The organism is Caballeronia sordidicola (genome assembly GCF_001544455.2).
Classification (GTDB): domain Bacteria; phylum Pseudomonadota; class Gammaproteobacteria; order Burkholderiales; family Burkholderiaceae; genus Caballeronia; species Caballeronia sordidicola.
The window spans coordinates 57672-171162 of the sequence record NZ_FCOC02000004.1; the positions used below are offsets into that span (position 1 = coordinate 57672).

The 113491-nt window shown below is 60.3% G+C and carries 111 protein-coding genes (1 of these 111 running past the window's edge); 61 read left to right on the forward strand and 50 right to left on the reverse strand.

Features of this window, described 5'->3' with window-relative positions; translation table 11 throughout:
* The 4 genes from AWB64_RS09510 to AWB64_RS09525 form a co-directional block, all read left to right on the forward strand.
* Nucleotides 1-89, forward strand: partial view of a GMC family oxidoreductase gene (locus tag AWB64_RS09510; protein ID WP_060818472.1) — the 3' portion only. The gene continues 1513 nt to the left of window position 1, outside the view; only the last 89 of its 1602 coding nucleotides appear in the window; the start codon falls outside the window, past its left edge; its stop codon occupies nt 87-89.
* A gap of 23 nt (nt 90-112) precedes the next feature.
* Nucleotides 113-1516: a c-type cytochrome gene (locus tag AWB64_RS09515; protein ID WP_075643264.1), complete on the forward strand. Its 1404-nt coding sequence runs from the start codon at nt 113-115 to the stop codon at nt 1514-1516.
* A gap of 169 nt (nt 1517-1685) precedes the next feature.
* Nucleotides 1686-2423, forward strand: a complete 738-nt coding sequence (locus AWB64_RS09520) for a metallophosphoesterase (protein ID WP_060818473.1) — start codon at nt 1686-1688, stop codon at nt 2421-2423.
* A gap of 101 nt (nt 2424-2524) precedes the next feature.
* Nucleotides 2525-3838, forward strand: coding sequence for a DNA topoisomerase IB (locus AWB64_RS09525; protein WP_060818474.1), 1314 nt, complete (start codon nt 2525-2527; stop codon nt 3836-3838).
* Nucleotides 3839-3850: 12 nt separating this feature from the next.
* Here AWB64_RS09525 and AWB64_RS09530 read toward each other — a convergent pair whose 3' ends face one another.
* The 3 genes from AWB64_RS09530 to AWB64_RS09540 all read right to left on the reverse strand — a co-directional run bounded on the left by AWB64_RS09530 (nt 3851) and on the right by AWB64_RS09540 (nt 5368).
* The gene (locus tag AWB64_RS09530; protein ID WP_374728611.1) at nt 3851-4588 is read right to left on the reverse strand and encodes an RES family NAD+ phosphorylase; all 738 of its coding nucleotides are present in this window, start codon (nt 4586-4588) and stop codon (nt 3851-3853) included.
* Nucleotides 4585-5007 (reverse strand): MbcA/ParS/Xre antitoxin family protein, encoded by a 423-nt coding sequence (locus AWB64_RS09535; protein WP_060818475.1) that lies wholly within the window; start codon nt 5005-5007, stop codon nt 4585-4587. Before AWB64_RS09535 ends, AWB64_RS09530 begins: the two co-directional genes overlap by 4 nt.
* Before the next feature lie 94 nt (nt 5008-5101).
* Nucleotides 5102-5368: a DUF2866 domain-containing protein gene (locus AWB64_RS09540; protein ID WP_060818476.1), complete on the reverse strand. Its 267-nt coding sequence runs from the start codon at nt 5366-5368 to the stop codon at nt 5102-5104.
* 210 nt (nt 5369-5578) lie between these two features.
* On the opposite strand from AWB64_RS09540, the gene AWB64_RS09545 reads away from it, so the two are divergent.
* Together AWB64_RS09545 and AWB64_RS09550 are read left to right on the forward strand one after the other, a co-directional pair.
* Nucleotides 5579-5809, forward strand: a complete 231-nt coding sequence (locus tag AWB64_RS09545; RefSeq protein ID WP_060818477.1) for a hypothetical protein — start codon at nt 5579-5581, stop codon at nt 5807-5809.
* A 79-nt stretch (nt 5810-5888) separates the two neighbouring features.
* Nucleotides 5889-6203, forward strand: coding sequence for a hypothetical protein (locus AWB64_RS09550; RefSeq protein ID WP_060818478.1), 315 nt, complete (start codon nt 5889-5891; stop codon nt 6201-6203).
* Nucleotides 6204-6238: 35 nt separating this feature from the next.
* On the opposite strand, the gene AWB64_RS09555 is transcribed toward AWB64_RS09550, so the two are convergent.
* The 3 genes from AWB64_RS09555 to AWB64_RS09560 all read right to left on the reverse strand — a co-directional run bounded on the left by AWB64_RS09555 (nt 6239) and on the right by AWB64_RS09560 (nt 9198).
* Nucleotides 6239-7027 carry an SDR family NAD(P)-dependent oxidoreductase gene (locus AWB64_RS09555; RefSeq protein WP_060818479.1) on the reverse strand — a complete coding sequence of 263 codons (789 nt, stop codon included), beginning with the start codon at nt 7025-7027 and terminating at the stop codon, nt 6239-6241.
* A gap of 121 nt (nt 7028-7148) precedes the next feature.
* Nucleotides 7149-7307, reverse strand: coding sequence for a DUF3309 family protein (locus AWB64_RS30820; protein WP_069638401.1), 159 nt, complete (start codon nt 7305-7307; stop codon nt 7149-7151).
* Between the two features lie 301 nt (nt 7308-7608).
* Entirely contained in the window at nt 7609-9198 is a 1590-nt protein-coding gene (locus AWB64_RS09560; RefSeq protein ID WP_060818480.1) for an inorganic phosphate transporter, read from the reverse strand.
* 392 nt (nt 9199-9590) lie between these two features.
* Between AWB64_RS09560 and AWB64_RS09565 the strand changes: the two genes are divergently transcribed.
* A complete protein-coding gene (locus tag AWB64_RS09565) occupies nt 9591-10904 on the forward strand; it encodes a CHAD domain-containing protein (RefSeq protein WP_157766603.1) in 1314 nt (437 codons plus the stop codon).
* A gap of 84 nt (nt 10905-10988) precedes the next feature.
* On the forward strand, nt 10989-11825 hold the full coding sequence (locus AWB64_RS09570) for a TOBE domain-containing protein (RefSeq protein WP_060818482.1): 837 nt from the start codon (nt 10989-10991) through the stop codon (nt 11823-11825).
* Here the strand turns inward: AWB64_RS09570 and AWB64_RS09575 are convergent.
* The 4 genes from AWB64_RS09575 to AWB64_RS09590 form a co-directional block, all read right to left on the reverse strand.
* Nucleotides 11788-12522: an ATP-binding cassette domain-containing protein gene (locus AWB64_RS09575; RefSeq protein ID WP_060818483.1), complete on the reverse strand. Its 735-nt coding sequence runs from the start codon at nt 12520-12522 to the stop codon at nt 11788-11790. The two genes, AWB64_RS09570 and AWB64_RS09575, sit on opposite strands and share 38 nt — an antisense overlap.
* Before the next feature lie 13 nt (nt 12523-12535).
* Nucleotides 12536-13210 (reverse strand): molybdate ABC transporter permease subunit, encoded by a 675-nt coding sequence (gene modB / locus AWB64_RS09580; protein ID WP_060818484.1) that lies wholly within the window; start codon nt 13208-13210, stop codon nt 12536-12538.
* A 6-nt stretch (nt 13211-13216) separates the two neighbouring features.
* Nucleotides 13217-13966, reverse strand: coding sequence for a molybdate ABC transporter substrate-binding protein (gene modA / locus AWB64_RS09585; RefSeq protein ID WP_060818730.1), 750 nt, complete (start codon nt 13964-13966; stop codon nt 13217-13219).
* A gap of 125 nt (nt 13967-14091) precedes the next feature.
* Nucleotides 14092-14787 (reverse strand): phosphatase PAP2 family protein, encoded by a 696-nt coding sequence (locus AWB64_RS09590; RefSeq protein ID WP_060818485.1) that lies wholly within the window; start codon nt 14785-14787, stop codon nt 14092-14094.
* A gap of 270 nt (nt 14788-15057) precedes the next feature.
* On the opposite strand from AWB64_RS09590, the gene AWB64_RS09595 reads away from it, so the two are divergent.
* Nucleotides 15058-16212: an extracellular catalytic domain type 1 short-chain-length polyhydroxyalkanoate depolymerase gene (locus AWB64_RS09595; RefSeq protein WP_060818486.1), complete on the forward strand. Its 1155-nt coding sequence runs from the start codon at nt 15058-15060 to the stop codon at nt 16210-16212.
* A 127-nt stretch (nt 16213-16339) separates the two neighbouring features.
* Nucleotides 16340-16513 (forward strand): DUF3563 family protein, encoded by a 174-nt coding sequence (locus AWB64_RS30825; RefSeq protein ID WP_069638402.1) that lies wholly within the window; start codon nt 16340-16342, stop codon nt 16511-16513.
* A 142-nt stretch (nt 16514-16655) separates the two neighbouring features.
* Here the strand turns inward: AWB64_RS30825 and AWB64_RS09600 are convergent, their stop codons facing one another.
* From AWB64_RS09600 to AWB64_RS09620, 5 genes are all read right to left on the reverse strand, one after another.
* Nucleotides 16656-17075, reverse strand: coding sequence for an organic hydroperoxide resistance protein (locus AWB64_RS09600; protein WP_060818487.1), 420 nt, complete (start codon nt 17073-17075; stop codon nt 16656-16658).
* A 146-nt stretch (nt 17076-17221) separates the two neighbouring features.
* Nucleotides 17222-17674, reverse strand: a complete 453-nt coding sequence (locus AWB64_RS09605) for a MarR family winged helix-turn-helix transcriptional regulator (protein ID WP_060818488.1) — start codon at nt 17672-17674, stop codon at nt 17222-17224.
* Between the two features lie 133 nt (nt 17675-17807).
* Nucleotides 17808-18629 (reverse strand): BPSS1780 family membrane protein, encoded by an 822-nt coding sequence (locus AWB64_RS09610; RefSeq protein ID WP_060818489.1) that lies wholly within the window; start codon nt 18627-18629, stop codon nt 17808-17810.
* A gap of 3 nt (nt 18630-18632) precedes the next feature.
* Nucleotides 18633-19610, reverse strand: coding sequence for a homoserine kinase (locus AWB64_RS09615; RefSeq protein ID WP_060818490.1), 978 nt, complete (start codon nt 19608-19610; stop codon nt 18633-18635).
* 135 nt (nt 19611-19745) lie between these two features.
* Complete coding sequence (locus AWB64_RS09620) at nt 19746-20159, reverse strand: hypothetical protein (RefSeq protein ID WP_060818491.1); 414 nt, start codon at nt 20157-20159, stop codon at nt 19746-19748.
* 222 nt (nt 20160-20381) lie between these two features.
* On the opposite strand from AWB64_RS09620, the gene AWB64_RS09625 reads away from it, so the two are divergent.
* Complete coding sequence (locus tag AWB64_RS09625; RefSeq protein ID WP_060818732.1) at nt 20382-21914, forward strand: AMP nucleosidase; 1533 nt, start codon at nt 20382-20384, stop codon at nt 21912-21914.
* A 62-nt stretch (nt 21915-21976) separates the two neighbouring features.
* Here AWB64_RS09625 and AWB64_RS09630 read toward each other — a convergent pair whose 3' ends face one another.
* Nucleotides 21977-22726, reverse strand: a complete 750-nt coding sequence (locus tag AWB64_RS09630) for an LOG family protein (protein WP_060818492.1) — start codon at nt 22724-22726, stop codon at nt 21977-21979.
* Between the two features lies 1 nt (nt 22727).
* Here AWB64_RS09630 and polA point away from each other — a divergent pair, with 1 nt between their 5' ends.
* The 3 genes from polA (at nt 22728) to AWB64_RS09645 (ending at nt 27963) form a co-directional block, all read left to right on the forward strand.
* Nucleotides 22728-25466 (forward strand): DNA polymerase I, encoded by a 2739-nt coding sequence (gene polA / locus AWB64_RS09635; protein WP_060818493.1) that lies wholly within the window; start codon nt 22728-22730, stop codon nt 25464-25466.
* Between the two features lie 31 nt (nt 25467-25497).
* Nucleotides 25498-26856, forward strand: a complete 1359-nt coding sequence (locus AWB64_RS09640; protein WP_060818494.1) for an NAD(P)/FAD-dependent oxidoreductase — start codon at nt 25498-25500, stop codon at nt 26854-26856.
* Between the two features lie 231 nt (nt 26857-27087).
* A complete protein-coding gene (locus tag AWB64_RS09645; protein WP_060818495.1) occupies nt 27088-27963 on the forward strand; it encodes a dienelactone hydrolase family protein in 876 nt (291 codons plus the stop codon).
* Nucleotides 27964-28008: 45 nt separating this feature from the next.
* On the opposite strand, the gene AWB64_RS09650 is transcribed toward AWB64_RS09645, so the two are convergent.
* Both AWB64_RS09650 and AWB64_RS09655 read right to left on the reverse strand, forming a co-directional pair.
* Nucleotides 28009-28878, reverse strand: a complete 870-nt coding sequence (locus tag AWB64_RS09650) for a sulfurtransferase (protein WP_060818734.1) — start codon at nt 28876-28878, stop codon at nt 28009-28011.
* Nucleotides 28879-29009: 131 nt separating this feature from the next.
* On the reverse strand, nt 29010-30116 hold the full coding sequence (locus tag AWB64_RS09655) for an aromatic ring-hydroxylating oxygenase subunit alpha (RefSeq protein WP_060818496.1): 1107 nt from the start codon (nt 30114-30116) through the stop codon (nt 29010-29012).
* Nucleotides 30117-30414: 298 nt separating this feature from the next.
* Here AWB64_RS09655 and AWB64_RS09660 point away from each other — a divergent pair, with 298 nt between their 5' ends.
* The 4 genes from AWB64_RS09660 to folE2 all read left to right on the forward strand — a co-directional run bounded on the left by AWB64_RS09660 (nt 30415) and on the right by folE2 (nt 34569).
* Nucleotides 30415-30726, forward strand: a complete 312-nt coding sequence (locus tag AWB64_RS09660) for an exodeoxyribonuclease VII small subunit (RefSeq protein ID WP_060818497.1) — start codon at nt 30415-30417, stop codon at nt 30724-30726.
* Nucleotides 30723-31634 carry a polyprenyl synthetase family protein gene (locus AWB64_RS09665; protein ID WP_060818498.1) on the forward strand — a complete coding sequence of 304 codons (912 nt, stop codon included), beginning with the start codon at nt 30723-30725 and terminating at the stop codon, nt 31632-31634. Before AWB64_RS09660 ends, AWB64_RS09665 begins: the two co-directional genes overlap by 4 nt.
* 87 nt (nt 31635-31721) lie before the next feature.
* Nucleotides 31722-33650: a 1-deoxy-D-xylulose-5-phosphate synthase gene (gene dxs / locus AWB64_RS09670; RefSeq protein ID WP_060818499.1), complete on the forward strand. Its 1929-nt coding sequence runs from the start codon at nt 31722-31724 to the stop codon at nt 33648-33650.
* 112 nt (nt 33651-33762) lie between these two features.
* Nucleotides 33763-34569, forward strand: a complete 807-nt coding sequence (folE2, locus tag AWB64_RS09675; protein ID WP_060818500.1) for a GTP cyclohydrolase FolE2 — start codon at nt 33763-33765, stop codon at nt 34567-34569.
* A gap of 13 nt (nt 34570-34582) precedes the next feature.
* Here the strand turns inward: folE2 and tsaD are convergent, their stop codons facing one another.
* On the reverse strand, nt 34583-35611 hold the full coding sequence (tsaD, locus tag AWB64_RS09680) for a tRNA (adenosine(37)-N6)-threonylcarbamoyltransferase complex transferase subunit TsaD (protein ID WP_060818501.1): 1029 nt from the start codon (nt 35609-35611) through the stop codon (nt 34583-34585).
* Between the two features lie 112 nt (nt 35612-35723).
* Here tsaD and AWB64_RS09685 point away from each other — a divergent pair, with 112 nt between their 5' ends.
* From AWB64_RS09685 to AWB64_RS31535, 5 genes are all read left to right on the forward strand, one after another.
* On the forward strand, nt 35724-36935 hold the full coding sequence (locus AWB64_RS09685) for a BaiN/RdsA family NAD(P)/FAD-dependent oxidoreductase (protein WP_060818735.1): 1212 nt from the start codon (nt 35724-35726) through the stop codon (nt 36933-36935).
* 382 nt (nt 36936-37317) lie between these two features.
* The gene (locus AWB64_RS09690; protein WP_060818502.1) at nt 37318-37773 is read left to right on the forward strand and encodes a GatB/YqeY domain-containing protein; all 456 of its coding nucleotides are present in this window, start codon (nt 37318-37320) and stop codon (nt 37771-37773) included.
* Between the two features lie 24 nt (nt 37774-37797).
* Nucleotides 37798-39678, forward strand: coding sequence for a DNA primase (gene dnaG, locus AWB64_RS09695; RefSeq protein WP_060818503.1), 1881 nt, complete (start codon nt 37798-37800; stop codon nt 39676-39678).
* Between the two features lie 487 nt (nt 39679-40165).
* Nucleotides 40166-42412, forward strand: a complete 2247-nt coding sequence (gene rpoD / locus AWB64_RS09700; protein WP_445343909.1) for an RNA polymerase sigma factor RpoD — start codon at nt 40166-40168, stop codon at nt 42410-42412.
* 14 nt (nt 42413-42426) lie between these two features.
* Nucleotides 42427-42615 carry a hypothetical protein gene (locus AWB64_RS31535; protein WP_157766604.1) on the forward strand — a complete coding sequence of 63 codons (189 nt, stop codon included), beginning with the start codon at nt 42427-42429 and terminating at the stop codon, nt 42613-42615.
* A 689-nt stretch (nt 42616-43304) separates the two neighbouring features.
* Here the strand turns inward: AWB64_RS31535 and cynR are convergent.
* Complete coding sequence (cynR, locus tag AWB64_RS09705; protein ID WP_060818739.1) at nt 43305-44219, reverse strand: transcriptional regulator CynR; 915 nt, start codon at nt 44217-44219, stop codon at nt 43305-43307.
* A 228-nt stretch (nt 44220-44447) separates the two neighbouring features.
* On the opposite strand from cynR, the gene AWB64_RS09710 reads away from it, so the two are divergent.
* Nucleotides 44448-44723, forward strand: a complete 276-nt coding sequence (locus tag AWB64_RS09710) for a hypothetical protein (protein ID WP_060818504.1) — start codon at nt 44448-44450, stop codon at nt 44721-44723.
* Between the two features lie 97 nt (nt 44724-44820).
* Here the strand turns inward: AWB64_RS09710 and AWB64_RS09715 are convergent, their stop codons facing one another.
* From AWB64_RS09715 to AWB64_RS09730, 4 genes are all read right to left on the reverse strand, one after another.
* Nucleotides 44821-45990, reverse strand: a complete 1170-nt coding sequence (locus AWB64_RS09715; RefSeq protein ID WP_060818505.1) for an L-dopachrome tautomerase-related protein — start codon at nt 45988-45990, stop codon at nt 44821-44823.
* A gap of 112 nt (nt 45991-46102) precedes the next feature.
* Nucleotides 46103-47668, reverse strand: coding sequence for a methyl-accepting chemotaxis protein (locus AWB64_RS09720; protein WP_060818506.1), 1566 nt, complete (start codon nt 47666-47668; stop codon nt 46103-46105).
* Between the two features lie 213 nt (nt 47669-47881).
* Nucleotides 47882-49204, reverse strand: coding sequence for an MFS transporter (locus AWB64_RS09725; protein WP_060818507.1), 1323 nt, complete (start codon nt 49202-49204; stop codon nt 47882-47884).
* Between the two features lie 162 nt (nt 49205-49366).
* The gene (locus tag AWB64_RS09730) at nt 49367-50545 is read right to left on the reverse strand and encodes a mandelate racemase/muconate lactonizing enzyme family protein (RefSeq protein ID WP_060818508.1); all 1179 of its coding nucleotides are present in this window, start codon (nt 50543-50545) and stop codon (nt 49367-49369) included.
* A gap of 144 nt (nt 50546-50689) precedes the next feature.
* On the opposite strand from AWB64_RS09730, the gene AWB64_RS09735 reads away from it, so the two are divergent.
* The 19 genes from AWB64_RS09735 to AWB64_RS09825 all read left to right on the forward strand — a co-directional run bounded on the left by AWB64_RS09735 (nt 50690) and on the right by AWB64_RS09825 (nt 73135).
* Complete coding sequence (locus tag AWB64_RS09735; RefSeq protein WP_060818509.1) at nt 50690-51439, forward strand: GntR family transcriptional regulator; 750 nt, start codon at nt 50690-50692, stop codon at nt 51437-51439.
* Nucleotides 51440-51738: 299 nt separating this feature from the next.
* Nucleotides 51739-52782 carry an NAD(P)-dependent alcohol dehydrogenase gene (locus AWB64_RS09740; protein ID WP_060818510.1) on the forward strand — a complete coding sequence of 348 codons (1044 nt, stop codon included), beginning with the start codon at nt 51739-51741 and terminating at the stop codon, nt 52780-52782.
* Between the two features lie 24 nt (nt 52783-52806).
* Entirely contained in the window at nt 52807-53124 is a 318-nt protein-coding gene (locus AWB64_RS09745; RefSeq protein ID WP_060818511.1) for a hypothetical protein, read from the forward strand.
* The gene (locus AWB64_RS09750) at nt 53121-54125 is read left to right on the forward strand and encodes a CobW family GTP-binding protein (RefSeq protein ID WP_060818512.1); all 1005 of its coding nucleotides are present in this window, start codon (nt 53121-53123) and stop codon (nt 54123-54125) included. Before AWB64_RS09745 ends, AWB64_RS09750 begins: the two co-directional genes overlap by 4 nt.
* Nucleotides 54122-55213, forward strand: a complete 1092-nt coding sequence (locus AWB64_RS09755) for a WD40 repeat domain-containing protein (RefSeq protein WP_060818513.1) — start codon at nt 54122-54124, stop codon at nt 55211-55213. Before AWB64_RS09750 ends, AWB64_RS09755 begins: the two co-directional genes overlap by 4 nt.
* Before the next feature lie 39 nt (nt 55214-55252).
* Entirely contained in the window at nt 55253-55456 is a 204-nt protein-coding gene (locus AWB64_RS09760) for a hypothetical protein (protein WP_060818514.1), read from the forward strand.
* 508 nt (nt 55457-55964) lie between these two features.
* The gene (locus AWB64_RS09765; RefSeq protein ID WP_060818515.1) at nt 55965-57635 is read left to right on the forward strand and encodes an aromatic/alkene/methane monooxygenase hydroxylase/oxygenase subunit alpha; all 1671 of its coding nucleotides are present in this window, start codon (nt 55965-55967) and stop codon (nt 57633-57635) included.
* Between the two features lie 68 nt (nt 57636-57703).
* Nucleotides 57704-58795 carry an NADH:ubiquinone reductase (Na(+)-transporting) subunit F gene (locus AWB64_RS09770; RefSeq protein ID WP_208603260.1) on the forward strand — a complete coding sequence of 364 codons (1092 nt, stop codon included), beginning with the start codon at nt 57704-57706 and terminating at the stop codon, nt 58793-58795.
* Between the two features lie 61 nt (nt 58796-58856).
* Nucleotides 58857-59942 carry a ferritin family protein gene (locus AWB64_RS09775; protein WP_060818516.1) on the forward strand — a complete coding sequence of 362 codons (1086 nt, stop codon included), beginning with the start codon at nt 58857-58859 and terminating at the stop codon, nt 59940-59942.
* Nucleotides 59943-59985: 43 nt separating this feature from the next.
* Nucleotides 59986-60339 (forward strand): MmoB/DmpM family protein, encoded by a 354-nt coding sequence (locus AWB64_RS09780; protein WP_060818517.1) that lies wholly within the window; start codon nt 59986-59988, stop codon nt 60337-60339.
* A gap of 89 nt (nt 60340-60428) precedes the next feature.
* Nucleotides 60429-61448 carry an amidohydrolase family protein gene (locus AWB64_RS09785; RefSeq protein WP_060818518.1) on the forward strand — a complete coding sequence of 340 codons (1020 nt, stop codon included), beginning with the start codon at nt 60429-60431 and terminating at the stop codon, nt 61446-61448.
* A complete protein-coding gene (locus AWB64_RS09790; RefSeq protein ID WP_060818519.1) occupies nt 61445-62236 on the forward strand; it encodes a metal-sulfur cluster assembly factor in 792 nt (263 codons plus the stop codon). The genes AWB64_RS09785 and AWB64_RS09790 overlap by 4 nt, the downstream gene beginning before the upstream one ends.
* A 45-nt stretch (nt 62237-62281) precedes the next feature.
* Complete coding sequence (locus AWB64_RS09795) at nt 62282-63919, forward strand: molecular chaperone GroEL (RefSeq protein ID WP_060818520.1); 1638 nt, start codon at nt 62282-62284, stop codon at nt 63917-63919.
* 544 nt (nt 63920-64463) lie between these two features.
* Nucleotides 64464-66542 (forward strand): sigma-54-dependent Fis family transcriptional regulator, encoded by a 2079-nt coding sequence (locus AWB64_RS09800; protein ID WP_063493182.1) that lies wholly within the window; start codon nt 64464-64466, stop codon nt 66540-66542.
* 506 nt (nt 66543-67048) lie between these two features.
* The gene (locus tag AWB64_RS09805; protein WP_208603261.1) at nt 67049-67339 is read left to right on the forward strand and encodes a YtcA family lipoprotein; all 291 of its coding nucleotides are present in this window, start codon (nt 67049-67051) and stop codon (nt 67337-67339) included.
* Between the two features lie 13 nt (nt 67340-67352).
* Nucleotides 67353-68414: a multidrug transporter subunit MdtN gene (gene mdtN, locus AWB64_RS09810; RefSeq protein WP_060818522.1), complete on the forward strand. Its 1062-nt coding sequence runs from the start codon at nt 67353-67355 to the stop codon at nt 68412-68414.
* 9 nt (nt 68415-68423) lie between these two features.
* A complete protein-coding gene (locus tag AWB64_RS09815) occupies nt 68424-70508 on the forward strand; it encodes an FUSC family protein (RefSeq protein WP_060818523.1) in 2085 nt (694 codons plus the stop codon).
* Entirely contained in the window at nt 70501-71988 is a 1488-nt protein-coding gene (locus AWB64_RS09820; RefSeq protein WP_082850422.1) for an MdtP family multidrug efflux transporter outer membrane subunit, read from the forward strand. The genes AWB64_RS09815 and AWB64_RS09820 overlap by 8 nt, the downstream gene beginning before the upstream one ends.
* 187 nt (nt 71989-72175) lie before the next feature.
* A complete protein-coding gene (locus tag AWB64_RS09825) occupies nt 72176-73135 on the forward strand; it encodes a helix-turn-helix transcriptional regulator (protein ID WP_060818524.1) in 960 nt (319 codons plus the stop codon).
* A gap of 14 nt (nt 73136-73149) precedes the next feature.
* Here AWB64_RS09825 and lpdA read toward each other — a convergent pair whose 3' ends face one another.
* Nucleotides 73150-74550, reverse strand: coding sequence for a dihydrolipoyl dehydrogenase (gene lpdA, locus AWB64_RS09830; protein ID WP_060818525.1), 1401 nt, complete (start codon nt 74548-74550; stop codon nt 73150-73152).
* Between the two features lie 293 nt (nt 74551-74843).
* On the opposite strand from lpdA, the gene AWB64_RS09835 reads away from it, so the two are divergent.
* On the forward strand, nt 74844-75782 hold the full coding sequence (locus AWB64_RS09835) for a helix-turn-helix domain-containing protein (RefSeq protein WP_060818526.1): 939 nt from the start codon (nt 74844-74846) through the stop codon (nt 75780-75782).
* Between the two features lie 32 nt (nt 75783-75814).
* Here AWB64_RS09835 and AWB64_RS09840 read toward each other — a convergent pair whose 3' ends face one another.
* From AWB64_RS09840 to AWB64_RS09865, 6 genes are all read right to left on the reverse strand, one after another.
* Nucleotides 75815-76318 carry a DUF3331 domain-containing protein gene (locus tag AWB64_RS09840; RefSeq protein WP_063493183.1) on the reverse strand — a complete coding sequence of 168 codons (504 nt, stop codon included), beginning with the start codon at nt 76316-76318 and terminating at the stop codon, nt 75815-75817.
* The gene (locus tag AWB64_RS09845; RefSeq protein ID WP_060818527.1) at nt 76311-76811 is read right to left on the reverse strand and encodes a DoxX family protein; all 501 of its coding nucleotides are present in this window, start codon (nt 76809-76811) and stop codon (nt 76311-76313) included. Before AWB64_RS09845 ends, AWB64_RS09840 begins: the two co-directional genes overlap by 8 nt.
* Entirely contained in the window at nt 76808-77557 is a 750-nt protein-coding gene (locus AWB64_RS09850; RefSeq protein ID WP_060818745.1) for an HvfC/BufC N-terminal domain-containing protein, read from the reverse strand. Before AWB64_RS09850 ends, AWB64_RS09845 begins: the two co-directional genes overlap by 4 nt.
* Nucleotides 77558-77693: 136 nt before the next feature.
* A complete protein-coding gene (locus AWB64_RS09855; protein WP_060818528.1) occupies nt 77694-78671 on the reverse strand; it encodes a hypothetical protein in 978 nt (325 codons plus the stop codon).
* Nucleotides 78668-79558: an MNIO family bufferin maturase gene (bufB, locus tag AWB64_RS09860; RefSeq protein WP_060818529.1), complete on the reverse strand. Its 891-nt coding sequence runs from the start codon at nt 79556-79558 to the stop codon at nt 78668-78670. Before bufB ends, AWB64_RS09855 begins: the two co-directional genes overlap by 4 nt.
* A gap of 62 nt (nt 79559-79620) precedes the next feature.
* A complete protein-coding gene (locus AWB64_RS09865) occupies nt 79621-79953 on the reverse strand; it encodes a BufA1 family periplasmic bufferin-type metallophore (RefSeq protein WP_060818530.1) in 333 nt (110 codons plus the stop codon).
* A 240-nt stretch (nt 79954-80193) separates the two neighbouring features.
* Between AWB64_RS09865 and AWB64_RS09870 the strand changes: the two genes are divergently transcribed.
* From AWB64_RS09870 to AWB64_RS09880, 3 genes are all read left to right on the forward strand, one after another.
* Nucleotides 80194-81066: a DUF72 domain-containing protein gene (locus tag AWB64_RS09870; protein ID WP_060818531.1), complete on the forward strand. Its 873-nt coding sequence runs from the start codon at nt 80194-80196 to the stop codon at nt 81064-81066.
* Between the two features lie 234 nt (nt 81067-81300).
* Complete coding sequence (locus tag AWB64_RS09875; protein WP_060818532.1) at nt 81301-81540, forward strand: hypothetical protein; 240 nt, start codon at nt 81301-81303, stop codon at nt 81538-81540.
* Nucleotides 81541-81590: 50 nt separating this feature from the next.
* Nucleotides 81591-81833, forward strand: a complete 243-nt coding sequence (locus AWB64_RS09880; RefSeq protein ID WP_060818533.1) for a hypothetical protein — start codon at nt 81591-81593, stop codon at nt 81831-81833.
* Nucleotides 81834-81844: 11 nt separating this feature from the next.
* Here AWB64_RS09880 and AWB64_RS30830 read toward each other — a convergent pair whose 3' ends face one another.
* Complete coding sequence (locus AWB64_RS30830) at nt 81845-82054, reverse strand: FmdB family zinc ribbon protein (protein WP_075643266.1); 210 nt, start codon at nt 82052-82054, stop codon at nt 81845-81847.
* Between the two features lie 155 nt (nt 82055-82209).
* Here AWB64_RS30830 and AWB64_RS09885 point away from each other — a divergent pair, with 155 nt between their 5' ends.
* A complete protein-coding gene (locus AWB64_RS09885) occupies nt 82210-82587 on the forward strand; it encodes a hypothetical protein (RefSeq protein WP_060818534.1) in 378 nt (125 codons plus the stop codon).
* Nucleotides 82588-82618: 31 nt separating this feature from the next.
* Here the strand turns inward: AWB64_RS09885 and AWB64_RS09890 are convergent, their stop codons facing one another.
* Nucleotides 82619-83803 (reverse strand): fumarylacetoacetate hydrolase family protein, encoded by a 1185-nt coding sequence (locus AWB64_RS09890; RefSeq protein ID WP_060818535.1) that lies wholly within the window; start codon nt 83801-83803, stop codon nt 82619-82621.
* Between the two features lie 114 nt (nt 83804-83917).
* On the opposite strand from AWB64_RS09890, the gene AWB64_RS09895 reads away from it, so the two are divergent.
* Entirely contained in the window at nt 83918-84688 is a 771-nt protein-coding gene (locus AWB64_RS09895) for an IclR family transcriptional regulator (protein WP_060818747.1), read from the forward strand.
* 134 nt (nt 84689-84822) lie between these two features.
* A complete protein-coding gene (locus AWB64_RS09900) occupies nt 84823-85767 on the forward strand; it encodes a cupin domain-containing protein (protein ID WP_060818536.1) in 945 nt (314 codons plus the stop codon).
* A gap of 13 nt (nt 85768-85780) precedes the next feature.
* Here AWB64_RS09900 and AWB64_RS09905 read toward each other — a convergent pair whose 3' ends face one another.
* The 6 genes from AWB64_RS09905 to AWB64_RS09930 form a co-directional block, all read right to left on the reverse strand.
* Nucleotides 85781-86722, reverse strand: a complete 942-nt coding sequence (locus tag AWB64_RS09905; RefSeq protein ID WP_060818537.1) for a LysR family transcriptional regulator — start codon at nt 86720-86722, stop codon at nt 85781-85783.
* A gap of 112 nt (nt 86723-86834) precedes the next feature.
* Complete coding sequence (locus AWB64_RS09910) at nt 86835-87848, reverse strand: porin (RefSeq protein WP_060818749.1); 1014 nt, start codon at nt 87846-87848, stop codon at nt 86835-86837.
* A gap of 174 nt (nt 87849-88022) precedes the next feature.
* Nucleotides 88023-89369: a guanine deaminase gene (gene guaD / locus AWB64_RS09915; protein ID WP_060818538.1), complete on the reverse strand. Its 1347-nt coding sequence runs from the start codon at nt 89367-89369 to the stop codon at nt 88023-88025.
* 70 nt (nt 89370-89439) lie between these two features.
* Entirely contained in the window at nt 89440-90723 is a 1284-nt protein-coding gene (locus AWB64_RS09920) for an MFS transporter (protein ID WP_060818539.1), read from the reverse strand.
* Nucleotides 90724-91219: 496 nt separating this feature from the next.
* Nucleotides 91220-92449, reverse strand: coding sequence for a pyridoxal-phosphate-dependent aminotransferase family protein (locus tag AWB64_RS09925; protein WP_208603262.1), 1230 nt, complete (start codon nt 92447-92449; stop codon nt 91220-91222).
* Nucleotides 92450-92508: 59 nt separating this feature from the next.
* The gene (locus AWB64_RS09930; RefSeq protein ID WP_060818540.1) at nt 92509-92823 is read right to left on the reverse strand and encodes a DUF2917 domain-containing protein; all 315 of its coding nucleotides are present in this window, start codon (nt 92821-92823) and stop codon (nt 92509-92511) included.
* Between the two features lie 144 nt (nt 92824-92967).
* Here AWB64_RS09930 and AWB64_RS09935 point away from each other — a divergent pair, with 144 nt between their 5' ends.
* Nucleotides 92968-94389 carry an aminotransferase-like domain-containing protein gene (locus tag AWB64_RS09935; protein ID WP_060818541.1) on the forward strand — a complete coding sequence of 474 codons (1422 nt, stop codon included), beginning with the start codon at nt 92968-92970 and terminating at the stop codon, nt 94387-94389.
* Here the strand turns inward: AWB64_RS09935 and ydiK are convergent.
* The 4 genes from ydiK to AWB64_RS09955 all read right to left on the reverse strand — a co-directional run bounded on the left by ydiK (nt 94386) and on the right by AWB64_RS09955 (nt 97640).
* Nucleotides 94386-95501, reverse strand: coding sequence for an AI-2E family transporter YdiK (ydiK, locus tag AWB64_RS09940; protein ID WP_244164008.1), 1116 nt, complete (start codon nt 95499-95501; stop codon nt 94386-94388). The genes AWB64_RS09935 and ydiK overlap by 4 nt on opposite strands.
* Nucleotides 95502-95546: 45 nt before the next feature.
* Nucleotides 95547-96386, reverse strand: a complete 840-nt coding sequence (locus AWB64_RS09945) for an alpha/beta fold hydrolase (protein WP_060818753.1) — start codon at nt 96384-96386, stop codon at nt 95547-95549.
* Between the two features lie 104 nt (nt 96387-96490).
* Nucleotides 96491-96856, reverse strand: a complete 366-nt coding sequence (locus AWB64_RS09950) for a hypothetical protein (protein ID WP_060818542.1) — start codon at nt 96854-96856, stop codon at nt 96491-96493.
* 226 nt (nt 96857-97082) lie between these two features.
* On the reverse strand, nt 97083-97640 hold the full coding sequence (locus AWB64_RS09955; RefSeq protein WP_060818543.1) for a hypothetical protein: 558 nt from the start codon (nt 97638-97640) through the stop codon (nt 97083-97085).
* 1037 nt (nt 97641-98677) lie between these two features.
* Here AWB64_RS09955 and AWB64_RS09960 point away from each other — a divergent pair.
* Together AWB64_RS09960 and AWB64_RS09965 are read left to right on the forward strand one after the other, a co-directional pair.
* Nucleotides 98678-100099 (forward strand): AarF/UbiB family protein, encoded by a 1422-nt coding sequence (locus tag AWB64_RS09960; protein ID WP_244164009.1) that lies wholly within the window; start codon nt 98678-98680, stop codon nt 100097-100099.
* A gap of 77 nt (nt 100100-100176) precedes the next feature.
* The gene (locus tag AWB64_RS09965; RefSeq protein ID WP_060818545.1) at nt 100177-100443 is read left to right on the forward strand and encodes a hypothetical protein; all 267 of its coding nucleotides are present in this window, start codon (nt 100177-100179) and stop codon (nt 100441-100443) included.
* 43 nt (nt 100444-100486) lie between these two features.
* On the opposite strand, the gene AWB64_RS09970 is transcribed toward AWB64_RS09965, so the two are convergent.
* From AWB64_RS09970 to AWB64_RS09985, 4 genes are all read right to left on the reverse strand, one after another.
* Nucleotides 100487-100720 (reverse strand): hypothetical protein, encoded by a 234-nt coding sequence (locus tag AWB64_RS09970; RefSeq protein ID WP_060818546.1) that lies wholly within the window; start codon nt 100718-100720, stop codon nt 100487-100489.
* A 140-nt stretch (nt 100721-100860) separates the two neighbouring features.
* Nucleotides 100861-101115: a CsbD family protein gene (locus AWB64_RS09975; RefSeq protein ID WP_060818547.1), complete on the reverse strand. Its 255-nt coding sequence runs from the start codon at nt 101113-101115 to the stop codon at nt 100861-100863.
* 105 nt (nt 101116-101220) lie between these two features.
* Nucleotides 101221-101577: a response regulator gene (locus AWB64_RS09980; RefSeq protein WP_060818548.1), complete on the reverse strand. Its 357-nt coding sequence runs from the start codon at nt 101575-101577 to the stop codon at nt 101221-101223.
* On the reverse strand, nt 101574-103073 hold the full coding sequence (locus tag AWB64_RS09985) for an ATPase domain-containing protein (RefSeq protein WP_060818549.1): 1500 nt from the start codon (nt 103071-103073) through the stop codon (nt 101574-101576). Before AWB64_RS09985 ends, AWB64_RS09980 begins: the two co-directional genes overlap by 4 nt.
* 369 nt (nt 103074-103442) lie before the next feature.
* Between AWB64_RS09985 and AWB64_RS09990 the strand changes: the two genes are divergently transcribed.
* The 3 genes from AWB64_RS09990 to AWB64_RS10000 all read left to right on the forward strand — a co-directional run bounded on the left by AWB64_RS09990 (nt 103443) and on the right by AWB64_RS10000 (nt 105721).
* Complete coding sequence (locus AWB64_RS09990; RefSeq protein ID WP_060818550.1) at nt 103443-103721, forward strand: hypothetical protein; 279 nt, start codon at nt 103443-103445, stop codon at nt 103719-103721.
* Nucleotides 103722-103917: 196 nt separating this feature from the next.
* On the forward strand, nt 103918-104625 hold the full coding sequence (locus AWB64_RS09995; protein ID WP_060818551.1) for a DUF2968 domain-containing protein: 708 nt from the start codon (nt 103918-103920) through the stop codon (nt 104623-104625).
* Between the two features lie 394 nt (nt 104626-105019).
* On the forward strand, nt 105020-105721 hold the full coding sequence (locus AWB64_RS10000; RefSeq protein ID WP_060818552.1) for an OmpA family protein: 702 nt from the start codon (nt 105020-105022) through the stop codon (nt 105719-105721).
* Between the two features lie 118 nt (nt 105722-105839).
* Here AWB64_RS10000 and AWB64_RS10005 read toward each other — a convergent pair whose 3' ends face one another.
* From AWB64_RS10005 to AWB64_RS10015, 3 genes are read right to left on the reverse strand one after another with little or no spacing between them, the layout of a single operon-like run.
* Nucleotides 105840-106343 (reverse strand): methylated-DNA--[protein]-cysteine S-methyltransferase, encoded by a 504-nt coding sequence (locus AWB64_RS10005; RefSeq protein ID WP_060818553.1) that lies wholly within the window; start codon nt 106341-106343, stop codon nt 105840-105842.
* A 39-nt stretch (nt 106344-106382) separates the two neighbouring features.
* Nucleotides 106383-106643: a hypothetical protein gene (locus AWB64_RS10010; protein ID WP_060818554.1), complete on the reverse strand. Its 261-nt coding sequence runs from the start codon at nt 106641-106643 to the stop codon at nt 106383-106385.
* Nucleotides 106636-107439, reverse strand: a complete 804-nt coding sequence (locus AWB64_RS10015; RefSeq protein WP_082850437.1) for a DNA/RNA non-specific endonuclease — start codon at nt 107437-107439, stop codon at nt 106636-106638. Before AWB64_RS10015 ends, AWB64_RS10010 begins: the two co-directional genes overlap by 8 nt.
* 195 nt (nt 107440-107634) lie before the next feature.
* Between AWB64_RS10015 and AWB64_RS10020 the strand changes: the two genes are divergently transcribed.
* From AWB64_RS10020 to AWB64_RS10040, 5 genes are all read left to right on the forward strand, one after another.
* Nucleotides 107635-108726 carry an alpha/beta fold hydrolase gene (locus tag AWB64_RS10020; protein WP_082850423.1) on the forward strand — a complete coding sequence of 364 codons (1092 nt, stop codon included), beginning with the start codon at nt 107635-107637 and terminating at the stop codon, nt 108724-108726.
* Between the two features lie 372 nt (nt 108727-109098).
* Entirely contained in the window at nt 109099-110505 is a 1407-nt protein-coding gene (locus AWB64_RS10025; RefSeq protein WP_060818555.1) for a circularly permuted type 2 ATP-grasp protein, read from the forward strand.
* An 86-nt stretch (nt 110506-110591) separates the two neighbouring features.
* Nucleotides 110592-111545 carry an alpha-E domain-containing protein gene (locus AWB64_RS10030; protein ID WP_060818760.1) on the forward strand — a complete coding sequence of 318 codons (954 nt, stop codon included), beginning with the start codon at nt 110592-110594 and terminating at the stop codon, nt 111543-111545.
* A 32-nt stretch (nt 111546-111577) separates the two neighbouring features.
* Nucleotides 111578-112375: a transglutaminase family protein gene (locus AWB64_RS10035; RefSeq protein WP_060818556.1), complete on the forward strand. Its 798-nt coding sequence runs from the start codon at nt 111578-111580 to the stop codon at nt 112373-112375.
* 154 nt (nt 112376-112529) lie between these two features.
* Nucleotides 112530-113399 (forward strand): proteasome-type protease, encoded by an 870-nt coding sequence (locus AWB64_RS10040; protein ID WP_060818557.1) that lies wholly within the window; start codon nt 112530-112532, stop codon nt 113397-113399.
* Nucleotides 113400-113491: the final 92 nt, after the last annotated feature.

Genomic DNA, 113491 nt, shown 5'->3' on the forward strand with positions numbered 1-113491 from the left:
TGATGCCGACGGCGGCATCGGTGAATTGCACGCTGACGCTGTCCGCGTTGTCGCTGCGTCTCGCCGACAAACTGAAGAAAGAACTTTGATTGCGCGCCGACGGAGAGCCACGATGAAGAACCACGAACACCGCGACGCGCGCAGATTCAGAACACGCCTTCGCGGCGCGCTCGCCGTGCTAGCACTTGCCATAGTAGGCGCTGCGAGCGTCCACGCGCTGGTACAACCCGCGCAGGCACAAACGGCCGCCGGGGCAAAAAACGGTGCCGAAACGGCCAGAACGACGGCCGCAACTGCGGCAAAAGCCAGCGACGATCAGGCCGGCGCCGCCCTGATCAAGCGCGGCGAATATCTCGCGCGCGCGGGCGATTGCATTGCGTGCCATACCGCCGACAAAGCCCGTCCCTTCGCTGGCGGCCTGCCTATCAGCACGCCGTTCGGGACCATCTACACGCCCAACATCACGAGCGATCCCGATACCGGCATTGGCAGATGGACTGACGGCGATTTCCTGCGCGCGATGCACGAGGGTATCGGCAAGGGCGGCGAGCGCTTGTACCCAGCGTTTCCATACGCGGATTACACCCTGGTCACCGACGGCGACGTACTGGCGATCCGCGCCTACCTCAACACGCTCGAGCCGATCCATTACACGCCGCCGCGCAACCAGATGTCGTTCCCGTTCAACCAGCGCTGGCTGATGGTGTTCTGGAACATGTTCAATTTCAAGGAAGGCCGTTTTGTGCCGGATACCAAGAACAGCGCCGAGTGGAATCGCGGGGCTTATCTGGTCGAGGGTCTGGCGCATTGCGAGGAATGCCACACGCCGCGTAATTTGACGCAGGGCCTCAAGACCAGCGAACGATTCAGCGGCGCGGAGCTGTCGGGCTGGCATGCATACAACCTCACGCCGGACAAGAATGCGGGCGTGGGCAACTGGAGCGACGCCGAACTCACGCAATATCTCGCCACCGGCGCGGTGCATGGCCGCGCGAATGCAGCCGGTCCCATGGCCGATGTCATCCAGAACAGTACGCAATACATGACGCCGGAGGACCTGCGTTCCATGGTCGCCTATTTGCGCACCGTGCCGCCCAAAAACAGCGGGGACACACGTCCGCGCGATTCCTTCGGCAAGCCGACCAGCCAGGACGTGATCGCGATGCGCGGAACCCAGGTGAGCGGCGTGAATGGCGCGCAGTTGTTCATCGCCAACTGCGCGACGTGCCATAGCTGGACCGGTGAGGGCCGTGGCGGCGGTGCGGCGGGCGCGTATCCATCGCTGATTCATAACAGCGTGGTCGGCGCGTCGGCGGCGAACAACCTGACCATGGTCATGCTGCACGGCGTGAATCGCGAGACGAAAACCGCGAATGTCTTCATGCCGTCCTTCGCCGATCAACTCAATGACGAGCAGATTGCCGCCATCAGTAATTATGTAACGAAGACCTTTGGTAATCCTCAATCGGCTACGAGCCCGGACCAGGTCGCCAAATTGCGCGCAACACCGCAGTGAATTCAATAAATCCGCGTATTAAATGCGGGTTTGTGCGCTGCGGCACAGCAATTTTTGCCGGGCTGCAGCGCAACGATTGCGTATCGTCGGCGCGGGTTTCAGAATATGAGAGACTGTTCCGTTTCGAGATAGGGCGCGCTTGTGCGCCGTGCATGAAGAAGATTGGGCTATGACTGCTGCTACTTATCCTGTCGTTTGCTGGCATCCCGCAAACAAACTTGGGCGCGACCTCGTGGTGGGCGACCTGCATGGTTGCGTCGACGCGTTGCGTTACCTGCTCAATGAAATTGGTTTCGATGGCTCGCGAGACCGGCTTTTTTCCGTTGGCGATCTGGTTGACCGCGGCAGCGACTCGCTTGCCGCGCTGGATCTGCTGGATCAGCCCTGGTTCTACCCGGTGCTCGGCAACCACGAAGATGCGCTGTGCGCGGTAGCCGAAGGGCGCATGAAGCGCCATGTCTGGTATTCGATTGGCGGCGCGTGGGCCTCCAACCTGACCGACGAACAGTTGCAGCGCTTGGCCGGAAAGCTGGCGAGCGTGCCGCTGGTGCGCATAGTGGGCGATGGCGCGTCGCGTTTCAACGTGTTGCACGCCGAGTTTTTCGGCAGCGACGCCGACCTTGAAGTCGCGTATTTTCCCGACGATGTCCGCCAGCAATTGCTGTGGGGAAGGTCGCTCGCGCTCGGAACGGGAAAGCCCTCGATGCAGCGCGGGTTGTCGCCGACCTATTGCGGGCATACGCCGGTCAAGGCAATCAAGCAGATCGGGGCGCAGATTTTTATCGATACCGGGGCGTATACGGACGAAGGCCGCTTGACGATCGTAGAGGCCGGAACGGCCCAGAGATGGTCGGTGAAGCAGGGTTGGGCCAAAGGCGCCGGTTCGATGGCCGAGGATTTTCGTTAGCATTCCATGCGCGAGAGCGGTAACGAAACCGCACCCGGCATCAGCCTTGCTGTGTCCTCCCAAACTGCCCGACGGGCGGATTCCTTGCGAGGCCAGTACTCATGCCGTCCCCCTCAGTCAGCGAAACAGTCAACGATTCAGTCACCGACATCAAAGGTTGCCCGGAAGATCTGCCGCCGGGTTTGCGCTACGTCGATGATTCCCGCGCCGGCTACACGCGCGAATGGAAAAATGGCGCGTTCGTCTTTTTCAACACTCAAGGCAAACAGCTTTCCGACGAAGCCGATATCAAGCGCATCAACGCGCTGGCCATTCCGCCTGCCTACACGAATGTCTGGATCTGCCCGGACGCACGCGGACACTTGCAAGCGACCGGTCGCGATGCGCGGGGCCGCAAGCAGTATCGATACCATCCGCACTGGCGCGAAACGCGCGACGCCACCAAGTACGAGCGCATGCTCGCCTTCAGCGCCGTCCTGCCGAAGCTGCGCGCCCGCGTTGCGCGTGACCTTGACCTGCAAGGCATGCCGCGCAACAAGGTTCTCGCCACCGTTGTCAGGCTGCTGGACACCACGCTGGTTCGCATTGGCAGCGAGGAATACGCGCGGGACAACAAATCCTACGGTCTCACGACGCTGCGCAAGAAGCACCTGAGCGTCAAATCGGGCACGCTGCGCTTTCAGTTTCGCGGCAAGAGCGGGATTGAACACGATGTATCGGTGAGCGATCCGCGCATTGCAAAGATCGTGAAGCGATGCATGGACTTGCCGGGCCACGAACTCTTCCAGTATCTCGATGCCGACGGTCAGCGCCACGCCATCAGTTCCTCCGATATCAACGACTATCTCCACGAAATCACGGGCGCCGATTTCACGGCGAAGGATTACAGGACATGGGCGGGCAGCGTATTCGCGCTCGCCGCGCTGCGCAAGCTCGCGTGGGAAACCGTCACGGAGGCGCGCAAGCATGTAGTGGGGACGATCAAGGAGGTATCGAAGATATTGCGCAATACGCCGGCGGTGTGCCGCAAATGTTATGTGCATCCGGCAGTGATCGAGGCATTCGAAGCAGGTCAACTCGCCGACGAACTGCCATCGGCGCGCCGTTCGGGCCTCAAGTCCGATGAAGCCGCGCTCGCCATTTTCCTGGAACGCGACGCGAAACGCCGCGCGCGTGAAGCGGCCCGCGCCCGAAGCGGCAAGGCGAGTGCCGCGGACCCGAGCCTGGCGCGGCTGCTTGCCAAGTCCAGCCAGAAAGCGAAGGCCGCGGCGTTGAAGAATTCCGGCAAGGACGTCAAGGCGGAAGCGCTGGCGGCGGTCAAGGCCGTGTCGCCAAAAGTGGCGTCGAAAGCCTCGCGCCCGGCGACCAAGAAAATTGCGCGCGTTCGGTCGCCGACGGCGGTTGCCATCGGCTGATCGGTTTCGAGGCTAGCCGACCTTGCTCATTTCGTACACGTTGCTGACGGTTTCGCCGTTCCATTCGTATTCCAGATACGCGGCATGGTGGCAGTCGCGCAGCAGCGTCGTGCGGAACGCCGCCAGGCATTCGCCACCCTTGTCCCGTACCGATGGATACGCGATTCCGCGCGCGCCTGCCGCCCGCGCAGCGCGTCCGAGCGCCTGGCCGGCGGCGTAGTCCGAAGGCGAAAGAATCTCCGGATCAAGCGCGCTTTGCTGCAGGCGTCCGTCGCGCAGATCAAGCACTTCACCCTCTGCCGATACCGTGTAAAGCCGCATCTGCTGGCGCAGCGGCGCCTGTTGCGTGTGAGCGAGAAACAGCGCGGAGTGATATCGCGTTTCTTCTATAGCCGTGCGCCTTTCGCGGGCGCAATAGAACACGCCGTATCTGCCATCGGAAAAGCGGCTGCCGTTCGGATTCAAATGCGTGAACGCGGCCATGATCGGGCCATAACCCGCGCCGAATCGACGTTCATCAAGGGACACCAGGTCGAGTTCGCCCACTTCGGTGCGCAAGCGGTCGTTGGTCATGGCTTCGAGCGCATAAAGCGCCTCGAAATCCTGCGGCGAAGCCACGCGGTCGAACAGATTGACGGCCGGAAAACGCGTCGGAATCACGCGATACGCCGGTGACCAGTCGAGTTCAGCGTGCGGCCAGCGAGCACGCCAGTCGTTTTCGGCCTCTGGCAAACTGGATAGATCGCTCACGCCCAGCCGCCTCGCATTGCATCGAGATATTGCCGGACCGCCACGAGATCGCTCACGTTGCCCGCAAGCATGCGGTCGAGCGCGCGCCGGCCGCCGAACGGCGGCGCGGTATTCGCGCGCTTGATCCAGCCATCGGCAGCTTCGGGTTGGGGCAGCAGGATTTGAAGCGCCTTATAGATGCCGAGAATCAACGAAAGCCGCTCAAGCGTATCGCGGCCAAGGCGCGCAGTCTCGGGCGCCGATTTCCATTTGAAGAACGTGGAACGGCCGGGGGAACCGAGCAGGACAATCTGCTCATCGGCGGAAAGGGTCCAGTCGTTCGCGATGTTGAAAAACGCGCGCAGCCCGGCTGCGGACATATCGGCAAGGGTAGGCTGCGGCGCGGGTGCCGGACGTGGAACGCGTTGAACGCGAGGCATGGCGGAAGTCTCAATTTGAACTTGAATTGTATATTAGTCCATTTGTGGACTAAATCAAGCGTTATTCGAGGCTTCGCTTGTTCTTCCGTAACGATCAGACGCTGCTGTCCGAGTCGGTCGGACCGTAGCGGCGGCCCGCAATGTGGGCGCGAAGCACTTCTGCGATCTCTGAGGTCGTGAATTCCGCCGGCACCACGCTCAACTGGCTGCATGGATCGCTTTTACGCGCCCATTCAACCATTCGATAAGCCTTGCCCCAAGGCCGTTCCACGGCTTCGGAAAGGCGACACTGATGCAACGGCAATGCGTGCTCGGTTTTCATCGTCGACTTGATGTTCTGAAACGATGCGCTGGCGGCCATGGCGTATCCTCGCGTGAAAGCCCCGGTGAAAATGTGGCCAGTTTCTGGCTGAATTGAAAGCTATCGTTTTGAAATGTGCCTTCGGACTATTAAGCGCAACTTAAATGCGGCGGGTTTACGCGCAGACTTTGTCCCAGCGCACGAATACTTTTCTCACGCCCGGCATTACTGTATATTCATACAGGTTGATGCTCTTTGCATGGACACGAAATGAACCGTCCTCAATCCCATTCTTCTGCCGAGGCTGCCGCGCTCGCCCGCTATGTGCAGGCAACGCGCGCGGTATCGGCGGCGTTTGACGCAACACGCGTCGAGCCGGAGCTCGGCACGGGCGGCAACACGGTTGCGCTGGTGCTGCAACGGCTGGACATTGCCTTGCTTGAACTCGACACATCGCAGCGCTCGCTCGACGCTATACTTTCGCGCGCTGGTGGACACTGAATTATCTGGAGCGTTTGCTGTGAGACCTGTTTTATCCGCCCTTTCTTCGACGGTCGCGCTTGCCTTGGTGGCAGGTTCCATGAGCTTGGGGTCTGCAGGCGCGGCGGCTGCCGAGCGTTATATCGAAGTCTGGAATCCGCCTGAATCGCAACTGCATGCGACCAAGAACAAGACACGGCCCGTCGTGTCCGCTCAGGCAAAGAAAAAGCGCAAGAGCGGACCTGCCGTCAAGCAAGTCGCCGACAGAACCACAGCGCCTGCGCCGGCCTTGACGGTCGCGCCTTCCGCAGGCGGATCGAGCGCCGGCCGCGCCAAAGCCGCACCGAAGTCGCCTGATTCATTGCCCAAGCTGCCGCCGCTGATCGGGCCGGATGGACGCGTGCTTCGCGTGTGATTGGGGCGGTTGATTGGTTCGGGTGACTAAAAAAGTCAGAACGCCGAACGCACCACGCCGCCGTCCACGCGCAATGCCGCGCCGTTTGTCGCGGACGACGCTTCAGAACACACATACACGACCATGTTCGCGACTTCTTCAGTCGTCGCAAATCGCTTGATCAGCGAACTCGGCCGTTCTGTCTCGAAGAAGCCTTTCTCGAACTCCTCGAACGTCTTGTCGCCCATGCCCTTGGCGGCCATCTCGTCCAGGCCGTCCGAATGCGTCGGCCCCGGCAGCACAGCATTCACGGTAACGCCGGTGCCCGCGCAATCCTCGGCAAGCCCGCGCGACAACCCCAGTTGCGCCGTCTTCGTCACGCCGTAGTGGATCATTTCCACGGGAATCTGGATGCCGCTCTCGCTGCTGATGAACACCACACGGCCCCAGTTCTTCGCTTTCATCTTCGGCAAATACGCGCGCGAAAGGCGCACGCCGGACATGACGTTGGTATCGAAGAAGCGTTGCCAGTCTTCGTCCGGAATATCCGCGAACGGCTTGGGATCGAAAATGCCCAGGTTGTTCACGAGCACATCGACGTCCGGATACTTCTTGACCAGCGCCTCGACTTGCGAAGCATCGGCGAGATCGCCGGCAAAACCTTCGACGTTTGCATCGGGCACAGCGTCGCGAAGCTTGGCTATGGCGTCGTCCACAGACGCCTGCTTGCGCCCGTTCACGATCACATGCGCGCCTTCGCGTGCAAGGCCCGTGGCGATCGCGAGGCCAATGCCCTTTGTCGATCCCGAGACAAGCGCGAGTTTGCCTTTGAGATGGAGGTCCATGAATTCCGTACTCCTGGATGAAGGTTATCGATGCGTCCGGCGGGACAAAGTAAAACGCCCGTCAGCAGGCATGTCTCCCTGCTGACGGGCGATGTTCACTCGACCAATGACTTATGGCGACTTATAGCCGGCCCATGAGCAGCAGCACGATCACGATGATCAGCACCACGCCGAGAATCCCGCTTGGGCCGTAACCCCAACTGCGGCTGTGCGGCCACGACGGGAAAGCGCCAAGCAGCAACAGGATCAACACTACGAGCAAGATTGTTCCGATAGTCATTCCACTTCTCCTTAATTATTGACATCTGCTGAAGAGTGAATGGCGATGCCGCGTGTGGGGCGGCGTGAATATCGGCGAATGATGAATCTGTCGTGTCCTGCATCGCCGATACCCTCGCGATTGCCCTATGGCTTGAGCAAGTGCTGTGCCATAAGCGTGCGCGCTTGATGGGTATGGGCTGCGACTGCGACATGACTGGATCACAAACAAAAGCCTGTCGGCGATCGGGAAATTTTGCAAGCGCGGCGGCGGTTTGAGGCAACCGCCGCCGGAAGCATCGAGACGGGTTAAAAACGGTTGGTTAGAACAAGCCGCGGAAAACCCAGAAGAGGCCCGCCGCCAACGCGATGGAAACCGGCAACGTCAACACCCACGCAAGCGCGAGGCTGCGCACGGTCTTCCATTGCAGCCCGGAACCGTTCGCGGCCATCGTGCCCGCCACGCCCGACGACAACACGTGCGTGGTGCTGACCGGAAGGCCGTACACATCGGCGGCGCCGATGGTCACCATGGCGACCAGTTCCGCCGAAGCGCCTTGCCCATACGTCAGATGCGTCTTGCCGATGCGCTCGCCAACCGTCACCACAATGCGTTTCCAGCCGACCATCGTACCGAGTCCAAGCGCGACCGCCACGGCGACCTTGACCCACGTCGGGATGAACTTCGTGGAATGGTCGAGCTGGCCTTTGTAGTTCTTGAGCACGGCGGCGTCTTCGGGCGCGAAGGCAGGATCATGCTGCTTGTCCATCAGGCGCAGCGCTTCGGAACTCACATACATGTTGTTGCGCACGTTGTTCACGATGTTTTGCGGCACGCTCGCCATCGAGTCGGACGAACCGACTTGTCCGTCGATGGTATCGGTGAGCTGTTTCAACGCAATCACCGTGTTCGGCTCCACCTTCTTGGTTTGCACGTAGTGCTCGACTGCGGCGCGGGGATCGGCGATCGGCGCGGCGCCGTTCGCGTATTTGCCAAGCACTTCGGATGCGTGATGGCCGACCGACAGGAAGGTCTGCGTCTCGGCGGGCGTCACGGCCTTGTTCAGCGCGTAGGCGGTGGGCACGGTGCCGATCAGGATAAGCATGATGAGGCCCATGCCCTTCTGACCGTCATTGGAACCGTGCGCGAACGAGACGCCCGTGCAGGTGAGGATCAGCAGGCATCGAATCCAGAAGGGCGGCGGCGTGTTCTTCTTCGGCTCCTTATAGAGCGCGGGCACGCGCACGACGAGCTTCATCACGTAGAGCAGCAGGCCCGCCAGCAGAAAGCCGACCAGCGGCGAAAACAGCAGCGACTTCCCGACCGCCACGGCCTGGTTCCAGTCGACGCCCGATGTGCCCGATGTCCCGTGCAGCATCTGGTTCATCAGCCCGACACCGATCACCGACCCAATCAGCGTATGCGAACTCGACGACGGAATACCCAGCGCCCACGTTCCGAGGTTCCAGATGATCGCGGCGATCAGGAGCGCGAACACCATCGCGAAGCCTTGCGATGTCCCCACGCCCAAAATCAGTTCCACCGGCAGCAACTGCAGGATGCCGAACGCGACCGCGCCGCTCGAAACCAGCACGCCCAGGAAGTTCCACGCGCCCGACCAGACGACCGCGAGATTTGGCGCGAGCGAGTGGGTATAGATCACTGTGGCGACGGCATTGGCGGTATCGTGAAAACCATTTACGAATTCGAAACCCAGCGCGATCATTAACGCAATGCCAAGCAAAACGTAAGGCAGTATCGACGACTGGGGTACCGCTTCGAGGTCGTGCAGCAGATGCGTGACGCAATAGATGATGCCGCCGGCAATCACGATCAGGAACAGCGGCATGCTCAGCCGTCGTCCGAGCGTGCGCCCTTGTGTTTCGGTATCGGGAAGGGTCAAGTCAGGCATGTAACGTCCTTTGTGCTGGAAGGCTGCGCGTGTAGCGGAGAGGTTGGCGTGGCTTCGGTGCTATTCGGCGATGAAAGGCGTTGCTTCTTGTGTTCGGTTTTGTGGCATCTGGCAGTGACGCGGTTCATGTTTGCACGCGCTTTATTGCAGTTTGATGACGCTTGACAGCTTTGAAATTCATCTGATTTGAAAGCGCGGCTTGGGACTTGCTGCTTTATCGAGTCATCGCGATGAAGCAGGTCGCGCACAGCCGCACACATCGCGTTCATGGTGGAGAACTTATGTTGCAACTTGTCGAGTTGGTGATGATTTCTCATGACATTTCAAACTCCCCGCCCGATAAGGCACTTTCCGGACTGAGCCTGTTTTCAAGCGCCCGGCGCACGGACTTCATGTTGCGAACGCAAAAAGTTGAAGCCGATTTGCGGGGCTGGGAAGTGCATGAAGAAACGCGTGGAGAACACAGGGTCTTTACGGCATGTCTTCGCGAGTGGCCGTTCGTCCGGCGCATGGAGACCGCAGTCGGCGCACAAGACGATTCTCGCGATCTGCGCGCGTGGCTTGCATCCGAAGCAGCGCTTGCCGATGTGCAGCATTCACTTGGGCAGAGCGACGCCATGCTGAGCGAGGCGTCCGAGGCGGCGGTAACCGAATGGGAAGCACCGGGGCCGATCCGCGTGAGCTTGACGAAGAAGGCCAACAGCCAGGCGACATTGACGCTCGCGGCCGCACCTGAAGTACGAGAAGCGCTGTTTGCGTTCGCGCATGAGATTGCGCGTGCGCTGCCGTTTGTGATCTTGCCGGATGCCGTCGATCCCGCCGCGCGCGAGCCCGTAAAGGCCGCCAGGCTGAAGCTGGCGCGGCATGCCACGACCACTGACGCCTTTGCCGAGATCGGGAAGTCGGTGGCCGAACAATGGTTCGGCAACGACGCCGCTTCGCGCGGCGCATTTGAAGCTGAACACGTGCATCAGTTGCGCGTGGCGCAGCGCCGGCTCAAGACGGCGCTGAAGCTCTTCCCCGAATGGATAGATGAAACCTGGAACGCGCAGGTAGCGCCGGACCTGAAATGGTTTGGCGACCTGCTCGCCGATGCCCGCGACTGGGATGTCTTTGCAGACACGACGCTTGCTGCCTACGCCGCCGCCGATGACGCGCATCACAAAGATGCATGGTCTCGGCTGCAACGCGCCGCCGATGCAAAGCGCATGGCCGCCCGCCGGCGCTTGCAGGACGCAATGAACTCGCCGCGATACGCCGCACTCGCTTTATCGTTCGTGCAATGGTTCAGCGAGCTCGAAGCGCCGCCCGAGCACGCGGACCGCACGCTCGCGGATCATGTGCGAAAGCGCATCACGAAGCATTATCGGAAGATCGAGCGTGCGCCGGACCTGACCACCATCGACGCCCGCACGCGCCACAAAGTGCGCATCCATGCGAAGCGTTTGCGTTACGCGCTCGAATTCTTCCGTTCCATGGTGACGCGCCCCACGCGCAAAGGCGTTGGAAAGGCGCTGGGAGATCTGCAAAGCGTACTGGGCGAGGGCAACGATGCAGCCGTCGCTGCGCAACGTCTTGCGGCTTTGGAGGAAGCCGGCGACTACCAGAAGGGACTCGCGAAAGGTTTCGCGATCGCGGCCCAGCAGATGCGCGCGCTGGAAGGCGAACGCATCCTGCGCAAGATAAAACGGCCGCGTATCAAGTGACCTGAAGTGGACCTGAGTGAACCGGGGTTAAATCGGGCGATCCAATATAATCGCCGCACTTTGACAACGGGCGTTGACGCGACCATGACCCAGGACACGCACGAGACGCCGCATGACCCTATCGAGGTCGGCGGCGCGGTATGGTTTCGCAGCGGCAACGAGACACTCGGCGGCGCCGCGCGCATTGCATTGCTCTCGGCCATTCAACAGACCGGCTCGATCACGGGCGCGGCCAAAGCGGTTGGCATGAGCTACAAGGCGGCGTGGGACGCCATCGACGCCATGAACAACCTCGCCGGCGCCGCACTCGTCGTGCGCGCGACGGGCGGCCGAGGCGGCGGGGGGACGACGCTCACGCCAAAGGCGCTAAAACTGATCGATACCTATCGCGCTATCGAGCGTGAACATCGCGTGTTTCTCGAACGTGCGGGCGCGGCGATAGAAGGCTTTGCAGAGGACTGGCAACTCATTGGACGGATCGGCATGAAAACGAGCGCACGCAACCAGTTGTTCGGCACGGTCAGGCAGATCAAGCGTGGCGCGGTCAACGACGAAATCGAGCTCGCGCTCTCAGGCGGCCAGTTGATCGTTGCCGTTGTCACGCACGAAAGCACCGAGTCGCTAGGGCTGAAAGAGGGGAGCGAGGCGTTTGCGCTGGTGAAGGCATCGTGGGTGATCCTGATGACCGACGACTTGAACACGCCCACGGCCCGCATTTCAGCGCGCAATCAGTTGAAGGGCACGGTATCGAAGGTGACGCTCGGCGCGGTGAACGCGGAAGTTTCGCTCGCGCTCGATGACTCGACCACGATCACGGCCATCATCACCAACGAAAGCGTCGAGACGCTCGGACTCGAGGAAGGCCGGAGCGCCGTTGCCGCGTTCAAGGCGTCGAGCGTGATTCTCGGCGTGACGGATTGACGTCGTTCTTGTTCACCGCGTTTTCATCGTGAGTCTTCACGACGCCCTCGCGCAGACTCACGACCTGGTCGCCGAACATGGCGACATCGTCGGGATCGTGCGTGATGAGGACCATCGGGATATCGAGACGGCTTTGCAGATCCGCCAGTTCCTGGCGCATGCGCTGGCGCAAGGCCATGTCGAGTGCGGAGAACGGCTCGTCGAGCAGCAGCAATTGCGGATGGGGAATCAACGCCCGCGCCAGCGCCACACGCTGTTTTTGTCCGCCCGATAACTGCCCCGGATACTGCCGTGCGACCTGGGTCAGATCGAACGCGTTCAGCCAATAGTCGACGTCGGCATGCGCGTGATGTTTCGACGGATTCAACCAGCCGCGCTTTAGGCCGAACGCAATGTTTTGCCGCACGTTCAGATGCGGAAACAGCGCGTAATCCTGAAACAGGTACGCAATGCGCCGCGCTTGCGGGCTCAGGTCGATCTTCTTGCTTGTATCGAGCAGCGTGGTGCCGTTCAGCACGATCTCGCCTTCGTCCGGATGAATCAATCCCGCGATGGCCTGCAAGGTCAGACTTTTTCCCGCGCCCGACGGCCCGAACAGCACAATGCGCTGACTGGTCGAAGTGAATGCGACATCGAGCAGGAAGTCGCGCTCGGGCGTGATGAAATGCTTGCGCAGGCGGATGGAAAGGGCGGTCATGAGTTATGCCAGATCAACGCGCCGACGCCATCGAGCGCTGCGGCAACAATCGTCCGGCCGCGAGCAGGATGACCACACACGTCACCGATGTCACGATCACGAGGACGTTCGCCGTGCTGTCGTCGCCGGCCTGGACGGCGGCATAGACCGCAACCGAAAGGGTCTGCGTCCTGCCCGGCAGATTTCCTGCGATCATCAGCGTGGCGCCAAACTCGCCGAGCGCCCGGGCGAACGCGAGCAGCGCGCCAGCCAGAATGCCGCGCGCGGCAAGCGGCAATGTGACGCGAAAGAACACGGCGGTTTCATCGATACCGAGCGTTCGCGCTGCGCGCTCGAATTGTGGATCGACGGTCTCGAACGCCGTGCGCGCCGACTTCAGCACGAGCGGAAACGCAACCACCGCGGACGCGATCACAGCGCCTTGCCAGGTGAAGACCAACTGGATATCGAATTTATCGAGCCACGCGCCAATCACGCCGCGCCGCCCAAGCAGCACGAGCAGGTAATAACCCAGCACGGTAGGCGGCATGACAAGCGGCAGCGTCAGCAACGAATCGACCAGTTCACGCGCTGACGAACGCCAGCGCGACAGGCCGAACGCCACCGCCACGCCGAGCACCACGTCGATCGCCGTGGCCCATCCGGCCACTTTCAGCGACAGCAGCAGCGGTATCCACGCGTGATCCATGCGGCTTTACTTCGCCGGCGGCCTGAAGCCGAATTGCGCGAGCGTCTTCTGGCCTTCCGGCGACAGCACATATGCAATGAACTGCTGGGCGTCGGCGGCGTGCTTGCTTTGCGCAACCTGGGCGATCGGATACGTGATCGATGTTTGCGTGGGCACGGTCAGCGCCACTTTCACGCGATCCGGCATCACGGCGGCGTCCGTACTGAACACGAAGCCCGCGTCCACTTCGCCGCGCGCCACATAGTCCAGGCTTTGGCGCACGTTCGACGCAAGGACGCCCTTGGCGCTGACCGCGTCCCAGACACCCGCTTCCTTGAGCGCACCTTCCGTGTAACGGCCAACCGGCACGGACGCCGGATCGCCGTAAGCCACGCGCTTCACGCTGGATTCGGTCAGGTCCTTCACGCTGGCCGGTGCGAACGCGCTGTCCTTCGGCACGATCAACACGAGCGAATTCGCGGCAAAGTCACGGCGCGATTCGGTGACGATCACCTTTTCCTGGATGGCTTTGTCCATTGCTTTCTGATCGGCGGAGGCGAAGACATCGGCGGGCGCGCCTTTCACGATCTGCTGCATCAGCACGTCGGACGCACCGAAGTTCATCAGGACCTTGGTGCCTGGATGTTGCTTCTCGTAGGAATCGCCGATGGCCTTGAATGCGTTCGTCAGGCTCGCGGCCGCGGAGACGACGATTTCATCGGCGTGGGCCGCGCTCTGCAAAGTTAAGGTGGAAACGGCTAAAACAGCAGCAATCAGCGAATGTTTGAGTTTGAACACGATGGCCAGGTCGAAATGAATGGAAAGCGCATCGTAATATATTCGTGGCTATAACGGGAGGCTCTTACACGCTGACATGCGTTCGTACGTATTTATTTGCTATCTCAGGATTGCCTCGGGCTGCCGAACTGGACATCGATATGTCGTATCGGCGTCGCCGCTGGCTTGTCGTATTGGCCTGCTTTCCAGCGCGCCCGGATAAACGGCTGCTCACGGCCGGACAAGTGCAGCGCAATGTCGGTAATCCAGCGTTGTGTAGGAACGGGAATCCCGTGCAGCACGACCGTGACGACCGCGAGGCTGATGACGACCGGTGCGGGCGACAACTTGCCCGCTTCCGCGCGCCATGCATACGCAACGAACAAGAGAGCCGCCGCCGCGCCGAGTCCACAGCCGGTGACCACTTCGGACACCGAATGTGCGTTCAGCAAAATGCGCGATACGCCCACCACGATTCCCACCAGCACGCCGAGCAGGACGCCGAGCCCGCGGACCCATTGCCGGCCAGGCAGGCACGCGACGAACAACGCAACCGGCAACACCGCCGACGAAATCATGGCGTGGCCGCTGATTCCCGTGAAGTCTAGTTCGCGCACGCCGATACCCCAGCCCATGAACGCGAGTTTGGTGACAAACACGAGCCCGCTTGCGCCGCCGAGCAGCACGACCCAGCACACGGCGTAGCGCCATGGATAACCGAGCGCGAGCCAGGCGGCCACCGCAAGCGCGAGCGGGATCATGACGCCGACACTGCCAATCGATGTAATGGTGAGCCAGAGGGATAGTGGCAAGTCAGGCATGAAGATTGTTCTGCATAGCGGGAAAAAGCAGACATTATAGCTGGCGAGCCAAGCCTCAAAGTTATTTGGATGCATAGCCCAAAACTAGCGGATGAGGCATAACGTCGCCTAATTTGTTCACTTTCGACGTCTTTGTATCCGCAATGTGCGACAAGTGAAATTCTGTGTCGCGCGCACGGCGCTCGAATAAATGCTATTGTGCACTGCACAACATCCGTCATTCCCGCAGTGGTTTAGCGGCCTGATTTCCAGTGTGCGAGACCTAATTCGATGCCTAAAAGTCTGACAAAATTATGGCTGCGAGGCTTGAAACGCCTGGTCGCCACCCAACTCACGCCGCCCAGATCCCCCAAGCCGCGTACTGCGGCCCGATCTGTCGGCGCCAAGACGGCAAAGCCTGCGGCAGCCACCCCAAGGCCCGCGGTCAAGCCACGTACGCCCGTCAAAGCGCGTGCTGTGCGCGAATCACGGGTGCGTCCCCGCGCATCTGCATGGGCGGCAGGGAAATGGACGCGTTCGTTTCACTCGGCACCGCCAGCGGCCGGCCGGTTCGTGAATCATCTGGCCTATGCGTTGTATTTGCCGACCAACGCCACGATTGCCCGCATGCCATTACTGGTGATGATGCATGGCTGCCAGCAATCCGCTGAGGATTTCGCGCAGGGAACACGGATCAACTTGCTCGCGGACCGGTATGGATTCGCGGTCTTGTATCCCGAACAGTCGAAGACCGCTCACGTTCACCGTTGCTGGCACTGGTATGAGGAATCCGCCGGATCGGGTGGTGGGGAGGCGGCGTCGGTGGTTTCACTGGTAAGAGAGATCACCACGCAGTACGACCTGGACCCCGAGCGCGTGTACCTCGCCGGGATGTCGGCGGGCGCGGGCCTCGCCGCCATGCTTGCGGTCAAATATCCATCCGTTTTCGCGGCCGTGGGCTTGCATTCGGGCGTTGTTTTCGGCGACGCCAATTCCGGCATCGACGCAATGGACATCATGCGGCGAGGCTCGCGTAAAGATCCGGTGGCGTTGATCGACGCGTCAGTCGATGTTGCACGCTACCCGGGCATGCCGGTCGTGATCGTGCATGGCGAGCTGGATTCGGTGGTGTCGAAGGTCAATGCCGAGCAACTGACTACGGAATTCCTGCGCCTGAACCGTTTTATCGATGCCAACGGCGCGTGGCGAAATGGCGAACGCCGGGAAGAGACGCAACCGGACGGCGTAATGACGGATTACGTGAAAAACGGGCGGCGCGTGGTGCGCAGTTGCATTGTGCGCGGCCTCGGCCACGCCTGGAGCGGTGGTGACGATACCGTGCCATTCCATTCGGCCAAAGGTCCGGACGCCTCAGCCATGCTCTGGGAGTTTTTCAAGCATCAGCGCCGCGTCCAGGCCGCAGTTCAAGACGAGACGCTCGCATAGAGCCAGTGTTGTAAAAAAGTCTTTTGCGTCAAAAGGCCTTTTTGAACGCTAGCATGTGACTAGGGATTACCCTATACTTCGTAAAAGAACTAGGTAATTACCCTATATCACCCAAGCGAGGTTCACCATGTATCTGCTCAGCCGCCTCTTCCTGTTCCTGACGAAATCCGCCGACCAGCGTGACAAGGAGCGTAACGACGCTTATCTGGCCGAAGCCACTGACATTTACGACCTCGAGTACCGCATGAAGAAGCTGGATCGTCGCGCATCGGCACGTCATCCTTCGTGGCTCGCGCAGTAATTCAACCGTCGTAATGAAGTACAAGCAGGATTCGATACGTCAAAATCGGCGGTATCGAAGCAAAAAAATGCCGGCTCCAATGGCCGGCATTTTTGCATTTTGCGTTTCGGCGTCCGAGGGCTTTCGCCCTCGTTGACGTAAATTAGGCCAGCTTGACGCGCACGTCCACGTTGCCGCGCGTTGCATTCGAGTACGGGCAAACCTGGTGAGCCGTATCGACCAGTGTTTGCGCTTCGGCCGCGTCCAGGCCCGGCAGCGAAACACGCAATTCAATGTCCAGCGCAAAGCCGCCCTGGTCGTTCGGGCCTACGCCAACATCGGCGGAAACGGTGGTGTCGGCCGGGATGGTTTTCTTTTGCTGGCCGGCCACAAACTTCATCGCGCTCAAAAAGCAAGCTGAATAACCGGCCGCGAAAAGCTGTTCCGGGTTCGTGCCAGCAGCACCCGCGCCGCCCAGTTCCTTCGGCGCACTCAATTTCACATCCAGGTTCTTGTCCGACGATACCGCCCGGCCGTCGCGGCCACCCGTGCTTGTTGCGTGTGCGGTGTAAAGAATGCTCATGATCCTTCTCCTGTTCAATGGTTGCCCGCCTGACGGCGGAAGGGTGTTTGGAAGTGCAGTGACCACGGAGATAAATATATCGCGCTAATCATTAGCGTGCAAACTAAATTAGCATCCACGACGATTGTTAATTTCTATCGATTCCATCAAGCTTCGTTATATTCCATCAGTGACGCACGCAAACGCATGAGTTCGTCGCGCAGTTTGACCAGGCGCTCGCCGTCGGACCCCGCCGCGCAATAGATCTCGCCAGGAATGCCGCGGATGGCTTTTTTTAGCGTACGACCGGCGTCCGTGAGATGAATATGCACTTGCCGTTCGTCTTCCGTGCCGCGCACGCGCTTTACAAACCCTTGCGCCTCGAGCCGCTTGAGCAACGGCGTCATGGTGGCCGAATCCAGGCTCAAACGCTCGGCCATCTGCTTGACGGTCAGCGCATCGCTTTCCCACAACACGAGCATCGTCAAGTATTGCGGATAGGTCAGACCGACCTTGTCCAGAAGCGGTTTGTACGTTTTTGTCATCGCAAGCGATGTGGAATAGAGCGCGAAGCAAAGCTGAGCGTCGAGTTCAAGCGGAATCTGCGGGGAAGAAGTCATGGCTGTCAGGGCGCTACGCAAATAACAATACCTAACGATACTGCACGCGAATCATTAGTGCACGAAGCAAATGAAAAAGCGCCGGCGACTTTGAAGGTCATCGGCGCTTCGGTGTGTCTTTTGTCGAAAATTGTCAGGCCGCAGGTCCTGACAAATCGGGAATATCGTCGGCGGGATTTTCGGATTGCAAGCCGAAACAGCCGCGATATGTCGCGTAAAACGAGCAGTACAACGCGGTTGTGACGAGAATGGACGCCGGCATCAGTACGGCGAGCGCCATCTCCTGACCGACGCCGAGCACTTGCATCAGCGCACTAAGGCCGAACGACACGGCCAGCGCCACTCCAATCCACAACGCGCCATACAGCACAAACGCACCGCGATTGCGCCAGCAGCCGACAAAGCTGAAAAACAGCGCCTTCGCGGGCGGCACGTCGTGCCACGCAACGAGAATCGGTGCGAACCAGAACAGCATGGCAACGGGGATGTAACAGGCCATTGCGACGAGCACCGCCAGCGGATTGAAACTCGCGGCAACGGTTTCCGGATCGCCCGCCGGTCCGTTGCCGATCATCAGGTTGAGCAGAATGCCGCCGTCGACCAGCGCCGACAGCGCAAACACAATACCCATCGCGAGCACGTACACCACGCCCAGCACCAGCAGACGCCGGGCGACAATCTGTCCATACGAGCGGAAACCATCGACGAGCACGGTCGGCCATACGGGCTGCTTGGCGATGGTATTGCGGCAAGCGGCCATGAATCCCACCGCGACGCCTGGAATCAGCAGCAGCGGCAGCACGGGACCGATCACGGGCAGCCGCGAAATCAGCGTCATGGCGAACAGATACGCGAAGAACACCGTGAGAAACGCGAGCGGATTCCGGCGAAACAGCCAGATACCCTGGCGGAACCACACATAACCGGTTTTTGCGGGGACTTCGATCAAATGCATTGATTAATTACCGTCAGCGGGAGGGGGCGCAGATTGGATGCGCTCACGCAGAATGCGTTCGAAATGGCCAGGATCGTGCGGTTTCAGCATTTCGGCTTCTCGTGGCCGGTAAAAGTCATAAAGACGCGATACCCAGAAGCGCAAAGCGCCCGCGCGCAGCATGTCGTTCCAGTGATGTTCTTCGGCAGGCGTGAACGGCCGAACGGTCTGATACGCGCGCAGGAGCGCGTCCGTGCGCGCGGCGTCGAGCACGCCGGTTGCGAGGTCGACGCACCAGTCGTTCACGCAGACGGCGACATCGAAAAGCCATTTGTCGTTGCCAGCGAAATAAAAGTCGAAAAACCCGCCAAGACGCGTTTCATCCGCCGTGGGATGCGCGAACAGCACGTTGTCGCGGAACAAGTCGCAGTGGCACGGACCTTCGGGCATTGCCCTGTATTCAGCCGATGCAAAAAACGCCGCTTGATGCGCGAGTTCATCGGCTATAAGTGCGCGCTGGTCGCCGCTCAGATGCGGTAGCACGGCCGGCACGTTTTCCTGCCACCACGCGAGACTGCGCAAATTCGGCTGGTACGACGCGAAATCGCGGCCCGCCAGGTGAAGCCGCGCCAGCATATGTCCCACTTCAATGCAGTGCGCCGGCGCGGGAGACAATTCCGGCGCGCCGTCGAGCTTTGTCACAATCGCCGCCGGCTTGCCGTTGAGCATGCCGAACAGCGCGCCATCGCGACGAGGCATGGGATCTGGAACCGGCACCGCATGCGACGCCAGATGGCGCATCAGATCGAGATAAAACGGCAGTTGCGTGGCCGTGAGGTTCTCGAAGATGGTCAGGACAAACGCGCCGCGCGTGGTCGTTAGAAAGAAGTTGCTGTTCTCGATACCGGATGCAATGCCACGGAAATCGGTCACTTCGCCGAGTTCGTAGTTCTGGAGCCAGTCGGTTAGCTGGGAATCGGAGACAGCGGTGAATACGGCCATGCGGGAGAACGTCGGTGAGGTTGGAAGGCGGGCGGGTCAGTGCGGAATGCCGTTATACGTTGGCGGCACATCGGCGAACGCCGGGTATGGTTATTGTGGTAACTAACCAATCCAAACCCGGCGCGGCGTTAAAACTCAGTAGCGCAAATTCCACGACGGCAGGCGTGTGCTCGGCTTGCCGTTGTCACGCACGGTCGGCGACGTGTCGGCGGGCGCGCTCATCTGGTAGCGCGTGCCGAAATTCGAGCGCACATTGATTTCAACGGGCTTGCCCTTGTCGCGATATTCGGTGATTTCGGTGCCGTTCGTGCTCGTCTCGTGATAGCTCGGCAAGCGCGGCGGCGAGATTTCCACTTTCGAGCTGACTTCCGCGGCCGGGCGATTGATCGCCTTCAGGTCGGGCAAGCCGGCGTTTTCCTCGGGAGACATGACGTGCGCCGGAGTTGCATCCGTCGCGGCTGCCGATTGAGCGGGAAGGCTCTGCGCGTTTGCGCCGATGCTGGCTGCGGCCAGGAAAGCCGCCATGGCGACAGATTGAAGCGACTTCATGATGTTTCTCCAGATGAGTCCCCGAATTTTAGCAAAACGCACCCGCTTGAGGGACGCTTATAGCCTTTTGAACCGTCTCCTCGACCTCATTTTGCGCTGGTTTCAAATAAAGCACCGCGCGGCGGCTCATTGTGTTGAAGAAACGCATCGGTGGCAGGGGTGTTCATGGCCGCGTGGTTCTTCCGTGTTAATGTCGATTCATCACAAGAGCGCATGAAGAACATGACAAACGACCGGACTCAAGCCAGCCATTCCACCCCAGCCAACAACTTCCCCACGGAATCGTTCGACGACCCCGTGGCCGCGGTGGCGCGGGTATCGGCCATCTATGAAGCCAACACGGCATTCTTGCGCGACGCCTTCGCGCGCTACAGGAAGAACGAGCCGTTTTCGCATCGCGTGCGGGCGTGTTATCCGTTCGTGCGCGTGCGCACCGAACTGAATACGCAGATCGATTCACGCCGTTCGTACGGATTTGTCGCCGGGCCGGGTATCTTCGAAACCACGCTGACGCGCCCCGACATGTTCGGCGATTATTATCGTGAGCAACTGCGGCTGCTCGCCAAGAACCATCATGTCGGCATTGAAGTGGGTGTGTCGGCGCAGCCCATTCCCATTCATTTTGCGTTTGCGGAAGGCATTCACCTGGAGGGCGATCTGGATCGCGACCGGCTGCTCGCCATGCGCAATATCTTCGACATGCCTGATCTCGCGCTGCTGGACGACCGCATTGTGAACGGCACGTACGAGCCGGGTCCGGGCGAGCCGCATCCGCTGGCGTTGTTCACGGCGGCGCGGGTGGATTTCTCGTTGCATCGGCTGAAGCATTACACCGCGACTTCGCCCACGCACGTGCAGAACTACGTGCTTTATACGAACTACCAGTTTTATATCGATGAATTCGTGAAGGTCGGGCGCAAGATCATGTCCAAGGCCGACGATGAAGAAACGCGGACGTATCGTAGCGAATACACGTCGTTTGTCGAGCCCGGCGACGTGATCACGGGCAATGAAAACCTCGGCGATCTGCAGGAAGAACCGCAAGGCGTAGCGCCCGCGCGCTTGCCGCAAATGCCGGCGTATCACCTGAAACGCGCGGACGGCAGCGGTATCACGATGATCAACATTGGCGTGGGGCCATCGAACGCCAAGACGATCACCGACCATATAGCGGTGTTGCGCCCGCATGCGTGGATCATGCTTGGGCATTGCGCCGGATTACGCAATACGCAGCGTCTGGGCGATTACGTGCTTGCGCATGGTTACGTGCGCGAAGACCACGTGCTCGACGCCGACCTGCCGCTCTGGATTCCCATTCCCGCATTGGCGGAAGTTCAGGTGGCGCTGGAAAAAGCCGTCGCGCAGGTGACCAAGCTCGAAGGCGTGGACCTGAAGCACGTGATGCGCACCGGAACGGTCGCGAGCGTGGATAACCGCAACTGGGAATTGCGCGATCATCGCGAGCCGGTGCAGCGTTTATCGCAGAGCCGCGCCATTGCGCTCGATATGGAAAGCGCGACCATTGCGGCAAACGGGTTTCGTTTCCGGGTGCCTTACGGAACGCTGCTGTGCGTCTCCGATAAACCCCTGCACGGCGAACTGAAATTGCCCGGCATGGCGGATCAGTTTTATCGTGCGCAAGTGGACCAGCATTTGCAGATCGGCGTAATGGCGATGGAACTGCTGCGCATGAACGGGCTGTCGAAGCTGCATAGCCGGAAGTTGCGCGGCTTCGCCGAAGTCGCGTTTCAGTAAGCGCAAAAAGCGGCTCCGTAAAAGGAGCCGCGTTTCAACCCTGCCGTGCACGCATCAAGCCATCAAAGATAGAACATCCGGTCTTCGTCGGACTTGCCTTCGGCCGGCTGTTCTTCCGCCGTCTCGCGGTCTTCATAGAATTGCAGCACCGCTTCGAGCACCTGATCCGGATTGTCGATGACCTGCATCAGGTCCAGGTCTTTCGCGCTGATCACGCCATTCGGCACGAGCGTGTTGCGGAACCACGAAAGCAGGCCCTCCCAGAACTCGCCGCCCACCAGCACGATGGGAACATGCCGCGACTTCTTGGTCTGGATCAGCGTGAGCACTTCGGCCATTTCGTCGAGCGTGCCGAAACCGCCCGGCATGACGACCACGGCGTCCGAGTTCTTCACGAACGTGACCTTGCGCGTGAAAAAATGGCGAAAGCGCAGAGAGATATCCTGCCACTGATTGCCCGACTGCTCGTGCGGCAACTCGATGTTCAATCCCACCGACGGCGACTTGCCCGCATGCGCGCCCTTGTTCGCGGCTTCCATGATGCCGGGGCCGCCGCCGGAGATCACGGCGAAGCCTGCGTCGGAGAATTTCTGCGCAATTTCAATGGTGAGCTGGTAGTACGGCGACTCGGGTTTCAGGCGCGCCGAACCATAGATGCTGATGGCAGGGCGGATCTCGGACAGGTACTCGGTCGCCTCGATAAACTCTGCCATAATCGTGAACATCTGCCACGATGCGCGGGCCTTCTTGGCCGTCGCGCGCTCTTGATCTGCGAGCGATCGCAGACTCGGAATCACTTTTCTTTTGTTCATAATGCCTGAAGAACCTAATCTTGAAGGTAAGACCCTGCTATTGGTCGATGGATCCAGCTATCTGTATCGGGCCTACCATGCCATGCCGGATCTGCGCGGGCCGCATGGCGGGCCGACGGGCGCGCTGTACGGAATGATCAACATGCTGCGGCGCCTGCGCAAGGACATCAATGCAGAGTATAGCGCGTGCATATTCGACGCCAAGGGCAAGACGTTTCGCGACGACTGGTACGCGGATTACAAGGCCAACCGGCCGTCCATGCCCGATGACCTTTCGAAGCAGATAGAACCCATCCACGAAACCGTGCGGGCGCTCGGCTGGCCGCTCGTGATGATCGAAGGCGTGGAGGCCGACGACGTAATCGGCACGCTTGCTGTGGCGGCCGAAAAGCGCGGCATGAAGGTTATCGTGTCGACAGGCGATAAGGATCTGGCGCAGCTCGTGACGGATCATGTCACCCTCATCAATACGATGTCCAACGAGACGCTCGATCGCGCCGGGGTGCTGAGTAAGTTCGGCGTGCCGCCGGAGCGGATCGTCGACTATCTCTCGCTCATCGGCGATACGGTCGATAACGTACCGGGCGTCGAGAAGTGCGGACCGAAGACGGCGCTGAAGTGGCTCACACAATACGAAACCCTTGATGGCATCGTGGCACATGCGAGCGAAATCAAAGGTGCGGTGGGAGACAATCTGCGCCAAGCTCTGGACTTCCTTCCCATGGCCAGAAAGCTCGTTACCGTACATACGGAATGCGACCTGAAGGCGCAGATCGCGTCCATTGAAGAAACACTGCCGTCGCGGCCCGAAGCGCGCGACGAACTGCGCGATCTGTTCACGCGCCACGGCTTCAAGACGTGGCTGCGCGAAGTCGAGATTGCCGACGCGGTGGAAGGTCCCACGGACACGCCGCCCGCGCCCGCCACGGAAATGGAGCGGCATTACGAAACCGTGCAGACGTGGGAACAGTTCGATGCATGGCTCGCACGCATCAATGCCGCCGAACTGACTTCCTTCGATACCGAAACGACCGCGCTCGACCCCATGCTCGCGCAGCTCGTCGGGCTGTCGGTGTCGGTCGAGCCGGGACGCGCGGCGTATATTCCGGTGGCGCATCGCGGTCCGGACACGCCCGTGCAGTTGCCGCGCGACGAAGTCCTGCAGAAGCTTAAATCGTGGCTCGAGGATCCATCGAAGAAAAAGGTCGGCCAGCATCTGAAGTACGACGAGCAAGTGCTCGCGAACTACGGTATCGAGTTGAACGGTGTCGAGCACGACACGCTGTTGCAGTCGTATGTGCTGGAGTCGCACCGGCCGCACGACATGGACAATCTTGCGCTGCGGCATCTGGGCGCGAAGACCATCAAGTATGAAGAGGTCGCGGGCAAGGGCGCGTCCCAGATCGGCTTCGACGAAGTCGCGCTGGACCAGGCCGCGCCATACGCGGCCGAAGACGCGGACATCACATTGCGGCTGCATCAGGCGCTGTTTCCGCAACTCGCTGACGAAGCGCAGCTGCTGCATGTGTATCGCGATATAGAAATGCCGACCTCGCGCGTATTGCGCAAGATGGAGCGCAATGGCGTACTGATCGACGGCGAGTTGCTGCGCGTGCAAAGCGGCCAGATCGCGACGCGTCTGATCCAGCTCGAAGCCGAGGCATACATGCTCGCGGGCGGCGAATTCAATCTTGGATCGCCGAAGCAGATTGGCCAGATCTTCTTCGAGAAGCTGCAATTGCCGGTGGTCAAGAAAACGCCGAGCGGCGCGCCTTCCACCGACGAAGAAGTCCTGCAGAAGCTCGCGGAAGATTATCCGTTGCCGAAGATCCTGCTCGAGCATCGTGGCTTGTCGAAGCTGAAATCGACGTACACGGACAAGCTGCCGCGCATGGTCAACGCGCAGACTGGCCGGGTGCATACGAACTATGCACAAGCTGTCGCGGTGACGGGGCGGTTGTCATCGAATGAACCGAACTTGCAGAACATTCCGGTGCGGACCGCCGAAGGACGGCGCATTCGCGAGGCGTTCATTGCGCCGCCGGGAAGCAAGATCGTCTCAGCCGATTACTCGCAGATCGAGTTGCGGATCATGGCGCATATCTCCGGCGATCCTTCGCTCATGCGCTCGTTTGCCGAGGGCGAGGATGTGCACCGGGCAACGGCGTCCGAGATTTTTGGCGTGACGCCCATCGAGGTATCGAACGATCAGCGGCGCATCGCGAAGGTCATCAACTTCGGGCTGATCTATGGCATGAGCGCGTTCGGGCTGGCGTCGAATATAGGCATCTCGCGTGACGCGGCGAAGCTTTATATCGACAGATATTTCCAGCGCTATCCGGGCGTGGCCAACTACATGGACGAAACGCGCACGAAGGCAAAGCGCGATGGCTTCGTGGAGACGGTGTTCGGGCGGCGCCTGTGGTTGCCCGAGATCAATGGCGGCAGCGGTCCGCGCCGGCAGGGCGCCGAGCGCGCGGCGATCAATGCGCCCATGCAGGGCACGGCTGCGGACCTGATCAAGCTGTCCATGATCGCGGTGCAGGACTGGCTGGAAGCATCGAAGATACAAACCAGGATGATCATGCAGGTCCACGACGAACTCGTGCTCGAGGTGCCCGAAGCCGAATTGCCGGAAGTGCGCCGACGTCTGCCGGAACTCATGTGTGGCGTCGCGAAGCTGAAGGTGCCGCTGGTCGCCGAAGTCGGCGTGGGCAACAACTGGGAAGAAGCGCATTGAGCGGGTTTCAATGATGTCACGGGAGAATTGAATGCATCGCTTCATAATCGTCGGCGGCGGGGCGGGCGGGTTGGAACTGGCTACGCGCCTTGGCGACAAGTTCGGCAGCGCCAATGGCAAGCGCGCGGCGCGTGCGCAGGTGACGCTCATCGACCGGAATTCCACGCATATCTGGAAGCCGCTGTTGCATGAAGTGGCGGCCGGCAGCCTGGACCCGTTCTCGCAGGAGTTGCCCTACGCGGCGCAAGCGCGCTGGCATGGCTTCGAGTTTCAGCAGGGCGATCTGCTGGGTATCGACCGGACCGCGAAGAAGGTCAGGCTCGGTGCGCTTCTCGACGACGAAGCCGGCGAATTGTTGCCGCAGCGCGATCTGGAATACGACACGCTGATCGTGGCTATTGGCAGTACAACCGCGTTCTTCGGCGTGCAGGGCGCGCAGGAAAATTCGCTCGCGCTGGATACGGTGGATCAAGCCGAACTGTTTCGCAAACGGTTGATCGCCGCGTGTATCCGCGCGGAATACCGGGCGCCCGATCCGCAAACCATCAGTCCAGCCGATGCCGCGACAAGGCAGCCTCGCGTTCAGGTCGCGATTGTCGGCGGCGGCGCGACGGGTGTGGAGTTATCGGCGGAATTGCGCAATACCGCGCAGGTGCTGCACGCTTACGGGCTGCATAAGCTCGATCCGAAACACGATATTGGCATCGTGCTGATTGAAGCAGGCCCGCGCATCCTGCCCGCGCTGCCCGAGCGTGTGTCCACGGCGACCGCCGAGTTGCTGGCAAAACTGGGCGTCAGTCTCATGACCGGCGAAACGGTGGCGGAAGTGTCGCGCAGCGCGATCCGCACGGCGAGCGGCAAGACCATTGCGGCGGATCTGACCGTGTGGGCGGCTGGCATTCGCGCCCCAGCCATATTGTCCAATCTCGACGGACTCACGACCAACCGCCTCGGCCAACTTATTGTGCGCCGTACGCTGCAGACCGAAATCGACGACAACGTGTTCGCCCTCGGCGATTGCGCTGCATGCGCGTGGCCGGGCGGCGAGAAAGAAGGCCGGAATGTGCCGCCGCGCGCGCAAGCCGCGCATCAGCAAGCGAGTTTCCTGCTGAAGTCGCTGGAACGAAGGCTCGAAGACAAGCCGCTGCCCGACTATACGTATCGGGACTTCGGCTCGCTCGTATCGCTTGGGCATTTCAGCGCGGTCGGCAGTCTGATGGGCGGGTTGATCGGCGGGAACATGCTGATTGAAGGGCTTTTTGCGCGCTTCATGTACCAGTCGCTTTACCGGATGCACATTGCAGCACTGCACGGCTGGGCGCGCATGGCGCTCGATACCGTCGCGCACTGGCTGCGGCGCTCCACCGCGCCGCGGGTCAAGCTGCACTGAGGCTGCGCAAGCAGGCAGGGCAGAAGTGAGCAGGCGGCGTAAAGCTGTTTAGAATGGGCGGCACGCCTTGGAAGCGGTTTCGTTCAAGGCGTGGTCGTAGTCAAAATCCTTGCCGTGCCTCGCTGCCAGGCGCATCAGCCCGGCACAGGGGCTTACCCGTTCAGGATGGTCCGGTGCGCTTCTGGCCGCCGCCGGCCGTCCCTTCGCGGCCCCACGCCGCTGGAGTTCTGCATGCTTACGCCTGAAATCGACAGCCTCGTTCCGCATGTTCCGTTCAATCGCCGCACGTTCATCAAGGCGGCGGTCGGCAGCGGGTTTGCCGCCTGCGTCTTGCCGGTTTCCGCGCAAACCATCATCACCGACAGCGACGGTCTCGAAGCTGGCCCGGTAGGCTTCAAGGCCGCCGACGGCACGCTGGTGCCCGCATACCGCGCGCAGCCAAAAGGCAAGACGCACTTGCCGGTGATCATCGTGATTCATGAGATTTTTGGCGTGCACGAGCATATCGCCGATGTCTGCCGCCGCTTCGCCAAGCTCGGTTATCTCGCGGTCGCGCCCGACCTCTACGTGCGCGAGGGCGACGCATCGAAGTATCCGTCGATGCAACAGCTCAACGACCAGCTCGTCTCCAGGGTGCCCGATGCACAGGTGTTATCGGATATCGATTCAACAGTTGCGTGGGCAGGCGAGAACGGCGGCGATTTGAACCGGCTGGGAATTACGGGTTTCTGCTGGGGCGGGCGGATCACGTGGTTGTATGCCGAGCGCAATCCGCGCATCAAGGCAGCGGTGGCGTGGTATGGGCGCGTTGCTGGCGCGAAGACCGCGAACAATCCCGCGAATCCGCTGGACCTTGCCGCGAATCTGAAAGCGCCGGTTCTCGGGCTATACGGCAAGCTCGATCAAAGCATTCCGCAGGACACGCTGGCCCAGATGAAGCAGGTGATTGCGACCGGCCCGGAGGTGGCGCGCGGCTCGCAGTTCGTTGTCTACGATGACGCGCCGCATGCGTTTTTCGCGGATTACCGGCCGAGCTACCGGAAAGCGGATGCCGAGGATGGCTGGAAGCGCGCGCTTGCGTGGTTCAAGGAGCACGGGGTCAAGTGACTCGCGCACGCGCCTGATCCGTCTGGACCGGGTGCGTGCAATTGCCTATGCCGCCGCGCCCGTCGCCACTGGCCGCGATGCGTCCGAGCTCCATTCGCTCCACGATCCCGGATACAGCGCCGCGCCGTGCAATCCGGCGACTTCCATCGCCAGTGCGTTGTGGCAGGCTGTCACGCCCGATCCGCATTGCAGCACCGCGCGATCCGGCGGCGTTGCGCCGAGCAGCGCGCCAAACGTCTCGCGCAATTCGTGCGCGGTCTTGAAGCGGCCATCGGCGCCTAGGTTGTCCTTGAAAAAGCGATTCAGCGCGCCGGGAATATGACCGCCGACGGCATCGAGCGTCTCGTTTTCCCCGCGATACCGGTCGGCCGCGCGGGCGTCGATCAGCACGCGCTCGTGGGTGTTCAGATTGCGCAGGACGCCATCCACGTCGATGGTCACAGCGAGCGGCGCGCTTGCCTTGAACGTGCCCGTCGACGCCGCCGGCGTTTCGGCATCGAGCGGCTGGCCGGCCGCTTGCCATGCCTGCAGGCCGCCGTCGAGCAGCGCGACCGAGTCGTGTCCGAGCCATCGCAGCAGCCACCACAGGCGCGCGGCGTACATGCCACCCTGGGCGTCGTAGGCGACCACTTGCTGGCCTTCGTTCAAGCCGATTTCCTTGAGCCTCGCGACGAGCGCCGCGCGCTCCGGCAGCGGGTGGCGGCCGTTTTTCCCGGTTTTCGCCCCGGATAGGTCGCGATCGAGATGCAGATAATGCGCGCCTGGAATATGCCCCGACGCGTACGCGGCCTCACCGGCATCGGGCGCGGCAAGGTCGAAGCGGCAATCGACAATGAACACGCTGCCAGGCGCGGCGGCAATGCGCTCGACAAGATTGGCCGCGGAAATAAGCGTGGTGTAGTGCGTGTGCGGCATGACGGCTCCCGAAGCAACGCGCGGCCACCGTTGCTCAAGCGGCATAAGGCGCGTTGCGAAACTTTAAGATTCAAGTCTAAACAAAAAAAGACGGGCCAAAGCCCGTCTTTCCTAACAAAACCGTATCACCCTCAAATCTCGCCCAACTGCCGGCGCAAGAACTCGTGAAAGTGCTGCATGCCGGATTCCATCGGACTCTGGTACGGCCCGACTTGCGACTCGCCGCGATTCATCAGCGCGCGCCTGCCGGCATCCATGCGTTCGGCGATTTCGTCGTCCTCGCGCGCGGTTTCCATATACGCGGCCCGCTCGGCTTCGATGAACTCGCGCTCGAACAGCGCGATTTCCTCAGGATAATAAAACTCCACAATGTTGGTGGTCTTTTGCGGCCCTTGCGGGATGAGCCACGACACCACCAGCACGTGCGGATACCACTCGATCATGATGCCCGGGTAATACACCATCCAGATCGCGCCGAATTCCGGCAGCTTGCCGTCGCGGAACCGCAACACCTCGTCGTGCCATTTGCGATAGATCGGGCTGCCCGGCTTCTCAAGATTCTTGTGCACGCCAACTGTCTGCACGCTGTACCAGTCGCCGAATTCCCACGTCAGGTCGTCGCAGGAAACAAAACTTCCCAGACCCGGATGGAACGGCGCCACGTGATAGTCCTCGAGATACACCTCGATAAAACTCTTCCAGTTGTAATTGCACTGGTGTACTTCGACGTGATCGAACATGAAGCCCGAAAAATCGAAATGCCTGGCGGGCCCAAGCCGGGCGAGGTCGGCCGCGACGTCGCGCCCGCTCGCTTCAAACAGCAGCCCCTGCCAGTTCTGCAAAGGTGACTTGCCAAGGTTGAGGCAGGGTTTGTCGGCGAAATGCGGCGCGCCGAGCAACTGTCCGTCGAGATCGTAGGTCCAGCGGTGCAACGGACAGACGATGTTTTCCGCCGTGCCGCGCCCGTTCAGCATGATGGCCTGGCGGTGGCGGCACACGTTCGACAACAGCTCGATTTCGTCCTGTTTGTTACGGACGAGCAGACGCCCTTCGCCCTCGCCGGGCAAAGCAAAATAACTTCCCGCCTCGGGCACCATGAGTTCGTGCCCGATGTAGCGTGGACCGCGTTTGAAAAGCGTGTCGATTTCGCGCTTGAGAAGCGCTTCGTCAAAGTAAGCCGTGACTGGCAACTGACTGTGAATGGCGTTCAGTTGCAATGCATTGCTCAGATTGGACATTCCCACTCCCGTGAAGACGTGAAAGCAGTGAACAACCCAACCATCGAAAATTCGATTTAGGGAGACCGCGAATTATAACGAAAACCCTTTCAATGGGGCGTTCGGTGACTTGTTTTGGGTCAAATCCCGGTGCAGAGTTCCGGGAAAATTACTGGACTGCGGAGAATTCTCAAGGATGAGCGCTGGGACCCTGAGACGCGCCACAGGCATGGGTGAGCGCACGGTGGAGGCCGGAAAAGCGGCTTTTGCCGTAGAATGTCCGACTTGTTCCCAAAATCCGACATTACACCCACGATTCATGGCGAAGACCGCAACGCAGGAAGGCTCGGCTAGCGCGGAGAACGCGCCGCTCCCGGAGAATTACGAAACGGCGCTGGCCGAACTGGAGGGGCTTGTGGCGCGCATGGAGGGCGGCGCGCTGAGCCTCGAGGAATCGCTTGCCGCGTACCGGCGCGGCGCGGCGCTCGTCGGCTTTTGCCAGCAACAACTAGAAAAGGTCGAGCAGCAGGTTCGCGTGCTCGATGGCGACACATTAAAACCGCTGCCCGCCGAGGTTCAGCGCGCCACCCAGGGCGCGGACACATCGGCAGATGACGGGGACGACTTATGACTTTCGACCAATGGATGCGCGCGAGCCTCGATCGCGTGGAAACGGCGCTGGAACATTACCTGCCGGGCACGGACGTCGCGCCCGCAAAACTGCACGAAGCGATGCGCTACGCGGTGCTCGGCGGCGGCAAGCGGGTGCGCCCGCTCCTGTGCCACGCCGCCGGAGAGCTGACCGGCGCAACCGCGCCCGCGCTGGAAGCCGCGAGCGCCGCGCTTGAAATGATTCACGTGTATTCGCTGGTTCATGACGACATGCCGGCCATGGACGACGATGCCTTGCGTCGCGGAAAACCAACGGTACATGTGCAATATGACGAAGCGACGGCACTGCTTGTTGGCGACGCGCTGCAATCGCAGGCATTCGTCGCGCTGACGGCGGACAATAACGGCTTGAGCTCCGCCCAGCAGGCCGCGCTTACGCGCGAACTGGCGCTCGCAAGCGGGTCGGTGGGCATGGCGGGCGGGCAGGCCATCGACCTGGAGAGCGTCGGGCGCAAGCTGTCGCGCCCCGAGCTCGAAACCATGCACAGAAAGAAAACCGGCGCCTTGCTGCGCGCGGCCGTGCGAATGGGCGCACTCTGTGGCGAAGCGCCGGATGCGGCCGCCATGAGCGCGCTCGACGCCTACGCGGCCGCAGTCGGCCTGGCGTTTCAGGTGGTGGATGACATTCTGGACGTCACCGCCGACTCGGCCACGCTCGGCAAGACGGCGGGCAAGGACGCGAAGGACGACAAACCGACGTACGTGTCGATCATCGGGCTCGATGCATCGCGCGAACTGGCAGCCCAACTTGGGCGTGACGCCCACGCTGCGCTGGCGCCGTTTGGCTCGCCGAATGGCTCGCCGTATGGCCCGCGGGCCGCCCGGCTGGGCGAACTGGCCGACCTGGTTGTGAACCGGGTGCACTGAAACATACGATAAAACGCGAAACCGGCGGGCGTGCAAGATGCTTGCGGACTGACCGGCTTTCGCCAGTTTTCCTAAAATGGGACGACGATGTACGACTTGCTGAAAACTATCGACGATCCGGCCGCATTGCGCGCGCTGGACCGCCACGAACTAAAACCGCTGGCCGAAGAGCTGCGTGCCTACGTGCTCGACAGCGTGTCGCAGACGGGCGGGCATTTGTCGTCGAATCTCGGAACGGTCGAGCTCACGATCGCGCTCCATTACGTGTTCGATACCCCGAATGACCGCATTGTCTGGGACGTCGGTCATCAGACTTATCCGCACAAGATCCTGACGGGACGCCGCGACCAGATGAAAACGCTGCGCCAGGCCGGCGGGATTTCCGGCTTTCCGCGCCGCAGCGAATCGAAATACGACACGTTCGGCACAGCGCACTCCAGCACGTCCATTTCGGCGGCGCTCGGCATGGCGATCGCGAGCAAGCTGCAGGGCGACAACCGCTATTCCATCGCGGTGATCGGCGACGGCGCCATGACCGCCGGCATGGCCTTCGAAGCCATGAACAACGCGGGCGTGGCCGACGACGTGCCGCTGCTCGTGATCCTGAACGACAACGACATGTCCATCTCGCCGCCGGTCGGCGCGTTGAATCGCCATCTGGCGCGCCTGATGTCGGGCCGGTTCTATGCGGCGGCGCGCGCCGGCGTCGAACGGGTGCTGCGGGTCGCGCCACCCATGCTCGACCTCGCCCGCAAGCTCGAGGAACACGCGAAGGGCATGATCGTGCCGGCCACGTTGTTCGAGGAATTCGGTTTCAACTACATCGGGCCAATTGACGGTCACGATCTCGAATCGCTGATTCCGACACTGCAGAACATCAAGGAACTGCGCGGCCCGCAATTCCTGCATGTCGTGACCAAGAAGGGACAGGGCTATAAGCTCGCCGAAGCCGATCCCGTCCTGTATCACGGTCCCGGCAAGTTCAATCCGGCTGAAGGGATCAAGCCGTCTGCGGCGCCATCGAAGAAAACGTATACGCAAGTTTTCGGCGAGTGGCTCTGCGACGCCGCCGAGCAGGATTCCCGCGTCGTCGGCATTACGCCGGCCATGCGCGAAGGCTCGGGCATGGTGGAGTTCGAGAAACGCTTTCCGGATCGCTATTTCGATGTCGGCATCGCCGAACAACATGCCGTGACGTTCGCGGGCGGGCTTGCTGCCGATGGCATGCGGCCGGTCGTCGCGATTTATTCCACTTTCCTGCAGCGCGCGTACGACCAGTTGATTCACGACGTGGCGTTGCAGAACCTGCCGGTGGTGTTCGCCATCGACCGGGCGGGTCTGGTTGGCGCGGACGGCGCGACTCACGCTGGTAACTACGATCTCGCGTTCCTGCGCTGCATACCGAATATGACGGTGATGGCCGCGTCGGACGAAAACGAATGCCGCCAGATGCTCTATACGGCGCTGCAGCAGCCGAATCCCACGGCCGTGCGATATCCGCGCGGCGCGGGTACGGGCGTGAAGACGGTCAAGAAGATGACCGCCATTCCACTCGGCAAGGGCGAAATCCGCCGTGAATCGACGCAGCAGGCCGGCTCCGGCACGCGTATCGCCATTCTTGCATTCGGCACGATGGTCGCCCCGGCGCTGGCCGCCGCCGAGGAACTGGACGCCACGGTCGCCAACATGCGTTTCGTCAAGCCAGTCGATGCGCAATTGCTGCGCGAACTGGCCGCGACTCATGATTTCCTCGTGACCGTCGAGGAAGGCGCGATCATGGGCGGCGCGGGCTCGGCCTGCGTGGAAAGCCTGCTGGCGAGTTCCGTCGTGAAACCGGTGCTGCAGCTTGGGCTGCCGGACGTGTTCATCGATCACGGCGATCCGGTCAAGTTGCTGGTGTCGTGCGGGCTGGACGGCGCGGGTATCGCCAAGTCGATCCGCGAGCGTTTTTTCAACGACGCCGTATCTCGTGACGTCGAAAACAATACAGGCAAGCTGACGAAACGCGTCGCCTGAACTTGATGAATGCAGTGCCACGGTGGACGTCGGGGACGTCCGCCGGATTGCGTCCACGCATGCATCCTCGCGCGCCACAGACCAAAAACCGCGCGACGGACAAGGAAATACAATGAACCAGATGAATCCCGCCTTTGCAATGCCCGATGTCCAGAGTTCGCTCGACATCCGGCAAATCCCGATTCAGCGTGTGGGCGTAAAAGCGGTTCGATATCCGCTGACCGTCCGGACATCGACTGGCGAATTGCAGCCGGGCGTGGGCCTCTGGAATCTGGACGTGCATCTTCCCGCCGAACAGAAAGGCACGCATATGTCGCGTTTCGTCGCGTTGCTCGACGAACATCGCGCACCGCTCGACCAGGCCGCTTTCCGGACGATGCTCGCCGCGATGCTTCTCAAGCTCGAGGCGCATTCGGGTCGTATCGAGGTGTCGTTTCCGTATTTCGTCATGAAGACCGCGCCGGTTTCGGGCGTTCAAAGCCTCATGGATTACGAGGTCACGCTGACCGGCGAGATGCGCGCGGGCGAGACGCGTGTGTCACTCAAGGTGCTCGTGCCGGTGACAAGCCTGTGCCCGTGCTCGAAGCAGATTTCGCAGTACGGCGCGCATAACCAGCGCTCGCACGTGACCATTAGCGCCGAGTTCACGGGCGATCTGGCCATTGAAGACCTGATCCGGATTGCGGAAGAAGAGGCGTCGTGCGAGTTGTGGGGTTTGTTGAAACGGCCCGACGAGAAGTTCGTGACTGAGCGTGCCTACGAGAACCCGAAGTTCGTAGAAGATCTGGTTCGCGATGTCGCCACGCGCCTGAATGCCGACGAGCGAATCCTGGCGTTTGTGCTGGAAGCGGAAAACTTCGAGTCCATCCACAATCACAGCGCCTACGCGGTGATCGAGCGCGACAAGCGGGTTTCCTGAATTTTTCTAAGATCTACGCCGCCGCGAGCGACGTCAAATCCCAGCGCGGCTTTACCGTGAACGCGTAGTTGCGCACAGCCTGATCGGGCCAGCGCGCGAGCCTCAACGCACCGGCTAGCGCGATCATGGCGCCGTTATCGGTACATAGCGACAGGTCGGGGTAGTGCACTTCGAAGCGCCGCTTTTTCGCGGCAGCCGAAAGCGCCTCGCGTAATTGCCGGTTCGCGCCCACGCCGCCCGCCACCACCAGCCGTTTCAAGCCAGTCTGTTTCAATGCCGTGATGGATTTTGCCGTCAGCACGTCGACGGCGGCATCGACAAAACCGCGCGCCAGATCCGCCTTCGATTGCTCGCAGACGTTCGCGCCAAGCTTGCGGCTGTGCGTGAGCACCGCCGTTTTCAATCCGCTGAAACTGAAGTCGAGATCGCCGGAATGCAGCATCGGGCGAGGCAGTTTCACGGCGCCTGGCGTGCCGAATTCAGCTAGCCGCGAGACTTCCGGGCCGCCAGGATAGCCGAGGCCCAAAAGCTTCGCAGTTTTGTCGAAGGCCTCGCCGGCGGCGTCGTCCAGCGTCTCGCCGAGCGTTTCGTACTCGCCGACGTCCGTGACGCGCATCAACTGCGTGTGTCCACCCGATACCAGCAGCGCAACGAACGGGAACGGCGGCGGTTCGCTCACCAGCAGCGGCGACAGCAGATGTCCTTCAAGGTGATGAATGCCGACAGCCGGCAAATCCCACGCCATGGCCAGGGCGTTCGCCACGCTCGCGCCGACCAGCAGCGCGCCGGCGAGGCCGGGGCCTTGCGTGAACGCGATCGCGTCGATGTCGGCGGGAGCCGTTCCGGCTTCGGCCATGACCTGTTCGAGCAGCGGCAACGCGCGGCGGATATGGTCACGGGAAGCCAGCTCGGGCACCACACCGCCATATTCCCGATGCATGGCGATCTGCGAATGCAGTGCGTGCGAAAGCAGGCCGCGCTCGGTGTCGTAGAGGGCGAGGCCGGTTTCGTCGCAGGAACTTTCAATGCCTAAAACAAGCATGGCGTGGGGGTTTCCGGGTTTTTGGTGCAGCGAAACAGTATACCAGCGGGGCGCGTTGCCGCTCATGCCGGCCGGGCCGTCGCCCGGTGATCAAAACGCTACAATGCGCGCCATGGAAACTTACGATATTGCTGTCATCGGCGCGGGCGCTGCGGGCATGATGTGCGCCGCCGTGGCCGCGCAAAACGGTCGTCGAGTGGTGCTGATCGACCATGCCGAACGGCTTGCGGAAAAGATCCGCATTTCCGGCGGCGGCCGCTGCAACTTCACGAACATCAACGCCGGGCCGGCCAATTTTTTATCGGCGAATCCGCACTTTTGCCGCTCCGCGCTCGCCCGCTATACACCACAGGATTTTCTCGCACTGCTCAAGCGGCATCGCGTGGCATGGCATGAGAAACACAAAGGCCAGCTTTTCTGCGATGACTCCAGCGAGTCGATCATCCAGGTCCTGAAAAGCGAATGCGACGCGGGCGGTGTGACCTGGCGGCGGCCGGTAACCATTGAGACGATCAGTCACGACGGCGACCGCTTCACGCTCGCGACCACCGCGGGCGCGATCTCCTCTGCGGCGCTTGTGGTCGCGACCGGCGGTTTGTCCATCCCGAAGATCGGCGCAACGGACTTCGCTTATCGCGTGGCCAAGCAGTTCGGCCACAAGCTCGTCGATACCCGGCCCGCTCTCGTGCCGCTCACTTTCGCACCCGCCGACTGGGAGCCGTTCGCGGCGTTGTCCGGGTTGTCCGTGCCCGTGGAATTGGGCGCCGGAACCGGACGCCAACGTACCGAATTCGCCGAGGATCTCCTGCTTACGCATCGCGGTTTATCCGGTCCGGGCGTGCTGCAGATTTCGAGCTACTGGAATCCGTCGGAGCCGATCTGCATCGATTTGCTTCCCGGAACCGATGCCACCAGCGACTTGATCGCCGCCAAGCGCGAATCGCGCAAGCAGGTCGGCACGTTCCTCGCGGAACGAGTTCCGGCGCGCCTCGCGCAAACCTGGCTGGACGTTCAGCGCGTGCCGGCGGATGCCCGTCTCGCCGATCTTCCCGACAAAACGCTGCGCCGGCTCGGCGAATCCCTGTCGCGCTGGACGCTCACGCCCAACGGCACGGAAGGCTACCGGAAAGCCGAAGTCACGCGCGGCGGCGTGGACACGCGCGAGCTTTCGTCGGCCACCATGATGAGCGCGCGCGTTGCGGGTTTGTATTTTATCGGCGAGGCCGTCGACGTCACCGGCTGGCTCGGCGGATATAACTTCCAGTGGGCATGGGCGTCGGGTGCGGCGGCGGGCAAGGCGGCGGCCGAACAGGTTCGCGCCTGAACATGCACGAGGCGGGTGCTCGATGCCGCAAACCCATGACCAGCATGGTTTTCGCTTGTAGCATCCGGTAAGGGGAAAGCGCGTTCCCGGCTTAGAAATCCTGTTTTCGACCTGCTATACTGCTTCGTTCATAGCGGCAATCGGCGCAAAGCAAGCAGTCCGAGCGCAAATCAAGTGCAAACGGGGTGGTGATCCATGAAAGACAATTCGATCCCTTCCGAACCCGCGCTGGACCAATGCGTCCGGCGCTGCGTGAGCCCGCTCGACAAGCATTCGCAACATCCTGTTCATGATCCCGCTTGAGGAAACGTCCCAAGCGGGTTTTTGCATTGAGCCGTGAACGGCCGGATATTTTCAACACAGCATCAGCAGAGTCCAAGCAATGAGCCTTAAAGACCAGATCACCGACGACATGAAAACCGCGATGCGCGCGCGCGAAACCGAGCGCCTCGGGACCATCCGGCTATTGCTGGCGGCGATCAAGCAGCGCGAAGTCGATGAGCGCATCACGCTGGACGACGCGGCGATCACGGCTGTCATCGACAAGATGATCAAGCAGCGCAAGGACTCCATCAGCCAGTTCCAGACCGCCGGACGCGACGACCTCGTAGTGAAGGAGCAATCCGAGCTGGGCGTCCTGGCTGCCTACATGCCTGAGCAGTTATCGGCCGACGACATCAACGCCGAGATCCAGGCTGCCGTGGCGGCGACCGGCGCCGCGGGCCCGCAGGATATGGGCAAGGTGATGGGCGTGCTCAAGCCAAAGCTTGCCGGCCGTGCCGACATGACGGCGGTATCGGGCCTCGTGAAAGCGGCGCTCGCCAAACAGGCTTCATAAAGACATCGCAAAAGACCCAATTTAGTGATTCCGCATTCGTTTCTTCAGGACTTGCTGAACCGCGTCGATATTGTCGACGTGGTAGGCAGGTTCGTCCAGTTGAAGAAGGGCGGCGCGAATTTCATGGGCCTGTGCCCGTTCCATAACGAGAAAAGCCCGTCGTTCACAGTCAGCCCGACCAAGCAGTTCTATCACTGCTTCGGCTGCGGCGCGCACGGCACGGCGATCAGCTTTCTCATGGAGCACACGGCGCTCACTTTCCCCGAAGCCGTACAGGAACTGGCCCAATCGGTCGGCTTGACGGTTCCGCAAGAACCGTCGCGGCTTGCGGGCGGGTCAGGTGGCGAAGCTTACTCACCCGCACCGAGCAAGGCGGTCAGCGTTGCATTGACCGAGGTCATGCAGACTGCGTGCGACTTTTACAGGAAGCAATTGCGCGGGGCGCCTGGCGCCATTGAATATCTGAAAAAGCGCGGGCTCACCGGTGAAATCGCGCTGCGCTTCGGACTCGGTTATGCGCCGGACGGCTGGCAAAACCTGGAAAGCGCGTTTCCGGACTACAAAAACGACAACCTGGTTGAAGCCGGACTGGTGATCGTCAGCGAAAAAAGCGACAACCAGGGCCAATCCCGCCGATACGACCGCTTCCGCGAACGCGTGATGTTCCCTATCCGGAATGTGAAGGGCAACGTGATCGGTTTTGGCGGACGCGTGCTCGATGGCGGCGAACCCAAATATCTGAATTCGCCGGAAACGCCGCTATTCAGCAAAGGTAGCGAGCTATACGGGCTGTTCGAAGCGCGGCTTGCGATTCGCGAACTTGGCTACGTGCTGGTCGTCGAAGGGTATATGGATGTCGTCGCGCTCGCCCAGCTTGGTTTTGCAAACGCGGTCGCTACGCTCGGCACCGCTTGCACGCCGGTTCACGTTCAAAAGCTGTTTCGTCAGACCGAAACCGTGGTGTTCAGCTTCGACGGGGATTCCGCAGGCCGCCGCGCGGCGCGCCGGGCGCTGGAAGCCTGCCTGCCGCATGCTGCAGACAACCGCACGATCCGCTTTTTGTTCTTGCCGAAAGAACATGATCCGGACAGTTACGTGCGTGAATTCGGCGCGGACGGATTTGGCGAACAGGTCGACCACGCCATGCCGCTGTCGCAGTTTCTGCTCAACGAGATCCTGAACGACAAGGAACTCGACCAGCCCGAAGGCCGCGCCAAGGCGCTGTTCGACGCTAAGCCGTTGCTGCAGGCGCTGCCGGCCAACGCACTGCGCGTGCAGATCCTGCACATGCTGGCCGATCGGCTGAATACGCCGTTTGGTGAAATTGCGGCATTGTGCGATATCGATTCACGCGCGGCGGCGGTTGCCCGGGCCGCGTTGCCCAAGAGCGAACGGCGGCGCGTGAAAGGACATGAGCAACGCGCGTTGCGCAATCTGGTGATGTATCCGTCCATCTATACAACGCTCGATCATGAAAGCGAGCAGTCGCTCGTGACCATGACGGAGCACGGCGAATTGTTCAGCGAGGTGATCGGGCACGCGCGGGAATTGGGCGAGGCGGCGGAATTCCAGATGTTGTCGGATCTGTTGCGCAATGCCGCAAACGCGGCGACTTACGAGGATATCTTCCAGGAAATTCTCGCCTATGATGAAAATGTACGAGACCTGCTGATGCGCGATCCCGCCGATGAAGCGGCGAACGAGCGCGTTCAGGAGCAAAAAAAGCATCTGGCGGAAGAGTTGCAGGCAACCGTCGTGAAGCTTCGGCAGGATAGTTATCGAAGCCGGCTGGATCAACTGGCGCAGCAAGCCAGCTTGACGGCAGAAGAAATTGCCGAATTTTCGGAATTATCGGTTAAAGCTGCTCAAATCAAGGCGGCACGTGGGGTGAGTCGGGACATTTAAATCGCGCATGCTACAATTAAAGGTTTTCAGCAAGTTGTTTTTTTGACTTTTGTGCTCATTTGCGAAAAGAGGTGAGACACGCATGGTTAAGACTGCTAGCGGGAAGAAAACAACGGCACGTGGCTCGAACGAGTCAAGATGGGCAGTGGCCCAGAGCCGGTCAGTTCCTTCCTCCGGAGCGTCCAAAAACCGTGCGGCAGTCATTCAGTCACCTTCCAGTTCGCCTGCGTTGGGCACTAAGAAGCAAGGCTCGGTTGCATCGGCGGTGAGTGCGGGGCCGGCCAGGGCGGCGAAAGCCGTCAGGCCGCCAGGCAAAAAGACGCTGGGTCAGTCGACAGGTCGGGCCGGCAGGATTTCCGGCCAGTCAGGTGTGGCGGGCGAGGCGGGGAAGGCCGGAAGTTCGGCCGGCAAGCAAGCGAGTGCAACGGAAGCGGCTGCTAATGCGGGCCGGAAACGCGTCACGAAGCAGGAGTCGAAGCAGACTCGCATGCGCGTCGTGAAGCGGGGTCCGGCGCAGGACCCCGGACGGCGTAGTGCCCGGAAAGTCGTGTCGACGCAGGACGAGGCAGCGCGCGCACATTCAGTATCCACGGTTCCATCGGCTGTCGTCCAGCAGCCGCGAGTCGAGACTAATGCCGGTACGGCGAACTCCATGACGAAAAAGCTGAACGAAGTACCCGTCGATGACGACGCAACGCAAAACGCGCAAAACGTCCAGGCCGAGCCTGCGGTGCCCGCAGCGGATGCCGTAGCCGCGCCTCCCGCCAAGGTCGAAAAGGTCAAGGCGCGCGACCGCCGCGCGAAGGAAAAAGCGCTGCTGAAGGACGCATTTGCCTCGAGCGCGCCCGGCACGGTGGAAGAGCTTGAAGAGCGCCGTGCGAAGCTGCGCGCGCTGATCAAGCTCGGCAAGGAACGCGGTTTCCTGACTTACGCGGAAATCAACGACCACCTGCCCGATAACTTCACGGAAACGGAAGCTATTGAAGGAATCATCAGTACCTTCAACGACATGGGCGTGGCTGTCTACGAGCAGGCGCCGGACGCTGAGACGCTGCTGCTCAACGACAACGCGCCGGCGGCTTCGTCGGATGATGAAGTTGAGGAAGAAGCCGAAGTCGCGCTGTCCACCGTGGATTCTGAATTTGGCCGTACGACCGATCCGGTGCGCATGTACATGCGTGAAATGGGAACGGTCGAACTGCTGACGCGCGAAGGCGAAATCGAGATTGCGAAGCGTATTGAAGATGGCCTCAAGCACATGGTGATGGCTATTTCGGCGTGCCCGACGACTATCGCCGACATTCTTGCCATGGCCGAGCGCGTGCAAAACGAGGAAACGCGCGTGGACGAGCTGGTGGACGGCTTGATCGACCCGAACGCCGCCGATGCCGATGGTTTCTCCGAGCAGGAAGCGGAGGCCATTGAAAGCGAGGACGAAGAGGAAGCCGAGGAAAGCAACGAGGACGAGGAAGAAGTCGACGAGAGCACGGCGCAAGCCAACGCCAACGCCGCGCAACTGGAAGCGCTCAAGCGCGCGTCGCTCGAGAAGTTCTCGCTGATCAGCGAATGGTTCGACAAGATGCGCCGCGCCTATGAGAAGGAAGGCTACAAGTCGAAGGCTTATCTGAAGGCGCAAGAAGCCATTCAAAGCGAGCTGATGACCATTCGCTTCACGGCGCGCACGGTCGAACGTCTGTGCGATACGCTGCGGGCGCAAGTGGACGAAGTGCGCCAGGTGGAACGTCAGATCCTGCATACCGTCGTCGATAAATGCGGCATGCCGCGCGCCGAGTTCATCGCGCGTTTTCCGGGTAGCGAAACGGACCTCGAATGGTCGGAAAAAGTGGTCGCCGAGAATCATGGATACAGCGTGATCCTCGCGCGCAACGTCCCGGCGATTCGTGAGCAGCAACAACGTCTGCTCGACTTGCAGGCGCGCGTTGTGTTGCCGCTCAAGGACCTGAAGGAAACCAACCGCCAGATGGCGGCGGGTGAACTGAAGGCGCGTCAGGCAAAGCGCGAGATGACGGAAGCAAACTTGCGTCTCGTGATTTCGATTGCGAAGAAATACACGAACCGCGGCTTGCAGTTCCTCGACCTGATCCAGGAAGGCAATATCGGCTTGATGAAGGCCGTGGACAAGTTCGAATATCGGCGCGGCTACAAGTTCTCGACGTATGCCACGTGGTGGATTCGCCAGGCCATTACGCGTTCGATTGCCGATCAGGCGCGCACCATCCGGATTCCGGTTCACATGATCGAAACGATCAACAAGATGAACCGTATTTCGCGGCAGATCCTGCAGGAAACCGGTCTTGAGCCGGATCCGGCGACGCTTGCCGAAAAGATGGAAATGCCGGAAGACAAGATCCGCAAGATCATGAAGATCGCGAAGGAACCGATCTCCATGGAAACGCCGATCGGTGACGACGACGATTCGCATCTGGGAGATTTCATCGAAGATACGAACACGGTCGCCCCCGCCGACGCCGCCTTGCACGCCAGCATGCGTGACGTGGTGAAGGACGTGCTCGATTCACTGACGCCGCGCGAAGCGAAGGTGCTGCGCATGCGTTTCGGTATTGAGATGAGTACGGACCATACGCTTGAAGAAGTGGGCAAGCAGTTCGACGTGACGCGTGAACGGATTCGCCAGATCGAAGCGAAGGCGTTGCGCAAGCTCCGCCATCCGAGCCGTTCGGACAAGCTGAAGTCGTTCCTTGAAGGGAATTGATGGTTGAGGCGTGAATGAAGCATCCGAATGCGGCGGACTTTGTCCGCCGCATTCGTTTTATAGCCCGCTTCACCACGACAGCGGCATTCATCCGCATGCTGCATGGTGTACAGGGCCGCAAGCTTGATTCGTATAACCTGTCGGCCCATGATCCTCTGGCATGTTTCTGGAAACCTTGCTGGATAAGGCCGGGCGAGGAGTGACTAGTTGTATTGCAGTCAGGCTGCCTCTAGGCTGCGCGCCCGTTCCTAGGTAGAATAGCGAACTCGGGCCTCTAGCTCATGCTTGGTTAGAGCAGCGGACTTAGCAAAGGCTCACCTAAACCATGCACCACGGCATGGTGAGCCATGAATGGGTTGCCTTGGGGCAAGTTAGCTCTGCCCCTTGGTAGAATCGCTCAAAGTCGGGGAACGCTTCTGTGCCAGTCACAATGCCAATCCCGAGCCAAGCCCAATGAAGGAATTGGGAAGGTGTAGAGACTGTACGGGCGAGTCGTAAAGACAAGAGACAGTCCAGACCACAAACCTGAAAAGGGTGTCGAAAGACATAGTTTGGTAAGCATAATCCGTTGGTGCCGTGTTCGACTCACGGGAGGCCCACCAAGCACCTGAAAGCCACTCTTCGGAGTGGCTTTTTTGCTTGTAGTTTTATGTAGTTCCCGCTTAGGCAGAGGCAGTGGAAGCAGCCTTGGAAAATGATGTCGCGTGGACTGACCGACGGCTACTTCTGGCACGACGTCGGATTCCGGTCAGTCGGCGCGCGCTTCACGCGCAATGACGGACTCGGCTTGCATGTGTTGCACACTTCACCATTTAAGCCTCGTCAGCCCGGTCGTTGCAACGTTCGGTCGAGCCCATCGGGTCTATTTCGCGTCATGCGCACGGAATGCCGCTCACGCCGCAAAAGTCTTCAGGTTCGAAAGCTCTCCGGTCAGCAGCATCTCGGTCAACAGCGCGCAGAACCTGACCGATGCCACCGTGCGATAAGCGTGCCGTCGCCGAAGCAGCGCGACCGTGCGAGTGGGGAAGGGCGGGTCGAGCGGCACGTACGACAGGTCGCCATGTTCGTGCTGCATGGCGCTGGGCAAGATCGCCGCAATCTCGCCGCGCCGGACAAGCTTGAGCACTGCGCTGATCGAATTTGCCTGCAACGCAATGTCCGGCTTGATCCTGTGTGCCAGGAAATAGTCGTCCACATAACGACGGGACACGAAGTTCCCCGTCAGGAGCGCAAGCGGAACCTCCGCGAGCTGGCTTGGTATGACGGCCAACGACGTGCGCGTCAAGCGATGTGCGCCGCCCGCCACCAGCGTCAGCCGCTCGCTGAATAGCGGTTCCACTTCAATGTCTTCGGAGCGCACGTCGGAGAAGCCAATCCCGAGATCGATCTGATCATCGTTCAATGCTGTCTCAATGCCTTCCAGCGGACTCTCGGACAGCTCGATACTTACCCCGGGGTGCAGGTCCCGGAACTGCCCGACAAGCGGTCCGACAAGATATTCCGTGAACGTCGGTGTCACGGCGACCCGTACGTGTCCACGCGTGAGGTCCCTGACGTCGTCTAGTGCCCGCCGTCCCGCCTCGAGGTCGAGAAGGGCGCGCCGTGCGTAGTCCACATAGGCTGAGCCGAAATCGGTCAGCCGGACTGTCCTGCCGCTGCGGTCGAAAAGCTGCCCGCCTAGTTCACTTTCGAGTTGGCGGATTTGCTGCGACAGCGCGGGCTGCGACACGCGAAGCGTCTCTGCTGCCCGGGTAAAATTGCCCTGCTCGGCGACTGCCATCAAGTATCGAATATGGCGAAGCAACATGATGGTCTCCATAAGCTCTTGTTATAGCCTCCATCCGTATCCAGTCTTGGACGACGCAAGTCGCACGCGGCAAAATCACCTCTATTCCGCGATATCCGTCGTGGCCGTGGTCGGGGCCTTACGTCTGGATCGGCATTGGCTTCGTTGCTGATTGTATAGGTGCGCTCGCCTTGCGAAACCGGACGCGCGACTCAGCGGTCCCGCGGCAATCATTAAAAGGGGAGCAAGATGGAAACTGTCTTTGTGGCTTCAATTATCCTCGTCGCGGTTGGCGCGTTCGCTACGTTCGCGATGGCGCAACTGCTTCCTCAGGAAGTCCTGGCAAAGGCGGAGGAACATGGCCGCTTTGCGGGTCTTGCAAGCGCGGATGTGTCGACAAAACCGCCCGGCTCCGTGCGCCGGGCCGGGAAACCGCAGCGTGCTCCGCGGCAGGCATCGCCGGCTCGTCCGGCCGCAATGGGGAGGCTTGCTGCTGACAGGACTTCGCGACAAGCTGCAGGATGATTGCGTGACAAGCTTCGCATGGCGCGATTCCGGTATCGGTACCAACAAACGTCCGGTCGCCGCCAAACCCCAGGATCCCGCTCAAATCGTTTCAGCTTCAACCCGCCGGCAGATTCGCCGGCTGGCGAGGTAGCCGAACCCGAAAGATCGCGAACTTGCCCTTGCGCGGATATCCGTTCGAGAAATTCGTCTCGTGCAGATGAGAGTCCGCAATGTACAAGTAACCGTTTTGTATGGCGAAGCCGTCCGCCCACGACAATTCGTCGTGACGCCCGACCAGCGTATGTTGCTTGAGCGCGGGCTTGCCCTTGCGCTCGACCACGTTGAGCGCGACAACGGTCCGGTTCTCCAGATCGCCGCCATACAGCACGCCGTCGCCACCCATGATGAGGCCGCCAGTAAGCGCGTAGTCGCCCAGGTATTGCACGCGCTTTGCGAGTTCATCGGCGGATAGCGATGTGTCGTAGAGCGCCGCGGTCGGGACGCGCCAATAGTGGTGATCGGTTAGCGGCCTGTAATATAACCACGCGCGATCGGGAGACAGCGCAATCCCGTCGGTCTGCAACACGATCACGCCGCCGTCCAACTTGCGCGCTATCCTGTCGCCGAACATCAGATGCTGTTCTGGATCGGAGACGCTCGACCGGTCGCCCGCCAGAACCATGCGCGATTCGCCGTTATCGAGCTTCGTTAATACCACCCCGCCTTGATTGCCCGCGTTGCTGATTGTCGCGTAGCCATGTTTGAGATCCACGCGGATATCGTTGAGCGAGTCCTTGGGAGTTGCCACTTTTTCATAGCTGAACTCACGCACGATCTGGTTCGTTGCGAGATCGAACTCGATCAGCTTGGGAGGCTGGCTGCTTTGATCGACCGATGGCAGCGACGAATCCAGCGCCCATAAATGATCCTGTTCGTCGACCCAAAGCGCCTGCACCGAAATCCACTGTCGGTGCCCGCTTTCCGCAGGCTTGAACACGTTCCAGCTTTCATCGGGAAACGGCCGGAGCGCGCCTGTAGCGGGATCGACTTCGACCATGATGTAGCGCGATCGCTTGACAGACGCGGGCGCTGTAGCGAACACACGGCCCGTGCGGGACACCGCGATACCGACTAATCGGAAGTCATCGTCGAAGCTGGCGACGGTTTCCAGCTTCGGCTCACGATTGCCCAATGCATGGGCGGGCAGGACCGTGCCGAGCCCAAGCAATCCGATGCTTGCCAACACCTGGCGGCGAACGTTGAACCGTGTAGGGACGCTCTTCATACTGTCTCCTTTGTTTAAAGGTGTAGCAGATAGAAGCGACCCATAATACGCGCGAAGACGGAATCGATTTTGAGGCAAGCATCGAAGTGCGCAATCCGTGCCAAGCCCCTGGTTATGCCCTCGCGGTATCCAAAAGTTTAAAAACGGACATTGCGTCCTGCAGGCTGCGCGTCTGATCGGTAAGCGAACCCGCGGCTGCCGCGGCTTGCTCGACGAGCGCAGCGTTTTGCTGCGTGACCTCGTCCATCTGATTGATCGCCTGATGAACCTGTTCAATTCCGGCTCGCTGCTCGTCGGATGCGGACGAGATTTCAGCCACGATGCGCGCTACGCTGGTAATCGCATCAACGACGTCCTGCATGGCGGCGCCGGTTTTATCGGCAATGCTGGAGCCGCCCAGGGCGGTGCTCGCCGATGTATCGATGATCGCGCGCGTCTCCTTGGCCGCGGCCGCGCAGCGTTGGGCCAAGGTTCTGACTTCATTGGCCACGACAGCGAAGCCGCGTCCCTGTTCGCCGGCGCGAGCGGCTTCCACGGCAGCATTCAGCGAGAGAATGTTGGTCTGGAAGGCGATGCCTTCAATCGTTGCCACAATTTGCCCGACCTGGTCGGATTGCTGGCCGATAGCATGCATTGTCGAGACCAGTTCGGCCACGAACCCGCTGCTGCGCGCCGTCAACTCCGACGCTCCCCTCGCAAGCTCTGCTGCCTGCTGGGCGTTGCTGGCGTTTTGTTTGACGGTGGCGGCGAGTTCTTCCATGCTTGAGGCGGTCTCCTCAAGCGACGCAGCCTGCTGTTCCGTTCGCGTGGACAGATTGGTGTTGCCCGATGCAAGTTCACGCGACGCCACGTCTATGGACATTGCGCTTTCACGGACGGTCTGCACCGCGGCGGCGAGATTTCGCTGCATCCGGTCCATGCCTGCAAGCAGGCTTTCTGTACCCGAGCTCGAGAGATTGACCTGTACTGACAGATCGCCCTCTGAAATCTGCTCGACAATTCCTGCGGCATAAGCAGGCTCGCCACCGAGACTGCTCTTGATGCTTCGGATCACGAAGAACATGACGACCGAGACAAGCAAACCAATGCAACTAAGTATCGCCAGATATTTGATCAGATTTGCTTTGAATGCTGCGTCGATATCGGTCAGAAACACGCCCGATCCGACATTCCATCCCCAGGGCGTGTATTGCGCCGCATAGCTGACCTTCGGCACGAGCGCCCCATTACCGGGCGCGACGCCCGAATAGGTGACGAAACCGCCTCCGGCCGCAGCTGCTTTCGCAAGATCGACGTAGTAGTGCTTGCCGTTGGGGTCTGCACGCTCCGAAACGTTTTGGCCAATCAGCGACTTGACCGAGGCATTTCCGATTGCGAGGACGACGGGCCGCGGATCGAAGACGAACAGATAGCCGTCCTTGCCATATCTGATGGACCCAAGCTCCTTAAGCGCTGCGCTTTGCGCCTCTTGCAGGGACAACGCATGTTCAGCGACCTTGTTGTCATACACCTTGAGAATACTGAGCGAACTCTCGACGATATTCTTGACGCCTGCTTCCCGCTCTTCGAGCATCGAGTCTTTGCTTTTCAGCGACGCCCAGCCGCCCAGCACAACAAGGCCCACCCACATGATTCCCAGCGTGATCCACAATTTGCCGCCGATGCCTAATCGTTTCATAGTCACGCCTTTGCCTGAATGTCTCGATCCATGGTTTACGACCATTGAACGGAAAACTTGAGTGCGGTAAGCAACACGAATTGTCGATGCCATGAAGCACGGAGGAGGGACGCGGGCGCATGGTTACCCGATCAACCTGTCTCGCTGTTTCCTTCCATGAACGGAATGGAAATGCGCTTTTGCACGGTTGGATCGGGTATGCGGCGGCTTATGCTATTTCGCTTCGTCGGCGGCGTGCATGCCTGCCTGGATGTGACCCGGCAGCCGTTCCGCAGCCGTTTTCGACAGCGCGATTGCGATCCCGCCAGCGAGGGCCGACAGACCAAGCGCCAGCAGCGACAGCTTATAGTCGGCCGACAGCGAGCGCACGTAGCCGACCATCAAGGGCCCAAGGAACTGGCCAATCAGATTGCCGACACCGCTCACGAACGCCACCGCCGGCATGGCCTTGCGCATAGGGAGGATTTCCGTGAGACGTGCGAACACGAGCGGCATCAGCATCTTCAGCGTGAAGCCCAGCGCAATGAAGAGAGCGATCTGCAGCCAGAAGAGCGGCGCCGGCACGAAAGCGGCGGCGATCATCAGGACCCCGGTCAGCATGGTCGGCACGGCGGCATGCCAGCGGCGTTCCTGGCCATGACGGTCGGAGCGGCGGCTGATGTAGTAGATGCCGAGCATCGACATCACGAACGGCGCGCCAGCGAGAAAGCCGATGGTCGTTTCGCTTAGTGTTCCATACGACTTCAGTATGGACGGCAGCCACAAGGTCGTACCGTAGAGCAGGATTGTGTTGAGCCCGAAGCCGATGGTCAAAAGCCACACGGCTGGTTCGCTGAAGATGGTCCACCACGGATCGCTTTCGGGCTGGGCGTAAGCGGCCTGCTCTTCGACGAGATCGCGCTGGATGAACGCACGATCCTCGCCGCCGAGCCAGCGCGCAAGGTCGAGGCTCGGCGGAATCGCCTTGAACCAGACGGCGCAGAAGATCCAGGCGGGCAAGCCTTCGGCAATAAGCATCACGCGCCAGTCGTAATGCGAGATCAACGCGCCGGAAATGGGACCCGCGAGAAAGCCGCCGAGCGGCGCGCCCAGGTTCCAGATGCCGAATGCGCGTCCGCGCTCGGCCTTCATGAACCATTGCGCGAGCAGCATGGAGGTCGCCGCGTAGACCGGGCCTTCGGCGCAGCCGAGAAGTATGCGCACAGCCAGTATTTGCCAGAACGAATGCGCGATGCCTGTCAGCATGGCCGCGCCCCCGAACAACACAAGGCAGATTGCGACAAGGCGGCGCGCGCCGAACTTGAGCGAGAGCCAGCCGGCGAGCAGTTGCGTGAGCGCGTAGCCCCACGCGAAAGCGCCTCCAACCCAGCCGGCCTGAACCGATGTGAGGCCGAGTTCCTTCGACATGTGCGGCAACGCCATGGCGATGTTGACGCGGTCGAAATACGACAGCATGTAGACGGCGAAAGTCATCGGCAACACGATGAGCCAACGATTCCTGCCGACGCCCTGGACCTCTGTCGTCGTGTGGTTCATGGCGGTCTCCTGGTTGATTTGTTATTCATCGTGCGGCTCGCGAACCGCGCGGGCCGCCGCCCATCTCGGCCATCTCACCGCTTGCGGCAGCGGCTTCGTTGAACTCAACGAGCAAGGACGCAAGGCCGATGATGAGATGAAGCATGGTGAGCGCTGTTTGCGTTATTGATCGAGTGGCGCGCCGTCGATAGTGCGACGCATCGATACCGGCCGATAGAGCGGTTCGCGCAGCGCTTCCACGTTGTCGTGCAATTCGACACCGATCCCCGGCGCATCCGGCACCGCGATAAAGCCCGCTTTCGGCACAGGATGGCCTTTGACCAGATCCGAGCCAAGCAGCTTCTGGCCCGACTTCAGCACGAGGTTCTCGAAGCCCGTCGGATACTCCTGGATCGCAAAGTTCGGGACGGCCGCCGCGACCTGCATGCACGCTGCGAGACTGATGGGCGAGAGCGGGTTGTGAGGCGCGATGTCGACGTTCTGCGCTTCGGCGAGCGCCGCGATTTTCTTCGCGCCGGTAATGCCGCCGCACACACACACCGACGTGCGCGCATAGCGCACGCCGCCGCCTGCAAGCTGCAAATGAAACTCGGCCGGTGTGGAGAAGCGCTCGCCCGTCGCAATCGGCACGCGGATCGCGTGGCCGACTGTCGTCATCTGCGGATAGAACTCGGGGCGCAACGGGTCTTCGAGCCACATCGGCGTGAGCGGTTCGAGCACCTGACCGATGGCGATTGCTTCGGCCGGCGAAAGCCGGCGGTGCATTTCGATCAGCAGGTCGACGTCCGGGCCAACGGCCTCGCGGAACGCCATCACGCGCTCTTTCGCGTCGCGCACCTTGCCCGCGTGCGAGCGGAAATACGCCTCGCCTTCGGGTTCGTCGAGAAACGGGTTGATATGCCCGACCGCGGTGAACCCTTCGCTGCGCAGACGGCGGCATTCCGCCAGCACTTCGTCGAGCGTTTCGGCATAGACGTGGCCGTACACGCGCAGCTTGTTCCGATAAGCGCCGCCAAGCAGTTGCCAGACCGGCACTTGCAGGCGCTTGCCGAGCAGATCCCACAGCGCAATATCGATAGCCGATACCGCCGCGTTGACCGCGGTGCCGCGAAAGTGCGAGAAGCGCTGCATGACGTTCCAGTGCAGCTCGATCTGGTTCGCGTCCTGACCGACGAGGTATTTGCCGAACTTTTCGAGCGCCGCCTTGGCCGCTTCGATATGTCCCCACGAGCCCGCTTCGCCGTACCCGGTGAGACCGGCTTCGGTACGGATGCGGGCATAAAGGAACTGGCCGATGTGCAGTGCTTCGACGGAGGTGATGCGATGGACGTTTTGATTCATTAAGGGTCTCGACGGCGTGAAAGTCTGGGTCGACAGGACGCGGTCTCGCGCCCTGTGAACGTCGAGATGAACTTTATGAAGAACGCCGGGCTTTGGGAATCAAATTCTGTAGCGTTGCTTCTACATTCTATATAGAATTCGCGCATGGACCCTCTCGATCTCAGCCCGGCCTTTGTGCGTCTGGCAAGGCATCTGCGCGAACGTATTGTCGGCGGCGAATGGCTGCCAGGTCAGTTGCTGCCGGGAGAAGAGGCGCTTGCCAAGGAGTTGAGAGTCAGCGTGGGGACCGTGCGCAAGGCCTTCGACGTACTCAGCGGGCAGGGCCTGGTGACGCGGCATCGCGGGCGCGGCACGTTCGTGGCGCGGGCGACCAATGAGCGTGCATTCACGAGCTTCTTTCGTCTTGTCGACCGAAGGAATGGCGTGAAGCGTTTGCCGGTGGACACAATTCTGCTGCGCGAACGCGCCACGGCCGACGCCGGCGAATGCGCCGCGTTGAAGCTCGTGGCGGGGTCGTGGGTCTATCGGTTGCGGCGGCGACGCACGCTTGACGATACCCCGCTCGTCGTCGAGACGATCACCTTTCCTCACGCGCGCGTGGGCGAGCAGGAATGGGGCGACGACGGCGCGAGCGCGCATCTTGTCTATTCGTTTCTGGAACAGCAGTGCGGCGTGTCGGTGAGCCGCGTGGAGGATCGCCTGCAGGCGTGTCTGCTGCCCGGTGATGTGGCGCAGGACTTCGGCCTGCCTGCAGGTCATCCGGTGTTGCTATCCGTCCGTACCGCGTTCGACCTGCGTGGCGCGCCTGTTGAATATCGCCGCTCATGGACGATCACCGATACACAAGACTATCTCAGCGAATTGCGCTGGGTTGCAGGCGACGAACTGCCCTGAGCATGGACCAGACATCGTGACGCACGCGGCGGCGTCCATGTGTTTCATTTCGCGACAGCGTCCGCGCCCGCTTATCGATCAAGCGTCCGATTCTGCGACAGTCCGCGAAACCCGAAAACCCGAAGCGGCGACTCATCCCCTCTCTCCACCAAGCTTCGCGCCTGGCTCGGTTCACGAGCGTTCCATCGGCATAAAGCTTGCATAGTCCACACCGATAAAAACGCGACAGGGAACGCGGGAGAACCCGCCCGGTTCGTCCGGCCAAATGTCCCCGTCAAGCCGTGACAAGGAGACGAAACGTGAAAGCTTCCGTGCTGCATGCATACGATGAATCATTGAGCCGCGATGAGTTCGTGCGTTATGAGGATGTCGAGGATCCGAAAATCACGCGCCCCACAGACGTGATCGTGCGTATTGGAGGCGCGGGTGTTTGCCGTACCGACCTGCACGTTGTCGAAGGTATCTGGCGCAGCAAGGTCGACGTTGTCTTGCCCTACATCATGGGTCACGAAAACGCGGGCTGGGTCGAGGCGGTAGGCTCCGCCGTGGAAAGCATCAAGGTCGGCGACCCCGTGATCTGCCATCCGCTCGTGACCAGCGGTCACTGCCTTGCATGCCGGCGCGGTGACGACATGCATGCAACCGATAGCAGTTTCCCAGGCATCAATGCGAATGGCGGATACGCGGAATACCTGCTGACAGGCGAGCGGTCCCTGATCAAACTGCCCACGTCGCTGGCGCCTAAAGATGTCGCGCCTTATACCGACGCCGGACTGACCGCGTACCGCGCGGCCAAGAAAGCATCGCGCCATTTGCTGCCGGGCCAGTTTGCGGTCGTGATTGGCGCCGGGGGCCTGGGGCATATCGGCATTCAGGTCTTGAAGGCGCTTTGCGCAGCTGAAATCATCGTTGTCGACCGTTCGGAAACTGCGCTGCAACTCGCGAAGGAATGCGGCGCGGATCATACGGTCAAGGGCGGGACAGACGAAGTGCAAGGCGTGCTCGAGTTGACCGGCGGCAATGGCGCGGAGGCGGTCATCGATTTCGTCGGTGAAGGCGATGCGATCGCCAAGGGCCTCGACATGACGCGCAACGGCGGCTTCTATTACATCGTCGGTTATGGCGGCAAGATCGAGTTGCCCACTATCGACATGATCACCAGCGAGAAGACGATTGTCGGCAATCTGGTCGGGACGTATCCCGAACTGGTCGAACTGATGGCGTTGGCCGACCGTGGACTGGTTCATCTGGCCACAAAGGAATACCGCCTGAGCGAGGCGAATCAGGCGCTCAAGGACCTGCATCACGGCAAGGTCAGGGGCCGTGCGGTGCTCATTCCATAGCGATGAATCCGTCGGGAGGACGCCGTGACGCCGCCGCAAGATTCGCCGCCAATTCCGGAGCGCGTGCGCCTGGTCATTGCATTGACCGAGGTGAATTCCCGCTATTTGCGTGGCGAAAATCGTTGCGCTGGCGCGGAGATCGAGTTGGCATGCGCTCTTGCGTGCGAGAAACGCGAAGGCGTCACGCCGGACCGGACGCGGGATATCGCGCAATTGCGGGAGCGCTTGAGCGCATCCGAAAGCGAGCTGCTTGCGGTTGAAGCCGAGCGTGCGTGGCTCGAGGACGAGCTGGCGAATTTCGATAGTGCGGAACCCGGCAAGAAACCCGGAGCGTTGCAATGAACCGAATTCCGGTCACGGTGCTTACCGGCTTTCTCGGCGCAGGCAAGACCACGTTGCTCAATCGCATATTGCGCGAGCAGCACGGCCGGCGTTATGCCGTTATCGTCAACGAATACGGCGAACTGGGCATTGATGGAGGCCTCGTCGTTGGCGCGGAAGATGAAGTAGTAGAACTGAACAACGGCTGCGTGTGCTGCAAGGTGCGCGGGGACCTGATCCGCGTGGTGTCGGGATTAATCAAGCGCAAGGCCGGCTTCGACGGCATCCTGATCGAGATGTCTGGTTTGGCGGATCCCGCGCCCGTGGTTCAGACATTCTTTATTGACGACGAGATTCGTCAGCGCACACGGCTCGACAGTGTGATTTGCGTGGTCGACGCGCTGCATCTGCAATCACGTCTTGCCGATAGCCGCGAGCCTGCGGAGCAACTGGCGCAGGCTGACATCGTGTTGCTAAACAAGACGGATCTCGTCGATGCAACCAGCCTGGCGTCGGTAGAAGCGGCGATCCGTGGAATCAATCCAACCGCCGAGTTGCTGCACAGCGTGCGCTGTGCGGTGCCGCTTGCGCAATTACTCGATCGAGGCGCGTTTGACCTTGGACGCCTGCATATCGACGCGTCGCCGGATTACGTCCGGAAGCATTTGCGCGATGAGCGGCCATTCAGTCGCATATCCACGAATCCGGGCCGTCACAGCCACGGCATAGACTGCGTGTCGCTGTGCGTCGAGCAGCCGCTGGAGCGCAGCCGGTTCCTTTCGTGGCTGCAACAGCTAGTGGTCGAACAGGGCCAGGATCTGCTGCGAGCCAAGGGAATTGTCGACCTCGCGGGATCGGACCGTCGCTTCGTGTTCCAGGGCGTGCACATGACCATCGACACGGATTTCGACCGGCCCTGGCGAGCCGATGAAGTACGCGATAGCAAGCTGGTGTTTATCGGCCGCAATCTCGATGGGCGCGGATTGCGGGAGAGCATTGGGCGTTGCACGAGCGACTCATGAACGCGCCGCTGTCTTTGATCGAATTGCTCGGGGCGCGTTCGTTGACGGATGCCGCCGTTGTCGCCATTGCGTGGGACTTTGCGGGAAGCCACGCAGGGTTCGCGCTGGGCGACGGCACAGTGGCGTTCACGGCGGCCGCGTGGCCCGGTGGACCCGTGGTCAGGCCCCGGCAGGGCGGCGGTGTCGAATTCGTGCCTGCGCGAGAACCGCCGGCGCCGGTAACCCGTTTCAGCGTGCATGACGGTACGTGTCTTGCGCTTGCTGCCGATCCGGAAGGCGGCTTTCTGAGTGGCGGAGACGACGGCCGGCTTGTTCACTTGAATGTGGACGGTACGAGCGAGGTACTCATCGATTCCGCCGGCGAGTGGATCGATCTCGTTGCCACAACGTGTGCCGGGCGAGCTTATGCAACCGGTCGCCGGGTGCACTGGCTGGGAACGAGGCCGGCAAGCCTGCCGCTGCCCGGATCGGCGACGGCCCTCGTCTTCAATGCTACCGGCGACCAGTTGGCGATTGCGCACCGTGGCGGCGTCACGCTGTGGCCAGTCGACTCTCATGTTCTCCGCCCGCTTGCGTGGCCTGGCTACCACCGCAGCGTTGCGTGGAGTCCCGACGGCCGTTATTTAGTGAGCGGCATGGAGGAGAACGCGCTGCACGGATGGCGCTTGCCCGATGGCGGCGACATCGAAATGGGCGGGTATTCCGGGCAACCTCGATCGTTATCGTTTTCGGCGGACGGCCGCGTTCTGGTGACTAGCGGCGGTCCGCGCGTGATCTGCTGGCGGTTCGACCCCCCTGGCGGCGACGATCAACCTGGAGAGTGCGGCATCGCGGGCAAGACGCCCGTCACGTGTGTTGCTTGCCATCCTGCGCATCCGTTGATCGCGGTCGGGTATCACAACGGCGCGGTACTGCTGTGCCAGCCGGGCGGCAGTGACATTCTTTTCGTGAAGCCGTCTGGCGACAGTCCTGTCAGCGCCGTCACGTGGTCGCCCGATGGCTGCCGGCTGGCCATGGGCACGCAAGCGGGCGAGATCGGTCTCGTATTGTTGCCGGAGGCGCTGTTTCACTTCGAAGGCACGCATTGAGGGACACGCCATTCCTATTACATAAAGACGGAGGCAATCATGGCCGATACACATCCAACCAAGGATCAATTCTTCGAGCGGCTGGGCGCAATGGGTGACGAAATGATCGAGGCCTACGGTCGTGATTTCGCAATGGGCGCCCTTGTGCTTGCGGCCCGGTTCATTGCCGAAAGAAAGCCGAATGGCGAAGACGCACAGAGCGTGATTCATACGGGCGATCAAGGTGGACGGCCGGGACTGTAGCTACAGACCGGTTTTAAAAAATAGTTCGGGATCCATATGTATGGTCACGCGCTGACGTGAGCCTTTTGTCTTACGGCGTCCCGAACGGGCAACACGTGACAGCCACGAGCGTCCCAATATTGGACAGATCGGCGAAACGCAAATGTCGCATAACAAAACAGAATTCGCGGCTCCATGCTCACCCGGGACAAGCTCATATGCCATGCAGCCTTATAGCGCGAGACATGCGCCTCGTTGGCATGCAAATCGCTCTACAAGAGCAGATCGAGACCCAAGCGTCGATGATCCGAAGTGCATAACCAAAACGACTGGAGGCATGGATCGTGAAGACCGTACCCAAACATCCGTCTGTTCCATATTCCCGCGCACTTTTTTGTTCGCGACAGTAATCACCGCCTGCGTTGTTGATTGTTGACTCCGGCCGAAGCGTCAATTGGCCCAGCCCCATAGCGCCGCCGTACGAAATCCGAATCCGGCGGTGAATCGTGAAATGGAAAAGGAGAGCTCGATGTCTGATGGATTAACCCTCAACAAGATCACCTCCCAGCGTGGGATAAGCATTGGCGAGGCGGCACGCCGCGTTGCCGATCTCGGCTGGACGCCCAGTTACGTTCAGGAAGCAATGACCTTCCCGACTGACTACAAGATCAGCAAGGCGCCACGCGACCCGATGAAACAGGTGCTGCGTTCCTATTTTCCAATGCAGGAAGAGAAGGACAACCGCGTCTACGGTGCGCTCGACGCAGCGTTGCGCGGCGACATGTTTCGCAACGTGCAGCCGCGCTGGGTCGAGTGGATGAAGCTGTTCCTTGCAATCATCCCGTTCCCGGAAATTTCCGCGGCGCGTTCAATGGCGATGCTCGGCCGTCTGGCTCCAGGAGAAGAACTGCGTACGGGTTTCACCATGCAGATGGTCGATGAATTCCGGCATTCGACTATTCAGATGAACCTGAAGAAGTGGTACATGGAGAACTACATCGACCCGGCCGGATTCGACATCACGGAGGCGGCGTTCGGCAAGTGCTATGCGACCACGATTGGCCGCCAGTTCGCCGAAGGTTTCCTGACCGGTGACGCAGTAACGGCGGCGAATGTGTTCCTGCAAGTGGTTGCTGAAACGGCGTTCACGAACACCCTGTTCGTCGCCATGCCGTCAGAAGCCGCGCGCAACGGCGACTATGCGTTGCCAACGGTATTCCTGTCCGTGCAGTCCGATGAAAGCCGGCATATAGGCAACGGACATTCGCTGGTGATGTCGATCATCAACGACCCCGACAATCATCTGCTGCTGGAACGCGATCTTCGCTACGCCTTCTGGCAGAACCATGCCATTGTGGACGCGGCCATTGGAACGTTCATCGAGTACGGCACCACGGATCGCGACAAGAACAAGGAATCGTACGTGGAGTTGTGGCACCGGTGGATTTATGAGGATTACTACCGTACCTACATGCTGCCGCTCGAAAAATATGGCATCAAGATTCACCACGACGACGTGGGCGCCGCGTGGGATCGTCTGGTCAAGAAGAATTACGTGCACAAGGTCGCGCAATTCTTCTCCGTGGGCTGGCCGGTCAACTTCTGGCGTATCGAAGCGCAGACCGAAAAGGACTTTGAGTGGTTCGAACACAAGTACCCGGGCTGGTACGCCGAATTCGGCGACTACTGGAAGTGGTACGCGAAGAAGAGCGTCCCTGGCGAGACCAACATGTTGTTCGACCAGGAAAACGGTTACGTGTACCCGCACCGCTGCTGGAGTTGCCTGGTGCCGTGCCTGATCCGCGAAGACTTTGTGGTCGATGAAGTGGACGGGCAGTTGTACACGTATTGCTCGGAGCTGTGCCGCTGGACTCACAAAGTGGCGTTCGCCCCGGAATACGAAGGACGGCCGACGCCCGCCATGGGACGCTTTAGCGGACGTCGCGAATGGGAGGAGGTCTATCACGGATGGGACCTGGCCGATTGCATCAAGGATCTCGGCTTCGTGCGCAGCGACGGCAAGACCCTGGTGCCGCAACCGCATCTTCGCTTCGACGACAGGAACATGTGGACGCTCGACCATGTTCGCGGGCACGTGATCCAGAGCCCAATTGTTCTGCTTCGGGGCATGACGCCTGAGCAGCGCGAGAAGCACATCGCTGAATACAAGGCCGGCTTCAAGATCAACCCGGTTAATTGATGAAGCGATGCCGTCCGGGAGCGAATGAGCGGTGAGCGTACCGCTTCCGGACGGATCAGGGAGGCACGATGAGCGACATGCAATCAAAGAGGGGCGACATGCCGGAAACAGTCGATTATCAGACAGTCCATACCGTGCGATTCGAGCCTGTCGGCGTCGAGATGGAGGTCGCGGAGGGAGAGACTGTGCTGGACGCCGCGTTCCGCCAGGGCATCTCGGTCATGCACGGATGCAAGGAAGGGCAGTGCAGCAGTTGCAAGTCCTTGTTGATCGAGGGCGACGTCGAACTGAAGAAGTATTCAACCTTTGCGCTGCCCGACTACGAGCGCGAGACGAATCACATCTTGCTGTGCCGGACGCTGGCGTTCAGCGACTTGACGGTCGAGCTGCTGAACTACGACGAAGACCTGATGCGCCGCTCCATTGCGGTGAAGGAATTTGGGGCAACCCTAAAGAAAGTAACTGCCTTGACGCACGACATCAGGCTGCTCGAAGTGGAACTGGATCAGCCCCTGAGGTTCTGGGCCGGTCAGTACGTAGACCTGACCATTCCGGGATTGGACATCACCCGGTCGTTCTCCATGGCGAGCGTGCCCGCCGAGCCTGGTGGCCAGACGAGTCTCGCGTTCATCATCAAGAAATATCCGACCGGCGCTTTTTCTTGCCAGCTTGACGAAGGTCTCAAGCCGGGTGACAGGTTGATGGCGAAGGGGCCATACGGCACATGCTTCCGGCGGGAAGATCAATCCGGGCCCATGGTCCTGGTCGGCGGCGGCTCAGGCATGTCTCCCTTGTGGTCGATCCTGAACGATCTCGTCCAGAGCGGTGAACGCAGGCCGGTGCGTTTCTTCTACGGCGCGCGTACCCGTCGCGACCTGTTTTATCTCGACGATTTCGCGGCGCTTGCGGCGAAGCTCCCGGACTTCCGTTTTATCCCTGCGCTGTCACACGCGGAACCCGGCGACGACTGGACCGGCGAGACCGGTTTCATTCACGAAGTGCTTGGGCGGACCTTGCGTGAGGAAGCGCTTGCCGGCGAGATCGACGCATATACATGCGGTCCGACACCCATGATCGACGCGGTGATGCCCGTGCTGCAAATGGCCGGCGTCTCACCCGAGCGGCTGTATTTCGACAAGTTTACCCAGGCCGTTCGATAACTCGCCGCTAGCCGGCTGCAGACCCGAAGTTCCCGTAAATGAAGGACCAAGGAGGATCGACATGAGCACCACGACAGAGCAACCGGCGCCGCTTGCTTCAGGCGCGGCCGGCGCAGCCCAGTTCGCCGGCTGGGACAGCCGCAAGTACAACTACTTCGAGCCGAAGGGCCGCAAGGCGAGCCACTACGAAGACATGACTGTCGACGTCCAGCCGGACCCGAAGCGATACTTGCTGCAGGACTGGATCATCTCGTTCGCCGATGGCACGCCGACTTATTCGGAAACCTGGACCGCCGCGAAATGCACGGACTGGCACAAATTTCGCGCGGTCGACGAAGAATGGGAGCGTACCCACTATCAGCGCCAATCCACCATCATCGGCATGATCAGCAGCGCGATCAGCAATGCACGGCGCTCCGGTGCGGTGAAGCGTTTCGACAAGGCGTGGCTCAAGGTGCTGGAGCAGCATCTGGGCGCATACAAGCATGCGGAATTTGGCCTGGGGACGGCGACCATGCACGCACAACGCTACGGCGTGACGCAGATGATCAACAGCGCCATTCTCACGAATGCATCGTACAAACTGCGCTTCGCGCAAGACCTGACGTTGTACCTGGGCGAAGTCGCACTCGACGCGCCGAATCTGGACCTGGACGCTGGCAAGTCGCATTGGCTCAACGATCCTATCTGGCAGGGAACCCGCCGGGCAGTGGAGGCTATTGGCGGTGCAACCGACTTCCTAGAAAAGTACTTCGCCGTAAATGTGGTCTTCGAGCCGCTGGTGGCCGATCTGTTCCGCAGCGGTTTCGTCATGCAGATGGCGGCGTCCCAGAATGACTTCCTCACGCCCACGGTCGTATCGGCGGCCGAGGGCGATTACGAGCGCAACCTGGCCAACGCGGTCGAGCTGTTCCATATGCTGGCCAACGACCCGAAGCACGGAGACGCCAACCGCAAGCTGTTCGGCGAATGGCTGGAGAAGCATGGCGCGCTGGCATCCGATGCGGCCAAGCACCTGCAACCGATCTGGGCCATTCCGCATGTCAAGGCAGTGCAGTTCACCGACAGCCTGAACAGCGCAGTGGAACGGGCCGAGATGATTGCCAGGGAAATCGGCATACGGTTTCCCCTGTCGATCGAAGCCTGAGAGATTTTTTGCAATACGACCTAACCGGGACGAGGAGTACGCAATGTCAGTGCATACCGACAACATCTTCAAGTCGATGAAGGACGTTCGTTTCGAGCAGACTATTTCCCATCAATGCGGCGTCACCATGAATGACAGTGTCGAGGCGCGCGCCATAGCGGAATTGATGGCGAATAAGCCCGGCATTACGGTGACCTATCTGCCCGCGATGATTCGCATAGACGGTCAGGGAAAGATCGAGTTCAAGATGAGCGAGATCAGCGAATCGCTTGGCCGCGAGATGACGCCGCATCTGTTCGAGATCTCTACCTCGACCCACTACGGGCGGATGGTGATGATAGACGACGACACCGTTGTGCTGTTCGGCAACATGGACGACGCCATGGCCTACGAGTGACAACGAATTCCCGATAGAAACACACCCTCGCGACCGGCTTCGCATGTCACAACGCCGGTCGCTTTTCGCATCAGCATGGAGACAATGTCATGTATCGGACCGCGGAAGGTGAAGAGATCTTCATTATCGATGGACACGTTCATCTTTGGGACGGCAGCAAGGAGAACCTCAAGAACGTGCACGGCCAGCAGTTCATCGACTGCTTTTATGCGTACCATTCGAACCTGAGTCCCAAAGAGTATTTGTGGCCGAAGGAGAAGTTCGACAAGTATGGGGAAGAAGCCATGTACGAAGATCTCTTCGTCAAAGGCTACGACGACATGGCCATCTGCCAGCCGACCTATCTGACGGACTTCTACAAGAACGGCTTCAACACGACCGAAGCCAACTACATGTTGAAGGGTAAATACCCGCACAGGTTCATCGTCAACGGCGCGTTTGATCCGCGAGATGGCGAGGCAGGGCTTGATCGGCTGGACGAGCTCGCCGAGCGCTACAAGATCAAGGGGGTCAAGCTCTATACCGCCGAATGGCGCGGCGACAGCAAGGGATACAAGCTCTCGGACCCCGGCGTGCAACGCTACTTCGAGCGTTGCGAAAAACTGGGCATCAAGAACATTCACGTCCACAAGGGGCCGACCATCCTGCCGCTGAATCGCGACGCGTTCGACGTGGCGGACGTCGACGACGCAGCGACCAGCTTCCAGAATCTGAACTTCATTGTCGAGCACTGCGGCTTGCCGCGCCTGGACGATTTTTGCTGGATTGCGACACAGGAAACCAACGTGTATGGCGGTCTTGCGGTCGTGCTGCCGTTCATTCACACGCGCCCGGAATATTTTGCCCACGTGATCTCCGAGCTGCTTTTCTGGATCGGTGAAGACAAGATCCTGTATGGCAGTGACTATGGCATCTGGTCACCGAAGTGGCTGATCGAGAAATTCATGGCGTTCGAACTGCCTGAATCCATTGCCAAGGAAACGGGGGTCCAGTTGTCGATGACCGCGAAGAAGAAAATCCTTGGACTCAACGCCGCGCGGCTATATGGAATCGATATAGAAGCGCAGAAGAAGTTGCTGGCCGATACCCGTCAGGCAGCTACGGTATGACTACCATGGCAGCCGTTGCTGCGGATGATCGAACTGCGCAAGTGTGGGCGCAGCTTGCGTCGGTGATCGATCCCGAACTCGACGAATCGGTGACGGAACTGGGTTTCGTCACCCGCGTCGAGGTCGGTGCCGACGCCCACGTTCAGATTGACTTCCGCTTGCCGACCTACTGGTGCGCCGCCAATTTCGCGTTTTTGATGGCCGATGACATGCGCGTTGCCGTTGTGGCCTTGCCATGGGTCAGGAAGGTCACCGTGGGACTTGGCGAGCACATGTATGCCGACGAGATCAATCGCGGCGTCGCGGCCGGCCAGTCCTTCCAGGCAACCTTCGGCGGCGAAGCCAGCGGCGAACTGCAGGAGATTCGCCGGACCTTCCTGCTCAAGGCTTTCCAGCGAAGACAGGAAGCGCTGTTGACGTATCTGCTTGGACACGGGCATCAGCCAACCGCTCTGTTGCGGCTTACAGTGACCGATCTTGCTGCCCTATGGTGCGATTCAACGGGTCGTCGACTGATTGAGCGTTATCTGGAGCGACGTCCGGTCGTGGTGTCGGATGCGGGCGGACTGGCTTTTGTCGACATCGAGGGACGGTCGCTCGATGCCGCTCAGATGCACGCCTACTTGCGCGCGTTGCGACGGGTCGGGGTCAACGCCGAATTCAACAGCGCGCTGTGCCGTGGTCTGCTGGCTACCCGATACGGAGGGGGATGCGTGCCTCAAGCGGCTCCGGCAGAGGTCAAGCCAATACATTTCGTCCGTTCCGCCAGTGCAGGCAGATCCGCTTGAAGATAATTCGCTATACGAATCAATCATAATAGGAGACACGCAATCATGCCGAATATCATGTTGCACGACGACGAGGCTCGCATGGCGCTGGGACGGGGCGTCGCCAAGCTTGCCAAGGCGGTTCGGGGAACACTCGGACCGCGCGGGATGAATGCGATCATCGACCGGCCGATCGGTACGCCAATAATCTCCCGTGACGGCGTAAGCATCGCCAATGAAATCGAGCTGGAAGACGTGTTCGAAAACATCGGCGCGCAGGTCGTGAGGGAAGTATCGAAGCAGACCAATGAAGTCGCCGGCGACGGCACCACCACGGCAACCGTGCTGGCGGACGCACTGGTGCAGGATGGCCTTGCGTGTCTCGCGGAAGGGGCCAATCCTGTTGAACTGGTCCAGGGCCTCGAGGCCGCCGTCACCGAGGTGATCGCGGCGCTCAAGCGCACGGCAACGCCGCTGCGCGAGAGCGCGCAAGTGCGGGCTGTTGCCATTGTGGCGGCCAACGACGAAGTCACGGGCACAATGGTCGCCGAAGCGTTGGAACGGGTCGGGCCGGATGGCATTGTCGATGTCGAATATGGCACAACGGTCGAAACGCGTCTCGAAGTGGTCGACGGCATGACCTTTGATCGGGGTTACCTGTCTCATCACATGGTCACCGATCTCGAGAGAATGCAGGTTGTGCTAGATAACCCGCTGATCCTGATGACCGATCAGCGCCTGCAGTCGGTCGACGAGGTCACAGCCATTCGTGCGCTCATTGGCGACAGCAAACGCCCGTTGCTTATCATTGCCGAGGAGGTTGCGCCCGCGTGCGTGGTAAGCCTGCTCACATGGCGGGACAGCGGCGGGGCGCCTGTTGCGGCCATCCATCCGCCGGAATACGGACATTGGCGCAAGGCGATGCTCGAGGACATCGCTATTGTGACGGGCGGCCGTGTGATCGCCCGCGACCTGGGCGGAAAACTCGAAACAACGGAACTGAGAGATTTGGGCAGCGCACGGCAAGTACGCATCTCCGCAAACCAGACCATCGTTTCCGCTGGCGGGGGCGATCCGGTCGCTATTGCCGCGCGCCGTCAGCAAGTGGCGCGTCAGTACGAGATGGCGCCGGAGAATGTCGAACGGGACAAGTTCCAGGTGCGCCTCGCCAAGCTATCCGGCGGCACCGCGATGATCCTCGCCGGTGGCGCTACGCCGGTCGAACAGAAGCGCCGTCTTCATCTGATCGAGGATGCGATCAATGCAGCGCGCGCGGCCATTGCCGAGGGTGTCGTGCCGGGAGGAGGAATGGCGCTGTTGCGGGTGTCCTCTGAACTTGAAGGGGTCGTTTCGCGGACGCAGGGAAGCGTGCAGCAGGGCGCGAGATTGTTACAGCGGGCGCTGATGAAGCCGCTGTTTCACATTGCGTCAAACTGCGGTCTGAATGGTGAGTCGATCGTGGCCGAGGCGGTCAGGTCAAAACCGGGCATGGGTCTCGATGCACGCACTGGCGCCTTCGTGAATCTGGTGGAAGCGGGGATCATTGATCCAGTGAAGGTCAGCTACAGCGCGGTGCGCAATGCGGCATCGGTTGCCGGTTTGATCCTAACGACACAGACGCTGATTGCGAAGAAGCCGGAGACGGTCGATCCCACGGCGGGGCCCGCGCTGGGCGGCGGAGCCGAGGCGTACGGCCGAAAATAGTCGGACGATACCGGGTATTGCATAAAAGTTTTGTACACAACCTGTCATAGTTCGCAATCCGAATCAATCATCGATATATTTCACAAAAACCGGCGGGCGTGTCCCGCCGGCTTCCTGCCTTCGCCTGCTTTCGACCCTTTGGGTCCGTATCGAGCGTGTAGTAAGTGCATGCGCGGCCCACTTTGTACGCCTTGTAATAGCGGGCTATTACATCGGGAACCGTTGAGTCGATTTTGCCAAAATTTCGTTGCCAGAGCGTGAAGGACAGTAGCTGCGCGGCCTCAAAAAGAATAGTCGATCACTGCGGGCAGGCCGTGTTTTCCCGAGCGGACCTGATCAAAACCTAGGCATATACTAGTCCACGGTGTTGCTGCCAGCTTGCCATATTTGATAACGAGATGCGCCAGCCGCAATACCGGAAAAGCGAGTCGCGACCAAGCCTTCCCTAACGGGTCCAGGGTTTCGCGCTGACCAATCGCATCGGAGGAGACTTGTGGCGAGACATCAAAGTGAGAGCGCATCAAGTCCCGGCGATCGCGCGGTGATGCATGGTCTGATGGCCGAGGCGCAGCGCGCCGACGTCCTCCATTCGGACAGCGACACCATGCGCGCATGGGAGCGTTTTCTGGCGGGCGAGACCGCCGTCTCGGTTCCATCGGCTCTTATTGCATCGTGGCAACGCAGTCTGGAATCCGGTGTCAATCCTTCTGCAAACCTTGCGCCGTTCGCGGTGCGAGGTGATGCGGTTGAGGCTTTGCGATGGCGTCATCGGGAATTGCTCGCGGCCTCCGATCGTCTTTTTACCGCGACCGCGGATCTCTTCTCGGACTCGCATTCCATCCTGCTTCTAACCAATCAGGACGGCGTGATCCTCAAGGCAGCAGGGGACTTGCGCACGCTCACGGCCGGCGAAAAAATCCATCTGACAACGGGCGGCGACTGGCGTGAAGCAATGGCCGGCACGAACGGTATCGGTACTGCGCTCGCGACCGGGCAGCCGGCCTACATCCACGGTTCCGAGCACTTCTGCGAAGGCATCAAGTCGTGGAGTTGCGCGGCCGCGCCGATCTGCGAACCCGGCACCGGTGCGATCATAGGGGTACTGGATATTTCCGGACCACCTTCGACTTATCAGATCAATAACCTGACGCTGGCGATCACGGCGGCGCGCCAGGTCGAAATGGTGCTGGCGGAGCAGTCGGCCCGTCAGCACATGCAGTTGCTGGCGTTTTGCCTGCAACGGCTTTCATCGTCCGATGGCGCTGGCATGATCGCCATCGACCGGCGCGGCCGCCTCGTCCATTCGACGAGCAGAGTAGCGCTGCCCGTGGGCATAGGAGAGCGGTTTCCGGGCATGAATGAAAACTCGGCCGTGGAGGATTGGGCGCGTCACCTGCCGCGTGGGTTGCGCGCTGAATGGTTCAATCCGGTCGTGGTGGAAGGCAGCACGATAGGGGCCATGCTCGTTGTTCCATCGGGTCGATCCCGTGCTTCGGGCCACCGCGCCGCCGAGCACGAACGCGCGGGTAGTGTGGGCGATGAAGCGGGGATCGAAGCACGGAATGTCCGCGTAAGCTTGCCGGGAAGCGGGGTTCGAAGCGGTCTCGCAAGCGGGCCAGGAAACGAGCCCGGCAGCGAGGCCGATCCGCAACGCAACTGTTTTGCTCAGATACTCGGACAGAGCGCTGCCATGCTCGCCGCCGTCAATCGAGGGCGCCAACTCGCCCGCAGGCGCGTACCGGTATTGATCGAGGGCGAGACCGGTGTGGGCAAGGAACTGTTCGCGCGTGCCATACACGGAGAAGAACGGAGCGGAGGCGCTTTTGTTGCCTATAACTGCGGGGCGGCGTCGAAGGAACTGATCGGCAGCGAATTATTTGGACACGTCCGCGGTGCCTTTACAGGCGCAACCGCGGAGGGAAGGCCTGGGAGGTTCGAACTGGCGCATGGGGGCACCCTGTGTCTTGATGAGATTGGCGAACTGCCGCTTGAACTTCAGCCTGTGCTGTTGCGCGCGCTCGAGGAAGGGGTGGTATATCGGCTCGGAGACACGCAGCCCCGGCGCGTCGATGTACGCCTGCTGGGAATGACGAATCGTAATTTGCATGACGAAGTAAAATCGGGGCGATTCCGCGATGATCTTTATTACCGGATCAGCGTCACCCGCATACGGATTCCTCCTTTACGCGAGCGGGACATCGACATCGATCTGCTGGTCGATCATTTCAACCGTCGACTTGCCGTTCGTCACTGCGTTCCGGTGAGGCGTCTAAACCCGGAAGTCATGGCCGTGCTGCGCGCTTATTCATGGCCGGGCAACGTCAGGGAGATGCGCAACATCATCGAGAACTTGCTATTGACGTCGCGTGAGGAAGAGGTCGGGATTGACGAATTGCCTGTGGAATTGCTCGCCGAGACTGCGACTATTGGCGCGCCGAAGACGATGGCGATCCAGTCAACCAGTCTGGAGGAAACCGAGCGCGTGGCCATTGCTCGTGCCGTGCATGGCGCTCACGGCAATCTTGCTCAGGCAGCACGTGCGCTGGGCGTCTCGCGCAGCACGCTGTATCGAAAGCTTCAGATCTATCAACTGGAAGGCATTGTCAAACCTGTCGCGGAGTGACGGGCCTTTTTGTGCACACCCCACACCTCCACGCAGCGGTAGCGAAATCGCCGACGAATCCTTGATTGGCGAGTTTTTGCTTCACGCGCGTTGAAACGCAATTCCGTACCAAATCGCACAAGACCGTGCAATCTTCCGCTGAGTCCGATTCCGTATGCTGACGGTGCATCTCGTAGGCACGAACATTAGCTTAATCGCGATGTCGTGAGATCGTTGCTCCTTTTTAACGTCGGCGAGCTAGTCGATCCTTACATGTCGCTTCTTGCCCCGACGCCTTTTGAAAATACCATGTCTATAAAACTGTCATTGAAAGACTGCTCAGGTAGAAGCGCACGCGTCTATCGAAATTGAAAAGAGCGCAAATTCTTAATCGCCACGACCCGTTCACGCTCACTGGAAGCGTTTTGACGCCCCCATTCCGGACCAGGATTGAGCGAATTCAAACGCTCGCGAAAAGCCATGCGTGACTCCGGTCCGAACGCGAATTTCGACATTGGAGTGATCACATGGCAGTTTCGGAAAGGCACGGCGCCATGCGAGTGATCAGCACTGCGGCCATCTCGGCCTTGCTTGAGACAGGGTGCGTGAATTCGCCGTCCGTCAACTTGCTTGGCGCGTATTTTCCGGACTGGCTGTTTTGTATTGTCGCGGGCGTCGTGCTGACAGTGGTCATCCACCAGATTCTCGCACGTCTGCCTGACAGCCGCCGTTTCGGGCCTTCTGCGGTGATCTATCCCACACTCGTCATGCTGTTGGCGCTGGTTACCTGGTTGATCTTCTTTCAGCAATCGGCTTGAGCACGGGAACGCCATGACTGCGCCGACAGCCAACAAGGCATCGAACAAGAAGTACCTGGCCATCGCACTGGTGGCGGTGACCGTGCTCGCACTTCTCTTCGTGCTTCGCGCCGTCGATCATGAGCCGCGTACCGACGACGCGTACGTCTATGCGGACACGATCGATGTTGTGCCGGAAGTCAACGGCCGCATTGCCGAACTGGCCGTTCGCGACAACCAGGCGATCAAGCAAGGCGACCTGCTGTTTCAGATCGACCCGCGTCCTTATAAGGATGCGTTGATGCGCACACAGGCGAGTCTGGTCGCGCTTGACAAGCAGATTGCGCTAAGCCAGCGCGCGGTCAACGCGCAGCAATACAACGCACGGTCCGCTCACGCAGCGGTCGAACGTGCACGAGCTGCGGCGATGCAGGCGACGGACACCTTGCGTCGGACTGAACCGTTGTTGTCGCCTGGATATGTGTCGGCGCAGGACGTCGATCTTGCCCGCACGGCGCAACGCGCCACGCAAGCTGAACTCGCCGCCGCCGAGCTGCAGGCGCAGCAGGCCGCGGCGGCGGTGAGCGGCGTCGATGCACTGGTTGCCCAGCGGGCGATGGTCGAGGCCGAGATCGCGATAGCCGAACTGAATCTGGAATTCGCGACGGTGCGCGCGCCGTTCGACGGCCGCGTAGCATCACTGAAGACATCGACCGGGCAATTCGCTTCCGCGCTTAAACCCGTATTCACGCTGATCGATACACGGCAATGGTATGTGGTCGCCAATTTTCGCGAGACCGAGTTGAAAGGTATCCACGTCGGGACCTCGGCGACGGTCTATCTGCTGAGCGACACCAGTCGGCGTTTTCGCGGCACGGTCGACTCGATCAGCTACGGCGTACTGCCGAATGAAGGCGGCGTAGCGTTACCGGGCGGCCTGCCGCGTATCGAACGCACGCTCAACTGGGTCCATGTCGCGCAGCGCTTTCCGGTCAAAATCCGGGTAGAGCATCCCGATCCGGAGTTGTTCCGCATCGGCACTTCCGCGGTCGCCGTTCTCTATCCCGAAGGCGGTATCAATGCCGGCCGTCGTTGAGGAGCGCACATGAGCCTCGTGGACGTTCTGCCGGAGACGCTGCGCGATGGGATCGCTTTCCTGCGCGCCGAGCTTGCGCCGTTTCCGGGACGCGTCAACGTGATGCTGCGCGCGCTGCTGACCAGTGCGATCGTCATTGTGATGTCGTTGACGCTCGAAGTTCCGGAGCTGCCATTGTCGCTGCTGGTGGTGTTCTACGTCACGCAGTCGAATGTGGTGATCACGCGGCTCGTTGGCCTGATGTTCATCATCGGGTCGACGATTGCGATCGGCAGTTCCATCCTCCTGTTGAAATTTACGTTTGACTATCCGCTGGTCCGTATCGTCGTTGCTAGCGCGCTGTTCTTTGGCAGTGTCTACCTGATGCGCGTGCTGAAGATCGGCATCGTGTTTTTCATTGTTGCGATCGTGATCATCTACGTACAAACCTTCGTTGACCAGACAGACCAGGCCGAGTTGCTGATTCGCGCCGTGCTGTGGGTGTGGGTCGCGGTGAACTACCCGATTGCGTTGACACTCGTGATCAACTCGCTGCTCTTGCCCGCAGAGCCACAACGTCAATTGAAAGCGGAGTTCGAGCGGCAACTGACAGCCGTCGATACACGTCTGACGCAACTGATCGACGGCGGCCCAGTGCCGGCCCCGATCACAACGACTCAGGTCCAGCAAGGCGCACTTACGCTGCAAAAGCTGCTCAAATTCGCCACGATGCGCGACTCCCGCTACCGCGATACGCAGGCCTGGCACCTCGCGTCGATTGCCACGGTTACGCGTCTACATCTGGGCGCGAGCCAGCTGGTTGCCGGTGAACAGCGGTCAAGTCTGTACGCGCTGCGGGAGAACTGCCGCGCGCTCGCCACCGCGCTTGCCAACGATGCACCCTATAGCATCGAGCGTGCGCCCACGCCGGACATCGCGGACGCCGTGGGCAGGGCAGATACGGTGATCGAGATGCAGCGCGCGCTCAGCGCGTTGAGCGATTTCGGCGCGCGTGGCGAGCCGGCCGCCAGTCCGCCGGTGAAAGAGCCAATGATCGTGCTGGACGCATGGACCAACCCCGCGTACGCACGCTTTTCGCTGAAGACACTGCTCGCAGTGCTCATTTCGTATGTCTTCTATAACGCATCCGATTGGCAAGGTATCCATACGATCATGCTGACCTGCCTTATCGTCGCGCTGCCGAGCCTTGGCGCATCGACGCAGCGCGCGCTGCTGCGCGTGGCCGGTGCGCTCGGCGGGAGCACGCTTGCACTGCTGGTCGTCGTATTCGTGATTCCCCGGCTCGATAGTATTGCTGGCTTATTGCTGATGGCGTTGCCGATCGCCGCGCTCGCTGCGTGGATCGCGGCCGGATCGGAGCGCATCGGCTACGCCGGGGTGCAGTTGCTATTCACGTTCTCGCTCGCGGTGCTTGGCCAGTTCGGGCCCACCACCAACCTCACCGAAATTCGCGACCGCATGGTCGGAATCCTGCTCGGCGTTGGCATAGCGACTTTCATCCAGATGTCGTTCTGGCGAGAAGCCGAGGGCGACGTGCTGCGTTTGAAGCTCGCGTCCATGCTCCGCCCCGTCGCCGCGCTGTTGCGCGTGGCCCCGGGACACGTGGGGGCGAGCGGACAACTATCCTATGCGCAGCAGCAGTTGCAGACCTGGGCCGTCCTGGGTGACTGCGAGGCGATGCTGGCGCGGGTCGCGCTCGAACCGAACTGGCAGGAGGGCGAGCAGGCTCACTTGACGATGCGTGCCCAAGTAGTCCTCGCACAGGGACGGGAAATCATGCTGGCCGGCGATGCGCTTCACAAGGCGCTCGATGCTTATGATGCCCGCGCAACCGGGGAGACCGTCGACACGGTACGCGCGATCCAGGAGCGGGCGGCCGCGCGTATCGACCGCTATGCAAGTGAACTTTCATCCAGCCCGCCCACGGCCCGCCAGCCGCGTCGTATCGAGATCGTTGCGAGGGCGGACGGGTTGCCCGACGCGCCGCTTTGGGCGAGCTTGCGCCGACTGGCGGGTGAGGTGGCCGGATTGCCGGACTGGGAGCTTGCCGCGCCGCATCCCGGTGTCTTGCGCGAGTTTTCCGAACATGACTGAACCGGACCGTCTGCGTTGGCGTTCGTTTCGGCACAACGTCGCGCTTTTCGCCGGGCTTGCATGCGCATTGACAGGGTGCGCGTTGATTCATCACGATACCGCGCCCTATACGCCCATTGCGCCAGAAAAAATTCGCCTCGCCGACGATATTCATCTTGCGCGCGATGGCTGGCCGTCGGCGAATTGGTGGACGGGTTACGGCGACGCGCAGCTCGACATACTGATCGATCGGGCGCTCGCCGATGCGCCAACGATGGTGATCGCGCGCATGCGCGTGGTGCGGGCGAAATCGGACGTCGAGCTCGTCAAGGCAGGTTCCAACCTGCAGGTTGTCGCGCTGGGCTTGATCGACCGCGAGCGGGTGTCGTCGAATGGCTTTCTTGGGCCGTTCGCACTGAACGATCCGGCGCTGGGCTTCTCCGGCCCGTGGTACACCGAGGGAATCGTGGGGCTTGGCGCGAGTCTGGACATCGATATATGGGGGAAACAGCGCGCGCAGGTTGCGGCCTCGCTCGGCGTGCAGAACGCGCGGCTCGCGGAGGCATCTGCGGTTGAGCTTGAGATTTCGACCGATGTTGCACAGATTTACTTCGGAATCCAGACCACATACCAGTTGATTGATTTGCTGGAGCAGTTGCGGCAGATAGCGGCATTCGCGACTGATGCGCACGAGGCACGCGTGGCGCGGGGCCTGGAGTCGCGCACCTTTGTTGAAGACGCGCGAGCACACCAGCTAGCCGTGCAGCGGCAAATCATCAACGCGGGGGCGCAGATCCAGCAGTTCCGCGAATCGCTGCGCGCGCTGCTTGGCGCCAGCGCGGACAACTTGCCCACGATCGAGCCTGTACCGCTGCCTGAATCGCGCGCCACGTTGCCCTCGACGCTGTCGTACGAATTGCTCGCTCGCCGGCCCGATCTGCAGGCGATGCGCTCGTATGTGCAGGCGTCGTTCGACAGGATCGATGCTGCGAAGGCCGCGTTTTATCCGAGCTTCGACATCAAGGCGTTCTTCGGCGTCGACGCGCTGCATCTCGCCGATCTGTTCACACATGCCAGCCAGCAGTTCAATCTCATACCGGGCGTGTACCTGCCTATTTTCGACGGCGGCCGCCTGAACGCGAACCTGGGTGGCGCACGCACAGAGAGCAACCTGCTGATCGAACAATACGATCAGGCGGTACTCGACGCGGTGCGTGATGTCGCGAAAACCGGCAGCCGCCTGCAGGACTTGAATACCGAAGCGCAACTGCAGACGCAGAAGGTGCAGGCGGTCTCGTTTGCGCATGAAAGCGCCGAAGCGCTCTATCGGCGTGGACTCGCTGACAGGCTGGCCGCGATGGACGCGCGAAAGCCGGTGATTGCCGAGCAGCTTGCGCTTCTTGAGATCGACGGACAGCGCCTCAGCCAGGAGATCGCGCTGGTGAAGGCACTTGGCGGCGGATATCGGGCTGATCCACCGGTCGAGCTGAATCCGCGCTGATCGCGCTGCTGGAATGTGCGATACCCGCAACTCGTGACACAATCAAGCGGTAGGATTAAATAGGCGGGACGCGTTGTTACCAGCGTCGCACCGCATTGCTCAGGAAAGCTCGTGCAGACCGCGAGAAAGATCCTGTGCCGCAAAGGAAACGAAACGCCCTAGGGAATCCACGCCCGGAGATCGAACGATGGCCGAGAACGTTCTGTCATTGCCATGCCGTCCGAAATTGATCTCGATTGACGAGATCCTGACCGCACGACCCCAGCGGCCGATTGCAACTACGCGCGGGCGCGGCTGGAATGGGCTGACGGCCGATCTTCATCGGCCTTACTTCGGCTGCGCCGAAAGCTATGCGGGTCTCGATCATCACCTGATTGGTTACTGCCCTTCGGGTAGCGCCAAACTGGTTCAGAGCCGAGCCGGAGTCGTTCATGAGAGCGTGATCACGGCGGGGACCTCGTACATCATGCCTGCCGGTTACGAGTCGACCTGGGAAGGCGATTCGGGGTTGTCCGCCAGGCTGCGCATTCCACCCTCGCTTGTCGCCTTGGCGGCGGAGCAGCTTGGCCGCAGAAAAAGCCAGGTGGAAATCCGTAACGTGTTTCAGGCGCGCGATCTGGTGATCGAGCGCCTCACACAGATCTTGCTCGTGGAACTGGATAGAAAAGCGCATCCCGTCCAGGTGTTGATTGTCGATGCCATATCCACAGCGCTGGTCGCTCATATGCTGCGCGCGTATAACGCTTTCGAGGCGGTGGAGTGCGCACGGGAGCGATCGCTTCGCGCGGTTGAAATTGCCCGGTTGACTGAATTTATCGAAGGCAATCTTCATCAGACGATCACCCTTGAGGATCTGGCGTCGGTAGTGAACGTCAGCCGCTTCCATTTCAGCCGTTTGTTCAAGCGCAGCACAGGTTGCACTGCCATCAGCTTTGTAGAGCAGTGCCGGATTCGGCAGGCTCAAACGCTGATTACCGACACCGATCTGCCGCTCGCTGAGATCGCGCTGACGGTGGGCTTTGTCGACCAAAGCCATTTCACCAGACGATTTCACCGTCACGTCGGATGCACGCCAGCGGTTTTCGCGCGCGAACAGGGACGGCGGCGCTCGCGGTTCCGAGCAGCGCGATTGGACGGAGAGAGTTGACCCTAGCCGCCGTGCTACGCGTGCATCATCCACCCGCCCGCGGCCATTGCCGCCTGACGTAACGCCTCCGACAAGACGGGATACGGATGACAGATTCGCGCGAAGTCTTCGCAAATCATGGACGCTTCCATCGCAATGGTCACCTGTGAAATCAGATCGGCGGCCCCTGGCCCGACGAGATGAGCGCCCGCGATGAGGTTCGTACCGGAGTCGACCAGCAGCTTCACAAATCCCTCGGAAGTGCCGCAGATCGCGGCGCGCGCACTCGCGGCGAGCGAACAGTAGCCGACTCTATACGCGGCTCCAGCTTCACGAAGTTCGTCCTCGGTTTTCCCGATCACGGCGACCTCAGGACTTGTATAGAGGACGTACGGGATTGACGAGTAGTTGACGAATCCGGGAAGACCCGCGATACGCTCGGCGCAAGCGATCGCCTCTTCTTCGGCTTTGGACATAAGCATCGGGCCAGTTGCGGCGTCACCCACCACCCATATTCCGAGGCCGTTTGTCATTGGTCCCTGTTGAGGCAATGCGCCTTCCGTATCGGCCTGAATGCCAAGGTTCGCGAGGTTCAGTCCGGTCGTCAAGGGCCGACGGCCGATAGCAACAAGGGCCATGTCCGCGTCGAGTGTAGTGATCTCAGTGGATTCGGCTGTACGGAGCTGGATGGAAACACTGTTGGAGTGCTTATCGATTCCAATAGCGTTACTCGACAACCTGATATCAATGCCTTGCCGCTTCAGCGAGCGCTCAAGAGTGGCCGTGACGTCGCTGTCGAGCCAGTGGCAGATGCGATCATGACGCTCAATGAGGGTTATACGCGAGCCGAGTCGTCTCCAGATTGAACCCAGCTCGACACCCACGGCGCCTGCGCCGATGATCGCCAGATGCCGCGGCACCCGGTCGAGCGACAACGCATCAGCGGAATGGAGAATCCGCGTGTGATCGAAAGAGGCGAATGGAAGTGGGACCGGCTCCGAGCCCGTGGCAATAACGACGGAAGTTCCGGACAGCGTTTGCTGCGAGCCGTCCGCTTTCCTGACGATAACCTGTCCTGCTGCGGCGAGCAGGGCATTGCCGTAGATCAGTGCCACTCCATGCTTACGCAACAGCTTGTGGATGCTCTTCGACATCTGTTCAACGGCCGCCGTCTTATAGGCCATCATCTGCATCAGGTTGAGCGCCGGTGCGCAGTCAACGCCAAGCGCAGCGTTCTTCCCCTTGCTGGCCAGATCGTATATCTCAGAGGTATGAAGCAGCAATCGGGACGGGATGCAGCCGGTTCGAATGCCCGTTCCGCCCACGTTCGACGCTCGTTCAATACAGGCGACGGAGAACCCAAGCTGCGCCGCCCGAATGGCGGTGTTGTAGCCGCCTGCGCCGCAACCGATGACGATGACGTCGTAATGGTTCATCAGCCTTGCGCCCTGGACTCTTACTAAGGAAGAAGAATGAACGGCATTGGAATCCGCCTTTGCAGCCCATCAATTCCGGCGGCGGCATGGAGACTACGGGCCGTAGCGTATCAGGACAAAGGAAAGACGAATTGAACACTCTTGCGCACGTTGGTCGATACTTGATGAGCCATGCAAGCGGAGCGGCGAATGCCGGATAGTGTCTGACGTTATGGGTATTCGATATCGCCTGTTGCTACCTCGACCGGGAATATTTTCGTGATAGCATTTCTGCTCGAATCCGGCACTGCAACATGTCAACGACTTACCAAACCGCCGATAAGCCTGTCAGCATTGATGAGATCGTGCGTGTGTTGTCGCATCGTCCCATTGCGACCACGCGCGAGCGCGCGTGGCCAGGTGTCACCGTGGATATGTATGCTCCACTCCCCAACGTATCCGAGAGATACCCCGCGCTCGACCATCATCTGATCTGCTATTGCCCGACCGGCAATGCACGGCTTGTTCAGGGACGAGATGGCGTTGTCCACGAAAGTCTCATCTCCGCAGGCGTTTCAATGATCATGCCGGCGGGATGCGACTCGCTTTGGGAGGGCAGTGCGTCTGCCACGGCAAGATTGCGCATCCCAACGTCTCTGATTGCGTCCGCGGGCGAGCAAATTGGACGTCACAGCATTTCGAAGGTCGAGATCCGGAACGTGTTCGAGACGCGAGATCCCGTCATCGAGCACGTGGCGCAGGTACTTATTGAAGAAATCGATCGCAAGCCTCACCCCGCGCAGACCCTGATTGTCGATCATGTGTCGTTCGCGCTGGCAGCGCATCTGCTTCGAAGTTACAACGTGTTTGAGTCCGTTGCGTCACCGGTATTGCCCGCGCTAAGCAGAGTCGAAGTCGCTCGTCTCACCGAATACATCGAAGACAATCTGGACGGACCCATTGGACTCGCCGAACTTGCAGGCATAGTGAATGTGAGCCGTTTTCACTTTACTCGTCTCTTCAAGCGGAGCACGGGTATGACGGCCATTGGCTTTGTCGAGCAATGCCGGATTCGTCGCGCTCGATCTCTGATTCTTGAAACTACGATTCCCCTCTCAGAAATTGCACTCATTACGGGTTTTGCGGATCAGAGTCATTTTACGAGGCGTTTTCATCGTCACGTGGGTTGCACGCCTGCCGCATTTGCGCGGGAGCATGGCCGGCGACGGGCAGTGAAGGGGGCGGCGAATTGACTGCCGGCATCCCACGAATTCTCAGCAGGTGATTATCGTAGTGCCTGGCTTTTCCGGCCAGGCAATTCGCCTTGCTCATTGCGTGCCATGTCTTTCACCGCGGAAACTAGGATCATGGAGTCGCCATTAGCCGGTTTATAGCCGCGTGCGCTAGGCCGGAAGACGGCATCGCCAGGACGAATCTGCAAGCCGCTTAACGCACAAGTCGACACGGCCCGCGCAACCATCATTTTCCATAGTTGCTCCTCGTAGCATCCGGACGTTGCATCTCGCCAGCAGACCGTTACGGTTGAAGTCGAGCATTTCTCGACGATATGAAGATGGATCACTCGCTCGTGGTCGAGGCGAGCGCGTCGATTGCGTTGATTGCCCAAGGCGGTGCAATACGCCTGCTTTTCGGCGCTCGTAACGCATGAGAGTTTTGCCCGTTGCATCATCAGTAGCAAGTCGACCGTGTACTTCCACGCATCGACGGTTTGCGGAGTGTCCATTGCTTTTTTGTCAGCGTAATTGGCGTTGCCGGTATGTTCAACCATTGCCTGGATATAACCATCGGTTTATCAGGCGATCCAGCGACAGAGGTCCTGCGCCAAGCGCCATGATCCCGACGGCGAGCGATGCCCAATAGAGATGGAAATTGGCCCAGCCGTCAGGGAACACCAATTGGATCACAGCCGTCATGACCAGTAGAGCAAGAGCCACGATCCTGGTCGCGAATCCCAGCACGAGCAAAACGGGGAGGGCTATTTCTGCTATGGCAACGACAAATGCGACCGTGTCAGGCGAGGGGAAGCTATATGCGCCGCCAAAGATATGAACTTTGAATTGATTCTCGAACAGGAAAAGTGTCGCTGGAGAAATAGACAGGAATCCGTCCCATCGCGTTAGGCCGGATCGAAAGAACGGAAGCGCGAGAGCAATGCGCAGCATTGGTGGAGCGAGGGCGCGCCCAAACGCCTGGATTTGCTCCAGAGCGGTGCGAATCAGCGGTTCGAAGCGACCTTTCGTTCGTGCGTTGAGCTGACTCATGCATACCTCGCAGTCGGGCTGAACACCGAATCTTCGCGTGTTTTCCAGCCGACGATCGCATTGGCAACAAACAGATCGCGGAGCGTACCGGTCAGGTCGAAATCGGCGCTTTCGTCCAGAGCGATTTTTGTCGCGTCACCTACCGGCGCGTCGGCTGCGACGCTGAGGATGAAGATCGCCGCGCCAACAGGCAGCCGGCGAACCTCGACGTCAGCAACCGGGCGCACAACGAGCGCATGCTCGCCTGCGCTGGAAGGGTCGATAGCAGTGGGAACACCGCAGTCAATGTTCATCAGCCATAAATGGACAATGGGAAAAGCCGACCGTACTACGCGCACTGAAGGATGCAGCCTAAGCCTGATCTCAGAAAGGCTTTGGAGATCGATCGTGGAAAGCTGAACCGGGTCGGCTGGCGGCATCTCGGCGGCGTGATACGACTCGGCCCATGCGCGCTCGAGTCGCGCGACGTCAGGCAGATACGGCACGCTCTTCGCCGGCTCGAACGTTTGGATGAAATCGGGGAACGTATCACCATAGTCAAGCATGATGGGCGACCTTGGCGGTTCAAGCGCGACGTAGACGCGCGCCATCGCCGCAAAGAATTCATCGCCCACGATACGGCGCACGGCGGGGAACGCAGCCTTCAATGCCTCGACGAGACCGGCAACTACATTGTTCCGATAGACGTTGAAGCGTTTTTTGCTTGGCTGCAGATCCGGTCCAATCAGGCCGAGCGGGACAGGCATGCCAGGGTCCAGCAGCGCCGCAGCGAAGTGCCTCTGGCGTTCGCGCAAGCAGCCACGGTTCGGCCCCGTGCGGCTACCGTTGCCATCCGACGTTCTGGCGCACAGTCGAGATGATTCCTGGCGTGTCATTGCGCGCTCACGATCGAAGCGGGCGCTGAAGGACATTCGTCCAGAGTTCGCGAAGACTGTCGACACCACCGGCCGTTGAACTCCAGAGCGTGGTATCGCTGACGAGCAAGCTGCCGGCGAACGTGTCCGCTCGCGATTGCAGGAGCGCGTCGAATGTTGCGCGCTCACGTGTAAAGGGGTGCTGTGGGGCGGTGGGATCGATTCGCTGGCGGGCAAGGACGTCGAGCTTGTCGACAGTTTCGCCTAGCCGCTCGAGTTGCGGCAGATGGGGATGCAGATTGAAAGTACTGACGTTCTGGAGGATACCTAATCGATCCAGTGTTGTATCGCGTTCGATCGGTGCCGGCGTTCCGTCTGCTTCGGGCGCTGGTCTCAGTCCAAAGCGGTTTTCCACCGGTACGCCGAGGCCCGCGAGCAGCGAACGCGCAAAACCGCCGAATCGTTGCCGTGGCGGAATGGTCTTGTCGCCGTGATGCTCGAATTCCGCGATCTGACGTTGCAACTGATCGTTTTCCGGGAGGTCCGTTACATCGCCAATGTCGTGGTGCGGACAGATGAAGGCAAGATGATCCGGGTGTCCAAGGAACGTGCGAAGCGCTTCGATTTCCGGGCTTCCCGCTGTTTGAGCCGTCCTGAGCGAGTCGAAACTGATGACGATCAGCGTATCGATGCTGCTGAGAAGATTCGCATCGAGCGGCGTGAGCGTCTCGTCGTCCGTGACACGCTCGATCTCCGTGACGCTCTGCCCGGTCAGCGCCTTCGCCAGTTCTACGAAGTCGGTGAAGTTGCGCTTCATGATGTGGTCGAGGAAACCCGCAATGCTCTGGTCGAACTGACGCACGTTTGAGAATTCGTGGAATCTCGGAAAACCCATCCTGCGGCTTTCAAAGAGTGCCGGAAATCGATCTTCGATCACATGGAGAGGCGCGCCGTTCTCCGCTGGCCGGCTCCACGCGTAATAAACCATGACGTGCCGCTTGATCATGTTGTCTGTGCCTCTGTCAGATAGTGGTGCGTGGCTGCCTCAATGACGGTATTGGCGCGCTCTGCTTCTGCCCTGAGGGTTTGCCAGCCGGGTATGTTCGAATCCCATTCAATCAATGTAGGAATTGGGCCAGTCCTGCGGATCGCGTATGCGAAGAGATCCCATACGATGCCAGCGACGTGGCGGTCGTGCGTATCGATAAGCAACGGACGGTTTTTTTCGTCCGCCTCCTCTGTGTGGCCGGCCAGGTGGATCTCTTGCACGGCCGCGAGCGGGTATTCATCGATATATGAAAAGGGGTCCCACTGCTGGTTGATCGATGCAACGTATAGGTTATTGATGTCTAGCAAAAGGCCACATCCGGTGCGCTGTGCGACAGCAGCAATGAAGTCGGTCTCCGAGTACGTACTTTCCTCGAAAGCCAGATAGGTAGACGGATTTTCCAGCAACATCTGCCGGCCGAGGACATCTTGCACCTGATCGATGTGGTCCACGACACGCGCCAGGCTTTCTTCGGTATATGGAACCGGCAGCAGGTCGTTGAGAAAGCCACAATCATGGCTGGACCAGGCAAGGTGTTCGGAAAACAGCTTTGGTGTATAGCGAGCGATGAGCAACTTCAGCCGTTCGAGATGATCTGGATCCAGAGGCCGGTCCGCGCCAATCGACAGGCCGACACCGTGAATGGAGAGCGGATAGGATTCGCAAATGGCCGACAAGAACCGATGTGGCGGCCCGCCTGCGCCCATATAATTTTCAGCATGAACCTCGAAGAAGCCGATGTCCGGCCGCGACTCGAGGATCGTGCGGTAATGCTCGGGTTTAAGCCCTACCCCGGCGTGGCGAGGCAGGCTCCGTCGGGCGTCCAGGGATAGTGACTCTGACATGGCCAACCGTTTCGCGAGTTGAACTGCGGGGCCGGGCTTGACGATGCCCGGCCGTTGATAGATTAGACCTTGGGAGACAGGCTTCCGGGTCCACTCGGGGTAGAGATGGTCGTGCAGGTTCCTTTGGGCACCAGCTTGAATGCGTTGCCCTGATAATCAGCCGTGCTCGTTCCGGCGCAAGTGGTGCCTGCACCCGCATAGCAATCGTTTTGCCCTTTCAGCGCCGTGCCAAAACACGGTTCGACCTTGCCTGACTTGACGAGCGCGGTGTGCTCCGCCTGAATCTTCTTTTGTGCCGCGGTAAATTCCTGTGCATTGGCAGGGGTAGCCGTCAGTGCGGCGAGAGCGGCGGCGAACGCGCCGGCGACAAGGGTGGTGGTTTTGTAATCGGCCATACGATTTCTCCAACGTTAAAAGAGAGCAGCGATTAAGCTAATGTTCGTGCCTACGAGATGCACCGTCAGCATACGGAACCGGAGTCAACGGAAGATTGCACGGTCTTGTGCCATTTGGTACGGAATTGCGTTTCAACGCGTGTGACCCCGTGATTCGAAGCGGACACGGCTTGAATTAAAGAAGAGGATTGGCGGCTCGTAACTTGAAGACATGAACATCACGACAAAAAGCGAGATTCGATGGCTACGAGAATCGGGATTTCTGGTTGGCGCTATGCGGGGTGGCGCGGCGTGTTCTATCCGAAGGATCTGAAGCAGGCGCGCGAGTTGGAATTCGCTTCGCGCATTGTGGAGACCATCGAAATAAATGGCTCGCATTATTCGTTGCAAACCCTGGCCAGTTATAAAACCTGGCATGCGGCAACGCCTGCGCATTTCGTGTTTAGCGTAAAGGGACCGCGATACCTTACCCACATGCTCCGTTTTCGCGATGATTCGGCGCGCCCCGCCATGGCGAACTTTTTCGCGTCAGGTGTGCTTGCCCTTGAAGAAAAGCTCGGACCGTTTCTTTGGCAATTTCCTCCCAATTATTCTTTTGACCCCGAGCGTCTTGATCGTTTTCTAAACATGCTGCCGCGTGACACGCGTGAAGCTGCCGCGCTTGCGGGACAACATGACGCAAGAGTCAAGGAACCATGGTTCGATGTTCGCCGGCACCGCAAGCTTCGCCATGCAATCGAAGTCAGGCATCCTGGTTTCGAAAGTCCTGACTTTATAAAGACATTGCGCAAGCATGGTGTCGCGCTCGTCGTTTCCGACTCTGTGGCAGGTTGGCCGTATGCCGAAGATCTTACGGCCGACTTCATTTACATGCGCCTTCACGGCACCGAAACACTATACGGCGGCTCATACACCGACGCGGCTCTCGATCATTGGGCGAGCCGCATTCGCGATTGGTCCAACGGTAAGGAGCCTGCCGACGCCAAACTCTTTTCTGCTGCCCGGGCCCGCACGAGAAAAAGCCGCGATGTCTTCTGTTATTTCGATAACGACCAAAAAGTGCGGGCGCCATTCGACGCTCAACACTTGATGATGCGCCTCGACGGTCGGTGATTTAGGGAGAATGAAGTGGAAGCGGTGTTTTCGGCATGTACGAAAGCCATTGAATGTGAGCATCCTAAATCAAACCGGTGGACCGTTGAAGAAAGCAAAATGGATGTGCTAAAAAGGCGTGATTGCGCTGATTTTTATTAAGCACGAGCTTAGCGAATAACGGCCAGGTTCTTGCGTGAGAAATGTGACGTTAATCTGTATTGCAAGACATTGCCTTGACTGCAGGAGCGCTCGATGATTCTTTACCATCGCGGGGCTGCGATTCAGCCCTCGGTGACCCGGCGTGGTCATACGTATATCGCGCGGGTTTCATTACTGGAGGAGGACGGCGAAGCGACCTCGCTCGGAGATCTCGGCGAATTCGCCAACTACGACTGTGCTTATGCCTTTGCGGTTCGCTGCGCGACGGCTTTCGTCGATGGACAACCCATGCCGCGCTCGCCATTCAATGCGTCCCTATTGCGCACGTCCTGAAGCTGTTCAGCGGCGCGGTCCATGAACGCGACCGGAGAAACGGAGGGTGCATGGAATTCGAATATCGCGGATTCAACATCGAGTGTGCTGCCTCGCTTGGTGGCGCCGGTTTCGCTGGCAGCGCGTCGGTCCGGCGTGTATCGAATGAGCGTGACGAGCCATTTGAATCAGGCACGTTGAAACTATTCCCGACATCGTTGCAAGCCATCAATTACGCACGCGTATGGGCCGAGATATGGTGCGACACGCAACTCGATACAGCCCGTCCCGCTGCGATGCTAAAAAGACGATGACGTTCGCGGTTTTATCGGCAGCACGCGCATCCGCCCATGTGCCGCATTCCGTATCCTCCGGCAGCCTCAGCAGCTTCGCCTGACAGCGAGGGCGCGCCCACTACAACCCGCTGCGCCGTCAATCCGCACCGAGGGCAAGGGACGGCGTCATTGCGTTCGGCGATACGGCGCGCGGTTTCGAAGTGGCCGCATTCAGGGCATTCATAGTCATAAACTGGCATGGTTTCAAGGGCATTACAGCGTTTGCGGTGGACATGTGCTTTAGACGGTTAGGGTAGCGTCTCCAGCGAATATCGGGAAGTAATACAACCGGCGTTGCAGTAGTGGAATGTGAGTTGCTATCTGTATGACTATTGCCAACAGACAGGAATGCATCATGACCCAGACAGAACGCGAGAAGAGCAGCGGCAAGCCGTTGGGCGACGCCGGATCGGGCGCAAGCGGCGGCGGTTCTATCGGCAATCTGCCGGGTGCTGCCGCGACCGGCGGTGACGCCCGGCAAGGTGCGCGTTCGCCTGACGCGCCGCTGCAAGAACCCGATCCGAGACTCGATACCGCCGAAGCAGAAGCAGAAGCAGAGACGGACGCGGCCAAGCGCCGGCCAATGCCCATGGAAAAAAATGATTACGCTCAGGACGAGGCGAAAGGCCCGGCTTCGTCCGAGGGCGATTCAGCCAACAGCCCAAGGCCCCAGACCGCGACGGAGGCGGCGTTGCCCTCGACCATCGAAAAGAATCCGCGTCCTAAGGAATAGAACGCGGATCGGTGTGTGCGTTTTGACGCTTTTATTTCTTGCCAAACGAAATACCGCGCGCCGCCAGATTTGCGTATAGCGCGCGCACGCCGAAGGTCCATGGCGTGATCTCTTCCGAACGGCGCACGGTGTTCACCAGTGCGCCGAGCGCCGGGGCAGAGATGGTCACGGCGTCGCCCATGTGATGCGTGAAACCGCCGCCGGGGGTATCGCGGTCCTTGATTGGCGAGAACATGGTGCCGAGGAACAGCATCAAACCGTCGGGATACTGATGATGCGCACCTAATGTCTGCTGGACCAGATCGGCGGGGTCGCGGCTGATCTCGCTCATGTGGCTGACGCCGTCGAGCGTAAAGCCGTCGTCGGCGCCTTCTATTCTTAATGACACGCTGGCCTGACGGACCGAATCGAGCGTGAACTGGCCGTCGAAGAGGCGAATGAACGGTCCGATCGCGCATGATCCGTTGTTGTCCTTCGCCTTGCCGAGCAAGAGCGCGCTGCGGCCTTCGATGTCGCGCAGGTTGACGTCGTTGCCCAAGGTAGCGCCGACAATTTTTCCGCTACTGTTCACAGCCAGAACGATCTCGGGCTCCGGATTGTTCCACATCGACGTGCGATATAGCCCGATATCCGCGCCCAGGCCAACAGACGACATCGGTTGCGATTTGGAGAATACCTCGGCATCCGGGCCAATGCCCACTTCCATGTATTGCGACCACGCGCCGCGCCGTTCAAGTTCCGCCTTCAGCTTCGCGGCGCTTTCCGAGCCCGGCACGATCTTCGAAAGATCGGCGCCAATCAGCGTGTTGATCGTCTCGCGCACTTCCTTTGCCTTGCTGGCGTCGCCGCCAGCCTGTTCTTCGATCACGCGCTCAAGGAGGCTGACCGCGAAGGTCACGCCGCACGCCTTGATGGCTTGCACGTCGCAGGGCGCGAGCAGCTTAAGCCCAGCCGATGCCGGATCGAAGCTGGCGCGCACGAGATCCTCGACCGTTCCCAGCGATTCGCCTTCGCCGTAGCGCGCGATTTCGAGCGCATCGGCGCGTTCGAACAGATCGGCTGTGGTCGGCGCGATATGCGTAATGTCGATGACCTGGCCGCCGCGAATACAGACCACGGATGGCCCGTTGACGGGCGCGGGGCGCCATACGCGGCCGATAAGCACGGCGCGGTCGAGGTCATCGGGAAGGCATGCGGAAGGGGAAAACGAGGCCATGAAATTGGGTCCGGGCTAGTGGAAATCAGGGCCTTGATCGTATTATCGGGATTTCGGGTTGTCCATTATGTTGCAGATAATTCCAACCTGTTGGACACAATAAAAGTGGATCAGATGAAAAACGGCACCGCGGAACGCCCCTACGAAGTGCCCGCCTTGCGGCGCGCCAACGACGTGCTCGAAGTGCTCGCCAACGCGCGCACGCCCGTGCGTGCGTCGGCGTTGCACGAGGCGACGGGTTTATCGCGCAGCACGTTGTATCTGTTGCTGGACTCGCTTGAACGTCAGTTCTGGATCGAAAAACGGGGCGACGGGTACATCATCGGCGTGAAGCTGTTCGAACTGGGCAGCGCCTTTGTTCGTGACGATGGTTTTCAGGCGGCGTTCCGGGCGCAGGCGGCGGCGTTCGTCGCAACGCACAACGAAGTCGTTCAACTCGCGACGCTCGATGGCCGGGACGTGGTGTACATCGCCCGCGAGGATTCACGCCGGGCGGTGCGGCTGGTATCGGATCTGGGGTCCCGGCTGCCGGCCCATTCCTGCGCGCTTGGCAAGGCTTTGCTCGCAACGCTCCCCGACGAACACTTGCTCCAGTTGTTGCCCGACCGGCTCGCGGCAGCAACGCCGCGCACCATCACGCGGCGCGCAGCCTTGCTGCGGGAACTGGAACGCGTGAGGGAAACGGGGCTCGCGAGCGAATGCGAGGAAGCGGCAGCCGGGCTGACATGCTTCGCGGCGTACGTTGGAGAGACGCCGCACGGCAAGCGGCTTGCGGTGAGCACCAGCGTGCCCACGGGCCGCATGGACGCGCGCCGCGAGAAACGCATTTGCATCGCGATCGCGCGTATGGCGCAGCAGATCGGCGCGAATTGCGCGCAAGCCTGAGCGGTTCTGGAACGACTGCACCCGCGATACCCCTTTTTCTGCAAAGGTGATTTCGATGCAGGGCGCTTCTGCGCCCGCCATCCACTCCCTAAAGTGGCGTTACCCCATGAACATCCACTCGAAAGGAGCTCATCATGCTGAACAAAACCTCCCCCGCCGCGCTTGCCGAAGCATCGTCGGCTACCGATGACGCGCAGTACTTCGAGTACACGTCGTCGGCGAATCCGATTGGCGCAAAGCTCATTTCGCGCGTCCCGTTCCGCAACTTTTCGCCGTCGCTCTATACGGATGGTGCGACGCGTATCGTGCCGCTGGATTTGTCGGCGGAACTGAAGTGCCCGAGTCCCGCGACCGGTCCCGGCCTCAGCGCAAATTTCGTGCGCATCAACGCAGGCGATCAACTCGAATTCGCGCCCATCGCAACCTCGCAGGTTTGTTATGTGATCAGCGGCGCGGGCAATGTGACCCAGGGCGAAACGAATTTCCCGTTCGCGGCGGGCGATTTTTTTACGCTGCCCGGGGGCGAGGCCGCCAATCTCCGCGCCGATACCACCGCCACGTTCTACTACGTGAACGATGCACCGTTGCTGACCTATCTTGGCGTGAGTTCTGTGAAGCCGCGGTTCGCCGCGACGCTTTATCCGGCGGCGCGGGCGCAGGCCGAATTGCGCAAGGTGAGGGACGACGCGAACGCCAGCCGGCGCAACCGCATCAGCGTGCTGCTTGGCAACGTTCATTTCCCGCAGACGCGAACGGTTACCCATACGCTTTGGGCGATGTTCGGCGTCGTCACGCCAAAGTCGGAGCAAAAGCCGCATCGGCATCAGTCGATTGCACTCGACTTCATTGCCGGCTGCGAGCCGGGTTGCTACACGCTCGTTGGCACGGAACTGGATGAGAACGGCAAGATTGCAAACCCGACGCGCGTCGATTGGGAACCGGGCATGGCGTTCGTCACGCCGCCAGGGTACTGGCACGCGCACTTCAACGAATCGGATGGCGATGCTTATGTGATTCCGATCCAGGACGCCGGGTTGCAGACCTACTTGCGCACGCTCGACATCCGCTTCGCGCGCTAAAAGCATAGGTATGTCACAGGGCGAGTCCGTCGTCCCAGTACGGCGGCTCGCCGATCACTTCGGCGAGGAAATCGACGAACGCCCGCACCTTGGACGACACGATTTTCTTCGGCGGATACACCGCCCAGATTGCCGGCTCGGCGCGTCCCGTGCGCGCCTCCCAATCGCCGAGTGCGGGTATCAGACGTCCATCGCGCAACGCCGTTGCGGCAAGCCATGTAGGCAGCAGCGCAAGACCGCAACCAGCAAGCGCCAGTTGCAGCACGGCATCGGAATCGTCGCCGCGAAAGCGCCCTTTCAGTTCCACAAGCGCTTGCTCCGGTGCAGCAAGGGGGTTCGCACGCCGCGTGAAAAACCATTTGTCGTCGGGTTGCAGCGCGAGACGCAGCGATTCGTGATGCGCGATATCGCCGGGTTGCGAGGGTGTACCGTGGCGCTCGAAATACGCCGGGCTTGCGCAGACAATCCGCCTGTGTGGCGCCAGCCGCCGCGCCATCAGCAGCGAATCGGGCAGGGCGCCTATCCGCACCGCGACATCGATACCACCTTCGATCATATTGAGCGTTTCATCTGTCACGACGAGATCCACGCCAATTTCCGGATAACGCTGCATGAACGACGGCAGATGCGGCACCACATGCCTATGCCCGAACGCCACGGGCAGGGTGATGCGCAGCGCGCCCTGCGGCGTCTGGTTCAGCGACGACGTGAGTTCACGGGCGTCGTCGAGCGCCTGCAACGCGATGAGCGCATGTTCGCGGAACACGCGGCCGCCCTCCGTGAGCACGAGCCCGCGTGTGGATCGATTGAAGAGAGCGATGCCGAGATCCTTTTCCAGCTCGCTCACATAGCGCGATACGGTCGACGTCTTGACGCCCAATTCGAGCGCCGTCTTGCTGAAGCTTTCCCGTTCGGCTGCGTGGACGAACGCGCGTACCGCTGCGAAGTAATCCATGGATTCCTGCTTTTGCCTGGAGCGTTTTTCTGGGAAACGCCAAGACTAAAGCAAAAACCTGTTCTGGACCTTACAACCGCGCTCGCAACTCTCCCACGTGGCCCAGCGTGCGTCAGAACTTGGCCCGCACGCCCGCGCCGAAGGTGTCGCCCGTCGATTGGCCGGTGATACGGTCGTTCATGTAGGCGGCGTAGAGGTCGGTGCGCTTGGACAAGGGATAGTCGTAACCGAGCGCCCAGGTTTGCCGGGTCTGATCGAGTCCGCCCGCGTCGCGCGAGTACGCGTAGGAGGCCATCACGGTCCCTGGGCCAAGCGGAACCGTCACGCCGCCTTGTGCCGTGTTGATATGAAAGTTGCCGGTGCGCACCGTGTTGTCGGTGTACATGTACTGGCCGAAAAGCTTGACCACGCGAAGGTCGTAGGACGCGCCGAGTTGCGCCACGGCCTGGCTCTGCATGCCGGAAACCAGCGAACTCAGGTCGGCGGGCTGGGTGTTGAAATTGACATATTGATAGACGCCGGTTGCCGCGAACGGTCCGCTGAAATACAGGAACTGCCCGCTCACCTTATGCTGGCCCGCCTCGCCGGCCTTGTTGCCAAAGGCGTACATCGCTGAGCCACTCAGGCCGTGGTAGTCCGGAGTCGCGTACGAGATTGCGTTGTCCCAGCCCGAATCGCCCACCACGCCCTGGTCTGTCGTATAGGCCGGAAACGTGCCGAGGCCGAGGAACACGTGGTAGACCATCGGCGAGAACGTGTATGAATCGGCGAAGGGATTGAAAAGAATGGTCGAGACGAAGAGCGACGTGGTGAGCCGCCCCGCGGTCACCGTTCCGTAGGGCGACTGGATGCCCACGTACGCGTCGCGCGAGAAGAACGAGTCGCCATCGAAGCGGCCGTAGGCGCCGTTCTGCGGACGGAAGAAGTCTTCGAGCGCGAAGATCGCCTTGTATCCGCCGCCAAGATCCTCTGCGCCCTTCAAGCCCCAATACGACGTGGACATGCCGCCGCCGCCCAGCGTCCAGGCGCGCTCGCTGCCAGGAAACTTCTGCGCTCCGACCCAGGCGTCCACTTGCCCGTAGAGCTGCACGCTCGATTGCGCACTGGCCTCGCCGCTGCATAACATGCCGGTCGCCAGCACGGATAAAAGCGCCTTTGCGCCCTTCGATGCAAAATAAAAACGGGTGTTCTTCACGCATTCCCCCGAACAGGAAAGTGCAGGCGAACGAACGCGGAACGCACCGCGCGGTGGGGATCGGTCGTTCGAGCCTGCGTGAAAGCAATAAAGCAGCGCCAGAAATCAGGCCGCGAGCGGATAACGGAAGCCATCGCCCGAGGCACTGCGTTCGTAGACCTGTTCCCCGGCAACATACGTGGCCTTGATCGCGCGGTCGTCGCCGAGTGTCATCAGCACGAAAAGCTGTTCCACGATGTCCTTGCAATAGCCCGAGCGGAACGACATCAACGGCGTCGCCTTGCGGTCGAGGATCACGAGATCGGCCTCGTATCCCGTCGCGACAGTGCCGATCCTGTCCTGCAGATAAAGCGCTTCCGCCCCGCCGCGCGTGGCGAGATAAAACGCCTGGATCGCGTTGAGCTTGGTCTGGTTCATCTGCGCGACCTTGTAGGCCTCGTTGAGCGATTGCAGTTGCGAGAAGCTCGTACCCGCGCCCACGTCGGTGCCGAGCCCGACGCGCACCGGACGCTTCGGATTCTTGGCGTCGAAGAGACGGAACAGGCCGCTGCCAAGGAAGAAATTCGATGTCGGACAATGCGCGAGCGCCGCGCCGGTCTGGTGACAGGTACAGAGATCGTCTTCCGTGAGGTGAATGCCGTGCCCATAGATGGAGCGCGGCCCCACGATGCCCGCGTGCGCGTAGACATCGAGATAGCTCTTGCGCTGCGGGAACAAATCCATGACCCACGCGATTTCATCGACGTTCTCGCACAAATGCGTCTGCACGTAGGCATCGGGCGTTTCCTTGAGCAGGGTGCCACAGACGTCGAGCTGGGCGTCGGTGCTCGTGGGCGCGAAGCGCGGCGTGATGCAGTACAACTGGCGCCCGCGCTTGTGCCACTTCGCGATCAGGTCCGAGCTCATGGAATAGGCAAGCTCGGCGGTGTCGAGCAATGCCGCAGGCGCGTTTCGATCCATCAGCACCTTGCCCGCGACCATGCGCGTGTTGAACCGCGACGACTCCTCGAAGAACGCGTCCACCGAGCCGGGATGCACCGTGCAATAGACGGCCGCTGTCGTCGTGCCCGAGCGCAGCAGTTCGCGCAGGAACACCTTGGCAATCATGTCGGCGTGGTTTTTATCGGCGAAATTCTGCTCGGCGACGAACGTGTACGTGTTGAGCCATTCAAGAAGCTGCTCGCCATACGCGCCGATCATCTCGGTCTGCGGATAGTGGATGTGTGTATCGATAAACCCGGCCGAGATGATCGCGTCCGGATAGTGCTGGACCTGCGTTCCCGCCGGCAAGCGCGCCGCGACTTCGGCGGCCGGTCCGACATCGGTGATCCGGCCCTGGTCGATGACGACGATTGCGTCGGGAATATGGACGAGGCATTGCTCGGGCGACTGGAGAAACGGGTCGCCGCTGAAGGTCACCACGTCAGCGCGCAAGGCTTTGAATGCAGTCATGTCGAGTTCCTGGAAGTGTGCCGGCCGTGAAGCCGGCTTCGTGTGGAAGGAGGCAGTCAGCAGCAGGAAATCAGCGTCGCCGGGCGGGATGCGATTCCTTCATGATCAGCGCAAGAACGAACGACGCGATCAGCGAATAGGTAATCGGCGCCGCCGAATATTCCGCGATAGCGAGCGTATGGTCGGTCAACCCCGCCGCGACGCCGGACACAACTCTCGAGCCGGGCGCCGCAATCATGATGCCGCCCGCGATGAACGCGAGACCGTTCACGAACGCCGCCGATGTGCCGATCAACTGCGGCGGGACGACGTCGGCGGCGCTGCTGAACGTGAGCATGTGCGCGGCGTTCGCGAAGCCGAACAGGAAGTTGAGCACCATCGCGAGCGGAATCGATATGGACGGCAGGTACAGCAGCGCGCCGAGGCACGCAAGCTGCACGGCAATGCCAATCACGATGGGAAGCTTGCGCCGCTCGATCCTGTCGGAAAGCGCGGGAATGACAAGGCATCCAGCCGCCAGGCCAAGCCATAGCAGTGAAGAACTGAACGCTGCCGTGGCGGGGGAAGCACCGCGCGTTTGCATGAGCATGGGCGTCCAGACCACGCCGCCTGCGAGCATGCTGCCGAATAGCGCGGAGCAGATCAGCGCCGAGATCCAGACGTGCGGAATCTTGGCGACCTGGAGCAGGGCGTCCAGCACGGAATGAATGAATGCGACAGGGCCTCCTGCGCCGGACGACTCCACAGGTGTCGGATTTTTCAGGAAGAGGAACGCTAGCACCGAGAGCACGATGCCTGCCGCGCCGACAAAATTGAACAGTTCGCGCCACGGCATCTCGCTCAAGCCCCATTGCAGCGCATTGACCGAAAACGCAGAAGACAGCGAGGCGCAGAACTGCACCAGCCCGAACATGAAGTTAAAGCGCCCCATGCCGAACCACTGCCCTCCTATGTAACCCGCGCCCACAAAGCCGGTGCACGCGCCCACGGCCATCACGAACTGGGAGACGAGCAGCGTGCCATAACTCCCCGCGTTCGCGAACAGGAACACGCCGGCTGTCACCAGCACGACCGATATGGGCAAAACCTTGTGCGCGCCGAGCCGGTCGAGCAACGCCCCTCCGAAGAACTGGCAGATCGCGAACACCCATGTGTAGACCGCCGCAATGGTGGCGACCTGTTCCACACTGAGCGACGCGCTTTTCTTCACTTCCGGATTAACAATCGAATACCCTGTTTGCACACTGAAAAGATAGATGACGAACGCCACGGACAGCGCCCAGATCCACCAGGCGCGCGGACCGCCAAGTTGAAAAGATGCAACCGGTGTTTGTTTCGATGAAACCGTGTTCATGGACTTTCTCCAGGCGAAAAGCAACTCCGCGATCGATTGATCGCAATTTGAAAATGAATCAAGGAATATTCCGGAGCTTCACGCCGATAAGGCGGCGAATTAATCACGAAGACGGCATTGATTACGGATTTTTCATGAGCGAATTAATATGCGATACGTTGCTTCTTGTTGAACGGTACGCTTCATGTGGCGCGCATACACGCTCGTGCGGCGGGTTCGAGCGGTTGCGTACGGAGCGGTTGGGAATTCGCCTAACTTAACAACTGGCCCGCGCTTCTACAAGCTTTTAATTTTAAGGTTGACGGGAAAGGTTGAAGTGGCTTGGTTTATTTTAATTGTGGGGTAACTGGAAGCGTCATGCCGGGATTCGATTGTTTTAATAATTGGATATATCGAACCAGTTAATATTTGTTCAATGCCATTTTTCATGGCTCGACAAAAAGCCCGCAATAGCGGGCTGTAAAATCGATACTGATTATCAGTCGAACTGGCAGGTTCACGCCGCCGATAACGACCTTTCCAGCGCCGCAACGCCGGCCGGAAGATCGACTGGAACGCCGAGATCGACCATCGTGCGGCCGAGCGCGTGGATGGTACGGAACAGATGATGTTCGCGGCATTGTTCGCCCATTTGCCCGATTCGTACAATCGGCGCGCCGAACGAGCCCGCAATCTCCACGTGATGTTTGCGCGAGATGTGCGCGCAGATATCGGCGCCGGTCACGCCCTCAGGCACCTTTATGCCGACAACCGAGTTCAGGCGGCTTGCCTTGGGCACGAACAGTTCGAGCGACATGGCCTCGACGCCCGCCTGTAGCGCCGTTGAACATCGCAGATGCCGCGCAAAACGCCGTTCCAGCGTCTCCGCGCACACGAGGCGCAACGCTTCGTGCAATGCCAGCACGCCCGAAACCGGCGCGGTGTAGTGATAGGACGCGTTGTGCCAGAAATTGGCCGCCAGCGACGCATCGAAGCACCAGTGCGTAGGCGGAACGGGACGCGCCGTGATGCGCTGCCACGCCTTTTCGGAGAATGCGAGCAGCGACACCCCCGGAATGGACGAAAGCCCTTTCTGGCCGCCAGTAATCACCGCATCGATACCCCACGCGTCCATGGGCAGCGGCATGGTGCTGAGCGTGCACACCGCGTCGACCACGACCAGCGCGCCCGCCGCCCGCGCCACGCCGGCAATGGCTTCGAGGCTGCGATTCCAGACCGTATTGGACGTTTCGCCATGAACGATGGTGACGATTTCCGGCCGGAACCGTTCGATAGCCTCGGCGACCTTCACGGTATCGGCGGCGGTGCCGTCATTGACCTTGAGCGTCTCCACGACCGCGCCCGTGCGCCGCGCCATCTCCGCCATGCGCTCGCTGAAAAACCCATTGCAAATGCTGAGCACGCGCGAATTCTTCCAGGCCAGATTCGTGATCGCCATTTCCATCGCGCCCGATCCCGGACCCGCCACGCCCATCACCCATTTCGATTCCGTCTGGAACACATAGCGCGCCATCGTCTTCACCTGGCCGATGACCGCCGCCATGGTCGAGCCAAGATGATTGATCACGACGCCATTGGCTTTCGCGACCGCGTCGGGGATCGGCACGGGGCCAGCGCCCATCATCAGGAGCGGCTCTTCAGGCAGTATCGACGAAAGCGGCAGCACCGAAGGGCAGGCCACGCTGAATGCACTGGACGCGCTAAAAGACGGAATTCGATCGTTCATTTCGTTTTATCGGCTTGTTGAATGGTTATGGTGTTCCGCCCCGCGACGCCCGCAGCCGTTCAGATTGCGCGCGATCGGCGCTGGCCCAGGCGCGCCAGCATCCAGTAAAGCGACAAGGCAAAGCGGCGCGTGCTCGAAAACACGGGCGCCGATGCCAGCACAAAGCGGCTGCCGGATTCCGATGCGCTGATCCAGACCTTCGATCCCGGCGCGAGTTCCAGTGTATCGCCTGCGCGCAGCCACCAGTCCGCAGTGTCGCCCTCAATGGTAAGCCACACTGTTCCCCGGCACACAGTCAGGGTATGAGGCCGATCAATCAGCCAGCACGCTGGCGCTTCGCTGGGTTGCTGTTCCAATGTGCGGATTTCACGCATGTCGTTCTCCCATCCTGGCCGCTCACAAAGAGTCGGCTCTTGACGGCATTATTTATTTAAACTCCAATCTTGAAAATGTACAGTCACGAACAGTTGTGCCGCACTGTTCAGTAATTTTCCCTGCACACTTCAAGAGATCAGACCATGGATCCCGCCACCGACATCACAATCAATGCAAGCAGCGGCGTTCCCATGACCGACCAGCTCGTATCGGGAATCACGCACCTGATCCGCACGCGTCAGTTGCTCTCGGGCGCAAAACTGCCGTCGATTCGCGCGCTGGCGGCGAGCCAGCAGATCAGCCGTTTCCCGGTGATAGAGGCGTACGACCGGCTTTCGTCGCTGGGAATGATCGTGCCCCGGCACGGCTCTGGGTTTTTTGTCGCGAACCATATGGGCGGTGAGGACGCCGGCGGCGGATCGGATCCGCGGCTAGCCGAAGAGGAATCGAACCAGATCCTGCAGCAGTTCAACTATCCCGGCGAGACGCTGAAACTCAGCAGCGGTTTCGTGCCGGAAGCGTGGCGCGACCTGGAAGGCATCACGCAGACCGTGCGGCAGGTCATGCGCACGGATCCGAGCAGCATCGTCGACTACGCAATGCCGCATGGCGACGCCAACCTGCGCCTGCAGATCCAGATGCGCCTCGCGATAGTCGGCGTAGAGGCGGATGTGTCGAACATCATCGTCACGAGCGGCGCGAGCCAGGGCCTCGACCTGATCGTGCGCTTCATGCTGAAGCCCGGCGACACCGTGCTGGTCGAAGATCCCGGCTATTACAACCTGTTCGGCCTGCTCAAGCTGCAGGGGGTGAAGATTGTCGGTGTGCCGCGCCTCGCGAACGGGCCGGACGTGGATTTCGCCGAGCATCTGCTCAAGAGCATCAAGCCGAAGCTCTTCTTCATCAATACGGTGTTTCATAACCCGACCGCGACCAACGTTGCGCCGCAAGTGGCGTTCAAGTTGCTGCAACTCGCGCAGCAGCACGACTTCACCATCGTGGAAGACGATATCTACGCCGACTTCCAGGCAACGCCCACGCAACGGCTCGCGTCTCTCGATCAGCTCGATCACGTGATTTATCTCGGCGGGTTATCGAAGACGTTGTCGTCGTCGCTGCGCATTGGTTATCTTGCCGCGAAGCGCGAGCTGGTCAAGGATCTCGTCGATGTGAAAGTGCTCACCAGCCTTGGCGGTTCGCGTTTCAGCGAATGCGTGGTGGCGGCCCTGCTTGAGCGCGGGACCTACCGGAAGTATCTGGAACGGTTGCGACGAAGGATCCGCGACACGTTATCGACGGCGGTGCAGCGGCTCGAGCAACACGGCTGGGAAGTATTCGATGAACCCAGCGGCGGCAATTTCGTCTGGACGCGCGTGCCGCATGTCGACGATTCCATGGTGCTGGTCGAGCAGGCGCTCAAGTTCGGGATCACGCTTGCGCCAGGGAGTTACTATCGGCCGAACGGGGAGGCGTCGCCCTGGGTGCGGATCAATACGGCTCACGCCGACGACCCGCGAGCGCTGCGTTTCTTCGAGCACATGGCGGGTTATCGGGGAAAGCGCTAGACCTTTCTTGCGTGTTCCGTGGTCACGGCGCGCTCTTCGTCGGTGGCAAGGCGCGCCACCGGCGCGGGTTCGTCGATCCACGCCGTCAGCAAGGTGGACGTGACAGCAAGAATCACCGGCCCGATAAACAGCCCGACGATTCCGAACGCGAACATGCCGCCGAGCACGCCGGATAGAATCAGCAGCATGGAGAGATTGACGCCGCGTTTGATCAGCATGGGCCGAAGGAAGTTATCGAGCATGGCGACCATGACAGACCACACCAGCAGCAGGATGGCGGCGAGTTGCGAGTCGTGCCAGAAGAGATAGGCCACGCCGCCAAGCAAGGGCAGCAAGGGTCCGATCTGCGCGAGACACAGCATCAGCATGACGGCAGCCAGGATGCCGGCTGCAGGCACGCCCGCGATCCACAGGCCAATCCCGCCCAGCGTGGATTGCACCACAGCCGTCACAACGATTCCCAACGCCACCGCGCGAATGGCGAGCCCCGCGAGCTTGACCGCTTCGGCTCCGCGCTGGTTTGCGAGCCGTGTGGCGAAGCGCGTGACGAACCGGGCTGCGTGGTCGCCCTGGCTATAGAGAATGCCCGAAATGATGATGGTCACGAACATGTGGATCACGAACACGCCGACAATGGCGGCATGGCCGAGCAGCCAGCGCGCGGCGATGGTCACATACGGTTCGAGCCGCGCCAGAATGCCGCCTGGGCCGGAGTCGGACAAGGTTTGCCATTCCTGCGCGATCCGATGGCCTGCAAGCGGGATATCGCCAATCCAGCCGGGCGGCGGCGGAAGCGCGTAGTTGGGCAGGCTCTTGATGGCGGCCATGATTTCGCCGCCGTGCAGCGCAAGGGTGGAGATCGCCTTGTAGAGCGGCAGGACGATCACGATCACCAGCATGATGAGCATGATCGCGGTCGCCGCCCAACGGCGATTGCCGCAGCGGCGCTGCACCGCGAGCATGACCGGCCACGTTGCGACCACGATGGTCGTCGCCCAGATCAGGCCCGGAATGAATGGCCGAAGAATATAGATGCTGCCGATCATCAATCCCATGAGGATCACGATCACGAGCAGATGTCGCGCGATATCGACTGGCTGGCGTGGGTTCACTTGGTACTCCCGACTAGGTTTTGCCAGCATTGTGCCTCAATGCCTTTAAGCCGCCGTCTTAATAACGAACGCCGTGATTGCGGCGTCCAGCATTTCCGGACATTGCTTGTGCGGAGAGTGGCCGCAAGCGGGCAACTTCACGAGCTTCGCGTGCGGCGCATGCGCTGGAATGATGTCGATCTGCGCCATCGTTGCATATTCGTCATCCTCGCCTTGAATTGCGAGAAGCGGGCATCTTATGGACGATAAAAGCCGGGTGATATTCCAGTGTCTGAACTCCGTGCTCAGCCAGATATCGTTCCATCCGTAGAAGGCCGAGTCGACATCGGCGTGATAGCGCGACAGCCGCTGGCGCAAATCGCCTTGCGTGTATTGAACGCTCGCCTGCCCGATTGCCGTCACCGACCGATCTTCCACGAACACATGCGGCGCAATCGCGATAACCCCAGCCAGCGAATCGGGGAACGCTGATGCATGGAGCAGCGCAATGGAACCGCCGTCGCTGTGCCCGATCATCCACATCCGGGCGCGCTCGGCGTGATCTATTCGAAGGGTATCGAGTAACGCCGGCAGCACGTCCTGCGCTTGAACGTGCAGGAAATCGACCGGCCATTTCGCACCGGACTCACGCGGCGTGGATGCGCCATAGCCGGGCCGCGAATAAACCAGTCCGCGAAAGCCGAGCTGGTCGCAAAGCGCCTGCGGCCAGTCCTTCCACATGGCGATCGAGCCCAGACCTTCATGTAGAAACATCGCAATCGGGGCGTCCGGCCGATCCTCGTTCAACCATCTATATTCAATCTTCAGCGCCTCGCCGCTCTTCGCCGGTATTTGCGCGAAGGAGGACGTGCTCCTGCGGGATGATTGCGATGCCAGACGATCCATGATTTGCGGCGGGAGGTTGGTGGATTGCTCGCCGGTTGAGGACAGCCGCCGGCCGCCCTCGCGTGGGCTCAGGCGCTCCATCAAAGCCGGCTCGCTGTGTTCAGCTAGTCGGCGGGGCGTTTATCGGCCAGGGCTCTCCGGCATTCGTCGAGAACACGCAGCACCAGCTCCGACTGGTAGTTGAGGTCGTCGCTATCGAGGATTTCTTCGACCGCGTCGCGAGCCCAGTCCGCGTCGACCAGTTCCGAATGCCGCTGTGCAAGGTCGGCCGCAATGGCCGACAGCTTGGCAATGGCGAGCCATTCGGCTTGTCGCTGATGTCTGTCGAGCCATTTGTGAGCAGCTTGCACATGGAAGGCCGCGGTGGGCCAGGAACCGTTGAGGTAATACGCGCCGAGGCTCCCGCAAGTGAGCCAGCAGAGCAATTCCACACGGTCGTTCGGGCCGAGATTGTGGCGTACATCGTTCATGGCATTGCTCACGAAGATGATTGATGTTTTCCGGAAGTTTCGATTCCGACAGGAAAACGATAGCACGCCACGGTGCAATGCGGAATTACCCATTTCCGCTATACGTGTGAGGCCTCGCAAAACTCCACGATATCCGGGTTCCGGCAGCCCGTGATTCGGCTGCGCCCGCGACGGAGAGGAGTCAGGCGGCACACGTTACGTAACGACTGAAACGTACCGCAGGATGCTAGTGATGCGTGACAAAACGGGTAGCGGTTCCCCGATAAAAATCCGGAGCAGCCATGGCCATGGTGATTTCACCAAACGACGACTGCAGCAAGCTGATTTTTTCCCGCAGGTCGTCCAGCCGGCCAGCCGCGATGGTGGCCAGTTCGCGGACGTTGCGAAGCAGTTTTTCGCACAATGCCGAATACTGAGCCGCGACCGTATCCAGGAGGGCAGGCGACGGCGAACCAGGCTCGCCGGTGCTTGGGCCAAGCGATGCCGATTCGTGTTTCCGGGCGTTGCGCAGACGCTCCGTCGCCTGCGCGAATACTTCTACGGGAGCAATAGCGGTGCTGATGGACGCGTCGACTTCATCGAGCGCAGCTTTCAGGTCGAGCGCATTTTCTTCCACGGATACAGTCAGCCCCTGAATCTTTTGCGGGGTTGCCCAACCGTGCAGCACGAGGGTTTCGCTGGCGTCAACGAGTGCGGCGGTGATTGCGGATACTGCCTCCCGTTCTGTTTCAACGCGATATTTAAGCGCAGTGCATTCTGCAAGAACCGCGCTGAAAGCCGTCATATGTGTTTCTATCACTTGGATTATTGGCATGGATGAAAGATAAAATGAATGATAGCAATTTGAGTAGATTTGACATTTTCAGAAAGAAACGAGAAACGAGCTGCTGCATAAAAAAGAAATTTCCGCTATGTAAAATGAAACGACTAATCAATCTATTTCATGTGCGCGATGCAGTCTGTTTTAAATATACTTCGAACCATGCGCGCAGGTTCGACGCTGTTCCCGTCCGGACCGGATTTTAAAGATGTACACAAACTGACTGTTTTGATCTGAAACTGAAATTCATTCTGAAATAGCGTACCGTATGAAAATGATGTTGCCGGTTCCAGCGAAAAATTAAAGGAAAAGTTTGTTATTCACGGAATTGCGCAAGAAAGATTCGCCTGGAACTATGACAAAGCGAGATTATGAAACGGCGACATCCGATATCCCAATTCTAGGATAAGAATTTCGGAGGTGAAACTAAATGTCCGAAACGGAACCTTAGTTTGCACGCTGAAATTGGACGTTTTTTTACTTTGTGCCACAACCAACGGCAAGTGAGCATGCCTCGACGACGGTTCGCATGAAAAAACGGCAAAGAGCGCGCGGAATTGCTATTTAATTCCGCTTCATAGCCCGATTAGATGAACAATTCGGCCAAATTTCCCGGTTTTCCGCCTCGCAAGCGACCATGGTTATTTTGGGATATCGAACGGCTTTCTAATGAACGCTTGTTTATCTTTTCTTGTATCGCAATAGTCGCGTGAAAAGTCGGCCTGTGTTTTCGCAAAGGCGGGCCGCAACGGATTAGCGGCGGACAAAGCACAAGATTGCGTGCAGGACAAATTGCGCAACGTCTCGGTCTGAGGTCTAATTTGTGCTGAAAGCACCGGTCAGACCCAATATAAGGAGCAGGAAATCATCTACACGCTTCTTCATCGGACCACGCCTTGACGCCCCGTTTGCGAAGCATCTGGCGTCTTGCCAACTTGTTCGTTCGTGAAAGCCGCATAACAGCGTCGGCGTCTGGCCGGACCGAGCCGCTGCACCGCGTCATGCGCTCGTTCACCGCTGGCGTGCGCACTCATGGCGCCACCAGTCTGTCACAGCGCGCGCCCCTGCTTCAAAATCTCTCGGGCGTGCTGAGCATGGCCTCGGGTGTGCTTGCCCAGCATCCGGCGTTATCGGAGACAGCCGTGCGGGTTGCGCTGGCCGAACTGAATACATTGAAGATGCCATTAAAAGGTGCGCCGTTGCGGCACGCGCTTGACGCCGCATTGCCGCCCGGGCGCGCCGCTGCGTTGATCGAGATCGAAGAGGAACCCGAGCGGTGCGGTATCGCGGAGCAGACGCATCGAGCTTCCTTGCGGCCGAATGCAAACGTGGATTTAACGACCGGCACGGGAATCATGAGGCCGGCCCTCAGCGCCCGGATCACGCTGATTCGCGCCGATACCCGCGCGGAACTGGCACAGGACCTCGATATATCCAGCGCGGCGGCGCGGCTCGCCGAACGGTTCTCCCGCGAGGTGCGCGAGCAGAACGTGAGTTCGCTGATCACTCGCCTGGGCGACGTTGTCGAAGCGATGCTCGACCTGCGCCAACGCGCCGCCGATCAAAGTTTCCTCCGCTACCGCCTGCGTGAAGTGAACGGCGACGATCGCGTTGTCGTGCCCGAGGTGCTGTGGGAGTTTTGCAGCGATACCGTACTGGTAACTCGCGCCGTGCGCAGCGTGCCGCTTTCAGACGTCGCCGCCTTGCGCGCGCACGGGATCGAGCCGGTCGATTTGATCGCCACGTGGATCGAGGCTTTCTTCGAGATAGCGCTGGGCGAAGGCATCTATCACGCGGGGCTGGAGGCCGCTGGCGCGGCGGTCAGCATTGAACCGGATACGTTCGGCCGGCTGGTGCTCGACGGTGATTCGCCGCTGACGTTTTTTGCGGCTCACGAGCGCAGCTTCCTGGTAACCGGATCGGACGCACTGCTGCGCGGCGACCACAAGGCGGCAGCGCGCGAACATATGCGTCAGGGCGTACCTCACGCCCACGAAACCCAGCACGCGGTGCGTGTGGAAGCAACCTATCGCCGGGAAGCGGAGCGTTTTGCCGGCGATGCGCACCGCCACCGCACTGTCGCCGATCTATTTACCGCGCTTGGCAAGGGCCCGCTTGAACACACATTCGCCGATGCCCATACCGGCATTGCATCGCGGGCGGCGTTGCTGGCGCGATCGGCGCAGAGTATCGAGGAAATGGCGCAGCGGATTGCACCGGATATCGATGTCTGGCGGATTGCGCGCCGTGTGATCGTGCGCCTGGCGCTGGATCAATTCAGCTCGCACGGGTTGGTGGCGCAGGTGGTTAAGGAGGCGGTGCACTGGCCTCACGCGTTGCCACGCGTGCCGAATCTGCTGGCGCGCTGGATGGCGCGTCAAAACCGGCGCGGCGAGGGCGTGCGTCCGGATCACACGCTCTGATCCGGGCGGCGGGCGTTGGCCAAGGCGAGGAACGGGTGTTGCTTGATAACTCCTGAAACTTCAAACAGGAGCGAATCATGACTACAACCACGCCGCCACCGGATTCCCGTTCGTCGCAGTCCCGCAACATCAAGGCAGAACCGGGTGAACCCGATAACCGCAAGCTGACGCAAGATCCGAAGCAGACGGCCGAAGTGCCGCTGGGCAGTGGCGACGCGCCCGAGCCTAGCGGCACTGGCGGTTTTGGTTCGCACAGTTCGGAGCCGGAAGGGGTATCGAAGGGTACTTCGAGGAAATCGGATTTGCCTGCCACTGATCAAGTGAGCAACAAACCTGAAAAATAATGTCCACGGCCGCTTTTCAGGCGGCCGCTGTGATTACAGGCGATCAGGGCATACCGCCCAATGAAGGCGAAATGATGCTGCCCGGTGCCAGATCATCCGGCTTGCTATCGTTTGCAGCACGCGTAGCGACCGGTGCGTGATTCGTGCTGCACGTATCGACGGATTCCTCGCCGACGCAGCGCATGAAAGCATCCGCGACCGTGCTGTCCGAAAATGTATAAACGGTTGTTTCTACCAGCACTTCTGTGTCAGATAACCGGTTTGCCGTGATTGCCATAAATTGCTCCCGAAGATGTTTGTTCTTTCAGGCAGCATCAAGCGGGCCCGATCCGTGGCCAGATAAAGATCAACTCGAAAAAAAACCGGCCGCGTCGTGAAGGCGCGTCCGGCTTATCCAGCGACAACCCGGCAAATAAATTACCGTTGCCGTGCCCAGATCGCGCCCAGCACGAACCCGATCGCACCGGCGACGAGCACGCCGTTGATCGGCTGTGCAATGACCGCTTCGCGCACGTTGTCGAGCGTCTCGCCGTAATTGCGTTGAATCGTGCCAAGCGCCTGACGCGCCTTGCCTTCCGCTTGCGTCGACGCATCGCCGGTCAGTCCGCCTACCGCATCCTGAACCTTGCCAACGACGGTTTGCGCCGCGCCTTCTACCTGATCCTGCACCATGGTGCCTCCCGTTCTGTTGAAGCGGTTTATTGAAGAATCCGGCGTACCGGAGCGTTCATTTGAGCAGGGTTCGTGCCCAGGCGTCAGGACGGGACCAAAACAGCGTCAAGCCGGACCGATCAGGCGCGTGACGATCTCGATCAATGAGTCGATGGAAAGCGGCTTGCGGTGAGACTCCAGTCTGGGATGCGAGACGTCCGGTATGCGCGCGGCGGCGCTGGAGAGGACCACGGGAATCTGCGACAGGGTATCGTCGGAGGCGAGCGCGCGGCAGAGCGCAAGGCCGTCCATGGTCGGCATCATCCAGTCCGTGATGATCAGGTCTGGCGGGTTTGCGCGCACGGATTCCAGTGCCAGCAAGCCATTGGACGCGGTGACGACTTGATAGCCTTCCATCTGGAGCACCAGCCTCCAGGTGGTCAGCAGGTCGAATTCATCGTCGACGACGAGGATCTTTTTCATGTCCGCGTGCCGGCGTCCTGTGATGACACGACCGGCGTGATCGTGCCGCGCGCCGATAACAGCCTGGTCGTGCCCACAGGATCATCGGTGAAATGCAAACCGTTTTCATCGATGATGAAACGGCGGATCGAGGAATCGTGGGCGGCCTCGCGCTGCTTGACGATCGAGACGATCCGGTACAACGACGTAGCGGTTTCGATATACCGCAACAGGACGATATTCTCGGTCATCGCCGACGCACGGATGGAACTGCTGTGCGTCACGTCACCGTACAGCGGCAATTCTTCGGTCAGGAGCGTGGTGACGCTTTCCTGGCGCAAACGATGTGTGAGCGCGTTCAGGAACAGGCCGAAACGCTCCATGCGGTTCGCGGAGTCGTGGAATCCTTCGATGCCGTCGACCACGAGCCGTGACGCGCCTGTGCGCTTCACCACGGAAATCAGCTCGGCCGCGAGTTCGTCGATGGCGAGTTCCACTGCCGGACGCCATTCGAGGATCATGCGGCCGTCGGCAACCGCGTCGGCGAGCTTGATCGAGACCGATTCCGCTTTCGCGACCAGCCGTTCGGGCGATTCGTAGAAGCCGAAATACACGCAGCGCTCGCCACGCGCGAGACCCGCTTCGAGAAACTTCAGCGAAATCAGCGTTTTGCCGATACCCGACGGCCCGATTAGAGTCGTGGTCGAGCCCCTGACTACGCCGCCGCCAAGCATGGCGTCGAACTCGGGCAATCCGAACGCGAGTTTCGATTTCAGATCAGGCGCACCTTCGCGCAGTTTCGAACGTGCTTCCAGACGCGGGAAGGTCACCAAACCGTCGGCCGTGATCTTGAAGAAATGCCGGCCCAGCAGATGATCGCGGGCGCGCAGCTTGTGCACTTCGATTTCCCGGGCGCGCCGCATGCCTGTCGCGAACCGGTTCAACTCGACCAAGCCATCGACCAGCGTGTGTTCCGGATGCGGCTCGTTGCCCGACAGCGGTGCGAGGATCAGCGTCGTGCAGCCCGCCGCCGACACGAAGGCGCTCAGTTCGTGGATGAACTGCGACAGCTCGAGTTCGGTGGAACTGAATTCGCGCGCGCTGCGAAAGCCGTCGATGACCATGAAACGCGGCCGGTTGGTCTTGATGGTCGAAGCAATCAGCGCCAGGAATCCGCCGAGGCCGTCGCGAATCAGTTCGTGATAGCCGGAAACGAAGAACATCTTGTCCGAAATGGCGTCCGCGTCATAGAACGACAGCGCCTTCAGATGCGACAGCAGCTTCGAATGCGATTCCGCGATCAGCGTGATGTACAGCACCGTATCGCCCTCGGTTACCCGATGAAACCCGATCTGCGTCGACAGGATGGTCTTGCCCGCGCCCGCCATGCCTTCTATCAGATACAAGCCGCCCTTGATCAGGCCGCCGCCGAGGATGTCGTCGAGGCCGGGCACGCCCGTGGTGACGGTGTTCGGATCGGAATCTGGCTGGGTAGGTGCGATTGCTTGATCGGTCATGAATATCTCGGGTGGCTTGGCCCGGTAACGGTGGCGCGTAAAACGTGATTATCGCCGAGAAGCCGCACGATATCGGTATTTGTAAATTTTTGCGCAATCGTTTTTGATCCAGCAGCGGCCGGCAAAGGCCCGTGGCACGCATTTTCACGCGGCCGACGCTTCGCGCACAGTGTCCAGTTTATCGATGTTGTCTGGGAGAAATTAAGAACTCGCTCATGGTTCGCCGCGCGTGCCGATGGTCTCATCTTGGTTTGCGTACGCGTGTTGCGTCGACCTGACGCGCAGCCGCGTTCTTCCGTTCGTTTCACGCCTGTACGAGTCCGCAGTTCTCTGGCCGTTCGCGCAGGCATTCCTGCTGCGAGACCGCCAATGTCCTCACGTCCAACGTCGTTGCGTTCCATCTTCATTGCCGCAAGCCTGCTCGCGCTTGGCGGTTTGGCCCACGCCGGGCCAGGCACGGCCGCGGCATCCATCGATCCGGGTATTTACTCCGGCGCGCCATTCGCGTTTCGGTCGGATCGCGCAATCTTGTCGGCTGTGCCTGACCGGACCGATGATGCCCGTATCTTTTCGCCCGTGAGCAATATGGGCGACATACATCCGCGTCAGCCTGATTCGGATCGTGTGCGTTTGCGCCACGATCTCTAAAGCGCGGCTTGAAACGTTTGAAGAATTTCTACGGGAGTTGCTAAAGAATCGCTTCAGGAATTGCTCCAAAGCATGCAGTGTTTCAAGTGACGAAGTAGATACAAAAAGCGGCCTCACGCATTTTCCGCTTTACCTTTTCTATCTGCCATAATTCCCGTGCTTTCGCATTCTTAATTGCGTTCAACCCGGAAATTCCATGAACTCCAACAAAACAACGAGAGGCGGGGCGCTGGTCTTGGCATGGTTCATCCTGTGCGGCGCGGCGTGCGCTGCCGGGCCGACAGCGTCCGCGCAAGGCAGCGCCACAACGGCCGATGCGCTAGGTGGTTCGGGCGCGCGCCGCAGTCTGCTGACCAACGGCGCTGCCGACGAACCGCAGGCAACGGCCAATGGCAACATCGCGGAATTGCAGCAAATGATCCGCGACGGAAAGGTAAAGGAATTACGCACCACGTATAACGGGAGTTATGGCGCGAGCATGTTGTTTTACCCGGACGAAATGACTTTTTATATTGCATTGTTCCAGCAAAAGAAATTCTGGCGCGTAGTCAAGACACAGGCTGACGCGCGTGCGGAAACAGTTTATGCGGACTTTGCGAAGAACAGCGCCGCGCTTGCCGATACGGAAATCCGCCGCACCAAGCTCGAGGCCGAAAAGAACTTTGCCGACCGGTTGATTGCCGTTCAGCAATCGCGTGCGAACCGCTTGCAGGCCGACCTGGAAGTCGCGCGGGCCCAGCAAAGCCAGGTGGTGGACCGCCAGGCCGAGCAGCAAGAGGCCATTCGTTCGCTGCGTGCGGAGCAGGATGCGGCGCAAGCGCAATTGCGCGCGTTGCAGACCAAGGTGCAGGACCTTCAGCGCCAATCGGATACCGACCTGATGCCATTGCCGTTTCCGAAGTGACTCGCGCCTGACAATACAAACCCTGCAGTCATGGTGCAGCCACTTACGCACGCGCGAAGCGTTTCAAGCACCGTAAAAACGGCCGCCATCGCGGCCGTTTTTTATTGCCATCGCAGTAATAAGCCGCTAAAACTTTTCCGATAATTAACGTTTAACAGTTGTTTCCAAAATCGTTCAAAACTGTTTCATCAATTAAGAATTATCCAGTAAGGAATGCTTGATTACGCGTGCTAACATGCCGCGCGATTTCGGATTCCAGATCATTTTTGATATCCGGATCGAAGGCTTGAGGCGAATAAAGTGGCTGTGGAAATCGGGTAATTGTCTGATGGCCCGACCAGTACGCATTTGTCTCGATATCTCAGTCACACGTAATTTCGAAATGGTAAACAGGATGTCTAATAAATTAATCGCTGCAGGCTTGTTGTCAATTGGTGCGCTCGCTGGCTGCTCCAGCGCTTCGGGCCCCACCTTCAATGCCAATCAGATTCAAACCGCTAATGGTGCGCAGGTTTATCGCGTGGAATGCCATGGTTTGTTCGAAGGCGTCGCTGCATGCGTGAAGCAGGCGCAGAAAATCTGCGGCGACAAGCCCGCATACAAGCTTGAAACCATGGAACGCCTGCGCGCTCCGTCGGACGACGCCATGGATCCGCGCGTCCTGACGTTCCAGTGCGGCGCGCCGGCTCAGCCGGAAGTGGCGCCCGCGCCGGCTCCCGCGCCCGTGCCGCAGGCCGCCCCGGAAATGCCGCGTCAGATCGATCTGAGCGGCGATGCGAACTTCGCGACCGACAGTGCCACGCTTACGCAGACCGCCAAGAACACGCTCGACGAGTTCGTCGCCGCTGGGCAGAACGTGCAACTGCGCCAAGTCGAAGTGGCGGGTTACACCGACTCGACGGGCTCGGCTTCGCATAACCTGCGCCTGTCGCAGCGTCGTGCGGAATCGGTGATGCAATACCTGAAGAGCAACGGCTTGCGTTCGCAAAACTTCAAGGCGCAAGGTTTTGGCGCTGCCAACCCGGTTGCGTCGAATTCGACCGCCGCAGGTCGCGCAAAGAACCGTCGCGTGGAAATTCGCGTCAGCACGCAGTAATCGGATCGGCGTTAGCCGGGGCTTCGGGCTCTAGTTTTAACGCTCCGATGCAAAAACCCCGCAGCGCGTAGCGCTTGCGGGGTTTTTGTGCGTCCGGGACGGCTAATGTTCTGATCGGCTAGAACAGCGTTAACTGTGCCCTTCCCGGGCCGCCTTCCAGCGTCAACAGATGCTGCTTGCGCTCCACACCGCCCGCGTATCCCGTCAACTCGCCGTCCGCGCCAATCACGCGATGACACGGCACGATAATGCCTACCGGATTGCGTCCGTTCGCAGCGCCCACGGCTCGCGACGCGCCCGGCGCATATCCCATGCGACGCGCGAGATCGCCGTATGTCCACGAATTTCCAAATGGAATTTCCTGAAGCGCAGCCCACACGCGCTGCTGGAATTCTGTTCCATTCAAACGCAACTTGACGGAAAACACGGTCCGTTCGCCGGCGAAATATTCGGCGATCTGCTCCATCGCTTCTGCGACGACGCGCGAGCGCGTCGTGCCGGTATCGGCGAGACCTTTGGGGAAATGTTTCTGGCCGATAAAAAACAGCCCCGTAAGGTGTTCATCTTCAGCGCGATACGCGAGGTGGCCAAGCGGACTTGGTGCAACGTGACATTCGATCAACAGTCTCTCCCAGCCATTTCAAGCGGCTCGATTTCAAGCCTAGATAAACGGATTATCGGTCTTGCTGGCGGCCTTTGCCGGATCGGCGGCAAGTTTGGCGGGCAGCGCGGCGTCGCTTTGCAATGCATCGACAATCGCGTTCACTGCTTTTTGCAACGCAAGCGCCGTCGCGAGGCCGGTCTTGTCGCGGGTAATCGTCAGGTCGCCGGAAACAGACAGGCGCGCCGGGTCATTGGCAATCACGAGTGCGTCGCCATTGATGTTGAGCGTGTCGGTATCGTTTGAGAATGGCTTAAACACCTTTTAGTCCTCCAATGCGTTGATCTTTCAGAGAATCCGGAATGCCCGGAAACTGCAGTCCGCTCATGGCCTCCAGCTCGTGGACCGTCTTGACTGTGTATTGGTTCGTCGGCGTATTGTCGACGACCACGGCGAACGCCAGCTTGCGTTGCGGCAAATACACGACCTTATACAACTGAGTGGGCACCAGCACACGCGACTCGCCGATGGTCTGCAACTGCCGTCCGGAAAAAAGCGGGCCGGTCACGACGTAGACATCGCCGGATTGCTCGACCAGCCGCCGCACCGCTTGCTCGATACGCGCCCAGATGCGCCGGTTGTTCGACGGGTTTTGCGGCACAACGTTCGCAAGCGAAAACGATTCGGCCATGCCTTTCTTGTCCCACCGGTCGCCGGCGGGACTCATGTGGCCGCGATCGAAGCCGCTTTGCTTGTAGTCCGAGAGCGTGGCGCTTTCGCCGGGCGGCAGTTTCTTATCGACGAAAAAGCGGTTTGTGCGCGTGTTGTCACGGGCGTCGTCGATGTGTTCCGGCGTGAGGTGTTCCGCCGACCACAAGGGGCCGTGGGTTATGCCGGAATGGAGGACGGCGAAATCGGAATAGCAAAGTTGCTGCGTGGACGCGCGCATCTTCGCGTTCACCACAATGGGCGTCTGGCCTCCAGGGCTGAATTGCGGACAGTCTGCGGCGAAAGCGGTCAGGGAAAACGTGCAGCCGAGCGCGGCCAGGAAGAGCGGAAAGCGAGTTATGAAACGTGCTGTAAAGCGCGCTTTGAACTGCGGGAAGCGGATTTGCATGCGAAAGGCGAGGGTGGTCGTTTGGTCGAGGCGGCAGTATAAGCGCACGCGTCCGAGCGGCGGCTGCACGTAAGCACAAAAGCACTCCGCCCCGATCAAAGCCAGCACGCGATAAAATTCCCCCGCCGCGGCATCGCGGCTCAAGCGCCCGAGCTTGTCGGTCCTTCCTGTTCTTATCTGCGAGTTTGCGCGCCCATGACTTTGATCAGCCGCATGTTTTGCGCTGTTTTAGCTTCGCTCTCATTGGTTGCATCGCCTGTTTTTGCGGATGACTCAAGTGCGTCCGCCGCTTCGGCGACTGCTCCGTCCGCCGCCCCTTCAGCCGCCGATAACGACGGCCCTGTCTACGGTCCCGAGTTGCAGGGTTTCGACTATCCGTATCCGGTCGGCAGGTTTGCGTTGTCATCGCAGCGGCAGATCGTGCGCATGGCGTATATGGACGTGGCGTCGAAGAATCCGAACGGCCGGACTGTCGTCCTGCTTCACGGCAAGAACTTCTGTGCGGCGACGTGGAAGGAGAGCATCGATGTATTGACCAGCGCGGGTTATCGCGTGATTGCGCCCGATCAGATCGGCTTTTGCAAATCCACGAAGCCAACGCGTTATCAATACACGTTCCAGCAACTCGCCCGCAATACGCATGCGCTGCTCGAGGCGCTCGGCGTGAAAAAGGCGACGCTCGTCGCGCATTCCACGGGCGGGATGATCGCCGTGCGATACGCGCTGATGTACCCGCAGGACACCGAGCAGCTTGTGCTGGTGAACCCGATTGGCCTTGAAGACTGGAAGGCGAAGGGTGTGCCGTCCATTTCCCTCGATGACTGGTACATGCGCGAGTTGAAGACCACCGCCGACGGCATTCGCAAGTACGAACAGTCCACGTATTACGCGGGTCACTGGGACGCGCGCTATGAGCCGTGGGTGCAGATGCTGGCCGGGATGTATCGCGGGCCAGGGAAAGATCTCGTGGCGTGGAATTCGGCATTGCTGTACGACATGATCTACACGCAGCCGGTGGTCTATGAGTTCGGGCAGATCCGGACGCCGACGTTGCTGCTTATTGGCGACAAGGATACGACCGCGATCGGCAAGGATCTCGCGCCGCCGGATATCCGGCCGACGCTCGGGCGATATCCCGAGTTGGCGAAACAGGCAGCGGCGGCTATTGCCGGGGCGAAGCTCGTCGAGTTTCCGGAACTCGGACACGCGCCGCAGATGCAGGATCCGCGCGCGTTCCATCACGCCTTGCTCGAAGGGCTTGCGTCCGTAGGCGCCAAAAGCAACTGAACCAGATCCGCACCCGGCGCGGCGTGCGCAGGTTGATGCAACGCGCGCCGCCGTGCGCCGCATCAACCTGCCCGCGAATACCCATTGAAGCGATCGGCAATTTAGCCTACCGTGCACCAGACGGGGGCGTCGCGTGGACGACGCTTCGCGCCAGCGAAATCCCGCCGCACTCATTTGAAGCAGCGCATTCGCTTAACCCGCCAAAACAATGAGTAAAAACAAGTATTAAAAAAATGGCACGGCTGTTGCTTTATTGAGGATACTGAAACTACCCAACGCGTCGGACAAGGCGTGGCCGGGCGACGGGCAATTGTGTGTCGCCTTCATCCACCCATAGCGGCATTCGCGCCGCGACCAGAAAAGGACGCACAGATGCAGATCTACGACGAAATGCGTCACGAAGAAACCGTGCGGGCGCACTACGCACGGTTCTCCCGGTGGCTTTCCACGCAAAGCCCTGAAACCATCGCGCGCAAACGTGCGGAAGCCGACCTGCTGTTCCGGCGCGTGGGTATCACGTTCGCCGTGAATGGCGACTTGTCCGGCACCGAGCGCCTGATTCCCTTCGACATGATTCCGCGCATCATCCCCGGCGACGAATGGCGCAAGCTCGAAGCTGGCCTCAGGCAGCGCGTGCGGGCGCTGAACATGTTCATCCGCGATATTTATCACGATCATGACATTGTCCGCGCCGGCAAGATTCCGGCGGAACAGGTGTATACGAACGCGCAGTATCGGCCGGAAATGCAGGGCGTGGACGTGCCGCTGGACGTCTATGCGCACGTGGCCGGCGTCGATGTGGTCCGCGCCGGAAATGCGGGCGAGTTCTACGTGCTGGAAGACAACTTGCGCGTGCCGTCGGGTGTGTCGTACATGCTGGAAAACCGCAAGATGATGATGCGGCTCTTCCCCGAATTGTTCGTGCAGAACCGCATCGCGCCGGTCGCGCATTATCCGGATTTGCTGCTCGAAACGCTGCGCTCGATTGCGCCGGCCGGCGTGGACGACCCCAACGTGGTCGTGCTGACGCCGGGCATGTACAACTCGGCGTACTTCGAGCACTCGTTCCTCGCGCAGCAAATGGGCGTGGAACTGGTCGAGGGCAAGGATCTTTTCGTCGATGAGAACTACGTCTTCATGCGCACCACGCAGGGACCAAAGCGCGTGGATGTGATTTACCGGCGGCTCGATGACGACTTCATGGACCCGCTCGCGTTCCGCACGGATTCGGCGCTCGGCGTGCCGGGCCTCTTGACTTCGTACCGCGCGGGACGTGTGGCGCTGGCGAATGCGATGGGCACCGGCATTGCCGACGATAAATCCATCTATCCGTTCGTGCCGGACATGATCGAGTTCTATCTCGGCGAGACGCCAATCCTGAACAACGTGCCGACCTACCAATGCCGCAGGCCCGAGGACCTCGCGTACACGCTGGCGCATTTGCCGGAACTGGTCGTGAAGGAAGTTCACGGCGCGGGCGGTTACGGCATGCTGGTCGGGCCGGCATCGACAAAAGCCGAGATCGAGGCATTCCGGGAGCGCCTGGTGGCGCGGCCCGATGGGTATATTGCCCAGCCCACGCTCGCGCTGTCCGCGTGCCCGACCTTCGTGGAGTCGGGCATCGCGCCGCGCCATATCGACTTGCGGCCGTTTGTATTGTCCGGCAAGGAAGTGACCATGGCGGCTGGCGGCCTGACACGCGTGGCCTTGAAGGAGGGTTCGCTCGTCGTGAATTCGTCGCAGGGCGGCGGCACGAAAGATACCTGGATGGTGGATTAAGCCGCCACGGCGAAACTACCCGCACGGCTACGGCCTCACGCGTTGCGCTGCTTTTCGGCGCTGCATAACAACGGAACGCCATCATGATGCTAAGCCGTACAGCCGATCACCTTTTCTGGATGGCCCGCTACATGGAGCGGGCTGAAAACACGGCGCGCATGCTCGACATCAACCTGAAGGGCATGCTGCTGCCGCAGACGCCCGAACAGATTGCGCGCGCGCAGCGGTCGGTGCTGCGTATTTCGGAGCTCGAATCATTTTTTGAAGAGCGGTTTCCGGGTTCCGATTCACTTGAAGACATGCTGCACTTCATGGTCGCCGATTCGGGCAATCCGTCGAGCATCATCTCCTGTCTGCACGCAACCCGTGAAAACGCGCGCGCGGTGCGCGGGACGCTGACCACGGAAGCCTGGGAAACCATCAACTTCACGTGGCTTGAGTTTGGCGAAAAGCTCGCGGCCGGCGAACTCGAAAACAGTCCCGATACGCTTTTCGAGTGGGTCAAGTACCGCTCGAACCTGTGCCGTGGCGTGATGGTCGGCACGGCGCTTCACGACGACGCGTTCTGGTTCATCCAGCTTGGCATGTACCTGGAGCGCGCGGATAACACCGCGCGCATTCTGGACGTGCGTTTTGCCGACGCGGAACCCAACTCGCGCGAAGCGGCGCGTCAACTGGAAGACTTCTATTACTGGACATCGATATTGAGTTCGGTGTCGGCGCTGGAGATCTACCGGAAGGTGTATCGCGATGTGGTGACGCCTTCGCGCGTGGTGGAATTGCTGATTCTCAACGCGCAGATGCCGCGTTCGTTGCTGGCGTCACTGGATGGCGTTTGCGAAACGCTCGACAAGCTGCGCACGAACGCGTCGAATGACTGCGAGCGCTTTGCCGGCAAGCTGCGCGCGGACGTGCTGTACACGGATATCCGCCAGATCCTTGAAACGGGTGTGCACGCCTATCTGACGCAATTCCTGAAGCGGGTCGACGAACTGGGCGTACGCGTGATGCGCACGTTCCTCATGTTGCCTCTCGCCTGAACGCATCCGCACTGGAAACACTGGGAAACATCATGCTTCTGACCATTCGGCATCACACGAGCTACCGCTACGCCGTGCCCGTGCAGTATTCCATCCAGCAACTGCGCATGACGCCGGCCAACGGCTCCGCGCAGATGGTGCGCCGCTGGCATATCGATACCGTCGGCAAGCTCGATGTCACGCGCGACGCCTACGCCAACACCTTGCATACGCTCGTGCTGACCAGGCCGCACACGGAGATTCACCTGTCGGTGACGGGCCAGGTCGAAACCACCTTGCTCGATGGCGGCCGGCTCCACGACGGCCCGGGCCGGATTCCGCTGCAGCACTACACCTGTCACACCGCGTTGACCGAGGCCGATGCATCCATCCGGGAACTCGCGCATTCCGTGCCGAAGATCGATTCGCCCGCGGCGCTGATTGCGCTGGCCGAGAAGATAGAGGGGAAGGTGCAGTTCAAGGCGGGCGTGACGGGCGTGACGAGCACCGCCGCCGAAGCGCTGAAACTCGGCAACGGCGTGTGCCAGGACCACGCGCATCTGATGCTGGCGTGCTGCCGCTCGCGAGGCGTGCCGGCACGGTATGTGAGCGGTTATATCGATCCAGGCGATGTCCCGCATGCCGCGAGCCACGCATGGGTGGACGTGTGGCTCGACGATGGTTGGGTATCGGTGGATGTGACGCATGCTGCGTTTGCCAGCGGCCGCTACTGCAGGCTTGCCGTCGCGCGCGACTACGAAGCCGCTGCGCCGGTGCGGGGTTCACGGGTTGGTGGCAAGGAAGAACGCATGAGCGTGGATGTGTCGGTGCAGGCAATGGCCGATCAGTGACGTGCTTCTTTCGGCTCAAGTACGCGCCGCATTTGCCGATATGTTAAAAGTAAATGAACGGTGAGTTTGAGTACATGTTTTTCAGCACCTTTCTGGCCCGGTCCTGCGGGAGCGCGCTTACAATACTGGTTTGCTTCTTTCAGGAATTCGACGCATGACTTATTGCGTGGCAATGCGCGTTGAAGAGGGACTGGTTTTCCTGTCCGATACACGCACGAACGCCGGGGTCGACCACGTGAGCGCGGCCCGCAAGATGGCGGTCTTCGAGCAGCCCGGCGAGCGTGTTCTCGTGCTGCTCGCCGCGGGCAACCTGGCCTTGACGCAGGCCGTCATGCAGTTGCTGTCGGAACCCGCGCCCGAGGACAAACTCACGCTCTACAACGCGCCGTCCATGGCGGACGCGGCCCGGCTGGTGGGCGAAGCGGTGCGCGAAGTGCACCGGCGAGACGCCGCGACGCTGGCGGAATTCAGTGTCGACTTCAATTGCAGTTTCATTCTTGGCGGCCAGATTCGCGGCGCGAACACGCGCTTGTTCATGATCTATTCGGCAGGCAATTTTGTCGAAGCGTCGCTGGTGAGTCCGTATTTCCAGATCGGCGAGTCGAAGTACGGCAAACCAATTATCGATCGCGTGATCACGCCCGCCACGCCGCTTGACGAAGTTGCGAAGTGCGCGCTGGTTTCCATGGATTCCACGCTGCGTTCCAATTTGTCCGTGGGACTGCCGCTCGACCTGCTCGTCTACGAGAAAGACTCGCTGAGGGTTACGCGCTTCTCCACGCTCGATCACGACAACCAGTATTTCCAGATGATCCATCGTACGTGGGGCGAGCGGTTGCGGCAGATCTTCGGCGAGATTCCGAATCCTACGTGGGCCGATCCCGCGAATGTGCCGCTGCGGGCACGTGAAACGATATCGAGCGTGCCGCGCGTGGTGCACGGCGACGCGTTGACGCAGCCGGATGCATCGGCGCCGCCGTTCCAGACGCTGATGCAGCCGGATACGGGGCGATCGCAGCAGTAGGTTTTCCGAGCGAAGCCGAACGAAATCAGCAACGCAAAAGCCCGCTGTCGAAAGACAGCGGGCTTTTTTTGTGTGCGGCCGTCATGGCTGAC

Bases quoted from the DNA above. Each gene is read 5' to 3' on its own strand.
- AWB64_RS09815 (WP_060818523.1), top strand. From the start codon at position 68,424: ATGAGCCTCGTGGACGTTCTGCCGGAGACGCTGCGCGATGGGATCGCT.
- AWB64_RS09960 (WP_244164009.1), top strand. From the start codon at position 98,678: ATGCGCTCGTTCACCGCTGGCGTGCGCACTCATGGCGCCACCAGTCTG.
- dxs (WP_060818499.1), top strand. From the start codon at position 31,722: ATGTACGACTTGCTGAAAACTATCGACGATCCGGCCGCATTGCGCGCG.
- AWB64_RS09755 (WP_060818513.1), top strand. From the start codon at position 54,122: ATGAACGCGCCGCTGTCTTTGATCGAATTGCTCGGGGCGCGTTCGTTG.
- AWB64_RS09685 (WP_060818735.1), top strand. From the start codon at position 35,724: ATGGAAACTTACGATATTGCTGTCATCGGCGCGGGCGCTGCGGGCATG.
- AWB64_RS09560 (WP_060818480.1), bottom strand. From the start codon at position 9,198: ATGCCTGACTTGACCCTTCCCGATACCGAAACACAAGGGCGCACGCTC.
- AWB64_RS09655 (WP_060818496.1), bottom strand. From the start codon at position 30,116: ATGTCCAATCTGAGCAATGCATTGCAACTGAACGCCATTCACAGTCAG.
- bufB (WP_060818529.1), bottom strand. From the start codon at position 79,558: ATGTCAGAGTCACTATCCCTGGACGCCCGACGGAGCCTGCCTCGCCAC.
- AWB64_RS30830 (WP_075643266.1), bottom strand. From the start codon at position 82,054: ATGCCAGTTTATGACTATGAATGCCCTGAATGCGGCCACTTCGAAACC.
- AWB64_RS09735 (WP_060818509.1), top strand. From the start codon at position 50,690: ATGGACCCTCTCGATCTCAGCCCGGCCTTTGTGCGTCTGGCAAGGCAT.
- AWB64_RS09565 (WP_157766603.1), top strand. From the start codon at position 9,591: ATGTTGCGAACGCAAAAAGTTGAAGCCGATTTGCGGGGCTGGGAAGTG.
- AWB64_RS09840 (WP_063493183.1), bottom strand. From the start codon at position 76,318: ATGGTTGAACATACCGGCAACGCCAATTACGCTGACAAAAAAGCAATG.
- AWB64_RS09720 (WP_060818506.1), bottom strand. From the start codon at position 47,668: ATGAAACGATTAGGCATCGGCGGCAAATTGTGGATCACGCTGGGAATC.
- AWB64_RS09885 (WP_060818534.1), top strand. From the start codon at position 82,210: ATGACCCAGACAGAACGCGAGAAGAGCAGCGGCAAGCCGTTGGGCGAC.
- AWB64_RS09865 (WP_060818530.1), bottom strand. From the start codon at position 79,953: ATGGCCGATTACAAAACCACCACCCTTGTCGCCGGCGCGTTCGCCGCC.
- AWB64_RS09665 (WP_060818498.1), top strand. From the start codon at position 30,723: ATGACTTTCGACCAATGGATGCGCGCGAGCCTCGATCGCGTGGAAACG.
- AWB64_RS09540 (WP_060818476.1), bottom strand. From the start codon at position 5,368: ATGGCCGCCAGCGCATCGTTTCAGAACATCAAGTCGACGATGAAAACC.
- AWB64_RS09795 (WP_060818520.1), top strand. From the start codon at position 62,282: ATGCCGAATATCATGTTGCACGACGACGAGGCTCGCATGGCGCTGGGA.
- AWB64_RS09845 (WP_060818527.1), bottom strand. From the start codon at position 76,811: ATGAGTCAGCTCAACGCACGAACGAAAGGTCGCTTCGAACCGCTGATT.
- AWB64_RS09765 (WP_060818515.1), top strand. From the start codon at position 55,965: ATGTCTGATGGATTAACCCTCAACAAGATCACCTCCCAGCGTGGGATA.
- AWB64_RS09820 (WP_082850422.1), top strand. From the start codon at position 70,501: ATGACTGAACCGGACCGTCTGCGTTGGCGTTCGTTTCGGCACAACGTC.
- AWB64_RS09900 (WP_060818536.1), top strand. From the start codon at position 84,823: ATGCTGAACAAAACCTCCCCCGCCGCGCTTGCCGAAGCATCGTCGGCT.
- AWB64_RS09825 (WP_060818524.1), top strand. From the start codon at position 72,176: ATGGCCGAGAACGTTCTGTCATTGCCATGCCGTCCGAAATTGATCTCG.
- AWB64_RS30820 (WP_069638401.1), bottom strand. From the start codon at position 7,307: ATGACTATCGGAACAATCTTGCTCGTAGTGTTGATCCTGTTGCTGCTT.
- lpdA (WP_060818525.1), bottom strand. From the start codon at position 74,550: ATGAACCATTACGACGTCATCGTCATCGGTTGCGGCGCAGGCGGCTAC.
- AWB64_RS09605 (WP_060818488.1), bottom strand. From the start codon at position 17,674: ATGACTTCTTCCCCGCAGATTCCGCTTGAACTCGACGCTCAGCTTTGC.
- AWB64_RS09805 (WP_208603261.1), top strand. From the start codon at position 67,049: ATGGCAGTTTCGGAAAGGCACGGCGCCATGCGAGTGATCAGCACTGCG.
- AWB64_RS09600 (WP_060818487.1), bottom strand. From the start codon at position 17,075: ATGAGCATTCTTTACACCGCACACGCAACAAGCACGGGTGGCCGCGAC.
- AWB64_RS09555 (WP_060818479.1), bottom strand. From the start codon at position 7,027: ATGGACCTCCATCTCAAAGGCAAACTCGCGCTTGTCTCGGGATCGACA.
- AWB64_RS09925 (WP_208603262.1), bottom strand. From the start codon at position 92,449: ATGAACGATCGAATTCCGTCTTTTAGCGCGTCCAGTGCATTCAGCGTG.
- AWB64_RS10030 (WP_060818760.1), top strand. From the start codon at position 110,592: ATGCTAAGCCGTACAGCCGATCACCTTTTCTGGATGGCCCGCTACATG.
- AWB64_RS09945 (WP_060818753.1), bottom strand. From the start codon at position 96,386: ATGGATCGTCTGGCATCGCAATCATCCCGCAGGAGCACGTCCTCCTTC.
- AWB64_RS10035 (WP_060818556.1), top strand. From the start codon at position 111,578: ATGCTTCTGACCATTCGGCATCACACGAGCTACCGCTACGCCGTGCCC.
- AWB64_RS09855 (WP_060818528.1), bottom strand. From the start codon at position 78,671: ATGATCAAGCGGCACGTCATGGTTTATTACGCGTGGAGCCGGCCAGCG.
- AWB64_RS09875 (WP_060818532.1), top strand. From the start codon at position 81,301: ATGATTCTTTACCATCGCGGGGCTGCGATTCAGCCCTCGGTGACCCGG.
- AWB64_RS09965 (WP_060818545.1), top strand. From the start codon at position 100,177: ATGACTACAACCACGCCGCCACCGGATTCCCGTTCGTCGCAGTCCCGC.
- AWB64_RS09550 (WP_060818478.1), top strand. From the start codon at position 5,889: ATGAGCTTGGGGTCTGCAGGCGCGGCGGCTGCCGAGCGTTATATCGAA.
- tsaD (WP_060818501.1), bottom strand. From the start codon at position 35,611: ATGCTTGTTTTAGGCATTGAAAGTTCCTGCGACGAAACCGGCCTCGCC.
- AWB64_RS09995 (WP_060818551.1), top strand. From the start codon at position 103,918: ATGAACTCCAACAAAACAACGAGAGGCGGGGCGCTGGTCTTGGCATGG.
- AWB64_RS09590 (WP_060818485.1), bottom strand. From the start codon at position 14,787: ATGCCTGACTTGCCACTATCCCTCTGGCTCACCATTACATCGATTGGC.
- AWB64_RS09790 (WP_060818519.1), top strand. From the start codon at position 61,445: ATGACTACCATGGCAGCCGTTGCTGCGGATGATCGAACTGCGCAAGTG.
- AWB64_RS09710 (WP_060818504.1), top strand. From the start codon at position 44,448: ATGGAAACTGTCTTTGTGGCTTCAATTATCCTCGTCGCGGTTGGCGCG.
- AWB64_RS09930 (WP_060818540.1), bottom strand. From the start codon at position 92,823: ATGCGTGAAATCCGCACATTGGAACAGCAACCCAGCGAAGCGCCAGCG.
- mdtN (WP_060818522.1), top strand. From the start codon at position 67,353: ATGACTGCGCCGACAGCCAACAAGGCATCGAACAAGAAGTACCTGGCC.
- AWB64_RS30825 (WP_069638402.1), top strand. From the start codon at position 16,340: ATGTATCTGCTCAGCCGCCTCTTCCTGTTCCTGACGAAATCCGCCGAC.
- AWB64_RS09835 (WP_060818526.1), top strand. From the start codon at position 74,844: ATGTCAACGACTTACCAAACCGCCGATAAGCCTGTCAGCATTGATGAG.
- AWB64_RS09785 (WP_060818518.1), top strand. From the start codon at position 60,429: ATGTATCGGACCGCGGAAGGTGAAGAGATCTTCATTATCGATGGACAC.
- AWB64_RS09535 (WP_060818475.1), bottom strand. From the start codon at position 5,007: ATGCCTCGCGTTCAACGCGTTCCACGTCCGGCACCCGCGCCGCAGCCT.
- AWB64_RS09750 (WP_060818512.1), top strand. From the start codon at position 53,121: ATGAACCGAATTCCGGTCACGGTGCTTACCGGCTTTCTCGGCGCAGGC.
- AWB64_RS09955 (WP_060818543.1), bottom strand. From the start codon at position 97,640: ATGACGGCTTTCAGCGCGGTTCTTGCAGAATGCACTGCGCTTAAATAT.
- AWB64_RS09575 (WP_060818483.1), bottom strand. From the start codon at position 12,522: ATGACCGCCCTTTCCATCCGCCTGCGCAAGCATTTCATCACGCCCGAG.
- AWB64_RS09545 (WP_060818477.1), top strand. From the start codon at position 5,579: ATGAACCGTCCTCAATCCCATTCTTCTGCCGAGGCTGCCGCGCTCGCC.
- AWB64_RS09760 (WP_060818514.1), top strand. From the start codon at position 55,253: ATGGCCGATACACATCCAACCAAGGATCAATTCTTCGAGCGGCTGGGC.
- AWB64_RS10015 (WP_082850437.1), bottom strand. From the start codon at position 107,439: ATGCAAATCCGCTTCCCGCAGTTCAAAGCGCGCTTTACAGCACGTTTC.
- AWB64_RS09690 (WP_060818502.1), top strand. From the start codon at position 37,318: ATGAGCCTTAAAGACCAGATCACCGACGACATGAAAACCGCGATGCGC.
- AWB64_RS09890 (WP_060818535.1), bottom strand. From the start codon at position 83,803: ATGGCCTCGTTTTCCCCTTCCGCATGCCTTCCCGATGACCTCGACCGC.
- AWB64_RS09595 (WP_060818486.1), top strand. From the start codon at position 15,058: ATGCCTAAAAGTCTGACAAAATTATGGCTGCGAGGCTTGAAACGCCTG.
- AWB64_RS09615 (WP_060818490.1), bottom strand. From the start codon at position 19,610: ATGGCCGTATTCACCGCTGTCTCCGATTCCCAGCTAACCGACTGGCTC.
- AWB64_RS10000 (WP_060818552.1), top strand. From the start codon at position 105,020: ATGTCTAATAAATTAATCGCTGCAGGCTTGTTGTCAATTGGTGCGCTC.
- AWB64_RS09975 (WP_060818547.1), bottom strand. From the start codon at position 101,115: ATGGTGCAGGATCAGGTAGAAGGCGCGGCGCAAACCGTCGTTGGCAAG.
- AWB64_RS09625 (WP_060818732.1), top strand. From the start codon at position 20,382: ATGACAAACGACCGGACTCAAGCCAGCCATTCCACCCCAGCCAACAAC.
- AWB64_RS09630 (WP_060818492.1), bottom strand. From the start codon at position 22,726: ATGAACAAAAGAAAAGTGATTCCGAGTCTGCGATCGCTCGCAGATCAA.
- AWB64_RS31535 (WP_157766604.1), top strand. From the start codon at position 42,427: ATGAAGCATCCGAATGCGGCGGACTTTGTCCGCCGCATTCGTTTTATA.
- AWB64_RS09920 (WP_060818539.1), bottom strand. From the start codon at position 90,723: ATGAACACGGTTTCATCGAAACAAACACCGGTTGCATCTTTTCAACTT.
- AWB64_RS09880 (WP_060818533.1), top strand. From the start codon at position 81,591: ATGGAATTCGAATATCGCGGATTCAACATCGAGTGTGCTGCCTCGCTT.
- rpoD (WP_445343909.1), top strand. From the start codon at position 40,166: ATGCGCGTCGTGAAGCGGGGTCCGGCGCAGGACCCCGGACGGCGTAGT.
- AWB64_RS09935 (WP_060818541.1), top strand. From the start codon at position 92,968: ATGGATCCCGCCACCGACATCACAATCAATGCAAGCAGCGGCGTTCCC.
- polA (WP_060818493.1), top strand. From the start codon at position 22,728: ATGCCTGAAGAACCTAATCTTGAAGGTAAGACCCTGCTATTGGTCGAT.
- AWB64_RS10020 (WP_082850423.1), top strand. From the start codon at position 107,635: ATGACTTTGATCAGCCGCATGTTTTGCGCTGTTTTAGCTTCGCTCTCA.
- AWB64_RS09905 (WP_060818537.1), bottom strand. From the start codon at position 86,722: ATGGATTACTTCGCAGCGGTACGCGCGTTCGTCCACGCAGCCGAACGG.
- AWB64_RS09520 (WP_060818473.1), top strand. From the start codon at position 1,686: ATGACTGCTGCTACTTATCCTGTCGTTTGCTGGCATCCCGCAAACAAA.
- AWB64_RS09730 (WP_060818508.1), bottom strand. From the start codon at position 50,545: ATGAATCAAAACGTCCATCGCATCACCTCCGTCGAAGCACTGCACATC.
- AWB64_RS10025 (WP_060818555.1), top strand. From the start codon at position 109,099: ATGCAGATCTACGACGAAATGCGTCACGAAGAAACCGTGCGGGCGCAC.
- AWB64_RS09715 (WP_060818505.1), bottom strand. From the start codon at position 45,990: ATGAAGAGCGTCCCTACACGGTTCAACGTTCGCCGCCAGGTGTTGGCA.
- AWB64_RS09650 (WP_060818734.1), bottom strand. From the start codon at position 28,878: ATGCCGCACACGCACTACACCACGCTTATTTCCGCGGCCAATCTTGTC.
- AWB64_RS09610 (WP_060818489.1), bottom strand. From the start codon at position 18,629: ATGCATTTGATCGAAGTCCCCGCAAAAACCGGTTATGTGTGGTTCCGC.
- AWB64_RS09725 (WP_060818507.1), bottom strand. From the start codon at position 49,204: ATGAACCACACGACGACAGAGGTCCAGGGCGTCGGCAGGAATCGTTGG.
- AWB64_RS09970 (WP_060818546.1), bottom strand. From the start codon at position 100,720: ATGGCAATCACGGCAAACCGGTTATCTGACACAGAAGTGCTGGTAGAA.
- AWB64_RS09780 (WP_060818517.1), top strand. From the start codon at position 59,986: ATGTCAGTGCATACCGACAACATCTTCAAGTCGATGAAGGACGTTCGT.
- AWB64_RS09910 (WP_060818749.1), bottom strand. From the start codon at position 87,848: ATGTTATGCAGCGGCGAGGCCAGTGCGCAATCGAGCGTGCAGCTCTAC.
- AWB64_RS09985 (WP_060818549.1), bottom strand. From the start codon at position 103,073: ATGACCGATCAAGCAATCGCACCTACCCAGCCAGATTCCGATCCGAAC.
- AWB64_RS09980 (WP_060818548.1), bottom strand. From the start codon at position 101,577: ATGAAAAAGATCCTCGTCGTCGACGATGAATTCGACCTGCTGACCACC.
- AWB64_RS09850 (WP_060818745.1), bottom strand. From the start codon at position 77,557: ATGCCTGTCCCGCTCGGCCTGATTGGACCGGATCTGCAGCCAAGCAAA.
- AWB64_RS10040 (WP_060818557.1), top strand. From the start codon at position 112,530: ATGACTTATTGCGTGGCAATGCGCGTTGAAGAGGGACTGGTTTTCCTG.
- AWB64_RS09515 (WP_075643264.1), top strand. From the start codon at position 113: ATGAAGAACCACGAACACCGCGACGCGCGCAGATTCAGAACACGCCTT.
- AWB64_RS09800 (WP_063493182.1), top strand. From the start codon at position 64,464: ATGCATGGTCTGATGGCCGAGGCGCAGCGCGCCGACGTCCTCCATTCG.
- folE2 (WP_060818500.1), top strand. From the start codon at position 33,763: ATGAACCAGATGAATCCCGCCTTTGCAATGCCCGATGTCCAGAGTTCG.
- AWB64_RS09645 (WP_060818495.1), top strand. From the start codon at position 27,088: ATGCTTACGCCTGAAATCGACAGCCTCGTTCCGCATGTTCCGTTCAAT.
- AWB64_RS09870 (WP_060818531.1), top strand. From the start codon at position 80,194: ATGGCTACGAGAATCGGGATTTCTGGTTGGCGCTATGCGGGGTGGCGC.
- AWB64_RS09660 (WP_060818497.1), top strand. From the start codon at position 30,415: ATGGCGAAGACCGCAACGCAGGAAGGCTCGGCTAGCGCGGAGAACGCG.
- AWB64_RS09770 (WP_208603260.1), top strand. From the start codon at position 57,704: ATGAGCGACATGCAATCAAAGAGGGGCGACATGCCGGAAACAGTCGAT.
- AWB64_RS09525 (WP_060818474.1), top strand. From the start codon at position 2,525: ATGCCGTCCCCCTCAGTCAGCGAAACAGTCAACGATTCAGTCACCGAC.
- AWB64_RS09620 (WP_060818491.1), bottom strand. From the start codon at position 20,159: ATGAAGTCGCTTCAATCTGTCGCCATGGCGGCTTTCCTGGCCGCAGCC.
- AWB64_RS09950 (WP_060818542.1), bottom strand. From the start codon at position 96,856: ATGAACGATGTACGCCACAATCTCGGCCCGAACGACCGTGTGGAATTG.
- AWB64_RS09895 (WP_060818747.1), top strand. From the start codon at position 83,918: ATGAAAAACGGCACCGCGGAACGCCCCTACGAAGTGCCCGCCTTGCGG.
- cynR (WP_060818739.1), bottom strand. From the start codon at position 44,219: ATGTTGCTTCGCCATATTCGATACTTGATGGCAGTCGCCGAGCAGGGC.
- modB (WP_060818484.1), bottom strand. From the start codon at position 13,210: ATGGATCACGCGTGGATACCGCTGCTGCTGTCGCTGAAAGTGGCCGGA.
- AWB64_RS09570 (WP_060818482.1), top strand. From the start codon at position 10,989: ATGACCCAGGACACGCACGAGACGCCGCATGACCCTATCGAGGTCGGC.
- guaD (WP_060818538.1), bottom strand. From the start codon at position 89,369: ATGACTGCATTCAAAGCCTTGCGCGCTGACGTGGTGACCTTCAGCGGC.
- AWB64_RS09990 (WP_060818550.1), top strand. From the start codon at position 103,443: ATGTCCTCACGTCCAACGTCGTTGCGTTCCATCTTCATTGCCGCAAGC.
- AWB64_RS09640 (WP_060818494.1), top strand. From the start codon at position 25,498: ATGCATCGCTTCATAATCGTCGGCGGCGGGGCGGGCGGGTTGGAACTG.
- AWB64_RS09775 (WP_060818516.1), top strand. From the start codon at position 58,857: ATGAGCACCACGACAGAGCAACCGGCGCCGCTTGCTTCAGGCGCGGCC.